Origin of the sequence: Bifidobacterium apri (assembly GCF_009299485.1) — a bacterium.
Lineage (GTDB): Bacteria > Actinomycetota > Actinomycetes > Actinomycetales > Bifidobacteriaceae > Bifidobacterium > Bifidobacterium apri.
Genome location: NZ_WBSO01000012.1, coordinates 1 through 89,506, shown reverse-complemented (window position 1 = coordinate 89,506; position 89,506 = coordinate 1). Strand labels below are relative to the sequence as shown.

At 61.2% G+C, this 89,506-nt stretch carries 55 protein-coding genes; 13 read left to right on the top strand and 42 right to left on the bottom strand.

Translation table 11 applies throughout. The annotated features are described in order from the left end of the window. Nucleotides 1–344: 344 nt before the first annotated feature. The 3 genes from DSM100238_RS07345 to DSM100238_RS07335 form a co-directional block, all read right to left on the bottom strand. On the bottom strand, nucleotides 345–2,336 hold the full coding sequence (locus tag DSM100238_RS07345; protein ID WP_152356029.1) for an ABC transporter ATP-binding protein: 1,992 nt from the start codon (nucleotides 2,334–2,336) through the stop codon (nucleotides 345–347). Between the two features lie 92 nt (nucleotides 2,337–2,428). Continuing rightward, nucleotides 2,429–4,345 (bottom strand): ABC transporter ATP-binding protein, encoded by a 1,917-nt coding sequence (locus DSM100238_RS07340; RefSeq protein WP_152356020.1) that lies wholly within the window; start codon nucleotides 4,343–4,345, stop codon nucleotides 2,429–2,431. Continuing rightward, on the bottom strand, nucleotides 4,342–5,007 hold the full coding sequence (locus DSM100238_RS07335) for a MarR family winged helix-turn-helix transcriptional regulator (RefSeq protein WP_240812399.1): 666 nt from the start codon (nucleotides 5,005–5,007) through the stop codon (nucleotides 4,342–4,344). The genes DSM100238_RS07340 and DSM100238_RS07335 overlap by 4 nt, the downstream gene beginning before the upstream one ends. A 507-nt stretch (nucleotides 5,008–5,514) precedes the next feature. On the opposite strand from DSM100238_RS07335, the gene DSM100238_RS07330 reads away from it, so the two are divergent. Further along, nucleotides 5,515–7,836 carry a glycoside hydrolase family 3 N-terminal domain-containing protein gene (locus tag DSM100238_RS07330; protein ID WP_152356019.1) on the top strand — a complete coding sequence of 774 codons (2,322 nt, stop codon included), beginning with the start codon at nucleotides 5,515–5,517 and terminating at the stop codon, nucleotides 7,834–7,836. Nucleotides 7,837–7,945: 109 nt separating this feature from the next. On the opposite strand, the gene DSM100238_RS07325 is transcribed toward DSM100238_RS07330, so the two are convergent. From DSM100238_RS07325 to nrdD, 6 genes are all read right to left on the bottom strand, one after another. Beyond that, nucleotides 7,946–8,575, bottom strand: coding sequence for a TetR/AcrR family transcriptional regulator (locus DSM100238_RS07325; protein WP_152356018.1), 630 nt, complete (start codon nucleotides 8,573–8,575; stop codon nucleotides 7,946–7,948). Nucleotides 8,576–8,619: 44 nt separating this feature from the next. Beyond that, nucleotides 8,620–9,891, bottom strand: coding sequence for a glutamate-cysteine ligase family protein (locus tag DSM100238_RS07320; RefSeq protein WP_152356017.1), 1,272 nt, complete (start codon nucleotides 9,889–9,891; stop codon nucleotides 8,620–8,622). A 381-nt stretch (nucleotides 9,892–10,272) separates the two neighbouring features. Continuing rightward, nucleotides 10,273–15,075, bottom strand: a complete 4,803-nt coding sequence (locus tag DSM100238_RS07315) for an acyl-CoA dehydratase activase-related protein (RefSeq protein ID WP_152356016.1) — start codon at nucleotides 15,073–15,075, stop codon at nucleotides 10,273–10,275. 189 nt (nucleotides 15,076–15,264) lie between these two features. Then, nucleotides 15,265–16,497, bottom strand: a complete 1,233-nt coding sequence (locus DSM100238_RS07310) for a chloride channel protein (RefSeq protein WP_152356015.1) — start codon at nucleotides 16,495–16,497, stop codon at nucleotides 15,265–15,267. 71 nt (nucleotides 16,498–16,568) lie between these two features. Beyond that, entirely contained in the window at nucleotides 16,569–17,282 is a 714-nt protein-coding gene (gene nrdG / locus DSM100238_RS07305; protein WP_152356014.1) for an anaerobic ribonucleoside-triphosphate reductase activating protein, read from the bottom strand. Nucleotides 17,283–17,452: 170 nt separating this feature from the next. Continuing rightward, on the bottom strand, nucleotides 17,453–19,879 hold the full coding sequence (gene nrdD / locus DSM100238_RS07300; RefSeq protein ID WP_152356027.1) for an anaerobic ribonucleoside-triphosphate reductase: 2,427 nt from the start codon (nucleotides 19,877–19,879) through the stop codon (nucleotides 17,453–17,455). Between the two features lie 388 nt (nucleotides 19,880–20,267). On the opposite strand from nrdD, the gene xseA reads away from it, so the two are divergent. Next, nucleotides 20,268–21,632 (top strand): exodeoxyribonuclease VII large subunit, encoded by a 1,365-nt coding sequence (xseA, locus tag DSM100238_RS07295; protein WP_152356013.1) that lies wholly within the window; start codon nucleotides 20,268–20,270, stop codon nucleotides 21,630–21,632. Nucleotides 21,633–21,777: 145 nt separating this feature from the next. Here xseA and DSM100238_RS07290 read toward each other — a convergent pair whose 3' ends face one another. Then, complete coding sequence (locus DSM100238_RS07290; protein ID WP_152356012.1) at nucleotides 21,778–23,220, bottom strand: glycoside hydrolase family 32 protein; 1,443 nt, start codon at nucleotides 23,218–23,220, stop codon at nucleotides 21,778–21,780. A 339-nt stretch (nucleotides 23,221–23,559) separates the two neighbouring features. Here DSM100238_RS07290 and DSM100238_RS07285 point away from each other — a divergent pair, with 339 nt between their 5' ends. Then, nucleotides 23,560–23,868 carry an exodeoxyribonuclease VII small subunit gene (locus tag DSM100238_RS07285; RefSeq protein WP_152356011.1) on the top strand — a complete coding sequence of 103 codons (309 nt, stop codon included), beginning with the start codon at nucleotides 23,560–23,562 and terminating at the stop codon, nucleotides 23,866–23,868. 185 nt (nucleotides 23,869–24,053) lie between these two features. Here DSM100238_RS07285 and DSM100238_RS07280 read toward each other — a convergent pair whose 3' ends face one another. Beyond that, complete coding sequence (locus tag DSM100238_RS07280; RefSeq protein WP_152356010.1) at nucleotides 24,054–25,094, bottom strand: endonuclease/exonuclease/phosphatase family protein; 1,041 nt, start codon at nucleotides 25,092–25,094, stop codon at nucleotides 24,054–24,056. Between the two features lie 137 nt (nucleotides 25,095–25,231). Between DSM100238_RS07280 and DSM100238_RS07275 the strand changes: the two genes are divergently transcribed. Further along, complete coding sequence (locus DSM100238_RS07275) at nucleotides 25,232–26,329, top strand: hypothetical protein (RefSeq protein WP_152356009.1); 1,098 nt, start codon at nucleotides 25,232–25,234, stop codon at nucleotides 26,327–26,329. Nucleotides 26,330–26,889: 560 nt separating this feature from the next. Here the strand turns inward: DSM100238_RS07275 and DSM100238_RS07270 are convergent. Next, complete coding sequence (locus DSM100238_RS07270; RefSeq protein ID WP_152356026.1) at nucleotides 26,890–27,546, bottom strand: peptide deformylase; 657 nt, start codon at nucleotides 27,544–27,546, stop codon at nucleotides 26,890–26,892. Between the two features lie 2 nt (nucleotides 27,547–27,548). Next, a complete protein-coding gene (glmM, locus tag DSM100238_RS07265; protein WP_152356008.1) occupies nucleotides 27,549–28,952 on the bottom strand; it encodes a phosphoglucosamine mutase in 1,404 nt (467 codons plus the stop codon). A gap of 856 nt (nucleotides 28,953–29,808) precedes the next feature. Between glmM and DSM100238_RS09365 the strand changes: the two genes are divergently transcribed. The 5 genes from DSM100238_RS09365 to DSM100238_RS07245 all read left to right on the top strand — a co-directional run bounded on the left by DSM100238_RS09365 (nucleotide 29,809) and on the right by DSM100238_RS07245 (nucleotide 35,583). After that, nucleotides 29,809–29,952: a hypothetical protein gene (locus DSM100238_RS09365; protein ID WP_167511102.1), complete on the top strand. Its 144-nt coding sequence runs from the start codon at nucleotides 29,809–29,811 to the stop codon at nucleotides 29,950–29,952. Continuing rightward, on the top strand, nucleotides 29,949–30,551 hold the full coding sequence (locus DSM100238_RS07260) for a cytidylate kinase-like family protein (RefSeq protein WP_152356007.1): 603 nt from the start codon (nucleotides 29,949–29,951) through the stop codon (nucleotides 30,549–30,551). The genes DSM100238_RS09365 and DSM100238_RS07260 overlap by 4 nt, the downstream gene beginning before the upstream one ends. Before the next feature lie 18 nt (nucleotides 30,552–30,569). Beyond that, nucleotides 30,570–33,311 carry a bifunctional amino acid transporter/iron-containing alcohol dehydrogenase gene (locus DSM100238_RS09635; protein WP_152356006.1) on the top strand — a complete coding sequence of 914 codons (2,742 nt, stop codon included), beginning with the start codon at nucleotides 30,570–30,572 and terminating at the stop codon, nucleotides 33,309–33,311. A 105-nt stretch (nucleotides 33,312–33,416) separates the two neighbouring features. Next, on the top strand, nucleotides 33,417–33,860 hold the full coding sequence (locus DSM100238_RS07250; RefSeq protein WP_152356005.1) for a GNAT family N-acetyltransferase: 444 nt from the start codon (nucleotides 33,417–33,419) through the stop codon (nucleotides 33,858–33,860). 358 nt (nucleotides 33,861–34,218) lie between these two features. Beyond that, nucleotides 34,219–35,583 carry an aspartate aminotransferase family protein gene (locus DSM100238_RS07245; RefSeq protein WP_152356004.1) on the top strand — a complete coding sequence of 455 codons (1,365 nt, stop codon included), beginning with the start codon at nucleotides 34,219–34,221 and terminating at the stop codon, nucleotides 35,581–35,583. Between the two features lie 139 nt (nucleotides 35,584–35,722). Here the strand turns inward: DSM100238_RS07245 and DSM100238_RS07240 are convergent, their stop codons facing one another. The 11 genes from DSM100238_RS07240 to DSM100238_RS07190 all read right to left on the bottom strand — a co-directional run bounded on the left by DSM100238_RS07240 (nucleotide 35,723) and on the right by DSM100238_RS07190 (nucleotide 56,689). Next, nucleotides 35,723–36,091 (bottom strand): HepT-like ribonuclease domain-containing protein, encoded by a 369-nt coding sequence (locus DSM100238_RS07240; RefSeq protein WP_152356003.1) that lies wholly within the window; start codon nucleotides 36,089–36,091, stop codon nucleotides 35,723–35,725. Next, complete coding sequence (locus tag DSM100238_RS07235; RefSeq protein ID WP_152356002.1) at nucleotides 36,091–36,648, bottom strand: helix-turn-helix domain-containing protein; 558 nt, start codon at nucleotides 36,646–36,648, stop codon at nucleotides 36,091–36,093. The genes DSM100238_RS07240 and DSM100238_RS07235 overlap by 1 nt, the downstream gene beginning before the upstream one ends. Nucleotides 36,649–36,753: 105 nt before the next feature. Then, nucleotides 36,754–39,360, bottom strand: a complete 2,607-nt coding sequence (pepN, locus tag DSM100238_RS07230) for an aminopeptidase N (protein WP_152356001.1) — start codon at nucleotides 39,358–39,360, stop codon at nucleotides 36,754–36,756. Between the two features lie 841 nt (nucleotides 39,361–40,201). Further along, complete coding sequence (locus DSM100238_RS07225; RefSeq protein WP_152356000.1) at nucleotides 40,202–42,064, bottom strand: ribonuclease J; 1,863 nt, start codon at nucleotides 42,062–42,064, stop codon at nucleotides 40,202–40,204. Nucleotides 42,065–42,124: 60 nt separating this feature from the next. After that, a complete protein-coding gene (gene dapA / locus DSM100238_RS07220) occupies nucleotides 42,125–43,030 on the bottom strand; it encodes a 4-hydroxy-tetrahydrodipicolinate synthase (RefSeq protein WP_152355999.1) in 906 nt (301 codons plus the stop codon). A 408-nt stretch (nucleotides 43,031–43,438) separates the two neighbouring features. Next, nucleotides 43,439–44,407, bottom strand: a complete 969-nt coding sequence (locus DSM100238_RS07215) for a hypothetical protein (RefSeq protein ID WP_152355998.1) — start codon at nucleotides 44,405–44,407, stop codon at nucleotides 43,439–43,441. A gap of 366 nt (nucleotides 44,408–44,773) precedes the next feature. After that, nucleotides 44,774–45,526 carry a 4-hydroxy-tetrahydrodipicolinate reductase gene (gene dapB, locus DSM100238_RS07210; RefSeq protein WP_152355997.1) on the bottom strand — a complete coding sequence of 251 codons (753 nt, stop codon included), beginning with the start codon at nucleotides 45,524–45,526 and terminating at the stop codon, nucleotides 44,774–44,776. Between the two features lie 161 nt (nucleotides 45,527–45,687). Beyond that, the gene (locus tag DSM100238_RS07205) at nucleotides 45,688–47,070 is read right to left on the bottom strand and encodes an MFS transporter (protein ID WP_152355996.1); all 1,383 of its coding nucleotides are present in this window, start codon (nucleotides 47,068–47,070) and stop codon (nucleotides 45,688–45,690) included. Continuing rightward, nucleotides 47,071–47,994, bottom strand: a complete 924-nt coding sequence (locus DSM100238_RS07200; protein WP_152355995.1) for a GNAT family N-acetyltransferase — start codon at nucleotides 47,992–47,994, stop codon at nucleotides 47,071–47,073. A gap of 143 nt (nucleotides 47,995–48,137) precedes the next feature. Next, nucleotides 48,138–52,286 (bottom strand): ATP-dependent DNA helicase, encoded by a 4,149-nt coding sequence (locus DSM100238_RS07195; RefSeq protein WP_240812398.1) that lies wholly within the window; start codon nucleotides 52,284–52,286, stop codon nucleotides 48,138–48,140. Then, entirely contained in the window at nucleotides 52,283–56,689 is a 4,407-nt protein-coding gene (locus DSM100238_RS07190) for a PD-(D/E)XK nuclease family protein (protein ID WP_240812397.1), read from the bottom strand. Before DSM100238_RS07190 ends, DSM100238_RS07195 begins: the two co-directional genes overlap by 4 nt. Nucleotides 56,690–56,722: 33 nt before the next feature. Between DSM100238_RS07190 and DSM100238_RS09655 the strand changes: the two genes are divergently transcribed. Continuing rightward, entirely contained in the window at nucleotides 56,723–56,980 is a 258-nt protein-coding gene (locus DSM100238_RS09655) for a hypothetical protein (protein ID WP_205730710.1), read from the top strand. 404 nt (nucleotides 56,981–57,384) lie between these two features. Here DSM100238_RS09655 and DSM100238_RS07180 read toward each other — a convergent pair whose 3' ends face one another. From DSM100238_RS07180 to DSM100238_RS07165, 4 genes are all read right to left on the bottom strand, one after another. Continuing rightward, nucleotides 57,385–61,485, bottom strand: a complete 4,101-nt coding sequence (locus tag DSM100238_RS07180) for a DNA-directed RNA polymerase subunit beta' (RefSeq protein ID WP_240812396.1) — start codon at nucleotides 61,483–61,485, stop codon at nucleotides 57,385–57,387. Nucleotides 61,486–61,578: 93 nt separating this feature from the next. Then, complete coding sequence (gene rpoB, locus DSM100238_RS07175) at nucleotides 61,579–65,148, bottom strand: DNA-directed RNA polymerase subunit beta (protein WP_152355994.1); 3,570 nt, start codon at nucleotides 65,146–65,148, stop codon at nucleotides 61,579–61,581. Nucleotides 65,149–65,382: 234 nt separating this feature from the next. Next, nucleotides 65,383–66,045, bottom strand: coding sequence for a hypothetical protein (locus DSM100238_RS07170; protein WP_152356023.1), 663 nt, complete (start codon nucleotides 66,043–66,045; stop codon nucleotides 65,383–65,385). Between the two features lie 33 nt (nucleotides 66,046–66,078). Beyond that, a complete protein-coding gene (locus DSM100238_RS07165; RefSeq protein WP_152355993.1) occupies nucleotides 66,079–67,209 on the bottom strand; it encodes an HhH-GPD family protein in 1,131 nt (376 codons plus the stop codon). Nucleotides 67,210–67,288: 79 nt separating this feature from the next. Here DSM100238_RS07165 and DSM100238_RS07160 point away from each other — a divergent pair, with 79 nt between their 5' ends. Then, nucleotides 67,289–67,963: a tRNA (cytidine(34)-2'-O)-methyltransferase gene (locus DSM100238_RS07160; protein ID WP_152355992.1), complete on the top strand. Its 675-nt coding sequence runs from the start codon at nucleotides 67,289–67,291 to the stop codon at nucleotides 67,961–67,963. Nucleotides 67,964–68,765: 802 nt separating this feature from the next. Here the strand turns inward: DSM100238_RS07160 and DSM100238_RS07155 are convergent. The 6 genes from DSM100238_RS07155 to DSM100238_RS07130 all read right to left on the bottom strand — a co-directional run bounded on the left by DSM100238_RS07155 (nucleotide 68,766) and on the right by DSM100238_RS07130 (nucleotide 75,603). Continuing rightward, entirely contained in the window at nucleotides 68,766–70,130 is a 1,365-nt protein-coding gene (locus tag DSM100238_RS07155) for a PFL family protein (protein WP_152355991.1), read from the bottom strand. A 67-nt stretch (nucleotides 70,131–70,197) separates the two neighbouring features. Next, a complete protein-coding gene (locus DSM100238_RS07150; RefSeq protein ID WP_015449974.1) occupies nucleotides 70,198–70,470 on the bottom strand; it encodes an ACT domain-containing protein in 273 nt (90 codons plus the stop codon). A gap of 359 nt (nucleotides 70,471–70,829) precedes the next feature. Continuing rightward, a complete protein-coding gene (gene galK, locus DSM100238_RS07145; protein WP_376831201.1) occupies nucleotides 70,830–72,053 on the bottom strand; it encodes a galactokinase in 1,224 nt (407 codons plus the stop codon). 201 nt (nucleotides 72,054–72,254) lie between these two features. Further along, nucleotides 72,255–73,520, bottom strand: coding sequence for a galactose-1-phosphate uridylyltransferase (gene galT / locus DSM100238_RS07140; RefSeq protein ID WP_152355989.1), 1,266 nt, complete (start codon nucleotides 73,518–73,520; stop codon nucleotides 72,255–72,257). A 236-nt stretch (nucleotides 73,521–73,756) separates the two neighbouring features. Continuing rightward, nucleotides 73,757–74,665, bottom strand: coding sequence for a DeoR/GlpR family DNA-binding transcription regulator (locus DSM100238_RS07135; RefSeq protein ID WP_240812395.1), 909 nt, complete (start codon nucleotides 74,663–74,665; stop codon nucleotides 73,757–73,759). 146 nt (nucleotides 74,666–74,811) lie between these two features. Then, nucleotides 74,812–75,603, bottom strand: coding sequence for a polyprenol monophosphomannose synthase (locus tag DSM100238_RS07130; RefSeq protein WP_152355988.1), 792 nt, complete (start codon nucleotides 75,601–75,603; stop codon nucleotides 74,812–74,814). A 96-nt stretch (nucleotides 75,604–75,699) separates the two neighbouring features. Here DSM100238_RS07130 and DSM100238_RS07125 point away from each other — a divergent pair, with 96 nt between their 5' ends. After that, a complete protein-coding gene (locus tag DSM100238_RS07125) occupies nucleotides 75,700–76,845 on the top strand; it encodes a quinone-dependent dihydroorotate dehydrogenase (RefSeq protein ID WP_152355987.1) in 1,146 nt (381 codons plus the stop codon). A 531-nt stretch (nucleotides 76,846–77,376) separates the two neighbouring features. Here DSM100238_RS07125 and DSM100238_RS09360 read toward each other — a convergent pair. The 8 genes from DSM100238_RS09360 to DSM100238_RS07085 all read right to left on the bottom strand — a co-directional run bounded on the left by DSM100238_RS09360 (nucleotide 77,377) and on the right by DSM100238_RS07085 (nucleotide 89,000). Then, nucleotides 77,377–78,444: a polyadenylate binding domain-containing protein gene (locus tag DSM100238_RS09360; RefSeq protein ID WP_167511101.1), complete on the bottom strand. Its 1,068-nt coding sequence runs from the start codon at nucleotides 78,442–78,444 to the stop codon at nucleotides 77,377–77,379. A 169-nt stretch (nucleotides 78,445–78,613) separates the two neighbouring features. Further along, nucleotides 78,614–82,531 carry a type VII secretion protein EccCa gene (gene eccCa / locus DSM100238_RS07115; RefSeq protein ID WP_152355985.1) on the bottom strand — a complete coding sequence of 1,306 codons (3,918 nt, stop codon included), beginning with the start codon at nucleotides 82,529–82,531 and terminating at the stop codon, nucleotides 78,614–78,616. Next, the gene (locus DSM100238_RS07110) at nucleotides 82,528–83,682 is read right to left on the bottom strand and encodes an FHA domain-containing protein (RefSeq protein WP_240812394.1); all 1,155 of its coding nucleotides are present in this window, start codon (nucleotides 83,680–83,682) and stop codon (nucleotides 82,528–82,530) included. Before DSM100238_RS07110 ends, eccCa begins: the two co-directional genes overlap by 4 nt. Next, entirely contained in the window at nucleotides 83,682–84,875 is a 1,194-nt protein-coding gene (locus tag DSM100238_RS07105) for a hypothetical protein (protein WP_240812393.1), read from the bottom strand. The genes DSM100238_RS07110 and DSM100238_RS07105 overlap by 1 nt, the downstream gene beginning before the upstream one ends. Further along, nucleotides 84,862–85,278, bottom strand: a complete 417-nt coding sequence (locus DSM100238_RS07100) for a hypothetical protein (RefSeq protein ID WP_152355984.1) — start codon at nucleotides 85,276–85,278, stop codon at nucleotides 84,862–84,864. Before DSM100238_RS07100 ends, DSM100238_RS07105 begins: the two co-directional genes overlap by 14 nt. Before the next feature lie 61 nt (nucleotides 85,279–85,339). Beyond that, nucleotides 85,340–86,119 (bottom strand): PPE domain-containing protein, encoded by a 780-nt coding sequence (locus DSM100238_RS07095; protein WP_152355983.1) that lies wholly within the window; start codon nucleotides 86,117–86,119, stop codon nucleotides 85,340–85,342. A gap of 42 nt (nucleotides 86,120–86,161) precedes the next feature. Continuing rightward, entirely contained in the window at nucleotides 86,162–87,322 is a 1,161-nt protein-coding gene (locus DSM100238_RS07090; RefSeq protein WP_152355982.1) for an FG-GAP repeat domain-containing protein, read from the bottom strand. Nucleotides 87,323–87,470: 148 nt separating this feature from the next. Then, nucleotides 87,471–89,000 carry a hypothetical protein gene (locus tag DSM100238_RS07085; protein WP_152355981.1) on the bottom strand — a complete coding sequence of 510 codons (1,530 nt, stop codon included), beginning with the start codon at nucleotides 88,998–89,000 and terminating at the stop codon, nucleotides 87,471–87,473. Nucleotides 89,001–89,272: 272 nt separating this feature from the next. On the opposite strand from DSM100238_RS07085, the gene DSM100238_RS09465 reads away from it, so the two are divergent. Then, the coding region (locus DSM100238_RS09465; RefSeq protein WP_205730709.1) for a hypothetical protein at nucleotides 89,273–89,506 on the top strand (234 nt) is incomplete at its 3' end.

Genomic DNA, 89,506 nt, shown 5'->3' with positions numbered 1-89,506 from the left:
CCATCGCGCCTGCCCCATCACAAACCAGCTACGCCCACAAGCCACCCAGCGTAACCAGTTTGCACAACAACACCAACCGCCGTCCCCATCCCCCATCACGTCGGCCCCATCACAAACCAGCTACGCCCACAAGCCACCCAGCGTAACCAGTTTGCACAACAACAACCCCATCCCCTGACCCCATACCCCATCGCGTCCGCCCTTTCACAAACCAGCTACGCCCACGAGCCGACCAGCGTAACCAGTTTGTATAACACGAAACCCTCTGCTGACGCTGGCAGGGGGGTCAGCGTCAGCAGAGGGTTGGAGAGCGCGGGGCGGTACGCCACCGCCCGGGTCGCACACTACTCGAGCTCGAGCGCTCCGGTGTACAGCTGGTAGTACTCGCCACGCTGGGCAATGAGCTCATCGTGGTTGCCGCGTTCGATGATCCGGCCGTGGTCGAGTACCATAATCACGTCCGCATTGCGGACGGTGGACAACCGGTGCGCGATCACGAAAACCGTGCGGCCCTTCATCAAGGCGTCCATACCAGCCTGCACGACCTCTTCGGTGCGGGTATCAATCGAGCTGGTCGCCTCGTCCAGGATCATAGCCGGCGGATCGGCCACAGCAGCGCGTGCAATCGAAATCAACTGACGCTGCCCCTGCGACAGGCCCGACCCGTCACCGGAGAGCACAGTCTGGTAGCCGTTCGGCAGCATGCGGATGAAGCCGTCCGCATTGGTGAGCTTCGCCGCCTCGATGCACTCCTCATCCGTGGCGTCCAACCGCCCATAGCGAATGTTGTCCATCACCGTACCGGTGAACAGATTCACATCCTGCAACACGATACCCAGCGAACGCCGCAGATCCGGCTTGCGGATGTTACGCACGTCGATGCCGTCATACAGAATCTGGCCTTCCTGAATATCATAGAAGCGGTTGATGAGGTTCGTGACCGTGGTCTTGCCCGCACCCGTCGCACCAACCAGCGCGATCTTCTGGCCGGGCTTGGCGAACCATGTGATGTCATGCAACACCGGCTTGGACGGGTTGTATCCGAAGGTCACGTCGGTGAAGCGCACATCACCACGCAGCAGCGTGTACCGGCCGTCCGGCGACGTGATTGCGCTCTGCTTCGCTTTGGCGGCGACCTCACGGGCCTGGCCACGCAGTTTGGCGGCCGCGGCAAGCGAGCGTGTACCGTCATCATCCGCCGTCCGCTTCCACGCCCAATGCTGCGTATCCTTGTCGGTTTCCGTCATCGTGCGTCCATCTTCGCCCAGCTCGACGTTGACCAGCGTGACCGTACCGCCGTCAGCCTCCACCGGCTCGTCCATCAGCGCGAAGATACGCGAGGCGCCAGCGAGCGCCATCATGACCATCGTGAACTGCATGGAGACCTGACCGAGCGGGTTGATGAATCCGCGTGACAGGGTGAGCATGGCGATCACCGTGCCGAGGGTCATCGTGCCGACGCCGCTGAACCCGAAGTTCGGCAGGCCGGACAGTCCCGCCCACGCGCCGAGAACAGCCGTGGCGACATAGAGCAGATACCCGGAATTGTTGACAATCGGCATGGTGATGTTGCCGTAGGTGTTGGCTTGGGCGGCTGCGTCGAACAGTTCCTCGTTGCGGCGGTCGAATTCGCGTTGCGTGGCATCCTCATGGTTGAACACCTTGATGACTTTCTGCCCGTTGACCGATTCCTCGACGAAGCCGTTCACATCGCCGAGCACACGCTGCTGGCGCACGAACTGGGCGCCTGAACGAGCGACGAGCTTGTTGACGAGCACGAAGAGGACGATCGCGAATACGAGGGTGAACAGCGCGAACGGCACGGACAGCCACATCATCGCGATCAGGGATGCGAGCGCGGACAGCAGCGAGGCGAACATCTGCGGGAAGGACTGCGAAATCGCCTGCCGCAGGGTGTCGGTGTCGTTGGTGTATCGGCTCATCACGTCGCCATGTTCGTGGGTGTCGAAGTAGCGGATCGGCAGGCGCTGCTGGTGGGCGAACATATCATCGCGGATTTTCTTGAGCGTGCCTTGCTCGATGTCGATGATCAGCCAGCCCCACAGCCACGCGCAGAAGGTGCCGACCGCATACATGATGGCGAGCAGGGTGAGCGCGCGGATGAGCGGCCCCCAATCGGGGTGCGATGCGGCGACCAGCGGGATGATGTACGTGTCGACAAGCCGCTGCAGGAACGCGATGGACAGCGCCTGCGCGGCCGCGGACGCGATGATGGACAGGATGACGATGGTCAGGCGCACCGGGTATTGCGCGATGTAGCCCCACAGCCGTTTGACGGTGCCGCGTGGGACTTTCGCACGCTTCCGGGATGCCATAGCATCGTTGGCGGATGCCGGCTCGTCGGCGTGAACGTCCGTCGGGATGGGGCGGACGTCAGCATTCGTGGATGTTGCGGTCTGTTCTGCGCTCATCGTGCCTCTCCTTTCTGCTGAGCGGCGGTGTCGCCTGCGGTCAGATCATTGGCGATTGCGGTCGGTGCGTCCACCGACGCATCCGCCGACGCATCCGCCGACTGCTCCTCACCATGGTTCTTCGTCTGCAGTTCGTAAATCGCGCGGTACTCGTCACTGGTCTTCAACAATTGCCCATGCGTGCCTTTGTCCATGATGCGGCCGCCCGCCATGACCAGGATGATGTCGGCGTCCTGCACGGAGCTCAGCCGCTGGGCGATGATGATTTTCGTGACTTCAGGCGCTTCGGACCGCAGTCCCTCGCGGATCAGCTGGTCGGTTTTGGTGTCGACCGCGCTGGTGGAATCATCCAGAATCAGGATTTTCGGGTGTTTCAGCAGTGCACGGGCGATGCACAGGCGCTGGCGTTGGCCGCCGGATACATTCGTGCCGCCCTGCTCGATCATGGTGTCGTACTTGTCAGGGAATTCCTGGACGAAGCTGTCCGCCTGGGCGATTTGCGCGGCGTGGCGGATCTGCTCGTCGGTGGCATCGGGGTTGCCCCATCGCAGGTTCTCAGCGATCGTGCCGCTGAACAGCACGTTTTTCTGCAGTACCATCGCGACCTGGTCGCGCAGCGTCTGCAGGTCGTATTCGCGCACATCATGGCCGCCGACCTTGAACGATCCGCCGGTGACGTCGTACAAGCGTGGGATCAGCTGCACCAGGCTAGATTTCGACGAGCCTGTGCCGCCGATGATACCGACCACGGCGCCTGAGGGGATCGTGAGGTTGATGTCGTCGAGCACCGGTTTCTCCGACCGATGCGAATAGCGGAAGGTGACGTGGTCGAACTCGATGGAGCCGTCCGGCACCTGGGTGATGGGATGCTCGGGGTCGGTGACCGTGCTGCGTTCCTGCAGCACCTGGCAGATGCGTTCGGCTGACGCCTGCGAGATGATGAACATCACGAAGACCATGGAAATCATCATGAGCGCCATCAGAATCTGCAGCGCATAGGTTACGAGCGCGGTCAGGTCGCCGGTTGTCAAGCCGTTCGCCGCGTTGTTGCCGGAGGCGACGATTTGCTGCGCGCCCATCCAGGACACGGCGAGCAGCGCGATGTAGATGCACGCGTCCATCAACGGGGCGTTGAAGCTCATCACACGTTCCGCCTTGACGAAATCGCGATAGATGGCACGGGAAATGCGGCCGAATTTCGCGATTTCATGGTCTTCGCGGTTATATGATTTGACCACGCGGATGCCTTGCAGATTCTCATCCACATCATTGTTGAGTTTGTCGTATGTGTGGAAGACGCGTTCGAATACAGGGTGCACAAAAGCGGCCAGCGCAACCAGCGCAACGCCCAGAATCGGGACGAGTATGAGGAATACGAGCGAAATCTGTTTGCTGATGCGGAACGAGCAGATCCATGCGGCGATCATCATGACCGGGGCGCGCATGCCGACGCGGATGATCATCTGGTAGGAGTTCTGCAGGTTGGTCACGTCGGTTGTGCTGCGTGTGATGATCGAGCCGGTGGAGAACCGGTCGATGTTCGTGAAGCTGAAGCCCTGCACTTTGGCGAACACGTCGTGGCGGAGGTTCTTCGCAAAGCCTGCGGAGGCGACGGCGGCGAAACGGCCGGCGAGCGTGCCGGCGGCGAAGGAGACGAGTGCGCACAGGAAGAGGATCAGACCGAACTTCCAAACTTTCGGCATGGAGCCTCCGGTGATGCCTTGGTCGATGAGGTTCGCCATGACGGTGGGGATGATGATTTCCATAATCGCTTCGACGGCGACGGTAATCGGGGTGAGGATGCTTTCCTTCTTGTATTCGCGCAGGCTGTGCAGCAGCGTTCGGATGACGTGCGTGGGTTTCGCCGGCACGTCAGCGGCGTCACGTGTGACGGTGAGTTGTCGTGTGGTCACTGGTTGCGTTCCTTTCCTTCCTTGATGGTGTTGCGGTCATAGTGGATGATGCTTGCGGCAAGTTGGCTGACTGCCGGTGACGGTTCCGGATGGTCCGTGGACCGCGCTGGCGCCCGCGTGGCTTGAGACCGGGCGGCGGTGTCGAGCGCAGTGTCCATATTGTGATGCATCCGTGCGAGATAGTCGCGCAACCGGGCGAGCTCGTCGGGCGTAAAACCTACGGTGAGGGAGGTTTCTGCGCGGTTTCCGTTGGCGGCGAGATCGGCGACAATCCGGTCGGCTTTTTGGGTGAGCACGATGCGTTTGAGCCTGGCGTCGCGGGCGACCGGTTTGCGGATGATCAGCCCTTTGTGTTCCATGCGGGTCAGCACGCGTGAGGCAGTGGACCGGGTGATGCAAAAGCGGGTTTCGATATCGTGCTGGAATATCTCATCGCCGCGATGGCGGTCAAGGAACATGATGATGCTGGCGTTGCCGTCTGTCGCTTCGCGCGCGCTAGCAGGCATCGTCAACCCGAGATACCGGCGGACCGCTCTGCCGAGCCGCTGGATTTCCACTCCCAGGGTGATCCGATCGGGTGCCGGGCTGCAGCCGGGCCCGGGCTTGCCGTCATCGCGACAGACGGCGGGCGCGACGTCAGGCTGATTGATGTCGTATGCCATGTTCTTCCCTCCCCCTGTGAGGCTGCCCGAATGATGGATGTGATGCAGGACGCTTGCGGTTGCCGTGATGTATTGACACGGACGTTCCGAATGTTGATGGTAATAGGTGCTCCATACAACAGTTGCATATGCAACATTCGGCGTGTCGAACCGGTTTATCGTCGGCATGCGGCTTCCCCACAGCCGAACGACTCGCACATGGCACCTCTTGGTACCGTTCGCACGGTTACCGCCACCAACCCTGCCCTGCGGCATATTACAGCACCAACTCACCCGCAAGGGCTCATCGCCGCCTGGCGACGACACCTCCGCCCGCCCTTTGACACGCTGGCGGGACCGGTCCGTTTGCAGCAATCCCAAGGAAACACGGCACAGTCTTCGAATCCCCCGTGATTCCCGACGGCCAGAAGACCCGCGAACACGCCCGCGCCGCTTGTCACATCATGACCGAACCACTAAACTACCAGTTGGTAACTAAATCCGCCTCGATGAAGAAAGCGAACCGTCATGACCGACGACCTTCCCTACCGAAACCCAGAACTGCCGACACCGCAACGTATCGCCGACCTGCTCGGACGCATGACCCTCGAAGAGAAGGTCGGCCAGATGATGCAACTCGACGCCCGCAACGGCGACCTCGACGATCTGATCGTTGCCAAACATGTCGGCTCGATTCTGCACACCAGCCCTGCGGACCTGCCGCGTGCCGTCGAAACCGTAAGCACCAGAACGCGTCTCGGCATCCCGCTGCTCATCGGCGACGATTGCATCCACGGATACTCCTTCTGGCCGGGAGCCACCATCTTCCCCTCGCAACTGGGCATGGCGGCCAGCTGGGACCCCGCAGCAGTGCAGGCAGTCGGCCGCGCGACCGCCGAAGAGGTCTCCGCCACCGGCGTGCACTGGACCTTCTCCCCTGTGCTGTGCATCGCCCGAGACACCCGATGGGGCCGTGTGGACGAAACCTTCGGAGAAGACCCGACCCTGATCGGCGACATGGCCTCCGCCATCATCAAGGGCTACCAAGGCGGAGCCAAAGCCGGCGAGCCGCTCGCCCGCAACGCCATCCTCGCATGCGCCAAGCATTTCGCCGGCTACAGCGAAACCCAAGGCGGCCGTGACGCTTCCGAAGCCGACCTGTCCCATCGCAAACTCGAATCATGGTTCCTGCCGCCGTTCGAACGGGTCGCCAAAGAAGGCTGCGGCACCTTCATGCTCGGCTACGAATCCATCGACGGCGTACCGGTCACGTTCAACCACTGGCTGCTCTCCGAAAAGCTGCGCGGGGATTGGAACTACCAAGGCACGCTGATCACCGACTGGGACAACGTCGGTCGCGCGGTGTGGGAGCAGAAAGTCAAAGCCGATTATGTGCATGCCGCCGCAGACGCGGTCAAAGCCGGCAACGACCTGATCATGACCACGCCGCAGTTCTACGACGGCGCCATCGAAGCCGTGCACGCCGGTTTGCTGGACGAGTCACTGATCGACGCCGCAGTGAGCCGCATCCTCGCGCTCAAGTTCCGTCTCGGCCTGTTCGAAGACCCCCGATTGCCCGATGAGCGGCGCATCAAGGAAGTCGTCGGCTGCGACGCCCACCAGAACCTCAATCTGCGCATCGCCCGCGAATCCACAGTGCTGCTGAACAACAACGGGGCGCTGCCGTTCGCCGCCGCCGGCAAACGCATCGCCGTCATCGGCCCGCTTGCCGACGACGCCCAGAACCAGCTGGGCGACTGGGCGGGCAACTCCGGCCAAGTCACCTGGATGCCCGACGGCCAGCCGCGCGGCATGATCACCACAATCCTCGACGGATTCAAACAACTCGCCCCGCAAGGCTGCGACATCACCTATTCCCGCGGTGCGAACATCATCGACCTGGTCGATGACCCGGAAGGTGCATACTTCCCCGACGGCCAGCCGCGCCCGAAACTCGCCGTCAGCGCCCCCGTCGACCAGCACCTGCTCGACGAGGCCGTGGACAACGCCCGCCAGAGCGATCTCATCGTCGCCGTCGTCGGCGACGTCGTGCAACTGGTCGGGGAAACCTGCTCGACCGCAACCTTGGAACTGCTCGGCGGCCAGAACGCCATGCTCGAAGCGCTCAGCAATGTGGCACGCGAGACCGGCACACCGCTGGTCGTCGTGCTGATGAGCTCCAAACCGCAAGTCATGCCCGCATGCGTGATCGGCGGCAACGGCGTGATCGTGGACGAATCCACAGCAGACGGCGTCAGCGCGTTCCTGTGGGCGCCCAACCCGGGAATGAAAGGCGGGCAGGCGATCGCCGAAATCATCCTCGGCCTCACCGATCCCAGCGGCAGGCTTCCCATCACCTTCCCGCGTCACGCCGGGCAGCTGCCGGTGTATTACAACCAGATTCGCGGCCAACACGGCAACCGCTACGCCGATCTCACACAGGACCCGGCATTCGCGTTCGGTGAAGGACTGAGCTACACCACCTTCGACTACGGCGAGCCAGCCATCACCAACACCCCGGCCTGCGGAACGTTCACCGTGGATGACACCGTACACGCCGAAATCACGCTGACCAATACCGGCGACCGGGCAGGCACCGAAGTTGTTCAGCTGTATATCGGCGACATCGTCACCTCATACAGCTGGACCGACCGCGAACTCAAAGCGTTCCGGCGCGTGCACCTCAAACCGGGCGAAACCACGACCGTGGCCTTCGACATTCCGGTGGCCGACTGCACCATCGTCGACCAGGACGCCCACAGATTCGTAGAGCCCGGCGAGTTCGAGGTGCTGATCGGCCATTCGAGCCGCCGCACGGACCTCAAACGCGCCACGTTCACCGTCGCATAGATGGCATCCCTCTAGGTGACAACGGCCATATAGCGACAACGAGCGACAACAATCGCGCGTTTGCACACCAACCATATACGGAGTTCGGTACCGCCGAACCCACGACGGTTCAGCGGTACCCCTCCCACAGCGGCAGCGGAAACAGCACATCCTCCATCGCCGCCCATTCCTCACACAAGTCAATCGCCGGTTCGCGCAGCCAACGCAACTGCACGCCGTCCATGATCTCCATCGCGCGGCGGACCAGCGGGCGCATATCTTCCCACTGCCCCACCCACTGCGGAATATCCCATGTGAATCCGCTGTAATACTGCCATATCGCTTCCGGCCGACGGGCGAACTCCTCATGCAGCGGATGCCGTGGATTGAATGATTCGACCTGAAGCATGGAAAACAGCTGCACCAGCATACGCCGCTGCGCATTGCACTGCACCAGGAATCGCAGATACGCAGGGAACAGCATCGCGCCCGGTCCGCTGCCCGGCAGTCCGGAGACGCGGAACTCCTCGGGACTGCCGATCGCATTGTAGTATTCGTGATACACCATCGCCAGCATATTGTCCTTGCTGCCGACATACCGCAGCACGCCCTGCTTGGAAATGCCGACCCGGTCAGCGACATCCTGTACGGACATGCCGTTGAACCCACGTTCGCTGATGAGCTCGACCGCAGCGTTCAGCACCTCGCATCGACGTTCCTGGGGTGGTTTGCGGATCCGCTTGCTTCGCTGAGTTTCCATACGCCCGAGTGTATCGGCGCGAACGGAAAACCCGAGCGCCGCTTTCAGGCCTGGAACACGTCAGGGTGGGCGGGGTCCCCCGGTACGTCGGCAAGCAGCCCCTCCAATCCGAGGAACTCCTGCCAGAAGTCAAGCGGCTGCCCATACGGCGTCGCCTCACTGCCATGCGCCTGCACGTTCGCCTTCGCTTCCAGCACGTCAAGATCGCTCAGACCATCGAAATACGATGTCAGACGGCCGAGGTTCCCGTCGTCGTAGAACAGGGAACCGATGATTTCCGTCAGCCGTTGGGCGCGTTCGATCGGCAGGGAATCCCAATGCCGCAATTCGATGAAATTCTTCAGGCGAACATCGTTGAAATGCGTGGACAGCACATGATTGACCTCATACGCGTTGAGCTCGCGATCCGGGTAGATCTCTTCGGCGTTGTCGCGGAACGCGGCGCGATGCTTCTGGGCGTCAGGCAGCCCTTCAGCCTCGGGGGTGTGCGTCAGGTCGGCGAACATCATCGGGGTGCTCAACACGTCCACCGCATAATCCTCCCAGCCGAACCGGTCATCGTACAACCCGGGGATCAGGTTCGTGCGCTGGCAGTCAAGGAAATCCCACATACGCTGGCGCAGCAGCGGGAACGGGTTCTCGGTGCCCTCGAAATACGGAGTGTTGCGGAAGAACCACGCGAGAATCGGGCCGATCGCCGTCCCCACGCGCAGCTTGCGGATGGCGTCCTGCTCATTTTGATAGTCGATGCTCACCTGTGTGGACGCCGAACCGCGCATCATGCACAGGCCATACTGTCCGACACGCCCCAGATAATCGGTCATCGCCTCGTACCGGCTCTTGGGGTTGACCGGAATGTCGGCATAGCTGGTGTTCGGCTGGTAGCCGTAGTTGATTAGGCGGAAGTCCAGCGCGTCGAGAATCGGATTGATTTCCTTGCGGAAGCGACCGTATTCGACGGCCAGTTCCTGCGGGCTGTGCAGCACACCAATCGAGCATTCGACTTGGGCGCCCGGTTCCAGGGAGATGGAGATTCCTTTACGGGCGAGACCTACCAGATGGCCGTTCTCCCAATACTCTTTGTCGGCATCGTAATAGGGGCGCAAGCGATTGAGCAGGACCTCGATCCCGTTCGGCTCGTAATAGTTGACCGCCTGGTCGGTGCCGTTGCGAACGGGCAGATGCTCGATTTCCACACCGTACCCATCCTGCCGTTCCGGTTTGGCGCCGCTTTCGAAGAAACGAACCAGGCTGTCGACATGCTTGGGATTGACGGTGGCATTCATATGCGCGTAGCTGATGCGTGGTGTGCTCATGCTGCCATCGTAAACGATATGGGACCGCCACGCGCGGATTGCCGCGCCCTCAGCTCTACGAAAAACTGATAGCGCCTTGTAGTTCTTCGCCTGGTCTGATGCCGCCTGATGTGATGCCGCTTGATTCGATTCCGCTTGCGGCAAGTCACGCGTTCAGTTCGTTCAGTCATTGCCGCCGACGGAACGAGCGGACAGCGAACCGTGCCGAGGACAGCGACCACAGACAATCCGCGACGTGGCAATGCTGGCGGGAACCGCGTGCCGCGGCGAGGCGAGGCGCGAGGTAACGATGCGGAGCAGCGATGTGGAGCGCACTCCCCCACGCGCCGGGCGTACCGCGTATGCCTGGCGCCGGCACCTATCGGCCGACGCCAGAATCATTCAATCTGCCGTAGACAGCGGCGCCGGCGCGTCCGGCGACGGCGCGGTCGTCCCGCTCTCGCCGGCACGCCCGCTTGCCCGGCCGTGCATCGGCTCATCGAGATGCGCCTTGTGATTCTTCTTGGCGGCGGCGATCATCAGCTTCAAACGGTTGAGCTGGTTCGCCTCCGAGGCGCCCGGATCGTAATCGATCGACACGATGTTGGCCTGCGGATACAGGCGGCGGATCTTGCCGAACATGCCTCGCCCGGTCACGTGGTTCGGCAGGCACGCAAAGGGCTGCGCGCACACGATGTTCGGGCACCCAGACTCGATCAGCTCGATGATCTCGGCGGTCAGCAGCCAGCCTTCGCCGGCCTGCACGCCGACGGACGTGACTTCATCAGCGGTTTTCACCAGCTGCTCCATGCGTTCGTCCTGGCTGAACTTGCCGTGCGCGGTGGCGATGGCGCGACGCACCGGGTTGAGCCCGCGGTTGAGCGCCCAGCGCATGATCGCGTCCATGGTCTGGCTGCCGCCGGTGCCCAGATGGTCCTCATTCCACTTGTCGGTGTAGGGGTGCTGGGTCATGAACTCGACGATGCCCGGCACCACGGCTTCGCAGCCTTGCGCCTCAATCTGGTCGACGACATGGTTGTTGGCATCCGGATGATACTTGACAAGAATCTCGCCGACAACGCCGACACGCGGCTTGCGCGGGATATCCTTGAGCGGCAGCTCGTCGAAGGTGCGCACGATCTTCTTCAACAGCTGCGGGTACAGCCAGTACCCCTTGCCGTACACACGCTTGGCGGTCTTGGAATACCCATGGTGCTCGATGGTTTCGCTCAGAATGGTGTCCCACTGCTCGTACAGGGCGTTCGCGCTGCCCGGCTCCGCCTCGTACGGGCGGACGCGGTACAGGCATTTCATCAGCAGATCACCGTAGACGAGCGCCTTGCCGGCACGTTCCAGCATCGCCGGCGTGGCTTTGAATCCAGGATTGCTTTCCAACCCTTGGAAACTCAGCGCGATAACCGGAATCTGCGGGTATCCGGCGTCGATCAACGCCTTGCGGATCAAGCCGTAATAGTTCGTGGCTCGGCACATGCCGCCGGTCTGGGAAATGGCGAGCGCCACATGGTCCGGATCGTATTTGCCTTGGATGATGGCGTCCACCAGCTGGCCGACAACCATGATCGCAGGATAGCAGGCATCGTTGTTGACGTATTTGAGGCCGGTTTCGACATCCTCGTTGCTGGCGTGTTTGAGCACGTCGAACTTGTATCCTCCGGAGCGGATGACGGATTCGACCAGCGAGAAGTGCACCGGGCTCATCTGCGGGCAGACGATAGTGTAGTCACGCATGGATTTCTCGAAGCGGACCTTGTGCGCGTAGCGGGTCATGGTGGCTTCATTGCGTGCGGATGCGGGGCGTTTCATGCTTGTCGCGCCGGTCTTCGTGGCATCCTGCTGGGATGCCGCCGGAGCTGCCGCGCGGCGTGACGCCTGCTTGACCGCTTCGGTGAGCTTGGGGTTGCCCGCCATCACGGCGTCGAGCATCGCCTGGCGTCCCGGAGTTGGCGCGGGGCCGCCGGTGTGGCGGAATCCGGCATCGTGGTCGTCACTGTGGCGTTTGGCGTTCCGTTCACGCTCCTCGACGGCGGCTTTGAGCGAGCGCAGACGGATCTTCGCGGCGCCGAGATTGCTGACTTCGTCGATTTTGAGCACGGTGTACACGTCGGCTTTGTCGGCGAGGATTTCGCTGACCTGGTCGGTGGTGATGGCGTCAAGCCCGCATCCGAAGGAGTTGAGCTGCACGAGTTCAAGCCCCGGGTAGGAGGATACGAAGCGTGCCGCCGAGTACAGGCGGGCATGGTACGCCCACTGGTTCTGCACGCGCAGGGGCATGCGGGTGACTTTGCGGTCGCCGACCTCACGGAATCCTGCGGCGTCCTTCGCGCGCGGGTCCTTCTCGCCGGCGCTCAGGTATTCGCTCAGATGCAGGTCTTCACCCGGCTGCAGTTCGCAGATGGAATCCTCGGACAGAACGACCATGCCAAGCGAGCAGATGGTTTCGGGAATGCCATGGTTGACTTCCGGGTCGATGTGGTAGGGACGTCCGGCAAGCACGATGCCGTGGCAGTTGTGCTCTTTCATGTAGGCGAGCGCACGCAGGCCCTCCTGCTGGACATCATGCTTGAACAGCTTGTCTTCTGCGTACGCCGCCTTGACCGCTTGCTGCGCCTCCTCCATCGTCACGTTCGCCCACGCGAATTCTTCGACGATGCGCTTGGCCATGAGCTCATGGTTGGCCAAGTTGAAGTAGGGGCGCATGTAGCGGATGCCGGGTTCGCGCAGTTCGGGCATATTCGCGCCGATGACGACCGGGTAGTTCGCCACGACCGGGCAGTTGTAGTGGTTGTCGGTGTTGGGTACGAGGTTCTCCTCGTAGCTCACGCACGGGTAGAAGATCGTCTTGACACCCTTGTTGAGCAGCCATTTGATATGACCGTGCACGAGTTTGGCCGGGTAGCAGATGTTCTCAGAGGCGATGGATTCGATGCCGGTTTCAAACAGCTCGTGGTTGGAACGCCCGGAGATGATGACCTTGAAGCCGAGATTGGTCAGCAGGGTGAACCAGAACGGGTAGTTCTCGTACATGTTGAGCACGCGCGGGATGCCGATTTCTCCGCGGGTCGCCTTCTTGTCGGTCAGACGCCGGTAGGCGAAGCAACGCTTGTACTTGTAGTCGTACAGGTTGGGGCGGTCGGAGCGCTGCTTTTTCGCATCGCCGCCGCGTTCGCACCGGTTGCCGGTCACATAGCGCGAACCGTCCTGGAAGGTCGTGATGGTGAGCTTGCAGTGGTTCTGGCACAGTTTGCACACGTCGCGGGACGTGGTCATCGACAGGTTGTCGAGGGCGTCGCCGGTGAGGATGCTGGAACGGGTGTGCGCGGCGGAAGGATCGTCATCGGCCGCGTCGACATAGTGCATGCGGGCGGTCAGGGCGGCGCCGTACGCGCCCATCAGGCCGGCGATGTTCGGTCGGGTGACTTCGCGCTTGGTAAGCAGTTCGAAGGCGCGCAACACGGCGTCGTTGAGGAAGGTGCCGCCCTGGACGACGACCGTGTCGCCGAGCGCGTCGGCGTCACGCAGTTTGATGACCTTATACAACGCGTTGCGCACGACCGAATAGCACAGGCCGGCGGCGATGTCCTCGATGGAGGCGCCTTCTTTCTGCGCCTGCTTGACGGAGGAGTTCATGAATACCGTGCAACGCGAGCCCAAATCCACCGGATGCGTGGAATTCAGGGCTTTTTGCGTGAATTCCTCGATGCTCAGCCCCATGGACTGGGCGAAGGTCTGCAGGAAGGAACCGCAGCCGGAAGAGCACGCCTCATTGACGGCGATCGAATCGATGACCCCGTCGTTGATGGCAAGGTATTTCATGTCTTGGCCGCCGATGTCGATGACTGCGGTGACGCCGGGGCTGACCATTTCCGCCCCGCGATAATGCGCCATCGTTTCGACGACGCCTTCATCCAGGTGCAGGCCGGTGGAGATCAGGCCTTCGCCGTATCCGGTCGCGCAGGAGCGCGCGATCCACGCATCCGCAGGCAGTTGCGCTTGGATGCGTTTGACGATATTGACGGCCGCGGTCAACGGGCTGCCTTCGTTGGTGGCGTAGGATGACCATACGATTTCACGGTCGTCGTTGACCAGAGTCGCCTTGATGGTGGTCGAGCCGGCGTCGATACCGAGGAAGTGCGGCCCTTTGGCACCTTCCAGGGTCCCCACATGCACGTGTTCACGATGGTGGCGGGCGTTGAACGCCTCACGATCCGCCTCGGTGGGGAACAGCGGCGGCATGGTCTTCGTATTGCTCGGCAGGTTCTTCAGCCGTTCGAGATCGTCGAGGATCTGCGCGCAGGTTCGCGGTTCGGCGATGGTGGCGGTGCCGGTATCCTCATCGTCATTGTCGTCACCGGCGATGAGCGCGGCGCCGAACGCGACATACAGGTGGGCGTCGGACGGGGTGATGAACTGGTCGACTTTGCCGTCGAGGGCGCGGTGGAAGGCTTCGCGCAGCTCGGACATGAAGAACAGCGGTCCGCCGAGGAAGACGACATTGCCGTGGATCGGTCTGCCGGAAGCGAGACCGGCGATGGTCTGCGTGGCGACCGCGGTGAAAATCGAGGCGGCCAAATCGGGTTTCGCCGCGCCGTCGTTGATCAGCGGCTGCAAATCGGATTTCGCGAACACGCCACAGCGTGAAGCGATCGGGTACAAGGTCTGGTAGTGCTTGGCCATCTCGTTGAGACCAGCCGCGTCCGTGTCCAGCAGGGTCGCCATCTGGTCGATGAACGCGCCGGTGCCGCCTGCGCACGAACCGTTCATCCGCTGCTCCGGAGTCGGCTTGAGATAGGTGATTTTCGCGTCCTCGCCGCCGAGCTCGATGATGACATCGGCCTGCGGGATCTCCTGGTCGATCGCACGGGTTTCGGCGATGACCTCCTGGATGAACGGCACATGCATGTTGTCGGCAAGCGTCAGGCCGCCAGAACCGGTGATCGCCAAGCGAATCGGTTCGTCGCCCCGACCGAGCTCGTCAAGTCTCGTCCGGATGTCTTCGAGCAGACCGGCGACGGTGGCTCGCACATTCGCGTGATGCCGGCGGTAGTCGGAGAACAGCACACCGTCAAGCGTGTCGCTTTGGTCGAGCACCACCGCTTTGACTGTGGTCGATCCGATGTCGAGACCGACGCGCAACGGCTTGCGCACGCTCTTGTCGGTCATGGCATGTTCTCCCTGCTTGGTCATCTATACCTCATTCTTTGTCGGCCGTGACGGCGTGACGCAACGGTCGCGCGGGTGGATCCGGCCGAATATCCTCTAGTGAATGCTAACGCATACGCACGTCAGCACAACTCGCCTCCAGCGAAACGATACGCGTGTGGCGAAAGCCCCGTCGCCTGTCGCGGCGGATTGAAGCTATCGACGCCCGGTCTGTCATCGCCGCGCACCGGCCACCCGGCGTTTCGTCGCCTTGGATTGTGCCGCGGTGCGAACGGCGTTCGCCGCTTGCATCGCTCCCCAAGCCATGACGGTGACCGCCAGTTCCAATGGCAAGAGTTTGACGGGGAAGAACAAGGCCATCAGGACGCCTGCGAGTGGGGCGTTGCCGATCAAGACGATGGCGGTGCAGAAGGCGACCGTCATGACCACGACCACCGGCTGCCAGCACGGCACCAGTTTGGCGACCGCACAGCCGTGCAGCAGTGCGGCGAACATGATCGGGAAGATGTCACCGCCCGTCCACCGGCATTCGATGCACCACTGGGCGAACAGGAGTTTGCAGGCGGCGAGCGCGAACAACGCGCCGGCACCGAGTGTGGCGGACAGGGTGCCGATCGTGTGGATCTGATGCTGGCCCGAGGTGGACAGGACCGGCATCACGGTGACGACGAGCGCGACCAGCGCTCCCCCGGCCAACAGCCGTGCGGTCATCGGGAAGTCGAGGCGCCGTGACACCACCCGGATGCCTTCCCTGACCAGTGCGCACACCCCTGCGACGACGAGCGCGTACGCCGCGAGCGGCAGCACCACCCATGTGCTCCGCCAGAATGCGAGTGTGTCCATACCAGCATCGGAGAATCTGGGCATGGTCGTCATACCGATGAACATCACGATGACGATGATGCTGTTGGCTGCGCAAACACGGATGACTCGCGGTGCATCGGCAGTGTCATGCGCGGCTTGGATCCATCGCGTCGGATGGTACAGCATCAGCAATCGTCTGCCAATCGGAGCGGCGAGAATGTCCTGCTCATGCGCACGCAGATACCGCAGCTTGTCGCATTGCCAAACGGAATACGCGATAACCGCGCCCATAAGCGAGGCTTCCGGGCCGACCCCGGCGCCTGCGGCGAGGATGATCAGGGCGATGAGCAGATCGCGCCACGCGGTGTGGTAGTCGATCGGTTCGCCGCGTTTGAGCGCTCCGATGACCTCACGCGTGGTGTGCGGAATATCACCCCAGCGTCGCTTCCCGCACACCAGCAGCGCGGTGCCCGCTGCCGCGACCGGCAGCGAGAACGCCCACCGTACCGGTATGCGGGTGGCCCATACATCCCAGATCAGGGTGACCATCGTGTTTTCCACGAGCAGGAACAGTGCGGCTATCGCAAGAACGACGACGCTCAGTGACATCGCGTACAGCATGTATCCGATTCGTTTCATCATGTCAGTTACCCTCAGCGGCCATGCCGGGCAAGGCGTCCGGTTTTCAGTAGCCGGTTTTCAGTATCCGGTTTTCAGTGTTCGGAGGAGATGCTGTCGTTGCCTTCACCGGCGGCACGGTCCTTGCCGTAGATTTCGGGGATGAAGCGCTCCTGGTCGTGCAATTTGCTCCAGATCACCGGTTTTCCGGCGGCGAAGGACTTGGGCACGTCGATGATCCGCTGGTTGCTCGACCCGCGGAATTGCAGCAGCGAATCGTGCAGATCCTTGATATATCGGCCGTCGACGAGGATGTCGATCTCGTGGAGCAGGTCGAGCTTGTCCTGGGTTTCGCCGGGGCGCATGAGTTCTTCCCACGTGTAGCCGGTCCAGCACCAGATGTCTTTCGTATGGCCGAAGCGTTCGCGGATTTTTCGCGCGAGCGGCAGGAGCACGCCCGTATTGAGCAGGGGCTCGCCGCCGAGGAAGGTGATGCCTTGCACATAGGATTGGGACAGGTCGTCCATGATTTGCGCTTCGAGCGCGTCGTTGTATTCATGGCCGGCTTGGAAATCCCAAATGGATTTGTTGTAGCATTCCACGCAATGGAACGGGCATCCGGACACGTACAACGAGCAGCGGATGCCTTCGCCGTCGGTCATGAGGAACCGTTTGTAGTCGGCGATCATGTTGTGGCTCATCCGGTTCGTCCACTGCCCTGCCTTCGGGTTGTTCGACCGGTTGGTCGGGATGAACGGGCCGCGATCGACCTCCCCCGCCGCGAAATCATGCAATGTCGTTGCTGTCATCAGTCTTCTGCGCTCCTTGGTGCTTTCCGGGCATGCCGTCATGGCCTCCCCACACGGCGATGACGGCCGCGTGCGGATGCATCACGGCCGTCATCGGTTGATGTCTGTGCGCGTCTTCCGGCGGGATGCCGTCAGGCGACGCAGTGGCTCAGGTCACTCGACCTGTCTGGTTACTTGGTCTCCTCGAACCATTCGCGTTCGGAACCGTCCTTGAGCGTCACATGCCCGGTTTCGCCGCTCATATGCTTGACGCGGTGGGCGATCTCCTCGTGACGGCCGTGCACCATCGGGCGCTGGACGGGGTTGCCCAGGTATCCGCAGGTGCGCTTGGTGACATTGCACTTGTCCGGATCGGAGTTGCCGCATTCAGGGCATTTGAAGCCTTCTTCGGTCGGTTCGAAGTCGCCTTGGAAGCCGCACACGAAGCAGTGGTCGATCGGTGTGTTGGTACCCAGGTAGCCGATGCCGATCTTGTAGGCGTAATCCCACACGGCTTCGAGCGCCTTCGGATTGTCCTGCAGGCACGGGAATTCGCAGTAGTTGATGAACCCGCCGGACGCGTAGTAGGGGAAGTCCTTCTCGTAGTCGAGCTTCTCCATCGGCGTCGGGGACAGCCACACCGGATAGTGGAAGGAGTTGGTGTAGAAATCGTGGTCGGTCACGCCTTCAACGCGACCGAACTTCTCACGGTCCATGCGGTTGAAGCGGTCAGTGAGGCTTTCCGCCGGCGTGGAGTACACGGAGTAATGGTAGCCTTCGGCCTTGCACCACTGCTTGCACAGCTGGTTCATGCGCTTGACGATGGACAGCGCGAACTCCTTGCCTTCCGGATCCCAGCTGTGGTCGCGCATCCAATCCTTGCCGTAGAACACCGCGGTCGCCTCATACAGACCGATGTACCCGAGGGACACCGTGGCGCGTTCATTGCGGAACAGCTGATCGACGTTGTCGTTGGCGCCGAGACGTCCGAATGCGCCATAGCGGAACAGGGTCGGCGCGTTGACCGGGGTGGCCTGCTTGCAGCGCATGATGCGGAACTGCAACGCCTGGTGGGCGACTTCCATGCGCTCGTCGAACAGTTTCCAGAAGCGATCCTTGTCGCCGTGGGATTCGAGGGCGATACGCGGCACGTTGACGGTAACGACACCGAGGTTCATGCGGCCGTCTTCGACGTCCTTGCCGGTTTTGGGGTCGATCCAGCCTTGCAGGAAGGAACGGCAGCCCATCGGGGCTTTGAAGGAGCCGGTGATCTTGACGATGTTGTCGTAGAACACGACATCCGGGTACATGCGCTTAGTGGAGCACTCGAGCGCCAGCTGCTTCATGTCGTAGTTCGGGTCGCCCGGGTCGGCGTTGATGCCATGTTTGATGGTGAACACGAGCTTCGGGAAGATCGCGGTGTGGCGATCCTTGCCCAAGCCGCGGATGCGGTTGAGCAGAATGGAACGCTGGATCTCGCGGGCGAACCAGGAGGTGCCCAGGCCGAAACCGACGGTGACGAACGGGGTCTGACCGTTGGACACGCGGTTGGAGTTGATCTGGTATTCCATGGTCTGCATGGCGTCGTAGATCGCCTTGCGGGTCATGAGCTTCGCGTAGACCTCACGGATCTGCTGGATCGGGTCGGCATCCGTGTCGAACGGCACGTCGTCGGGCAGCGGCGCGCGGTTCTCGAAATGCAGCCCGGACGGTTCCTGTTCCTTGAGGCCACGCACGACGGTCTGTGCGGCCTCGATCGGCATGTCGTCGGGGAACATGGCGTGGGCCATCTTCAGATGCTTCTCATAGTCGAGCTTCGCGTACGGCTCCAGCATCTCATCGGCGCGGTTGACGGTCTGGCCGCCGTACTGGGCGCCGGCGATATCCTTGATGATCTGCGTGATCTGCGTGGCGGCGGTGCCGATGGACTTCGGGGAGTCCATCATCGCGTTGCCGAGTTCGAAGCCGTGGGCGAGCATATCGCCGAAATCTGGCAACGAGCAGTTGGTCATCGCGGTGAATGGCGAATAATCGGCGTCGTGGAAATGGATGTCGCCCTTCATATGGGCGTTCGACACGGCGTCAGGCAGCATGGAGAACGCGGATGCCTTGGAGACGGCGCCGGCGAGCAAATCGCGCTGCGTGGCGTAGACATTGGAGTCCTTGTTCGCGTTCTCACGCACGAGGGATTCGTCACGGTTGACCAGGCGGCTGACCGCTTCATTGATATCGGTGGCCTTGGCGCGCTCGATGTCCTTGTTGAGGCGGTAGTTCGTATAGTTGCGGGCGACCTCATACAGGTGATCTTCGATGAGGCCGTGTTCGACAAGGTTCTGGATGTCCTCGATCTTGGCGGGACCGTTGTAGCGTTCCTTGATTTCGCCTTCGACCTGGTTGGCGAGGTCGCGGATGAGCTGCTCCTCTTCCGGTCCGATCTCCTTGTCAAGATCCTTGAAGGCGGACTTGACGGCGCTGATGATGTTGATCGGGTCGAATTCGACGATTCGTCCGTCACGCTTCTCGACGAGCACCTTGCTCATATCCGACGTCCCTTCCGCGACGGTGTCTGCCGTATCGCTGTCCGGGGTGGCGGTCCGCGGAGCATCAAGAACCTGCATGTCCATTGGGTTCCGTCCTTTCCCTCGGCCGGGCACCTCCCGGCCTTTCTTGTTCTGCATTTGCCACATCGACTGTACCACGAGATGTAGTGCATCTCTGACGCGTGTCACACCAGATATAGTAGCAATCCGCATCATTCCGCCGATAATCGGAAAATGTGATGAAGATTACGCCGCCGCCTCAGCGTGTCGATTCCGACACGCCACCATCCTGCGAAAAACAGTGGTATACGCGGGCGCGCGCGCAGATGCATTGTCCTTTCGATGCGCGACAGTAGAAGCCATTGACACGCAGGGCAAGGCCGATCCTGCCAGGCAGACAAGGCAACGGCACGCCACAGACACGCGCAGGACGAGCCAGCCACACCCCGCGGAAGGAAGGGCAAGCATGCAAGGGTACGGGTATGAGAATCAGAACACCGCATACGGCTACGGCATGGCGCCCCACGGCAACGGCAATGAGCTCGCTCTGCAGCGTCAATCTCCCGCAGGCGCGCCAAAACCGTTGGACCAGCTGCCGCGCTTGGCGCGCGACACCACCGCAGAAAACCCCTGGCCGGTCAGCGTACTGAGCCAGAAGTACCATGATGCGGTCGAACGCTGGCCCGCTTCCTGGGTCGAAGGCCAGATCGTCGAAATCAATATGCGCCGCAGCACTTCCGGATTCATTACGCTGCGCGACAACGAGCAGGACATCTCCATGTCCGTCATGGGGTACAGCCGTTTCGTCGCCATGGCACGGGAATTCAGGCAAGGCGAACGCGTCGTCATCCACGGCAAGCCGAACGTGTGGCCCAAACAGACGCGTCTGAGCTTTGTCGCCGACGATATCCGACGCGTGGGAGCCGGCGACCTCAAAGCGCAGATTGACGAATTGCGCAAGAAGCTCAAAGGCGAGGGCCTGTTCGACGCCGAGAACAAAATCCCGCTGCCGGAGTTTCCCAAGTGCATTGGCCTGATCTGCGCCCCGCAGGCACGTGCCGAAGGCGATGTCATCACGAATGTGAACCTGCGCTGGCCGGCCGTGGACTTCGTGATCGAACACGTTCATGTCCAAGGCGCCCAATGCCCGCCGGAAGTCGTCCAAGCCATCCGCAAGCTCGACGACGATCCGCGCGTGGACGTCATCATCGTCGCCCGCGGCGGCGGCAGCTTCGAAGACCTGATCGGTTTCTCCGACGAAGCCGTGGTCCGCGCCACGGCGGCTTGCCGCAAGCCCATCGTTTCCGCCGTCGGGCACGAAGACGATTGGACGCTGATCGATCTGGCAGCCGACCTGCGTGCCTCGACACCGACCGACGCTGCGAAAAAGGTCGTACCCGACGTGCACGAACAATGGCAACTGGTGACCAACGCCTGGCAGCGCATGAACCTGCGGATGGAATCCATGGTCAGCAACGAACAGCGGCTGATCGAAGGCTATGCGAACCGGCCAAGTCTGACGCATCCGCACACGATGCTCGACCCATACCAGCGCACTGTTGATGACGCCGTGCTGCGAATGCGGCAAGGCCTGATCCGCATCGTTGACGACGCGAGTATGACCGTGGAGAAACTGCATGCCAGCCTCACCGCACTCAGCCCGCAGGCCACGCTCAACCGCGGGTATGCCGTGGTGCAGACCGCGAACGGCCGCGTTCTTGACGATCCGGTCGACGTGCGGCAGGGCGACCAGTTGACCATCACCCTCCGCGAGGGCGCGTTGCTGGCCAATGCTATCGGCCCGGCGGACAACGCGCCCGACACCGACTGACCTCTCCCCGACCGGCATCGGGCGCGCGAAGCGATCTTCCCAACCGTTTCGCGTGCCCGATGCCGTTGTTCATCCGCCATGGGCGGCTCCGGCATCAGATCCGGACGTCGAGGAGCCGTCCGCGTGTTGGCGTTGCGGTTCCGCCTTACAGTCCCAACACCGACACGTCAGACACGTGCACCGTGCCGTGCTCCACGAACCAGCCGAACTTGCCGGGACGCCGGTCGTAGAGTCGCATGCTGAACGCGGCGTCGCGGTTCACGTACATCACCGCCGTCGAACCGTCGACAAACAGCTCGACACGGTAGCGTTTGCCTGGTTCCATCAGGAATGTCCGCTCCATTTCCACCGCGTAGGGGAACAGCTGGCCGCCGCGCTCATGCATCCTGAGCCCGCTGCGCCATTCAATCCGGCTGTGCAGGGGGTCGAAAGACAGGTAATAGCCGTCAGACAATCGTTCGTCCGTATGCAACATGAGACCGAATCTCGCTGGCTGCCCATCGTATGACAGGGTCGCGGCAACATATCCGGCATCCGGCATTCCCGCTCCAAGGGCGGCGGCGAACCCGTCGCCGGAACCGGTCCACCCGCCATTCCCGCCGTTATCGCGATGCCAATCGCCTTGTACCGGCACCGGCTCGACGGCGATCGCCTCATGATCGGCACGATGCAACACCGCCGGCAAATCCCCCGCAGGCGCGACGCCCAAGGTGCCGTCCGCATGCTGGACCAGTTGATGGACCACCATCGAACCGCCCCAATTCCAGGTCCGGTAATCCGCCCCATACTCCGCGCTCGGGTCGAAATCCCAGCCATTCTCGCCACGAGTGGGGTTCCAGCCGAATATGAAACGATTCGTACCGTCGAAGCCGGTTTTCGCCGCATAGAACGCTCGTGAATCGAACGTGTCGATCACCGGGCGGAGCCACGGCCCGCGCGGCGAACGCGCCATCCGGTAATAGGTGGCGAATCCGTCGGTGTAATTGGAAAACACCAGATACCACCACTCGCCCATCCGGAACATATCCGGGCATTCATAAGCGGACATATGCACATCCGGCGCATACAGCGGCCGTTCACACCGCCAATGCATCAGATCATCGGACACGCACAATCCCACGCACCCGTTCCGGTCGCTGCCGCCGGCCCGACGCGCGGCAACCAGCATCCACCAACGCCCTTCATCCTCATTGAAGAACACAAAGGGATCGCGCCAATCAGTCGGCTCATAGAAAGACACATCCGGCCCGAAAGGCTCGCCGACGTCGTTCCAATGCATCAGATCATCACTGACGGCATGACGAATCCATTGGCGCTGCGGGTCGTTCTCGAACACGCAATAGAACAGATGGTACACACCGTCAACATCGACGACCGACCCCGTACCGCCGAGAATGCCGACCGGCGTATCCTCGATGCTGTCTGCATGGGTGTCAGACATCAGGTGCCAGCCGAACTGCACCTGGTCACGCGGCACGTCAGGGTTCCAATTCTTCAGATAGAAATTGCGAAACCTTGCGGTGCGCTGATCGAAAAACGGGATGACATCGCCGACTTTGGCGCGATCGGGGGTATAGAACAGGCTCATCGGATGCTCCTTGTGAAATCGGCTCCAGACTACTGCGACTCCATCATAACGACGGCTGGAAGCCACCTCGAAACCAGCGTGATTCCGGCATGTTCCGATCATCGCCCGATGTCTGTCGTCTGATGTCTGTCGCCTGATGATGCCCGCCGCCCGATGATGCCCGTCGCCCGCATATGTCGCCCACAGCGCATCGCCGCCTCGAATCCCGAGACATCCACTGCCCCGGCTACCATCGGCATCAGGAACGTTGGGACGGAATCCAGCATGCGCCTTATCCGCAAGGAAGCAACAAGCCCACGCCATTCCGAGACAACACCGCACCACATCAGGGAGGAACACATGGCACAGGAAACGACAGACGAACAGAGCACCGCACAGCACGCCGCATCAAGCCTGACGCAAGAGGAACGCGAGCGCATCGCGTCCATGTCATATGAGCAGGCGCGCGACCAGCTGATCCAGGCGGTGCAGGCGCTCGAAGCGGGCGGGCTGGATCTCGACCAGTCCATGCGGCAGTGGGAGCTTGGCGAGGCGTTGGCCAAGCGCGCCCAGAGCCTGCTCGATCAGGTGCGTGCCAAGCTGGACGCCGCCCAAGCGCAGCAAGCGCAAACCGCCCAGACCGCAGGAACCCAATCCAACCTGGAATAATCCGTCAACAACGCCGGTGTGGCAAGGCAACACGAGCCTGCTGCACCGGCGTTTCATTCCCCATGTCACGGCGTGCGGCCGGCATCCAGCGCCGCCACGACACTCGAAAACGCGAGTACCATGTCCGCGTCTCCTGGTGCACGCGGTGCGCTGCCGGCATCACACCGCAGGAGCATCGGATCCGGTCAGGATACTTGCAACGTAGCAAGCAGCGCAGCGTGGTCGGAACCGTTGACGTGCTTTGACTGCACCTGCCCAGCGACCATACCGCGGTCAATCACAATATGGTCAATACCGGCGAATGTCGGCACGCCGGTACGGTTCGCCGGCCATGTAAACACCAGCCCATGCCCTGCCTGCCGCGCTGCATCAGAGAATCGCGAACCCAACACATCACGAAAAACCGCATGGTCGTACGTGGCGTTGAAATCACCCATCATCACATACGCGGTACCCGTCTTCTGCTGCATGAGCGACAGCTCGTTCAACGCCCTGTTCCATTGGGACCAATACCCCGGCTGAGGAGACGTGGTGTGCACGGAAATGAACCGCACGGGCGTACCGCCCATATCGACCGTCCCCGCAGGCATAAACGAGGCGCTGGAATTGACCTCATCATCAACCGGGCGGTCAAGAGCCACAGCAGACCACAGCCCGTTGCCATACACGCCGTCAGATGATGAGACTTGCGAGTACGGCAGATAATCGCCGATCCCATCCGCTTCCAACTGTTTGACAAAAGCGTCCGTCGTCTCTTGCAAGGCCAGCACTTCGACACGCTCGTCACGCACCAAATCAACCACCGCCTGGGGATCGGCCTGCCCCTTGAACACGTTCAGCGTCATCACCCGCGCATAATGGTCGCCAGTCACGGCATGAGCCTGCCCGACCGCACTCACCGCCGCCTGGGACAACGCCTGTTGGGGGCGGAAGAACGGCGACTGCCACCATACTTGAGCGGCGACGCACGCCAAAGCGACCAACGCCACGATCCAACGATTCGAGAACAACGCGAGCAGCAACGCCAGCGCAGCAATCAGTGCAAACCACGGGGCGAGCGAAACGACGACCGGGACGTACGGCAAAGCTTGCAAATCGGCAGGCAACGCCCGCGCCACCGTTCCCAGCACGGCGACAATCATCAGCAATGCCGCAAGCAGGCCAGACAACAGGCGTCTGCGTTTCGGCCTGGCTGCGGGCGCGGACGAGTTGGGGGTTCGGGCCATCACATCTCCGTTTCCTGGATCATATGCCCTCACCACTCTACTGTGCGAACGCGCGCCGCGGGCGACAGGCAGACAAACCATCGCGCAATACTCACCAGTCGGCTATGCTTGAACCAACCGACATGAGAAGGACCGGCATGACCGAACCCGAACCCACGACACCACCCCAACATTTCGAAGCATTGCGAGACTTCGCCAACGACTTGCTGAACCATTCCGGTTTGCAGGGACCGACCTTCCTGTGGGATCGCTCCATCCACGATGACGCGCAGAGCGATGACGTCGAGCGCGAAAACATCCCCGTTGCGCCTCCTGAAGAGGCGAAGCAAACCATCGATGCGCCGATCCGCTGGTATCTTCGGGCGATGGATTCGCTCAGCCCCACCCCGCAGGCGGACGGCAGCGACGGCATCAATCGCGCGGACATGCCGACGTTCTACTACAGCACCGGAGCCTTGTCCGGGGTCGAAGCAGTGGTCGGGAACGCGCTGATGAGCACCAGATGGCGCGACGCCGCCGGTAATCTCGCCACCGCGCTGACCACGACATCCTCATTCCTCGGCAGCATCGCCGATCGGGAAGGCGAAGGGCTGTCCTATCTCAAACGCCTGATTGACGAGACGCGCATCTACTTCGACAGTGTGGCCCAGCATGCCGATCCGGTCACCGGAGGGCAAGCGCTCTCCGAAATCGTTTCAGCCGCCTGTCAGGAGGATTTTCGGTTCAACCCGGTGCAAATGGTCCAACTCATCGCGTGTTCGCTGCCGTTCGCCCAATGGGATGACACGCGGGTGTTCGTCTACGATGCCATCGATCGGGCGCAGGCGACCATGGCATCGGTCGAACGTGATATTCGTTCCAACGACCGGGATGATCCGGCGGGCAATCTCATGATGGATTCCGAGGGGAATCTGGTTGATGTATCCGCAAGCGGTATCCGCGAACAGTTTGATATGTCGATGCTTCTGCTGCAGCACGACGTGTTGCGTATGTGCGGCGAAGACGACCAGGCTGACCGCATGCTCAGCGAGCACAGTGACATCGAGCCGATGGCCGACGCGTATGCGGCTCAGCTCATCAGGCGCGGGCAATGGCGTCAGCTGCGGGATTTCGCCGGTCGTGTGCTCGCCGACGACCCGTATCAGCAGATGGCGTTGATTCCACCCCAGTTGGCGCCGGACGAATGGCACACCATCCTTGATCTGGCGCAATACGAGCTCGCGCACGAACAGTGAGCCTGCGTCGGCGGCCACTCTTCCACAAACTAGCTACGCTCAAACCGTCGTCAGCGTAACCAGTTTGCAGAAGAGCGACCGCCCTCTCACAAACCGGCTACGCAAAGACCACCGCCAGCGTAACCAGTTTGCAGAAGAGCGACCGCCCTTCCACAAACTCGCTACGCTCAGACCGTCGTCAGCGTAACCAGTTTGCAGAAGACTGGCCGCCGCCCTTCCACAAACTCGCTACGCTGAAACCGCCGTCAACGTAACCAGTTTGCAGAAGAGCGACCGCCCATACACAAACTGGCTACGCAGAGGCCATCGTCAGCGTAACCAGTTTGCAGAAGACTGGCCGCCCTTATACAAACTCGCTACGCTGAAACCGCCGCCAGCGTAACCAGTTTGCAGAAGAGCGACCGCCCATACACAAACCGGCTACGCTAAGACCGTCGTCAGCGTAACCAGTTTGTAGAGGGGTGGCCGCCGGACGGGCGGTGCAGCGCAGCGTCACCGGGCAGGCGTCAGGCGATGCGACAACAGCTCAGTCGCGTATGCCAAGGAGCCTGCTGCCTCACTCAGCTGAGCTTGAATCCGAGTTCCCTCGCCGCGGCGATCGGAACCGGGTCATCGCACCAGTAGTCCTCAACGTTCTCTTCAGTGGCCAGCGACCGGATCTGCGCCCGGTCGATATACAGCTCGCCGCTGAGATGATCGGTCTCATGCTGGAAAATGCGAGCTGGCCAGCCGTGCAACTGCTCCTCATGCCACGTGCCGTCCACATCCTGCCAGCGGGCGGTGATATTGCGCCAACGCTTGCGCACCGCCTGATAGCCGTCAAAGCTCAGGCAACCCTCGTAGAAGCTGCGCGTTTCCGTGCCGATCGGCTGATAAGACGGATTGATGATCGCATGGAACGGGAATTCGGAAATCTCACGCGGATCATCCTGGTCATCGCGAATATGATCCTCGACTACAGCAAGCGCAATGCCAAGCCCGATTTGCGGGGCGGCAAGGCCAACACCCGGCGCTTCGAGCATGGTGGTGCGCATCGCCTGGATGAGCTTGGTGAGGGTGTTCTTGCTCAGTTGCCCGTTGTACCGTCGCGTCGGCTGACGCAGCACCGGTTCACCCACTTGGACGATCGGGAGAATGCCTTCACTGTCGCCGGACCTGAGCAGGCTCTCGACGGCACGGTTCAGCCCCAAATCAATACTCGAACCTCGTGTGAACATGGTCATGCCAGCTCCTCTGCGACGACCTTCGCCAAACGGTCGCACACCTCGTCCGCCTGCTGCTGGGTGGCGGCTTCAGCCATCACGCGCACCAGCGGTTCGGTGCCGCTCGGCCGCAGCAGCACTCGGCCGGTCTCCCCGAGCAATGCGGTTTCCTGTTCCACTGCCTTCTGCACGGCGGCATTCGTTGTGACCGCCTGCTTGTTGGCGCATTTGACGTTGACCAGCTGCTGCGGCAGCTGCGGGAAGTCGGCGGCAAGCTGTTTGAGGCTCTTGCCGGTCTTGACGACTTCATTGCACAGGGTCAGTGCCGTCAGCGTGCCGTCGCCGGTTGTGGCGAACTCGCGGTTGATCACGTGGCCGGACTGCTCGCCGCCCAGCGAATAGTCGCCGCGCAGCATCTCTTCGAGCACATACCGGTCGCCGACGTTGGTCTGGACGGTTTTGATGCCCATGTCCTTGAGGGCGAGTTTCAAACCGAGATTGCTCATCACCGTCACCACGAGCGTATCGTGGTTGAGTTTGCCTTCACGCTTCTTGGCGCGCGCGAGGATGCCCATGATCTGATCACCGTTGACCATGGTGCCGTCCTCGTCCACGGCGAGGCAACGGTCCGCGTCACCGTCGAAGGCCACGCCCATCGCGCTGCCGGTGGCCTTGACCATGGCCTGCAGCTGCTCAGGATGGGTGGACCCCGCGTGATCGTTGATATTGTAGCCGTCCGGGGACGCGTTGATCACGATGACTTCGGCGCCGGCGCGACGCAATGCCTCCGGGGCGACGACGGATGTGGCGCCGTTGGCGCAATCAGCGACCAGACGCAGACCGGCGAGCGGCTTCGGCTGGGTTTTCTCCGGTCCGACGACCGGGGCGATGGTGGAGACCAGATGGTCAATGTACAGGTTCGTGGCGGTCACCGTGTCGTGGCTGACACGCCCCACGCCGGCTCCGGTCGGGCGGTCCCAATCCTTGCCGAGTACCGCTTCGATCTCGTCTTCCTTGCTGTCAGGCAGTTTGAAACCGCCGCGGGCGAAGAATTTGATGCCGTTGTCAGGCATCGGGTTGTGGGATGCGGATATCACCGCGCCCATCTCAACGTTGAGCACGGAGGTGAGGAACGCGATGCCCGGGGTCGGAATGATGCCGACATCGATGACGTCGAAGCCGCCGGCGCTCATACCCGCCGACAACGCAGACGACAGAAAGTCGCCGGAAACACGGGTGTCGCGCCCCACCAACGCGCGGCGCCGCCCCTCGGAATGCACGTCATGGTCGTCCTCGCTTCTCGGTGCATCGGCCTGACCGAGTACACGAACGGCGGCGTCGCCCAGGTCCAACGCCAACCGGGCGGTGAGATCCTTGTTCGCCAGCCCGCGCACACCATCGGTTCCGAACATTTTCGGCATGGTAGTAGTCCTCGCTTCTTTGACATGAATATGCTGCTTTCCATCGTACCTACCAGTGCTCCCAATTCCGCGGTCAGCGCGGTTTCGCACGGTTCCCTCGCAATCCGAGCCATCGTTGCGAAGCGGTTGCGTCCGCCCGCGTCCCCGCACAGCGGATCTGTCCCGATGCGAAACGTGCTGTGCCGGCCAACACTGCTTGCCTGGCGGGGGTGCAAACAGTCCGGATGTTTAGGGGCACGATGGGGGCACGATGGGAGGCATACCAGCCATCGCCGGCGCTCACAACGTAACTTGAGATGCCCGGGGCGATGAGACCATGCGCTTCTTGCTTCTTGACCATGACCAAAGCAATGGCGAACAAGCCCTGAGCGCAACGGGGAAATGTCCATGACAGCGACTGGTCTCCTTGGACAAATACACCGCGCCGTTACCACCCGGAATGTTCACAAATCAACCGTCCATGTCCAGCATGTGGAACGTCCCCTGCACACGTTCCACACCTCCCGGCGCGTACCCCGCACCCCTACAACACGTGTCAAGACAACACATCCGGCTCATGCTCACACCGATTGTTACATCCGTGTTCCGCACGCGTAATCGGCGCATGAATGACGGGAAACACACGAAACCTTCCACTTTTATAACAAAAGAACAGGTTTCACAGGTCCTCCACCGATCCACAAGATTGTCGCGGGCACACGAGATCTGAGCACATCCCACGCGCGCACCCGACCAAGGAGATGACATCGGCCTGACTGACGGCATCGGCAAGACGCATGCGACCCATCGCGCCGCCCACGTCAGACAGCCGCCGAAACGCATCCCGACGCGCGATTGCATCACGAAAGAGGATCGCATGAGATTCGCAGACACCTGGACCATGGCGCGGGACGATTGCCGTGCCTGTGACCCACACCTCGGCTATACAGCCAAGACTTCCGATATCTATGGCCTCAAGCACGCCACAGATATCAAGGGCATCAAGGAGATGGCACGATGAAATTCAACCCGGACCACTTCATCATCACCATCGGCTGCGAATACGGCGCCGGCGGCCCGCAAATCGGCAAAATGCTCGCCGACGCACTAGGCATCGAATACTACGACCGCGACCTGGTCGACAAGGTCGTCAACCAACTGGGTGTCAGCCGTGGTCTCGTCGAGCAGGCCGATCAGAAAACGAACGTCCAGTATGCCTTCGAAACATCCCTCGGCCCGCGCTACGCGAATCTGAGCAACCGCGTCATCTTCACCCAATCCGAGGTCATCAACGACCTCGCCGAAAAATCATCATGCGTCATCATCGGCCGTTCCGCCAACTACCTGCTACGCGACCGCGACGATGTGCTCGACGTGTTCCTGTACGCACCGAAGGACGTGCGCATCGAATCCATCATGGAACAAGACCACGTGGACGCCAAAAAAGCCAAGGAAATCGTCGAATACAACGATGAACTCAACCATTCGCGGCACAAGTACATCACCGGCACCCACCGCGGCGACCGCAGCCAGCGCGACCTGCTGCTCGACACCAGCCTGCTCGGATGGGACAAAACCGCGAAATACCTGCTGACGCTCGTCGAAATGCTGGGCGAGTGACGAGAGGAAGTGAACCAAATGACTGACAAGAAATCATCGGAATTCGATAAGGTTTTCAACGTCTGGGATATCCTCGTCATCGCCTTCGGCGCCATGATCGGTTGGGCGTGGGTCGTCTCCAGCGGCGACTGGATCGACCGCGGCGGCGTCATCGGCGCCATGCTCGGCTTCGTGCTGGGCGGCGTGATGATCTTCTTCATCGGCCTGACCTACGCCGAACTGACACCTGCCATGCCAGACTGCGGCGGCGAGCACGTCTTCAGCTACCGCGCCATGGGGCCGACCGGATCCTTTGTATGCACATGGGCCATCATCCTCGGCTATGTCAGCGTCGTATGCTTCGAAGCGTGCGCCATGCCGACGATCATCACCTATCTGTTCCCAAGCTTCCTGCAAGGGTATCTGTACACGGTCGCAGGATTCGACATCTACGCGTCCTGGCTCGCCGTGGCCATCATCATGGCCGTGTTCATCACCTATATCAACGTCCGCGGCGCGAAAACCGCAGCCATCGTACAGACCGTTCTCACCTGCGTGATCGGCGGTGCGGGTATTCTGCTGATCGCCGGTTCCGTGATCAGCGGCAACCCATCCAACCTTGAAGGGCAGGCGTTTGTCGGCGGCAACACCGCGAGCGTGTTCGGCAATATTCTGCGTGTCGCGATGATGACCCCGTTCTACTTCATCGGTTTCGACGTGATTCCGCAGGCGGCGGAGGAAATCAACGTGCCGCTCAAGAAAATCGCGAAAATGCTGCTGCTGTCGATTCTTCTCGCCGTCGCGTTCTATGTGCTCATCATCTTCGCCGTCGGATATGTGCTCAGCCCCGAGGCCATCGCGCAATCGGAAAGCTCCGGCAGCGGCCTAGTCACCGCTGACGCCATGGCACGCGCCTTCCGCACCGACATCATGGCCAAAGTGCTGATCGTCGGCGGCTTGTGCGGCGTGGTGACCTCATGGAACTCCTTCATGATCGGCGGAAGCCGCGCCATGTACTCCATGGCCGTGTCCTACATGATTCCGCCTGTATTCGGCAAGCTGCATTCCAAGTACAAGACCCCATGGGTGGCCATCGGCTTGATCGGCCTGCTCAGCTGCCTGGCGCCACTGCTCGGACGCAAAATGCTCGTATGGATCGTGGACGCCGGCAACCTCGCATGCTGCGTCGCCTACTGCATGGTCGCGATCTCCTTCGTGATCCTGCGTAAGAAGGCACCGGACATGCCGCGCCCGTACAAGGTCAAGCATTACAAGTTCGTAGGCTTCATGGCCATCGCCATGTCGGCGTTCATGGTCATCATGTACTGCATCCCCGGCAGCGCGGCGGCCCTCGTCCCCACCGAATGGGCGTTCGTCGGCGGCTGGGCGCTGCTCGGCGTGGTCTTCTACTTCGTGTGCAAGGCACGCTATGGCAAGAAATTCGGCACCTTGGTTGAAGTCGCCAACGACGAACTCGACAAGGATTACGCCCGCGAGCGTTCCGCCGCAGCCTCCATCGCCGCCGGCGAAGCCGCCGAAACCACCGCAACCACCGCACCGGCCAAAGTCGCCACAATCGGTCAAGCGGAGGTCACCGCCGCAGTATCCGCGGTCACGGCCGCCGCCACAACCGCCGACCAGCCTACGGCACGCACGTTCAGCTACTACGCACCGGTGAATCTCACCTTCGGCGCGGGCACGCTGGCACAGACCGGCGAACTCGCCAAGCCGCTCGGCTCCAAGGCGCTGGTCGTCACCGGCCATACCAGCGCCAAGAAAACCGGCGTGTACGACAAAGTCAACAATTCGCTCACGGCTGCGGGAATCACCACCGGCTTGTTCGACAAGGCATCGGCGAACCCGCTGACGACAACAGTCGAAGAGGGCGCACGCATCGCGAAGGACGGCGGTTACGACATGATTGTCGGCCTGGGCGGCGGCTCGGTGATGGATTGCGCCAAGGGCATCGCGTTCATGGCGAAGAACGACGGCGATATCAACGATTACATCTACGGGCGCAAGTCCAGCGATGTGGCGCTGCCGCTCGTGCTCATCCCCACCACCTGCGGTTCCGGTTCCGAAGCCAACGGGTTCGCCGTGTTGACGAATCCGGAGAACGGCGACAAGAAGTCGCTGCGGTGCCCGGCAATCATGGCTAAACGCTCGATCGTGGACCCCGAGGCTATGATGACCATGCCCAAGCAGCAGCTTGCCGCCGTTGGTTTCGACGCCTTCTGCCACTGCTTCGAGGCATATACCGCCAAGAACGCTCAACCGTTCACCGATGCGCTCGCACTCTACGCGCTGCCGCTTATTCTTGACAGCCTGCCGCGGCTCGTCGCCGGAACAGGCACGCTCAAGGATTGGGAACGCATGTCCCAGGCAGCCACCATCGGTGGTCTTGTGATCGGCACGGCTGGCATCACGCTGACGCACGCCATGGAACACCCGGTTTCCGGTTTGAAGAATGTGACGCATGGCAAGGGACTTGCGGCGCTCGCCCCGACCGTGGTGGATGCCACGTGGCAGGGCGACCGATTCAAGTTCGGCAGGCTGGCACGATTGATGGGCGGGTATACCGCCGAGGATTGCGCCGAGAAAATCCGCGGTTTCGAACGCAAGATCGGACTCGACGTGACGCTCAGCGAATTGGGCATCAGCGAATCGGACATCCCGTGGCTTACGGAGAACGCCATGAAGGTTTCCCCGGCTAATATCGCCAACACGCGTACCGAAATCGGCGCGGAGGATATCTCCGAGCTCTATCGCAAAGCGTTGTAAACGGTGGAGGCAGGCGACGGCTGTCGTATGTGGATGCGAACGCGTCCATGGTACGGCGGCCGCCGTCTTGTCGTATGGTGAACGGTTCAAGACGAAGGACTACCGATGATGTTGAAGGATGCCGAATCCGATGACTTCCCTGAAGCGTTGCGTTTCATCCGCGCGTTGTGGGATTACAACACGTATGAGGATGGGCCTACGCGCGACGTGTATGAGCGGGTGCTTGCCGATGACGCGAGTTTCGCGTTTTTCCTGCTTGACGACGAGGGACGTTATGTGGGCATGTGCCATGGCGATTATTTCGAGACCTTCTGGATGTGCGGGCTGACATGTTATGTGTCCAGTCTGATTGTGGATGAGCGCGAACGGGGCAAAGGCTATGGCACGATGATGCTCGACCATGCGGTCGAGCTGGCGAGGCGGCGCGGATGCCGGGCGATGACGCTTGACTCCGGTCTGCCGCGGTCTGCCGCGCACCGGTTCTATGAACAGTATGGCTTCGAGCGCAGCTGTTACGGGTTCGAACTGCCATTACCGTCATCTCGCTGAAATGTCCAATATGCGGACAGCCTCGTCGGCTCGCACCTGGTCCGATCCCCACGCGGATCGGCATCCACACGCCCATTGCCGCTGCCTGCGAAGGCAGTATCACAGCACTGCAAAACCACGAAATCAAGCGGATTTCACAACATCAGGCACATCCCCCGCAACAGCCGCCTGCGATTCGTACGACGCGAATGTTACAAGGAAAACACTCCTGTTTCGGCAAAGAAACGACCCCGTTTCAAAATGTCAAAAGCAGAGCAATACGCGGGTGTTAAACATTTCCATGTCAGGAAAAACGGCGACGAAATCCACAGCGTTCCGCCACCGTTATTGCGAAAAACATAGTCAAGGAGATACCGCGATGACATTGGCTGAAGATATGCCCCAGATTGTCACTGAAAGCGTTCCGGGCCCCAAGACCCAGGAGTTCCTCAAGAAGCGCGACGAGAACGTCCCCGCCGGACTGTGCTCTTCGACCTATCCGATCTGCATCAAGCGCGGCGAAGGCGCCATGTTCGAAGACATCGACGGCAACAAGTTCCTTGACTGGGTCGGCGGCGTCGGCGTGCTGAACATCGGCTATTCCCGCCCGGAGCTCGTCAAAGCTGTGCAGGATCAGGCCACCAAATACTTCCACACGATTTTCAATGTCATCGGGCATGAAGGCTATGTAGAGCTGGCGGAAGGCCTCAATGAGACGATTCCGTGTCGCGGCGAACACAAGAAGACCTATTTCGCCAATTCCGGCGCTGAATGCGATGAGAACGCCATCAAGATCGCCAAATCCTACACCGGTCGTCAGGGCGTGATCTGCTTCTCCGGCGCATTCCACGGCCGCACCAACCTGACCATGGCCCTCACCGCGAAGAAGGCCTACTCCCGTGGCATGGGCCCGTTCCCGGCGGAAATCGCCCGCGCTCCATACCCCTACCTGTACCGTGCGCCGAAGGGCTACTCCGAAGCGGAGGCCATCGCGTACTATGTCGACGGCCTGAAGAAGGTGTTCGACCAAGGCATTCCGGCCAATGAAGTCGCCTGCCTGCTCGTCGAGCCGCTGCAAGGCGAAGGCGGCTTCATCCCCGCCCCGATCGAATGGGTCAAGGCCGTGCGCAAGATCTGCGACGAGAACGGCATCCTGCTCATCGCCGATGAAGTCCAGTGCGGCAACTGCCGTACGGGCAAGTACTTCGCCTCCGAATACTGGGCTGAAGCCGGTGCCGCGCCGGATATCGTGACCACCGCGAAGTCGCTCGCCGGCGGCATGCCGATCTCCGCAATCACCGGCCGCGACGAAGTCATGGACGCCGCTCCTGCCGGCACCATCGGCGGCACCTTCTGCGGCAACCCGCTGTCCTGCGCTTCCGGCATCGCCGCCATGAAGATCTACAAGGAAGAGGACTTCCCCGCGAAGGCCCGTCACATCGGCGAGCAGGTGACCGCAGGTTTCAAGGCGCTCGCCGAGAAGTACGACGTCATCGGAGATATCCGTGGCCTCGGCGCGATGATCGGCGTGGAATTCGTCAAAGACCGCGAGACCAAGGAACCGGCAACCGAGCTGGTCGCCAACCTCATCCAAGAAGCCTTGCAGCGCGGCCTGCTCATGGAGTCCGCAGGTACTGACAGCAATGTCATCCGCTTCCTGGCTCCGCTCGTCATGACCGATGAGCAAACCAAGCGCGGTCTGGAGATCTTCGAGGAATCCCTCAAGGCGGCGCTCGCGAAGTAAGCGGTACCGGTGATTACCATGCGGATTCGACGGATTCGCCCGTGGTGATTGTTCATAACGTAAGTGGCGGGTCATTCCATCGCAACGGTTGGATGGCCCGCCACTCGCATGTCTGCGGGAATCCACGCCGACCCCGTGCTCAATCCTCGATGGCATCAAGATACGGTTGCAATTGGGCAAGCAGCCGTGGAACATCCACCGTGGCGGATACATACAGAGCGTCAGGATCGATTTCGTCGTATTCGTGGACGATGGCATTGCGCAATCCCCGCAGTTCGTGCCACGGCAGCTGCGGGACTTCTTCGAGAAACTCGTCGGATAGCTTCCGCGCAGCCTCCTGCGCCTGAACCATATCCATGGCAACCGAATTGAACCTCATGTAATCCGTTTCCAGCTCCTGAGCCGAAGAAACCGCGCTGGCATCACGGCTTGCGCGGGCCAGATGCTCCGCGAGACGGATGAGATTCGTATCATCCCTGAATCTCTGGTCGGTATGTCGTCGTTGCATCACACCACCCGAACCATATCGCGCTGAATATGCTCGTAGAATCGCCTGCTTGCACGACTGCGCTGCGCGTGCCGACGCAGCGAGACAAGCGAGGTCAGCGAGACTTCCCTACCAAACGACCGTTCCAGTTCACCCTTCAATCGCGCAAGGTCGTCCATGCCGAATCGGCTTGCTTCCCGCGAGACATACAGCAAGTCGATATCGGAATCGTCATCCGCCTCGCCGCGAGCGAATGAACCGTAAAGATACACTTGCGCAAGACCGTATTTCTTTGCGATAGCACCAGCGATCAGCTTCACCGTCGCGATATCTACGCTACTGCTGGATTTCTCCGTGAGACCGGATTTCTCCGAAATACCAGAATTGAGTGCGATACCTGACTTCGCCGTGAGGCAGGACAGGGCATCGTCATACCGTTGCAGGAAATCCTGAGTCGGATTGCCGCCGTGTTCCGCGCGCGATAATGCCGATTGCGTGGTGCCCATCCGTGACGCCACCGCTTGCTGGCTCAACCCCGCTTGAAGACGGCGGGCCTTCAATGCGTCAATGGTGTCCATATCAGCACTATAGCATATATGCTATATGTATCGAATTAAACGTCTGCGGGCCGGCTGACACCAAAACGGCAGCCGGCCGGCCCTCAGGGTGTCTGTGTCAGAAGGTCACAGCGCCTCGTTGTACGCGCGCACCTTGAGCACACGACGGGAAGACTCGACGTTCTCGATGATGATGCGGCGCAAAGCGCGCGGCGCATCCTCATGCTCGTCGAGCCACTGGTCGCCCAGGCGGACCAGCTCCGCGGGATTCGCATACGAAGGGTACAAGCCTTCGAGCAGCGCTTCAGCCATGTGGAATGTTTTGTTCTTCCACACCCAATCCACTTGGTTGAAGTACTCGGCCGCATACGGTTCGGCCAAATCCTCGCGCGGGGTGGACGCAAAGCCGGCGGCAACAGCCTCCAGCTGCATATTGGTCAAATCACCGTTGTGCAACGCCTGATCCCACGCCCAAGCCTTCGCCTTCGTCGTCGCACGGCTGGCGCGCGCACCATAAGCGAATTCACGGTTCTCGGTCGTATCGCGCTTGGCGAGCTCCTCATCGATATCCGCGTTGGTGACGGCGTTCACGGCGGCGAGCGCCTTGAGGATCGTCCAGCGCATGTTGTTGTCGATGTCCAGCCCTTCGAGCTTGACGCTACCGTCCAGCAGGCCTTGGGCGTTGGAGCGGAAGCGTTCATCGCCTTCCACACCATACGTGAGGTAGGCACCCACCAGCTGGAACTGCTCGTCGGAACCCGCCTTCGCTTGGCCGGCAAGCTTCCAAAGCCGTTCGGCGGTGTTTTCCGCCACCTCGGCGCTGCGAGCGGGAGCGACATAATGGTGGGCGGCAGTGGAGACCTGGGCGAGCGCATACCTGAACGTGGTGGACTCGTGTTCGGTCGCCAATGCGTCAAGGCTCGCGGCGATGAAACGTTCGGCGGGGAATTCGCCGTCGCGGGTCATATCCCACAGGGACAGCCACACCACGGACCGTGCGAGCGGATCGGCGAAACGGTACAGGTTCTTCGCCGCGAATTCGAGGGATTGCGCGTCGAACCGCAGCTTGGTGTAGGTCAGGTCATCGTCGTTGACCAGAATGAACGCGGGGCGCTGTTTGCCGGCAGCCTCCTCGACGACGGTGTGGTCGCCGGTCACGTCGAGTTCGAACCGGTCGGTGCGCACGATCTGCCCGTCGGCGTTCTCGTTGTAGAAACCGACAGCGAGGCGGTGCGGCCGCAGCACGGGATGCTCGGCGGATGCGCTTTGATTGAGCGTAAGTGCGGCGATGGTGCCGTCGGTGTTCTCGTCGACATGCGCGCTGATGGTGTTGATGCCCGCGGCTTCGAGCCATTGCTTGCTCCATGCCTTGAGGTCGCGCCCGGAGGTCTGTTCCAATTCGGCCAGCAGGTCGGCGAGGGTCGCGTTGCCGTACGCGTGCTTGTTGAGATAGTGGTTGATGCCTTCGAAGAACTTGTCGCGGCCGACATAGGCGACAAGCTGCTTGAGGACGGAGGCGCCCTTCGCATAGGTGATGCCGTCGAAGTTCACGTACGTGTCGTTGAGATCGTTGATCGGGGCGACGATTGGATGGGTGGTCGGCAATTGGTCTTGCGCCTGGCCCCAGCTTTTCTCGCCGGAGCTGAAGGTCGCCCAGGCGTCATGCCATTCGGTCGCTTCGGCGGTGGCGAGCGTGGACATGAATTCGGCGAAGGATTCGTTGAGCCACAAGTCATTCCACCATTTCATGGTCACATAGTCGCCGAACCACATGTGGGCGAGCTCGTGCAGCACGGTGACGACGCGACGCTCGGCGTATGCGTCAGTCACCTTGGATTCGAACACGTACTGGTCGCGGATGGTGACCATGCCGATGTTCTCCATGGCGCCGGCATTGTATTCCGGTACGAAAATCTGGTCGTACTTCGCGTACGGATACGGCACGCCCCACGTCTTGGCATAGAAGGCGAAACCCTTCTTGGTGATGTCGAACAGGTAATCGGCATCCTTGTCGAGCGCATCCTTGAGCGCCTGGCGGCAGTACAGCGCCATCGGCACGGTGCGTCCGTCCTCGTTCGCGTATTCGGTGTGCCACTGCGCATACGGGCCGGCGCAAATCGCGGTCAGATAGGAGCTCATCACCGGAGTCGGTTCGAACACCCACGTGCGCGAATGCTCCGCAGGATGATCCCCAAGCGTGCCCGCTGCGGTGATCCGGTCCACGTTTTCCGTGGACATCACCGGCATATTCGATGTGACGATCCAGCTTTCCGGAGCAAGTACACGGAAGTCGAAAATCGCCTTAAGGTCGGGCTGGTCGAAAACCGCGTAGACACGTCGGGCGTCCGGAACCTCGAATTGCGTATACAGGTAGACGTTGCCGTCGGAAGGATCGACGCTGCGGTGCAGCCCCTCGCCGGTGTGTGAATAGCGGCAACGTGCTTCGACGGTGACTTCGTTGTGCTCCAGCAGTCCTGTCAGTTGGATTCTGCTGTCCCGGTAGACGGATGCCGGGTCAAGGCTCTTGCCGTTGAGCGTGATGGCGGTGACTTCATCGGCGATGAGGTCAAGGAAGGTGCTGTCGCCCGGATCGGCTCCGAACGTGACAGTCGTGGTGGAGCCGAAGTTTTCCGCTCCTTGGGTCAGATCAAGGTCGATCGCGTAATGGATGGGCGCTGTGACGATGGCTTTGCGTTCCTGTGCTTCTTCTCGTGTGAGGTTCGAACCAGGCATGTCGCTCCTTTCCTCTGCGGATTTGCGGCGTTCCGCGCTACGGCTCTGACGGGCATGGGGGTTGCCGTATGGTGCCGGCGGTGTGCTGGGTGTGCCGGTACCGATGCCGTAATGGTGCAAAACATCGCGGCGCGGCATGTATGTACCACGCCGCGCCGCAATTGTTCATTCTTCAGTGCTGTTTGCCACACTGGTTATCGTTAACGACATCATTCTACGCCACGGTACGGGCAAATTTCACTATTCGACATGCTCAGGGCATTTCAGGCGTCTATGGTCGTCGGCAGATGCTATAGACGTTGGCGCGGCCGGCAGGGTGGCTGACCGGCTGACCGGGTGACTGGGTGGGCTGACCGGGTGACTGGGTGACTGGGTGGGCTGACCTGCGGGCATGATGGGCCGACCGGCTGGCACAAGGGGCGGAAGAGAACGGACGCGGATGTCATGAGAAGTCATGGGAAGTCATGGCACGAGGACGTTGAGACGCGCGGACAACAGACAAGGATGTAACGACGCGGAGACGCAAGGATGCTGAGACGCGCGGACGATCAGGCGCACGTGTGCAAAGCACACTGCCCGGAAATACAAAGTCGCGGAAAGGCGGACATCCAATGATAATCGCCGCCAAACGTTATGATCGCGCCAAGCTCGCTCCCCCAGCCCACTGCATATCCGCACCACACAGCGCCGCACCACACAGCGCCGCACAGCACAGCGTCGCACCGCGCTACACCGCGCCGCACCGGGCCATCGTGCCGCACACCCCATATACGAAGGCGCCGCACCCGCGGATTACACGGGTGCGGCGCCTGAACACCTGACGGTTCAGAAGATGGACGGCTCAGCGCAGCGGATCGCTGTCATCGCGCTGGGCGATATCGGCGACCACCGGCACAATAACCGGCTTGCGGTGCAGCTGACGGGCGACCCAGCTGCCCAACGTGCGACGCATAATCTGCTGGAGCTTATACGTGTCACGAGTGCCCTGCATCATCGCGTCCTGCAACTGCTCGACAATCTGGTGACGGACCTTCTCGAATTCGCTTTCATCCTCCGCCACGGCGTTGAGATAAATCTTCGGGCCGGACAGCACATCCGCCGTATCGGTATTGACCACCACGAAGCTGGAAACGAAGCCCTCGGTGCCGAGGATACGACGCTTCTCAAGATCCTCATCGGTCAGTTCACCGACCGAATCACCGTCGACATACACATAGCCGCACGGCACGGAACCGACAACCGCCGCCTTGCCATGGTACAAATCAACGACATCGCCGTCTTCAGCGAGCACGACATTATCAGGCGCCACACCCGTCTTAACCGCGATCAAACCATTGGCGACCAGATGCCGGTTCTCACCGTGAATCGGCATCGCGCACTTCGGCTTGATGATGTTGTACAGGTACAACAACTCGCCTTCGTTCGCATGGCCGGACACGTGAACCGCCGCGTTATCCTTGTTCACAACGCGGGCGCCCAGCTGGACAAGCTTGTTGATCACGCGGTACACGCCGTTCTCGTTGCCCGGAATCAGGGAGCTGGCAAGAATGACCGTATCGAACTCGTTGACGGTGATATCACGGTGATTGCCGTCGGCGATGCGTCCGAGCGCCGCCATCGGCTCGCCCTGGGAACCCGTGCACATGTAGACGATCTTGTCGTCCTGGATGTCCTTGGCCTTCTTGAGATCGACAACCGTACCTTCAGGAATATGCAAATACCCCAAATCGGCTGCGATCGACATGTTGCGCACCATCGAACGGCCGACGAACACAACCTTGCGGCCATACTTGTGGGCGGCGTCAACAACCTGCTGCACACGATGCACATGGCTGGAGAAGCTGGCAACGATGATCTTGCGGGTCGCCTCAGCGAACACACGATCAAGCACCGGGCCGATCGTGGTCTCCGGGCGCACGAATCCGGGGACTTCCGCATTCGTGGAATCCATCATCAGCAGATCGATGCCCCGCTCGCCGAGCTTGCCGAATTCGACCAAATCAGTGATCTTATGGTCAAGCGGCAGCTGGTCAAGCTTAATGTCGCCCGTGTCAATCAGCGAGCCGGCAGGCGTGCGCACGCACACGGCGAGCGCGTCAGGAATCGAATGGGTCACCGTCACGAACTCAAGGTTGAACGGGCCAGCCTTGATCTTGTCACGGCCCTTGACCTCAATCATCGTCGGGTTGATGCGATGTTCCTTGCACTTGGCTTCCACAAAAGCCAGCGTCAGCTTGGATCCGATCAGCGGAATATCCGGACGCAGCTTGAGCAGGTACGGCACGCCGCCGATATGGTCTTCGTGACCATGGGTGAGCACCAACGCTTCGACCTTGTCGAGACGATCCTTGATGTAGTGGAAGTCAGGGAGAATCAGGTCAACACCCGGCTGCTCCTCTTCAGGGAACAGCACGCCGCAATCAATGAGCAGCAGATGGCCGTTATATTCGACCACATTCATGTTGCGGCCGATTTCGCCGAGACCTCCAAGCGGCACGATACGCATCGAGCCCTTGCGGTACTTCGGCGGAGCGATCAGCACGTCATCCTGCTGGGGGGCCGTGGCGAACTCCTGGGGACGCGATCCACGGCGCGTGGTCGTGCGGCCGGTGTTGCGAGCCGACGACGTGCGGGCGCGACGGCTGGTATTATGCTGGCCGCGCCTGCGGGAATTGCTCTTGTTCTGTTCTTGTTCTTTTGCCATTTCCTCGTTGGGTTTCTGTTACTTAGTGCCCATGCCTATGCACAGGCGAGGTAGTGCCCGTCACAGGAGGCCGGCGGCGCGCATGCCTTCGCGCGCGCGTTCGAACTCAGGTTCGCCCGGGCCGACATTCGGCAGACGCATCGTCGTGCAATCAAGCACGCCGCGAACCTTGAGCGCAGCTTTGGCCATAACCGCCTGGAATCCGGTGCCGTTGAGCGATTCGACCAGCGGGGAAAGCTGGACGGCGATCTTCTGCGCCGTGTGAATATCACCTTGATCGAACGCATTGGCCAGATCACGCATCGGACCGGCGGCGGCGTGGGCGATCACCGAAATGATGCCGACAGCGCCGACGGACAGGAACGGCAGGAACAAACCATCATCGCCGGAATACCAAGTCAAGCCGGTTTCCAAACGCTTGCGCACCGCACCTGCGATGTCGCCCGTGGCGTCCTTGACTGCTTTGACATGATCGAGCTCGGCCATACGGCGGTACGTTTCCAGCTGGATGTGTACGCCGGTACGACCCGGGACATCATAGATGATGATCGGCTTGTCCGCCGATTCGTTGACCGCCTGATAGTGACGGAAGATGCCCTCTTGCGAAGGGCGGGAATAGTACGGCGCCACCACGAGCACAGCGTCGCAGCCCGCCTCTTGCGTCTGCTCAACCATGCGTACGGTGTGCGCGGTGTCGTTCGAGCCGGCACCGGAGATAATCGGGACGTCGACCGCTTCCTTGACCGCGGTGACGAGCTCGACTTTCTCCTCCATGTGGGTGACCGGCGATTCGCCGGTTGTGCCGTTGACCACCAGACCATCGGCGCCATCCGCGACCAGCTGCTTGGCAAGCTTCTGGGCTGCTTCATAATCGATGGAACCGTCTGTTTTCATCGGCGTCACCATTGCGGGCAGAATACGCCCGAACGGGGCCGGATCAAGAAGATGCATGGTGGTATCACTCATACTTGGTAACCGTACCTCTGGGGCGGGACGCAGACCCCGTCGCATCCAAGCCCTTGCGGAAGGTTCCTGCGTGCCTAGTTTGTGAAGCCACACAAACTGGCTACGCAAACAGACTCACCAGCGTAACCAGTTTGCGAAACCACACAAACCAGCCACGCCTACAAGTCTCCCAGTGTAACCAGTTTGGGAAACTACACAAACCATCTACGCAAACAGACCCACCAGCATAACCAGTTTGAGACAACACACAAACTGGCTACGCCTGCAAGCCTCTCAACGTCACCAGTTTGGGAAACCACACAAACCAGCTACGCTTACAAGCCGCTTAACGTCACCAGTTTGGGAGAATACGCACGTGCGACACCAGCGTGGCTCTGCTCGTGCGACAACTACAACAGTAAATTAATGTCATCGAGCAGAATAGCGCGGAATACCTGCTTCTTTCAGCTTCTTGACCAACGCATCGCGCTCGACGACCTCATCATATGAAAACCGGACAATATGTGTGACACCGCACCTTTGTAAAGCAGCCTCACGCATCCTCTCCTGCTGCACCACTTCTCGGATACTTCGGTGTTCCGTCATCACCGGATTCACGTATTTTTCAGTACCGTCAAACTCCCCGACGACGATCTGCCCATCAGAAAGCCGCCACAGATAATCGACACGGTATCGGGCACCAGTGAGCGCATCGACGAATCCAGCCTGCAGCTCAGGTACGACGAAGCCCTCTTCGATCATCACCGCCCGACAATACGACTCGCCTCCATTTTCGCTGGCAGCATTGGCATGGCGCACAACCGGTACGACATTCTCATACATCGTATCCCAACGACGGCAAGCCTCAAGAACATTCTCACACGCCAGCCCCTGTCGCAACGCCGAATCGGCGACGGCAAGCGCTACCGGAAATTCATATTGGGATGCGCAGTTCAGAACTGTCGAAATTTTATCAAGCACAGTGACGCCATCCACGGCCTGTGTCTTCATCATTCCTTCAGGTATATATGTCCTTCTGACCTTGGCCATCGGACTGTAACTCTGCTGGAACGAACTGACTATCGTCACAGTGCCATCATGTATCTTCCACGAACCGTCCAGTCCATGGACAGCCGCCGCGACATTGCCACCGAAAATCCAATTGGGATGCCACGCTGCGAACCCCCGCGCGATATGCATGGTTCTTTCTTCAGGAGTCAGGCCATTCCAATATGACACGGGAATATATAGACCTCGTGCAGGGCGCAACAATTCTGCGTCATCGCCAAGAGCACGACGACGAAGAGCCGCATTCTCGGACCTGATGGTCGAAAACGCACAACGACGTTGTTCCAGCGCCTCATTCATCAGCTGGATGACACGATAATGGTTCCTCATGCCCCGAGCATATTCGGAACGAAAGGAACGTAGAAAGCAGACAGAATGAATGTGGATAAAAGATGACGTGGGCAACAGATGATGTGGATAACCGTTGCACACCGGCTTTCTATGCGACCAAACTACCAGAACGCCGACAGAACATTTCCGATACAAACCAGCTACGCCAACGAGCCTCCCTGCGTAACCAGTTTGAGGAACCGCACAAACTGGCTACCTCTACACCCCGCTCAGCGCAACCAGTTTGAGACAACACACAAACTGGCCACGCCTACACCCCACCCAGCGCAACCAGTTTGGGAAACTGCACAAACTGGCTACGCCTGCGAGCCTCCCAGCGTAACCAGTTTGAGATGGAGCGGGAGGTTAGAGGTTGAGGAAGTGGTCGAGACCGACCGTCAGCCCCGGATAGGTGCCGGATGCGATCTTGCGCACGGCGAGCAGAACGCCGGGCATGAAGGAGATACGGTCGAAACTGTCGGCGCGGATGGTCAGCTGCTCACCGGCATTGCCGAACAGCACCTCTTCGTGAGCGTTAAGCCCGCGCAGACGCACAGCATGCACATGAATGCCGTCCACCACTTGGCCACGCGAACCGCCATCGGTCTGCGTATTGTCCGGAACAGCGCCGAGACCAGCGTCCTGCCGAGCTTCGGCGATGGCGCGCGCAGTGTGGATTGCCGTGCCGGAAGGCGCGTCCACCTTGTTCGGATGATGCAGCTCAATCACTTCAGCGGATTCAAAATACGGGGCAGCGACTTTCGCGAAATAGTCCGCCAACACCGCAGAAATCGCGAAATTCGGGGCGATGAACACACTCTGGTTCTCGCGCGGTGCTTTGGCGAGCGCATCACGAACCTGATCGAGCTTCTCGTCGGTCCAACCGGTTGTACCGACAACCACGTTGACGCCTTGGGCGACCAACGCGAGCACGTTGTCCAACGACACAGACGGCACGGTGAATTCAACGACGACATCGGTGTTCTCCGGGGTGATGCGCGTCAAATCGTCACCGGCGTCAAGCGTAAGCGCGAGGCTCGTGTCTTGTGCCGCCTTCACCGCTTCGACCACGTGGGAACCCATGCGCCCTTTGGCGCCGACGATGGAAACCTTGATCATGTTCGCTCCTTGCTCCATCCTGGCGGTCCCGACACCACAGAAATCTACGAGACCGCCGAGGATGTGATTATGTCCCTTACGGATGCCTACACCTTAAAAAGGTAAAGAGACGCTTCGACCGTTGCGACCGTCCTGCGACTGCCCAGCGACTGTCTTGACCTTCAACCTTGCCCGTTCCTGCCGTCTTGACGGTTGCGACGGGACAGCCTCCACCCGAGCAGCGCAATCGGAACGGCGCACGCCGTGGCGATCCACGGGATCATGAGCCCGGCGTGAGGCCCTGCATGGTCAACGACCACGCCTGCGATGGTCGATCCGAGCGACGTGCCGACGGTTCCGGCGGTCGTCACCCACGACAGACCTTCGGTCAGCGAGCTTTCCGGCACGATGTCCTTGACGATGAGGTTGCCGGTCGCGAACAGCGGCGACACGCACAGACCGGCGAGGATTTCGAGGACGCCAAGCAGTATCAGATGGTCCATGCTCAGCCGGAACAGCACGTACCCGCAGGTCAGCAGGCAGAGGAACCCCACCATATGCGACCAGTTCGATCCCTTGAGTTTGCGCGTGCCGAAGATGATCGCGCCGATGCACGAGCCGAGCGCGAACATGGCAAGCTGCAGCCCGAGGAATTTTTCGATGCCGAGCGCCTTGTAGTCGGCTGTCATCGACACGTCGAACGCGTTGAAGCTGATGTTGAACACGATGAACACCGCCAGCAACGGCCCGATGCCCGGGTAGGTGAGCACGCTGCGATTGCCGTGACGCGTGGTTCGCAGGCCGCCACTGTCCAATGCAATAGCCGTGCCCTCGTCCTCACCGGTTTGCGTCCCACGGCTGGTGGCGCGCAGCACATCGGCGTCATCGGCGGGTGCCGGCGTGACATCCACCACTTCGATGACCGGCGGCGCGGTGTTGCGCAGCGAGAAGAACACCGCTCCCCCGATGCCGGCGGCGAGTGTCGGCACGAACAGTTGGGAAACCGGGCTGACCGATGTCGCAAGGAAGGCCGCGAGAATCGGCCCTAGGATGAACACGATTTCGTCGACTGCGGCTTCCAGCGCGTATGCGGTGTTCAGCAGCGAAGCGTCCGGGTTGCCGCGAAGCGCGTATGCCCAGCGCGTGCGCACGAGCGCGCCGATGGAGAATTGGCACAGGCCCATGAGCACAGCGAGAACGAAGAGTACGGCGATCGGGACGCGTGCCATGGCGGCGAACGCGAAGACCAGCATGCTGGTCACTTGCAGGGCGAGCACGGGGAATCCGACACGCCGCTGGCCAAGCCGGTCGAACAGGCGCGCGTAGAACGGGGTGACCGCCGAAACAGCGAGGATATAGACCGCGCTCATGGTTCCGGCGATCGTCCAGTTGTCATACAGGTGATTCAGCGCGAGCACAATGCCCAGACTCATCATCGAAATCGGCAGACGCGCCACCGCTCCGGAGATGCAGAAGGCCTTCGCACCGGGCAGGCGGAACAGCCGGGCGTACGGCGATCCCGCCCGCTCGGCGACAGCTGCGGCGCTTGACGGCGTCGTGGCCACTTACTCACCCCGTTTCGATTGCTGTTGCGCGACAGACGCTCCTGCACGCCGACGGTGCCGTACGGTACGGGACGGCTCGCCCGAATAAATGTACAAGTCGTTCATCCGCCCGTACATCTTCTCGACATGATCCTCCGGATGATCCGCGGCGATGCGTTTCGCATTGCATACCAGGCCTTGATGGTCGTAGAAGCCGACATCGCAGCTGTTATCCGTATGCAGGAAGTAGCGTTTGACGCCACGGTCCTGGAAATACGCCATCAGACGACGCCACAAGCCTCCGCCCACGCCGTGTCCTCGGGCTTTGGGCGACACGAGGAACAACCGCAATTCCGCTTGGGTGACTTTGCCGATCTGGCTGATGCGCTCGAGACGGTTCTCGGCGCGATGCCAGTACAAGGTTTCACGCAAGGCGATCGAACCGGTGTCGTCAGCGCGCAACCGGTCATCGATGCCGGCGAGCGTCTCCTGTGCGTGCGGATAGAGCGGTTGTTCACCGTCGACTTGGGCGAAGGTCAGACCGAGGACTTGTCCGTCGAGTTCGGCGACTTCCGCTCTCGTTGTGCCTTCGAGATAATGCATGACGAATCGTTTTGACACCATCTGCGACAATGGCCGACGCTGCGACAGCGGCTTGAATCCCCACGTCTGGTCGTATTCGTCGATGACTGCCGGAAGGTCGTTCGCCGCAAGCGGCCGATAGGTGACGCTGCTGCTTGGCGCGGCAATCGCGTCCGGCTTCACGAGCGCGGCAGGCTTCACGAGTGCGGCAGGCTCGGTTTGGCTTCGCGTCGTCGGCTGCGGGATGATGACCTGCGGCGAACGCTGATATGGCGTGTGGTTGCGGTGGTCGATGCGTGCATCTCCGGTATGATTCCGGTTCGATGCCTTGGCATGGTTGATATGGTCGCGGGTCGCGCCCATGATGTCTCCTCACTTTCGTTTCGAATCAACATCCGGCACGTGTGCCCGCCCACACATGCTGCTCGAGGGTCGCGGTCCCGCTGACATGACCGTTCACGGACGCGTTTTCCAGTCCTGAACCGCCACCCGCGCCCTCGCGCAGGTCAGTCGTTGTCAGATTCCTCGGGGATTCCGGAGCTCAGCTCGGCAAGGATATCCTGTTCTGTTTTTCCGCGCGCATGCAACTCGCGGTCAGCCTCTGTAGCCTCACTCAGATAGTACAAGGTGGCATCGATGGAGTCCAACGGAACGTTCTCAACCCGCGAAAGCAGCAGCCGGTACATGTCCAGTTGGGCGAGTTTCTCGTCGATATCACTCTGCTTGCTTGGTTTCCTGCCGGTTTTCCAGTCGACGATGGTGAACCGCTTCGTGTCATCGTGCGGATCGAGACCACCATAGAAAACCGCGTCGAGCTTGCCATGGACGATGATGTGATCCAGCTGCGGCACAGCAACGACGATCTGACGTTCAGCGGCTTGCGGTCGACGTTCCGCCCACCGGGAGGCGACCAACCGGCGTTCCCAAACAGCGAGCCGCTTGTCGACAGCGGTGACCGGTTGGCTGGCATCAGCGTATTGCCGCTCTCTGTCCTGCAACTCCTGAATCATGGCTTCACGCGAAACCATCGCGCCAGATGCGGGCATGTCTGTCACGTCATCTGTGATGGCGTCATCATTGAACGCGTTGATAAAGCGTTCAGCCCACGCGTGGAACACCGTTCCCGCTTCGGCGGTCGGCGAGGCGACATGCGGAATCGGGCGGATCATGCCGCGCCAGAATTCTTGCAGTTTGCGACGGTCGGTTTCCCCGCTTTGGGCTTGCAGCGAGGTGACCGAACGACGAGTGTTGGCCATCAGCCGTTGCGCGGTCTGTTCGACCTGCTTGTCCAGGTCGCGCTGATCGATCTTCAGCTGGTATTCCTGAGGTTGCAAGTCGATATCGTCGAGCAAAGCGCGCGTGCTGCGCGTCAACACACCGGTATCCTCGAGTTCTTGCGGCTTCATGGACTTGCCGCGTTCAGCGCAGATCCAGTCAAGCGCATGCTGTGCAGACTGGTCAAGATTGCGCCGGGTCTGCTCGCTCAACATGCCCGGCCACGGCAGATGTCCATCAGCATGGGTCAGTTCTTGCGGCGTTCGCCACGCCTGACCGACCACGGTGTCTTCGAATATGCGCGCATCATCACCGATGAAGAAGCCCTTGGGCAGATTCTCTCCCACCGATTCGAGCGTATGCGGCTGCCCGTCGTCGGCGTCCGTGTCCGGGTCCGCTTCAAGTTCTTGGCCGTCCGCCCACGATGGCAGCGCCACGACATCGAGCACGGCCCCCAGCGCCCCCGTGCGCGCATCATGGCTCATGGAATCGTACATTTCCTGCCAGAACACCGAGCCCGGGGTCACTTTGCCGCTTGAGGCGATCATGTCCGTCGTGCTGTATTTCGCCGCCGTGACCAGCACGTCGTGCTTGGCTCGCGTGACGGCGACATACGCCAAACGCCGCTCGTCCTCGTGCAGACGACGACCATACTCCTCACGCTGGGTGAGGAACAGCTTGTTCTTGTCGATGGTGTCCATGTCGTCCAACGGCAGATCGCGCCCGGTGCCGAACACTTCATCGGCAACAGTAAGCGTGTCGTCGAAAGCGTCGAGCGCTTCGACCGGGTCGCCGCCCACCGTCGCGTCGTGCGGGAATCGTGGCAGAATGTCGGCGTCGGCGCGCACGGGGGCAGGCACCATGTCGGCGCTGGTCAACCACGTATTGGCTTGCTCCGTGTATTCCGGTGGCTGCCATGGGGACGTATCCGATGGGCCGTCGGACGTGTCCTGGCTGTCATTTGCGCATTTGACGCTGAGATAGTCGCCTTGATTGCTTGGGAAGGTCGTCTCGTTGACATCGACGACGGCGACGGCGTCCCACTGCAAGCCTTTGGCCTGATGGATCGTCATGAGGATGACGTCAACCGGTTCTGTGGCGATTGCCGCGGTCGGGTCGTCCACCTTCTTCAGCGAATCGACCCACGTGATGAATCCGCGCAAGGTGACCTGTTTGCCTTGGGTGATTTCCTGGGTGTAGGTACCCACCAGTTCGATGATGGATTCGACCGGGGCGTGGGCGAGGGACGGATTGACCGGAACGTCCGGGAATGCGAACGCTTGGGCGAGCACCGTGTCGATGTCCAAGTCGAGTGCGCGTGCCGCTGCACGAACCACATGGTCGAGCGGCAAATCCATCGCCTTGCGCACTTCACGCAGGATACGCCCGGCGTGCAATACGGCGTCCACCGCCGTATCGCTCATCCCGCTGCCCGCCAGATCGTCTGCTGTTTGCGCTTGATCGACCACGTCGGACAGGTACACCAGATGCGGCAGCTGTTCACGATACTCACGCACCATGGCCGCCCGATCACGCGCGCGTTCCTCACCGGTCGCATATCCCGCTTGAACGAGTGCCTGATACCGCCGATCGGTATCACGCCGGTTGGCGAGCGCGGATAATGCGGTCAGATCGCTCGCTTCCATATGGAATCGTGGGGTTGCCAGCAGACGCATCAAGGATTGCGAGTCGGTCGGGTCGCTCACCACGTGCAGCAACGCGAGGATGTCGCGCACATCCGCGCGCTCCAACAGCGCGGAGTACCCGACCATTTGCACGCTCAGTCCCGCGCGGCGCAAGGCTTGGGCGTACTTGTCCATCCGCTGTTTGCTGCGGAACAGGATGGCGACATGCGGTCGTCTGCTGGCTTCAGTTGCAGGGTCGGCGCTGGCGTGACGCGCGATGGCGAGTTTTGCGAATCGCACGACCCCATCAATTTCCTGACCGAGGGTCTCGTATTCTTGGATGCCGATGGTGCCGAGTTCATCCCGATCGGGGGCGGGGTTCAGGGGAAGGACATCGACTTCGGCCATACGTGAACTGCTTGGCCTGCGATGAGGACGGCGCAGCCGCATGGTGAGGTTGTTGGCCATGCGGAGCACAGCGCGCGGGTTCCTGCGGCTGATGGTCATCGGGAAGGGTTGGTATCCGGGCTGTTCCAGGCCGAAGGCGCGTTGGAAGATGCGCAGGGCGCCCGGGCTGGCTCCGCGCCACGCGTAAATCGACTGGTAGGGGTCGCCGACGGCGGTCACCGCGGACCGGTCGGCGGTGGCGCCGGGTGCCGTGGCATGCGCTTCGGGGTGGAAGAGGGCGGCGATGAGTTCCGCTTGTGTGGTGGATGTGTCCTGATATTCGTCGAGCAGCACGTGCGTGTACCGGTTGCGGTATTGCTGTCCGATGGAGGGGAATCGTCTGACCAGTTGGTAGGCGGCGATGGTGAAATCGCTGAATTCCGCCATGCCCGACTCGCGTTTGGCCTGCTCGTAGGCTTCGGCCAGGTCCAGCAGGACGTTGCGCTGCCTGGTCACATCCCGCAGTTGTGCGCAGTGGAAGAGTGCGGAGTCGGCACGCAGGTTGCGTAATTTCTCCTGGTATTCCCTGACTTTGTTGCCGTAGGTTTCGTCACTGTCCTTTTTCAGCTGTTTGGGCGGTTTCGGAACGCTTTTCGCCAGTGGATCGCCCGCGGGAATCTGCACTCCGCGTTCTGCGGTATCGGCGCCGATGATGTGCTGCAGTCGGTCGATGAACGCGTCATCCCAATGCCGGACGCGACGCACCGCCTCGGCAAACGAATCGCAGTCCCCGCCGATCATGGCGCCGCTGATCGCATGCGACAGGTTGAGCAGACGGCCCACCAGCGTGGTGAACGCTCCTTGTTGCGTGCCGTCGGGAGTGTCGTTGTCGGCAGAATCCTCGGCCGATTCGGAGCCGTTGTCACCGTCGGTTTGTCCGACGGCGGCGAACAGTTGGTCGAGATGCGCGTCAACCACGTTGGAAGCCAATTGGAATGCCCCGGCATCGCTGAGCGGTTGCGTGTCCTGGTCGAAGCCGATGAGCAGGCCATATTGTCTGACAATCGACTGGAAGAACGCGTCATAGGTCATGACGGTGGGTTTGAGCAGCATACTGGTGCCGTTTGCCGCACCGCTGGAAACCCTGCTGGACAGTTCAGCGGCCGCTTTCTTCGTGAATGTCAAACCGAGGATGCGCTCCGACGGTACGCCTGAGGCGATGAGATGATTCACCCGCTCGGTCATCGTCGTTGTTTTTCCACTGCCCGCACCCGCGACGACGAGCACGTCATCGGCTTCGGACGCGTTGGCGACTTTCGCCTGTTCTTCACTCAAGTGGATGGTTGTGTCCATCTTCGCCCCACTCATGCTGTCCTCGTTTCAAACACGGTATCGATCTGGCCTGCGCACGCCGGGCAGATGCCACGATTGGTGCAATAGTTCAGATGCGTGCTCTGCGGATGCGCGACAATCCGTTCGGAGCGCACCGCAGCCCCCGCGTAGAACACGCGGGCGATCATCGCCAATGCCCACATGATCTGGGTATTCGCGGTCACACGGCTGAAATCCTCCCACAGCTCGTCGGATACGGTGTCGGGCTGGCTGATGTCCGCGTAATCGTACAAACGATCAGGACGGGGGTACCCCTTGCGCGGATGGAATGGTTCGGCGTTCATATGCCCGTCGCGGAACAGCGGCGGCTGGTAGAGGCTTTCCGGCGCGTAACTTGCAGCGGGGGTCTCAGCATCATGAACGTGGAAGAGGACACTTTGCGCAATCAGCGGCTGGCTGGCATCCCCGAGCCTGTCACCTTGCACCGGGAAAGCGAGTCCCAGCTGGTAGCACACCAGCTGCAAGTCGTTGAACACCCCTTTCGTGGCAGGCCTTGTACCGGTTTTGTAGTCCAGAAGCCTGATCTGCTCGCCATCGTCGGTGTGCCGGTGCTCCTCACGGTCGATGCGCCCGGTCAGACGAATAGCCAAGTCCTCACTCATGCCTTCGGGCCATCCGTCGACCATCGCGCCCATGATGGCGCTGATGTCCTTCACGGTCATCGGCACGTGGACAGACTGGATCCGGTTGTATGCCGCGGCGATGTCGTCAAGGGTGAACCTGGCGTCGAACTCTTTCTCACATTCCGCACGATCCAATACACCGGCAATGATGTTATCCTCCGGCTTGCGTTTATTGCCTTGGGGGTAGTCGTTATCGTTGGATTTGACGAAGTACGAAGCGATGTTCCCGAGCATCGTGGCCACCTGCGCGTCCTTGTACAGCAGCGTGTACCGGTCGGCGGGATTGTTGACGGTCGCCGGATCGACACGCAGCTGACGGTAGCGGGCAACCATCCGATCACGGATAGCAACGATGCGATCGTCCGCCGACATGTCGGCATGGTAGTCGGGATGGTCAAGCCCGGCTGCGCTGGCTTCCTGGGCGATCTGATGGACGATGGTGCCGATGCTCGCCTGCACGCCACCGGGGCGGGGACCGGCGAACTGGTGGTCCATCATCCAGCACACCGGGCACGCCCACAATCCATCCACCGAGGATGGAGACAATCTGACCTCGTTGGCCGGAGAGGGCGTGCCGTTTTCATGCGGTTCGCCGGCTGGTTGTGTTGCGGTTGCAGCAGCCGCTTCACCGTCGGGTTGCGGCATCACCGGTGCCGTGGTCAGGAAAGACCAGTTGCGCGGGTCGGCGGAGGAGACGCCGGCGTCATCAAGCAGTTGCAACGCATGGTACGCGTCTTCGCGGGCATGTCTCTCGCGGTCGCTGTCACCGCGGTTGCGCGCGAGCGTGATGCGTGCCGCCGCGACCAGTCCTCGCACGTCCGTGCACAGACCGGCGATATCCGGCGCGATGTGATGTTCCTCGCCGGTTTCGGGTGATGCGAATTGCTCAGCATCAGCCGTACCGGCAGGCTGATCGGTGTCAAAGCGTTCCGGCAGATAGCGCGCGAGAACATCGGATGGGATGAGATCATCCGATGCGACGGCGGACAGTGTCACGCGTTCGCTCGCGCGCGTCAGGGCGACCAGCAGGCTGCGCTGCTCACTATGCAGCACGGTGGTGAGCCGATCGTCGCGGTGAGACCCACGATTGATTGACGGGATGGTGCCGTGCAGTACAAGGTCGGCGAGATCCTCGCCCCCGAACATCGTGTTGCGCGGCACAAGATTCGGCCACACATCCTGTTGCACGGCGACAATCCACACCAGCGGCCAATGCCGTCCGCCGGAACCGGCTGGCGTGGTCAGGGTAATCGCCTGGTCGATGGGCGCGACTTTCGCCAGCGAATCCGCCTCAATACGCATCGAACGCACGATGCGGAAGAACGCGGTGATATCCCCCGCCCCGGAACCAGACGCGTAGTCGAACAGACGCATTGCCGTATCCAGCCGGTCATTGGCGGCACGGCCTTCCTGCGAGTTGATCAGCGCCGCGGTCTGCCAGGTGGTGGCGACGCGGCATTCGTTCCATGCTGCGTCCAGCACGTACACCGGGCTCGTGTCGGCGAGCTTGGCGATATGCGAGGCAATCGCCCCGACATTGCGCCACATCGTCGCGAATGCGCGGATATCCGCGTCATGACGGGAGACCGCACCAAGCATGTCCAGCATGACATCGGCATCCGTATCCGTGACGTCCCCATGCATCTGCCCGGTCATGTCCAGCGGATGCGAGCATGCGAGCAGCAGGTACATCGCATCCAGCGTGAGCGGGGATGCCGCCTCGTCAGCACCGGATTGGTCGACGTGTACTCCGGATTCGCCGTCAAAGTCGCCATCCGGTTGTTGCGCATGGTCTCCGGCGGGGGTGTCCTGCGCTTGAAGCAGCGCCGATTGCAGGCTCTTCCACCGCTGTTGCAATACGAGCAGGGCAGCATCGTGATGCTGGCCGTCAGCAGCAGCATCCCCGGCATGAGCATCAGTCTGCTGACGAATGACTGTGGACAACGAAACCAGCGATTGCATAGCCGATTCCACCGGTTCGATACGTGCCGGAGATTGTTCCCTCCCCCGCCGTGCGGTGATCAACGGTGAGCCCATTACCATGCGTACACGTGAGCGAATGAACGCGGCAAGCCTGGCGATATCGTCCTGTCCGGGGCCGGTGGCTTCCGAGTCGGGCACCCCCACGAATCGCGCATCATGGACGGCATCGGCCCCGCGCAGACGCACTTGGGCAAGTTCGATCAACGCGAACAGCCCTTGGACAAAAGGCTCGTCCTTCAACGGTTTGGTCACCGACGAATACCGCACCGGCACACCGTCACGCCGCAACCGCTCGCCGAATGCCCGCACGGTCGCGTTGTCATGCGCGATGACCGCCATATCGTTCCACGCACGCCCATGGTTGAGATGATCGGCTTTGATGGCGGCGACCACCGTTTCGAGCTCCTCGTTCGGTGAAGCATAGAGCCGGGTACTTACGCTGCCGTCACGCGTGCGGTCAATCGTGTTTCCGTCCACCCCTTGCTCGTTGATGGATGCGATCGGATAGCTTCCAGGTATCACCGCCGTTTTCCATGGACGCTCCGGAATCGACAGATCGAACTGTTCATCTGAAGCGATGTCAAGGCTGACCCGCGAGACGACCAAGTTGCGATATCCGTCCTGCGCAGGCTTGTCCAGCGCGCCCACGGCAGCGTGGAATGCGCCGTCTGAAGCCAGCAGACGCCTCAAGGCATATTCCGGGTGCGATCCGCGGAATGCCTGCACGGATTCATCCGGGTCATCCACCACCAGCAACCGCGTACCTGCCGTAACCGCCTGCTCGAGGAATGCGAGACCGGCAAGCGTCAGATCCTGCGCGTCGTCAACCACAATAAGCTCGGGAAAGCTCGTCTTATCCAGCACAGGCACCGCCAACGCGCCTTCGACCAGCAGCATGGACGGGTCGAGCCGGTACTGGCCCTGATAATTGCGTTCAATCGCCGCAGCATATTCCTGCCGCAGTGCGAAAGCCAGTCGCCACTGCACATCAAGCCGTCGTGCCTGCGGGCTCATCCCCGCGCCTGAAGTGCCGGTCGCACCGGCGATCGAATGCAGACGCCCGATCAACGGCTGTTCATCCTGCGTGCGCAGCCCGAGTTCGTTGATGCGCGAGATGATATCGCGCAGCTGAATGATGAACGCGTCGCTGATGCCTTTGGTGAACATCGCAAGCGATGTGGATTCCGACGCCGGACGCCCAGATACCTCGCTCGTGGAAGCGGCGGCGCGCACGCCCTCCTGCGGCACAGGATCGCAGATCATATCCGACCAAGCGTCTTGGGCGAAGTACTCGCGCAGCAGCGCGCATATGGGGCATTCGTCGCCGCTGCGGGCGTGGCGGATATGCTCAGCGACCACGGTACGCAACAACGCGTCTTGTTCGGCGCCGTTGAGCAGTCTCGGCAACGCTTTGCCCTGTGCCGACCGTACGGCGGTGATCGCCCTGAACGCCAGCGCTGACATGGTTGTCACCGGTCGGGCTTGGGAAACAGCTCCGAGTTCGCGAATCGCCTTATTGCCCAGCGCATCCGCCGCGACTCGACCTGATACGGTCATGACCGCGCGCGTGTCCCCGAACGCGCGGATGCCGTCGAGCAACGTATGGTAGGCGAACGGTGTTTTGCCGCTGCACGGCGCACCCAAAACCACCAACGTCCGGGTAGGTTCCCCGGCCCCGTTCGTCAATGTGCCGGCAAGCAACGCTTGAGCCAAGCCGTCGCAAGGCCGTTCAACTCCGTTGTCGCCGCCGAATATCGTGCCGCTTCGCATCATTGATGTACCTCCCGTGGAATCCATCATATGCGAATGGCACGTCGAGATTCCGTGTCGTCATCCCGCCCGGTGACACACGGGTATCGGCCCTTCCTTCCCACGCCGGCGCCATGCGGCGATAAGCAGGATCAGCCAACCGGCGGCGAGCGCCCCGAAGCCGATACCGAGGCCGCACAGCCGCGCCAGCATGGCGTTCGGCGTGTCGTACGCCGTATGGTCAGGCCGGTTTGGTATTCGGTGTCCGCGCACCAAGAGGCGGTGCGTGTTGACCCCGTACGGAAAACTCACTGAAAACATGGCGCTGTCAAGCACAGTGTTGTGGCCAGATGTTGTGCAACACGATGTTATGAACCACGATGTCTGAGCCACCATGTGTGAAGCACGATACTGTGCAACGGAGAACCAGGAATCAATCCTGCCGTATCCGGCATGGCAGCACCGCATACCCCGCACACCTCGGTTCGCTATGCATGTCATGGCTTGATTGCATATGCCGTTGATTGATTGTGCACAGCCTGTCCCCCACACCCTCGTGAGTCAAGCTGCGAACGGTGACAGCGATGCCCGGCATACTCCACACCTTCCGGCGGTAGCAGCTTGCGGCAGTACGGCGTACATACCAGTCGAGCCGGGTGACTGTGTTTCCACAGCCGCCCGGCTCGACTCAATCGCGCAAGGAGCGGAACTCAGACCGGTCAGGCCTGCTGTCCGTCGTCCTCAGCGGTATCCGACGTATCGGTGCCATCGGATGCATCTCCAGCGTCGCCTTCGATGTTCTCCTGACCGCCTTGGTCATCCAAGAAATCGTCAGGATTGAAGTCGTCAACGCTGAAATCATCAGGGTTGAAATCCTGCCCAAGCTTCATATCGCCGAATTCGAGGCCGGACAGATCCATATCGTCGTTCTCATCGCCGAAGTCGAGCGGAGCGTCGGTATCGCCGCCCAGTCCGAAGTTCGGGTAGATCGTGTCGCGGATCGCCTTGTCGGGTTCGACCGTCGCGTTGCGGTAACGCGCCAAGCCGGTACCGGCCGGGATCAGCTTGCCGATGATCACGTTCTCCTTGAGGCCCTTGAGATCGTCTTCCTTCTCATTCAAGGCGGCTTCGGTGAGCACGCGCGTGGTCTCCTGGAAGGATGCGGCAGACAGCCACGAATCGGTCGCGAGCGAAGCCTTGGTGATACCCATGAGCTCCGGACGGCCGGCGGCGGGCTTGCCACCGTTCTTGACGGTCTGCTTGTTGATCTCCTGGAACTTCTGGCGGTCGACAAGCTCACCGGGCAGCAGCGCGGTGTCGCCCGCGTCAAGCACGGTCACGCGATGCAGCATCTGGTGCACGATGACTTCGATGTGCTTGTCGTGGATATCCACGCCCTGGGAGCGGTACACGTTGTGCACTTCCTCCACGATGTTGACCTGGGCGGCACGCGGACCGAGGATGCGAAGAATCTTCTTCGGATCGACGGAGCCTTCGCACAGCTGGGTGCCGGCGGCGACATGGTCGCCGTCCTTGACCATCAGCGGCGCACGACGTGACACCGGGTACACGATCGGCTCAACGCCCTCGTCGTCAGGAGACAGCGTGACCTGGCGGCCGCGATCGGTGTCCTGCACCTTGACGGTGCCGGCATAATCCGTAATCGGGGCCTCGCCCTTAGGCGTACGGGCTTCGAACAACTCGGTGACACGCGGAAGACCCTGCGTGATATCGGAAGCCGAAGCGACACCGCCGGAGTGGAAGGAACGCAGCGTCAGCTGGGTACCAGGCTCGCCGATGGACTGGGCCGCGACGATACCCACAGCCTCGCCGACATCGACCAGCGTGTTGGTGGCCAGCGACCAGCCGTAGCACTTCGCGCACACGCCACGCTTGGATTCGCAGGTGAGCACGGACCGTGCCTTGACTTCCTCCACACCGTGGGCGACCATGTCGCGCAGCACATCCATGGACATGGCCTCGTCACGCTTGTACAGCACTTCGCCGGTCTTCGGGTCGAGGACGTCCTCAGCGAGCAGACGCGAGTACGGACCGCCGTCAGCCGCCTTGACGAGGACGAGGTTGCCGTTCTCGTCGCGCTCGGCGACCTTCATGACCAGGCCGTGCTTGGTGCCGCAATCCTCTTCGCGCACGATGACTTCCTGCGCGACATCGACCAGACGACGGGTGAGGTAACCGGATTCTGCGGTACGCAGTGCGGTATCTGCCAGGCCCTTGCGCGCGCCGTGCTGCGAGATGAAGTACTCGAGCACGGACAGGCCCTCACGGTAGTTGGACTTGACAGGACGCGGGATGATCTCGCCCTTCGGGTTAGCCACGAGGCCTCGCATACCAGCAATCTGGCGGATCTGCATCCAGTTGCCTCGTGCACCGGACTGGACCATGATGTTCACATTGTTGTCATCATGGAAGTTGTCGCGCATGGCTTCTGCAACCTTGTCGGTGCATTCCGTCCACAGGTTGATCAGCTCCTGGCGGCGTTCTTCGTCGGTCAACAGACCAAGGTCGAACTGGGAGTTGACCTTCGCGGCCTGGCCTTCGTAATCCTTGATGATCGGTTCGCGATCCGGCGGCTCGACGATGTCGGAGAACGCCATCGTCACACCTGACCACGGTGCGCGGGTGAAGCCGAGGTCCTTGAGCGCGTCAAGGGAAGCGGCGACCTGCTGGGTGGAGTAGCGCGTGGCGATATCATCGACGATCTTGGCGAGACGGCCCTTCGGAACCTGCTCGTTGATGAACGGGTAGTCCACCGGCAGGGTTCCGTTGAACAGGATGCGCCCGTAGGAGGTGGCGAACAGGTAGGTGCCGTCGGAGAAACGCTCTTCCTTGACGACATCCGGGCTGCCCGGCTCCGGATCGGTGACCTTGAGCTCGCCCGGCTTCCAATCTGCCGGCAGCACAAAGTCCTTCGGCATACGGATCAGCACCTTGGCCTGCATGTCGATGTCATGCTTGTCGAGAGCCATGATGACCTCGTCCAGGGAGCCGAACACGCGGCCCTGGCCCTTGGCGCCCTCAACCACGGTCGTCAAGTAGTACAGACCGAGGATCATGTCCTGGCTCGGCATGGTGACGGTGTGGCCGTCCGCCGGCTTCAGGATGTTGTCGGATGCCATCATCAGCGTGCGGGCTTCAGCCTGTGCCTCAGCGCTCAACGGAAGGTGGATTGCCATCTGGTCGCCATCGAAGTCCGCGTTGAATGCGGCGCATGCGAGCGGCGGCAGGTGGATGGCCTTGCCTTCGACGAGGATCGGCTCGAAAGCCTGAATACCCAGACGGTGCAGCGTAGGCGCACGGTTGAGGAGCACAGGATGCTCGGAGATGACCTCTTCGAGCACGCCCCACACCGCCGGATCGGCACGATCGACCAGATGCTTCGCGCTCTTCATGTTCTGCGCGTAGTTGAGGTCCACCAGACGCTTGATGACGAAGGGCTTGAACAATTCGAGCGCCATCGGCTTCGGCAGACCGCACTGATGCATGCGCAGGCTCGGGCCGACGACGATCACGGAACGGCCGGAGTAATCCACACGCTTGCCGAGCAGGTTCTGACGGAAACGACCCTGCTTGCCCTTGAGCATATCGGCCAAGGACTTCAGCGGGCGGTTCGAAGCGCCGGTGACCGGACGGCCACGACGGCCGTTGTCGAACAGGGAGTCAACCGCTTCCTGGAGCATGCGCTTCTCGTTGTTGAGCATGATCTCCGGAGCGCCCAGCTCGATGAGTCGCTTCAGACGGTTGTTGCGGTTGATCACTCGGCGGTACAGGTCGTTGAGATCGGAGGTCGCGAAACGGCCGCCGTCCAGCTGGACCATCGGGCGCAGATCCGGCGGAATGACCGGGATCACGTCGAGCACCATTGCCTCCGGCTTGTTGTCGGTGGTCAGGAAGGCGTTGACGACCTTCAGACGCTTGAGCGCACGGGCCTTACGCTGGCCGGTGCCCTTGTCGATCTCTTCGCGCAGCTCTTCAGCGGCGGCCTTCAGATCGAAGTCCTGCAGGCGCTTCTTGATGGCTTCGGCGCCCATGCAGCCGTCGAAGTAATCACCATAGCGATCCTTCATTTCGCGCCACAGGTCGACGTCGCCTTCCATATCGCCGGGCTTCAGGGTCTTGAACCGGTCGAACACGGCGGTCAGACGCTGGATCTGGTCGTCGAAGCGCTGGCGGATCGACGCCATATCGCGTTCGGCGCCGCTACGCAGCTTGGCGCGGGCGCTGCCCTTGGCTTCGCCGGCCTCTTCGAGAGCGTGCAGATCCTCTTCCACCTTCTTGGCGCGCGCTTCGATTTCGCTGTTGCGACGACGCTCAAGGTTGGCGATTTCGTTGTCGAACTCTTCCTGCAGGTCCGGCAGATCCTGATGGCGCTGCTCCTCATTCACCTCGGTCACCATGTAGGCGGCGAAGTAGATGACCTTCTCCAGGTCCTTCGGAGCAATGTCCAGCAGGTAGCCCAGACGGCTCGGAACACCCTTGAAATACCAGATGTGGGTGACCGGGGCTGCCAGTTCGATGTGTCCCATGCGTTCGCGGCGCACGCGGGAGCGGGTGACTTCCACGCCGCAGCGTTCGCACACGATGCCCTTGAAGCGCACGCGCTTGTACTTGCCGCACGCGCACTCCCAGTCGCGGGTCGGGCCGAAGATCTGCTCGCCGAACAGACCGTCCTTCTCGGGCTTCAGGGTACGGTAGTTGATGGTTTCAGGCTTCTTGACCTCGCCATAGCTCCAGCCGCGGATGTCGTCGGCGGTGGCCATGCCAATGCGAAGCTTGTCAAATGCGTTGACGTCCAGCACTCTTGATTCCTGTCTTTGAAATTGTTTCCATCACGTTTGCGGGAGCCGCCTGCTCCCGGCCCGCCTTCGAGCCGGGAGCTGACGGCTGTGTCGTCACTTGTACTCGGGCTCTTGTGCGGCCTGGTCCTCCTTGGCGGAGGCGTCCGGGCGGGCACCGATGTTGAAGCCGAGATCGTTCGAGTTGGAAGCCGGGTCGTCGTCTTCCTCACGCATGTCGATCGCCTGACCGTCTGCGTTCAGTACCTCGACGTTCAGGGCGAGCGACTGCATTTCCTTGAGCAGCACCTTGAAGGACTCCGGGATGCCTGCCGGCGGCAGGTTCTCGCCCTTCACGATGGCTCCATAGGCGCGGACGCGACCGTCGACATCGTCGGACTTGGTGGTCATCATCTCGTGCAGCGTGTAGGCGGCTCCGTAAGCTTCGAGCGCCCATACCTCCATCTCGCCGAAACGCTGGCCGCCGAACTGGGCCTTGCCGCCCAACGGCTGCTGCGTGATCATCGAGTACGGGCCGGTGGAACGCGCGTGGATCTTGTCGTCGACCAGGTGGTGGAGCTTGAGCATGTACATGTAGCCCACGGAGATCGGCTTCGGGAACGGCTCGCCGGTGCGGCCGTCGAACAGCTGCGCCTTGCCGTCCTCGCCCACGAGCTTGTTGCCGTCCTTGTCCGGCAGCGTGCACTTGAGCAGTCCCTTGAGGGTGTCCGGGCGGACACCGTCGAAGACCGGGGTCGCGACCGGAGTTCCCGGAGCGCCCTTCTCTGCACCTTGCGGCACGTACTTCTTCCAAGCGGCTTCGACATCCGGGTCGATGCTGATATCCCAGCCGGCATGGGCGATCCACCCGAGGTGGAGCTCCAGCACCTGGCCGAGGTTCATTCGGCTCGGCACGCCCAGCGGGTTGAGCATGATGTCGATCGGGGTGCCGTCAGCCATGAACGGCATATCCTCTTCCGGAAGGATCCGGGAGATGACGCCCTTGTTGCCGTGGCGGCCGGACAGCTTGTCGCCCTGCGTGATCTTGCGGTGCTGCGCGATGTACACGCGAATCATCTGGTTGACACCGTTCGGCAGTTCGTCGCCGTCTTCTTCGGCGTCTTCGCGGGTGATTTCCTTGACCGCGATGACCGTGCCGGTTTCGCCGTGGGGCACGCGCAGCGACGTGTCACGCACTTCGCGGCTCTTCTCGCCGAAGATGGCGCGAAGCAGGCGTTCTTCCGGAGTCAGCTCGGTTTCGCCCTTCGGCGTGACCTTGCCGACGAGGATGTCGCCGGCTTCGACTTCGGCGCCGATGCGGATGATGCCTCGCTCGTCGAGGTTCGCGATCGCGTCCTCGCCGACATTCGGCAGGTCGCGGGTGATTTCCTCAGCGCCGAGCTTGGTTTCGCGGGCGTCGATCTCGTATTCCTCGATGTGGATCGAGGACAGGGTGTCGTCGCGAACCAGACGCTGGGAGATGATCACAGCGTCCTCGTAGTTGTAGCCGTTCCAAGGCATGAACGCGATGAGCAGGTTCTTTCCGAGCGCCAGATCGCCCTTTTCGGTGGCCGGGCCGTCAGCGAGGACGGTGCCCTTCTCCACACGCTCGCCATGCTTGACGAGCGGGACCTGGTTGTAGCAGGTCGTCTGGTTGGAACGCTGGAACTTGGCGAGCTTGTAGCTGGACTGCGTGCCGTCGTCGTTCATCGTGCGGATGATGTCGGCGGACACGTAGGTGACCACGCCGTCCTTCTCGGCGAGAATCACATCGCCGGAATCAACGGCTGCACGCCATTCAGAGCCGGTGCCCACAAGCGGGCGCTCGGACTTGACCAGCGGGACCGCCTGACGCTGCATGTTGGTACCCATCAGCGCTCGGTGGCCTTCATCGTGCTCGAGGAACGGGATCAGGGAGGCGCCGACCGACACCATCTGACGCGGGGAGACATCCATGTAGTCGACCATCTCGACCGGGACATCTTCCGCCTCGCCCTGCGCGTCACGCACGAGGGCTTCCTTGGACACGAAGTTGCCGTTCTCGTCAAGCTCCTGGTTGGCCTGCGCGATGACGTGTTCGGCTTCGCGGTCTGCGGTCATGTAGACGACCTCGTCGGTCACGTGGCCGTTGACGACCTTGCGGTACGGGGTCTCGATGAAGCCGAAGGGGTTGATCCGGCCGAAGGTTGCCAGCGAGCCGATCAGGCCGATGTTCGGGCCTTCAGGGGATTCGATCGGGCACATACGACCGAAGTGGGACGGGTGCACGTCTCGCACTTCCATGGACGCGCGATCACGCGACAGGCCACCGGGGCCGAGGGCGGACAGACGACGCTTGTTGGTCACGCCTGCCAGCGGGTTGTTCTGATCCATGAACTGGGACAGCTGGGATGTGCCGAAGAACTCCTTGATGGTCGCGTTGACCGGGCGGATGTTGATCAGCGACTGCGGGGTGATGGCCTCGGCGTCCTGCGTGGTCATGCGTTCGCGCACGACACGCTCCATACGGCTCAGGCCGGTGCGCAGCTGGTTCTGGATCAGCTCGCCGACCTGGCGGATACGACGGTTGCCGAAGTGGTCGATATCGTCGACGTCCACGCGCAGGTCGACCGGCTCGCCGTCGCGCATGCCCGGGAAGGTCTTGGCGCCGGAGTGCAAGGTCACCAGATACTTGATGGTGGCGATGATGTCTTCGCGGCTCAGGCTGCGGTCGTTGTAGTCGCGCTCGAGACCCAGCTTGCGGTTGATCTTGTAGCGGCCGACGCGCGCCAAATCGTAGCGCTTGGTGTTGAAGTAGAAGGAATCGAGCAGGTTCTTGCCCGCTTCAGGGGTCGGGGTGTCCGCAGGGCGAATCTTGCGGTACAGATCCACCAGCGCCTCGTCCTGCGTGTTGATCGAAGTCTCCTTCGCCAGCGCATCGATCACGAGCGGATAATCCTTGAAGGATTCGGCGATTTCCTGCTTGGTCATGCCGATGGCCATCAGGAACACGATTGCGGACTGCTTACGCTTGCGGTCCACGCGCACGCCGAGGACGTCGCGCTTGTCGATTTCGAACTCGAGCCATGCGCCGCGGCTCGGGATGATCTTCGCGCCGAAGACTTCCTTGTCGGAGGTGCGGTCCTGCTGGCGGTCGAAATACACGCCCGGGGAGCGCACGAGCTGCGACACGATGACGCGCTCGGTGCCGCCGATGATGAAGGTGCCGTGCGGGGTCTGGAGCGGGAAATCGCCCATGAAGACGGTCTGGCTCTTGATCTCGCCGGTGTCGCCGTTTTCGAATTCGGCGTTCACATACAGCGGTGCAGAATAGGTGTAATCCTTCTCCTTGCACTCCTGGACCGTGTGACGCGGTTCCTCGAAGTAGGGGTCGGAGAAGGTCAGGCTCATGGTCTGGGCGAAGTTCTCAATCGGTGAGATCTCCTGGAAGACTTCGTCGAGGCCGGAGACGTGCGGGACGGTGTTCGTGCCGTTCTGTTCGTCTTCCTCGACGCGCTTCTTCCAACGCTCGTTGCCGATCAGCCAATCGAAGCTGTCGGTCTGCACGCCCAGCAGGTAGGGCACATCGATGGGCTCACGGATGGAGCCGAAATTCACGCGATCCGACGCCTTGTGCAGTTTGATGTCATGCTCGTCGGCACGTGCGATGACTTTGGTGGTGTTCGTCGTAGCTTGTTCAGCAGCCAATGGACGTTCCTTATCGCTCGCTTTGTCGTTTGTTCCCCGGAAACGCGGGCGGACGGCCACTATATGCTGTTCGCGGGCGCTTCTTCACTGTCAGCATGCCCGCAATATGACACACTTTACGCAAAGTCAATAGTTTAGCCGATGATTGCGCGCGCCGCAAATGCGACACGCTTGGTACCGCTGGCAAACGATTCGGCCGGAGCCACAAGCAGCGATCGCATATGCCCCGACCGCCTATCCGACGGTGATCGTCACCTTGTTGCTCACAATCTTCGGATGATCCTTCATCGACAGTTGCGCGGTGTAGGTCCCCGCCTCCACTTTCGGCAGCGTCGAGTCGTCGGCGCACGAGCTCCCGGTACGATTCGTATTCCACGTTATCGTCTGCGTGTCGGTATCCCCCGCCGCCAGCAGCATCTTGCGTGAATCCACATCGCATACATCGGAGCGCCAGACGGTATCGCCGCCCGATGTGATGGTCAGCACGCGCGAATCATCCGCGCCATCGATCAGGCAGCTGCTCTTGCCTTTCAGTACATACTTGATGGTGGCTGTGAATTTCATCGATCCGCCGACGGCAACTGATTGGGATTCCGATTGCAGCGACAAATCGATATCCGCAGCCGTGCAATCCTTGACGCTGCTCTGCTGCTGCGGTGTCGGAACCGCCGAACGCGACAACGCCATCTGGTCGTCATGGCGGATCGCCGCGTCAATCGCCATCATTCCCCGGCCAAGGCTGTACACGCAGAACGCGATCAACGCAAGAACGACAATCAACGCAATCAACGCGACAATGCGACGCCTGCGGTAGATCTGCCGCTGCCGTTTGGACAATTTGCGGCGCGGGCGGCGATTGCGCGGACTGCTGGAAGTGCGCTGACTGCTCGATGACATATGACCCAGTGTAGTCATGCCGGTGCAGTCGTGTCACACGTTCGTTGCATCGGGTTGTGAGGTTGGGGCGTGCGCATCGATGTCCGCACCGGTGTGTGTGCCGGCATCGGCAGCAGCGTTGACATCAGCGTGAGTACCGGATGCGTCGGCGTTCGCGCCGGCAACGGCCTGCCGAGCGCGCCCTGAGGGCAGCCGGATCCCTTCATCACCGATGATTTCAATCAGCCCGTCCTCGTCAAGCGAGGCGACACATGCGTCAAGCTGCGCTTGGTCGGGCCACAATGCCGCCACCTGCGCACGCGGCAATATCGGAACATCGGCCGGCAACGCGCGCAACGCGGCCAACACCATGCCACGCACCTGCCGGTTCGTGCCGGCGAAACGCTGACGGGGACGAGTACGTCGCTCCCCCAATCCGGGACGGCCAGCTGCAAGAAACGCGCAGTCCGACGCGACCGGGCACGTCTGGCAAGCCGGGGATTTCGCCGTGCACACCAGTGCGCCGAGCTCCATCACCGCCTCGTTCCATGTGACGCTGGCGGCCTGATCTTCGGGGAGCACGCGCGACGCCAAATCCCGATCCTTCGCCGTCGTGGACCCGCCCAACGATTCCTCGCCGACGAACAGGCGCGACAGGACACGCCGGATATTCGTATCGATGACGGCAATCCGCTCTCCGAACGCGAAACTCATGACCGCGCTCGCCGTGTAATCGCCGATGCCGGGCAGCGCGACTAGCTCGTCGTAACTGCGAGGCAGCCGGTTGCTGTATCGCGTGGCGACTTCGCGGGCGCATTCCTGCAAACGCAAAGCGCGACGCGGGTAGCCGAGGCGGCCCCATGCGGTGATGACCTCCGCCGTGGATGCCGCGGCAAGTGCTTCCGGGTCCGGCCAGTGGCGCATCCACGCGGTCCAGTAGGGTACGACCCTGTTCATTTGGGTCTGCTGGCTCATCACTTCGCTGACGAGGACGCCCCACGGGGTGGTGCGGCCGAATCGCCACGGCAGGTCACGGGCGTTCGTATGCCACCACAGGGCGAGGTCGTGCTGGATTCGGGTGGCGTTGCCGGCGGCCGGCGCATTGGGGCTCGAAGCGTGTTCGTTGGTGTCATGGTCGGAAGCAGCGTCTGGTACGTGCTGGAGCTCGGGTCGGCTGGTATTCATCGTGTGCCGTATTGTAGCATCCGGCTGTGGTTTGCACATATGCCTGCAGCTGTCGGTTGAACGGGTTAGGTTGGAGCGTATGACACATGAAGCCATTCCGCAGCAGTCTCAGGATTCCGGTTCGTCGGCGAATCCGGAGGCGAAGGTCGAGGCGATGTTCGAGTACGGGTATCGCAAGTCGAATTATGGGCCGGACGAGCTCGTCACCGACGCGCATGGCAATCCGATCAATGTGACGGATGCGATGATGAGCGCGGAGGATGCGGCGAAAGCCGAGACGAGTACGCCGCACCTGTGCTATTACTCGCCGCGTATTCCGGGCAATACCGGGTCGGCGATCCGCCTGTGCGCGGTGACGGGGACGATTCTGCATTTGGTTGAGCCGTTGGGGTTCAATCTGCATGATACGAAGTTGCGTCGCGCCGGCTTGGATTACCATGATATGGCGCATGTCGTGTTGCACCCGGATTTTGACAATCTGGTTGAATCGATGCCTGATTCCAGGATTATCGCGTTCACTGCGCATGCGACGAAGCTGTACACGGAGGTTGAATACCGTCCGACCGATATTCTGCTGTTCGGCCCTGAACCGGGTAATATTCCCGATCCGACGGATATTATGTTCGGCCCGCATGTCGCCGAGCAGGTGCGGCTGCCGATGCGTCCGAGCCTGCGCAGCCTGAATCTGACCAACTGCGCGTCCATCGCCATCTACGAAGCCTGGCGCCAACTCAATTTCAAGGGCGGCGCGTAAATCAAACACCCCAGTGGGGTGTTTGATAGCGCCGCTGAGGCCCGATCCTATCGAGGGCCGAAGCAGAAAAAACGGCGCGAAGCGCACAACAAACAAAAACAAGCCCGGCGCGTAAGCGAAACAGCCCGGTGGGCTGTTCCGTAGCGCCGCTGAGGGCCGATATTATCGAGGCCCGAAGCAGAAAAACAGCCGGCGAAGCCGACAAAAAACTGGGGGTTGATTAGTCAGAAACCGGTGTATGAAAGTTCTCGCGTGCCGCCCGCGATGGCCGCCAACCACATCGTCGACGCAACATGTTCCGCAGGCGCGCAACGAAAACCGTCGCTTCCTAACCTTCTGCCGACGCTGAGTGGTGTCTCAGCGTCGGCAGAAGGTTAGGAAGGGTCAAGAGACACCGCGCCCAAACCATCTCCACCAACTAGCTACACCAAGCAGAGCCTACGCGTAGCCAGATTGTGCACTCCCACCAACTGGGTTCGCTAACGAACCGCTCAGCGTAACCAGATTGTGGATTGTCACCAACCGAGTTCGCCAACGAACCACCCAACGCAACCAGATCGTGCACTCTCACAAACCAGTTACGCCAACGAACCACCCAACGCAACCAGTTTGTGGATTGTCACCAACCGGGTTCACCAACGAACCGCCCAGCGCAACCGGTTACCAACTACCGACAACCAGCTATCAACCGACCGGAATAGCGGACGGGCCGCGCACCGGAATGAAACCGGTGGCGCGGCCCGTTGCGGACACACCAGATATCGCCGGGCGAAATGATCGCCGGGGTGGAATCCGTTCCAGCTCAGTTCTTGAAGCTGTGAATCGGGGCGGGAATTCTGCCGCCGCGCGATACGAAAGCTTCGCAGCTCGCCGTATTGACCGGCATAATCGGCGCGTAGCCCATCAGGCCGCCGAATTCAGCCGATTCGCCGACGCCCTTGCCAATCACCGGAATCACACGCACAGCTGTCGTCTTCTGGTTGACCATACCAATGGCCGCCTCATCGGCGATCAGGCCGGAGATGGTCGACGGCGTGGTGTCACCCGGAATCGCAATCATATCGAGACCGACCGAGCACACGCAGGTCATCGCTTCAAGCTTCTCGATGCGCAGGCAACCGGATGCCGCGGCGTCAATCATGTTCTTGTCTTCGGAAACCGGGATGAACGCGCCGGACAGGCCGCCAACATACGAGGACGCCATGATGCCGCCCTTCTTGACCTGGTCGTTGAGCATCGCGAGCGCCGCCGTCGTGCCTGGAGCTCCGACCTGTTCGAGACCGCACTTCTCCAGTACTTCGCCGACGGAATCGCCGGCCGCGGCGGTCGGGGCGAGCGACAAATCGATAATGCCGAACGGGATGCCGAGCCGGCGCGACGCTTCCTGTGCGACCAGCTGGCCGACACGCGTGATCTTGAACGCGGTGCGCTTGATGGTCTCGCACAGGAATTCAAAGTCCTTGCCTTTGGCTTCGTCAAGCGCGCGGGACACTACACCGGGGCCGGAAACACCGACATTGATCACCGCGTCGCCTTCGGTCACGCCATGGAAGCCGCCTGCCATGAAGGGGTTGTCATCCGGCGCGTTGCAGAACACCACAAGTTTGGTGCAGCCGTCACTGTCGGTGTCGCGGGTGGCGTAGGCGACATCCTTGACGATGTGGCCGAGCAGGTAGACCGCGTTCATATCAATGCCGGTTTTGGTGGATCCGACATTCACCGACGAGCAGACGATGTCGGTTTCGCTCAATGCCTGCGGCAGGGAGCGGATCAGCATTTCCTCGGCGGGGGTCATAGATTTGGAGACGAGTGCGGAGTAACCGCCGATCAGGTCAACGCCGACGGTTTTCGCGGCTTTGTCCAGCGCGTGGGCGATGCGCACAAAGTCTTCGGAGCTTTTGCACGCGCTCGCGCCGACCAGTGAGATCGGGGTAACGGTGATGCGCTTGTTGACGATCGGAATGCCGTAATCGCGTTCGATGGCTTCGCCTGTGGAGACCAGGTCCTTGGCGTACGTGGTGATTTTACGGTAGATGTTGTCACACACCTCGTCCACGGTGTCGGCCGCGCAGTCAAGCAGGCTGATGCCCATGGTGATGGTGCGCACGTCGAGCTTCTCTTGCTCGATCATCTTGTTGGTCTCGTGGACCTCCATGATATTCAGCATGGTCGTGTCTGTCCTTTTCGATTCGTTCGGTTGCGTTGTTGCGCGGCGTACCGCGTGGTTGCTGGACTCAGACGCGATGCATCTTGGTGAAGATCTCTTCGCGCTGGCAGCGGATGCGCACGCCGATTTCTTCACCGAGCTTGTCGAGATCGTTGACCATGGTGCCGAATTCGTTGTCGGCGTTGCTGTAATCGACGATCATCATCATATTGAAGAACCCGTCGATGATGGTCTGCGAAATGTCGAGGACGTTGACATGGTGACCGGAAAGGTACGTGCAGACGCGGGCGATGATGCCGACGGTGTCCTGGCCTACGACGGTGATGATTGCCTTGTTCATGGATCTCCCTTGGAAAATCGGTGCGATGGTATCCAGATGGATTCAAGTATAGGGAATACACACGTCATCGCGCCTGCAATGTCCGTTTCGGGGCGATTCGTATGCGACGGCAGGCTCCGGCGTTTGCCGCCGACGGTTCCGCCACGCGTCACGGGCTCGATGACGGTGGCGGGTGCCCTGATACGCAACAGCGGCCTGGGACCGGAACGTCACCACATACAAGACAGTCGCCGATACCGGATGATTCCGGCTTTCATATGGCGCATGCGATGTCTTTTTGGCGTTCCCGCCGTTGGCCGCTGTTGCGTCCAGGGGTGTTCAGGGGATGTTCTGGGCTGATGTGATTGTCTGCAGCGCGATCAGTCGACGCGATGCGCCGAGGCGGACGCGACTGCGGCGAGCGCCCTCGGCTCATGGAATCCGCGGGCTGCGAACGCGTCGGCGATCTTCTGCGCGACTTCACGGCTGCGGCCTTTGTCCACCAGCGCGATGATCGAACCGCCGAACCCGCCGCCGGTCATCCGGGCGCCGTATGCGCCGTTGGCGCGCGCGGTGTCCACGGCGGCATCGAGTTCCGGCACGGTGACTTCGTAGTCGTCGCGCAGCGAGTCATGGGATGCGTTGAACAGTTCACCGGCACGCTTGATATCCCCGGCTGCGAACGCATCGACGAACTGGCCGACCCGGCCGATTTCGGTGATGACGTGGCGGACGCGACGGCGAGCGACTTCGTCATCAAGCTTGCCGAGCACATCCGCAAGCGCGGCTTCCGGGTCGTCGGACGTATTGACCTGGTCGGCGACCACCCGCAGATTGTCCACTCCAAGCTGCACTGCCGCCTGTTCGCATGTGGCACGGCGCTGGGCGTATTGCCCGTCGTTGAGCTGATGTGGCGCCTGCGTGTCCACGACCAGCAGTTCGAGCCCGTACTTGTCGAGGTCGAACACCTGTTGGGATACGTTTTCGAGCGCGCTCAACCCCGGTCGGCAGTCCAACAGCAACGCGTGCCCGGGCGTGCACCGCATGGACGCGTTCTGGTCGAGTCCGCCGGTGGAGGCGCCGGCCATATCGTTTTCCGCGGCGATGGCAGCGTTAATGAGCGTGATGCGCCCGGCATCGCTGGAGCCGAATCCGAGCCCGTAGACGTCATCCAAGGCGAGGGCGGTCGAGCAGGTCATCGCGGCGGAGGAGCTCAATCCGGAGCCAAGCGGCACGCATGATGCGAACGCCGCGTCGAACCCTTTGACCTTCCCGAATCCGGCTTCGCGCAATGCCCATGCGACACCGACCGGGTAGGCCGCCCATCCCTCGACGCCGCCGGCGGCAAGACCGTCCAAGTCGGCTTGCGCGACCTTATCCGGGCTGACGTCGGAGACCACGCGAACGTGCGTGTCTTCACGCGGTTTCAAGGCGATGTACGTGCGGTGCGGCAGCGCGATCGGCAGGCACAGTCCGGCGTTGTAGTCGGTGTGTTCGCCGATGAGGTTGACGCGACCGGGCGCCGCCCATACGCCTGCCGGGGTCTCGCCGTACGCCTGCTCGAACAGGGCTCGGGCTGCAGCCGCGCCTGCGGCATCGTCCATCGCGTCAATGAACGGGATTTCGCCGGCGGCATTCTGCGTTGCATGCTGCTGGTCCCTTGTTGTCATGATTGTTCCTTTCCGAAATGTCCTGATGATTTGCGCCGCTGATATTCCTGCCGCGATTGCGCAGCCAGACAGCCGCACAGCCCTACAGCCGGTATTCCACGGCCACGATCGTGCGGCCGAACAGCCGGGCGTCGTTCAGTCGTCGATATCGATGGGTCCGAGCTCATGGAACCGCTTGGCGATGAGTTCCGGCGTCGTGTCGGACACCCATGCGGCCATACCTGATTCGGAACCCGCCAGATACTTGATCTTGTTCGCCGCCCTGCGGAAGGAGAAGAACTGGAGGTTGAGCCGGTAGTTCGCGCGGCGGGCGTCATGAATCGGCGCCTGATGCCACGCGGCGATGTACGGCAGATCCATGCCCTTGCCGTCGCCCTTGTCGAAGAAGGCGTTGCCACGCTTGAGCAACGTGGAGTACATCTGTGCCAAATCCCAACGCTCCTGGTCGTCAAGCTCGTCGATGGTGAGCACGTCGCGCACTGGGGCGACATGCACTTCCAACGGCCAGCGCGCCGCCGCCGGCACGTAGGCTACCCAGCTGTGGTTGCGCATGACAATCCGCTCCCCCGCCTCGATTTCGGCGTTCATGAGGTCGCGAAGCAGGTTGCCGCCGGTGCGCTCATGGTACGCCTCGGTGTGCTGCAATTCGGTTTCCAGCTTGGGTGCGATAAACGGATAGCAGTAGACCTGGCCGTGCGGATGGGCAAGGGAGACGCCGATTTCCTGGCCGTGATTTTCGAACGGGAAGATTTGCTCGATGCCGTCGATATGTGAGATTTCCGCGGTGCGGAACGCCCACGCTTCGACGACCGTGCGCAGCCGGCGCACCGGCAGATCAGCCGGCAGACCGTGTTCGTTGGGGTCGAAGCAGATGACCTCGCACCTGCCGCCCGCCATTTTCTGCTGCCACAACGGGTTGCCGTCGACATTGGTCACCGTGTCCGGAACGCCGGGCACGCGCACCATGGAGGGGAAGCGGTTCTCGAACACGACGACGTTGTAATCCGTGTCGGGCACCTCGCCGTCCTGGTACGGATCGCCCGGTTTGCGCGCTGCCAACGGGTTGCCTTTCGCGGTTGCCCCCGGACCGGCGGTGATCGGCCGGTTCATGCGCGCGGTGGCCATGGGGATCCAGTCTCCGGTCAGCGGGTCGCGACGCATCTGCGGCGCCGCGTACGGCACTTCATTGCCGTCCACGTCAAGATGCGAGGCAAAACGGTAGGCGAGGTGGCGCGGGTCGTGCAGCTCGCGGGTTTTGGCGCCGCTGACGAATTCGGGATCGTCATCGAGATAGAAGAAGTCGCGCCCGTCGGCGAGGGTGGTCGGCGTGATGCGAATATTGGCGCTCGCGTATGCGCCTGGCTGGTAGTACCGCCATGTGGATGATGTTTGGCTGGTCATGTCGTCTCCTTCTTGGACGTGTTGACGGTGGTTGGTTATGGTTTCTGTTGTTGTCGGACGAAGACCGTCGGCTTGGTAGCGCTGCTGTGCGTTCCTGCCGTGACGGTGGGCTGCGCCGCCCACTGTTGGGTTGACTGGTTGAGTCGTGTGACTGTTCGTCGTTGACGGCTTTCGACGCCCGGCGGATCGCGCATTCTTGCATTCACCCGCAACCATGGCGATCCGCCGGAAGACCGTTATTCTTGGTCCGCAGGATCGGGGTATCCCGGGCTTCCCGCAGCCGCATGCGCTCCGACGTGTTCGGCGACCACCCCGTTCTCGGCGGGCCGGGCGCGCCGAGGCGAACGGACCGATTCGTCTGGCTCCCCCTGCTTGGCAAGGACGAGTTCCTTGACCAGATCCCGTGTTTTGGCGACGGAATCGGGGTCAAGCCCGTCATCGGTGATGACGGTATCGACTTGGTCGAAGCTGGCGAACAGGGACAGCGAGGTGCTGCTCCATTTCGTGTGGTCGGTGAGGATGATCGTGCGATCGGCGATATCCATCATCGCCATGTCGGTGGCGGCTTCCAATGAGTTGGGCATGAGGAAGCCACGCGGAATGGACACCGAATGCGTGCCGAGGAACACGGTGTTCACGCGCAGGGATTGCACGACTTTGTCCGCGATGGGCCCGACCAGGGAGTTGGAGCGGGTGATGACGCCTCCGGTGACGATCACTTCGACATCTTTGGATTCGAGCGCCTGGACGAGTTCGGCGACCGGAATCGAGTTGGTGAGGATGGTGATGCCGCTGGACTGCTGGGATTCGAGCAGGTGCTGGGCGAACACGTATGCGGTGGTGCCGCCGCCGATGGCGATGACGTCGCCTGGGGAGACGTAGTTGACTGCCTCTTGCGCGATGGCGTCCTTGAGGCCGATGTCCATCTGTGATTTGACGGAGAACAGGGGTTCGCTGAGCAGTGTGCTGGTGGTCACTGCGCCACCGTGGACGCGCTTGAGCAGGCCTTTGTCGGCGAGTTCGGCGATGTCGCGGCGCACGGTCATGGCTGACACGCCGAGCTCTTTGGACAGCGCGGTGATGCGCACGGCTCCGCGGGTGCGCAGTCTGCTGAGGATCAGATGCTGACGTTGTGACGAAATCATATGAACATTATCGCACACAATTGAGCAAACAGGTGACACTTATGAGCGGTAAACGCTCGACCTCACCAGCAAAACTCACAAAAACGCTAAGATTTCCGCACATTCACAAAGCGAGACGAACAAAAACGAACGCATCCTTGTTCGCATCATCGGCGTGTCGCGCGCCCGCCCATGCGACCGCCGTGAGCCGAACGGATCCGCGCAATCCCCCACAACGTGACGTTGCGCATCGCCTCAACAACAATCGCCGAATCCATCTTGGAAACGCCACGACGACGCTCAGGAAAGACAATCGGCACCTCGAGAATCCTGCCGCCAACCGCAGCGGCACGCCTGGTCATATCAATCTGGAAGACATACCCATTCGCCTGCACGGAACGCAAATCCATGCGCCGAAGCAAATCCGCCCGATACGCGCGGAAACCGGCGGTCATATCACGCACATCCAGCCCCAGCATCCTGCGCGCATACCATGATCCGCCTCTGGAAATCACATCGCGATACCAAGGCCACCCCTCCGTACGGCCGCCCGGCACCCGCCTCGAGCCGATCACCAGATCCACACCACGGTCGCAACGCATCACCTTGAGCATACGAGCCAAATCCTGCGGGCGGTGCGAACCATCCATATCCATCTCGCATATCACGGTATACCCGCGCTCCAGCGCCCACGCGAAGCCGGCAAGATACGCGGGACCGAGCCCGCCCTTGCCCGCACGGTGCAGCACATGAATCCGCCCATTGTCCTGCGCCATCCGATCGGCAAGCTCACCCGTGCCGTCCGGCGAAGCATCATCGACCACCAGCACGTCAACACCCGGGTTGTACGCGAATACGCCGTCAAGCGTCGTGCGAAGGTTCTCCCGCTCGTTATACGTAGGCATCACCACGCATACGCTATCCCCCGCGGCGTTGGTTCCGTTCGCAGAAGCTGTCATGACTCCCCTTTCAAGCCGCCAGACCAATATGGGCTTTCAGCTCACTGTACCCGCGTTTGTTGCGAACACGCTGACAACAGTGCCACAATATGTGGTATGACTTACGTTTCCGAACAGCCGTTGCACGACGCCGTCAACAAGGCGACCACCGACCTCTTCACCTTTGGCTACAAACACATCATCAAGCCGTTCTTCGTGTTCAACCACACGCCCGACGTAGCGCACGACCAGATGATCGAATTCTGCCGGGTCACCCGCACCATACCGCCGCTGATGTGGCTGCTGCGCGAAATGCTCGACTATACCGACCCGATTCTTGAAACCGATGTCATGGGCGTGCACTTCGACAATCCGTTCGGCCTGTCCGCCGGCCTCGACAAGAACTGTGATATGCCGGTGCTGCTCGACAACGCCGGCTTCGGATTCGAAACGGTAGGTTCCACAACCGCCCGGCCGTGCGCGGGCAATCCGCGGCCATGGTTCCACCGGCTGCCGGAATACGATTCGATGATGGTCCATGTCGGGCTCGCCAACGACGGCAGCGACAAGGTAATCCCACGAGCCGAACGCGCATGGGACAAGGCGAAGAGCATGCAGCTGTCCGTGTCCATCGCCCGGACGAACGACGAACTATGCGGCGACATCGACGAAGGCATTGAAGACTACTGCATCTCGATGCGCCGGGCGGCCGGACACACCGCGATGATCGAAGTCAATATCTCATGCCCGAACACGCATGTGGGCGAACCGTTCGGCGAACCGGAGAATCTTGACCGCCTGTTCACTGCGCTGGATGCGATCGAGCGCCCGCAGCCGGTGCTCGTCAAAATGCCGTTGAACAAGACGTGGCCTGAATTCCGCGAACTGCTTGACGTGTTGGCGGACCACAACGTGCAGGGCGTGAGCATCGCGAACCTGCAGAAGGACCGCAGCGGCATGGAGATCCCGGCGATGTGGAAAGGCGGCTTGAGCGGCGGGCCGACCTACCGTGCGAGCAATGCGATGATCCGCCAAGCCTACCGCGAGTACGGCGACCGGTTCGCCATCGCGGGCATCGGCGGCGTGTTCACCCCCAAGCAGGCATATGAGAAAATCCGTGCAGGCTCAAGCCTGGTCATGTTCATCTCCTCGCTGATGTATCGCGGCCCGCAGCAAATCACCGTGCTCAAGCGCGGTCTGGCCGAGCTGTTGCGCCAGGATGGATTCGCGCATGTCAGCGAGGCGGTCGGCGTCGACGCCTGATTGTGGCGGAGTTTGCGTGGCGGAGCTTGCGTGGCGGATGCGTCTGCCGTACTGCGTATGTCGTGGCATACCCCGGGTTGTGTCTGTCACGACATACGCAACCCGCCAGATAGCGCCCGACCCGACACTGGAGCGCAACAATCCGGTGTGTTGCGTATGCCACGACATACACAACACACCCGATAACACACAAACCGACCCCCGCACGCAGCAATCTGTCGGGTCACGCATGCCCAGACACACATAACCCCGCGCACCGAATTGTGAAACGGCTCATCGCACCGATGCGAGCGCTCATCCGACTTCATTGCGCAAACTGGTTACGCCAACTCCCGCATCAGTGAAACCAGTTTGTAGATAACTCGAAGCCATCGCCGCATGGACACGGGGCAGGCACAAAGCAGATACAGAGCATCGCAGACACAGACACAGACACAGACACAGACACAGACACAGACACAGACACAGACACAGACACAAACACAAGCGCAAACACAGGCGCGAACAGACACACGCTCCCGCGCCAACGCCTTAACCAGCGATTTTGGGCGCAGGGTCAGGCACCAGAATCCGCGTGCGCGGGTAATACGTCAAGGTGACCCGCTGCCCGTATTCAAGATCCGCCGGCATCAAATCCTCATATCCGCTGGGCAGCGAGATTCGGAACGTCTTGCCGGAATCGGTCTGGAACTCGTAATAGGAGGCTGTCGTCCTGGATCGGCGGATGCCATGTGACCTGTACGATTTGCGGAACGTCCCGTCGCCCACGAAGGTGACCGTGTCGGTCACCGGACCGGTGGAATAATCCGAGGCTGCGAACGATGTCATGACCATGCCCGCGATCATGGCGATCACGATCAACACCACCGTCGTCCATCCGGACATGCTGACTTTCCAGCCGTATCCCGTGTCTTTCGCCAAACGCAGGCGCGGCACCGCTTTGACGAATACGTAGATGATTCCACATGCGGCGACGATGAGCATCACCACTCCGAATATCAGTTTGCAGCGCAATCCGCTGGCACCGACTCCTCCGGGGAACGAGGACAGCAACGCCGCGAGCAGCATCGCGACGAAGAACACGATACTGATGATTCGATTGGGAAACAGGTCGAAGCGCCTGTCTTGCGATTGCGCCGACGTCACACCGCCTGCCACTACACCGGGATTGCCGTACTGTCCGTACTGCCCGCTTTGCTGCGTGTATTGCCGCGACCAAGGCGAATGCTGCACAGATGGCGTTTGCTGAATCCCCCGCGATTGCTGCGGCCAAGGAGATCGCTGTGCGGTCTGAGCGTACGGCGGCAACGCTTGCTGGGCAGGATCCGAACTGGCGCCAGACCCCGGATAGGCACCAGACCCCGGACGAGCAGCGGGTGCGGCGGGGACAGCGGACGCACCCGGCTGCGGTTGGCCAACCTGTTGCGGCATCTGAGGTTGCTGCCCGTATGACCCCTGCGCATACGGCCTGTATGGTTGTTGCGCATACGGCGGCTGACCGGACGGGCTTGCCTGACCCGGCATCTGCCCTCCGGATGGCCGTTGACTACTCCAACCTGCTTGCGGCATCATATTGGGATTGCCCATACTTTCCTCCATGCCTCCTGATAGCTACCATATGGCTGTCCGATAGTCTGCATCGTCCATCCTTGAATGTCAGATTATCATTCCCGACATCAACATCCGTACAGCGCCATCCGCCAGTCCACGTCCCGCATCCACGGCTCGCATCATGCGCGGCAGCGCTTCATTCCCGTTCCACGTCGCTTCACTCCTTCACCGGGGCGTCGGCCAACTGCATCATGATCAAACCTTCATCGCGGGTGACCATCTGGGCACGTCCCGGAATCGACTTCACCGGTTTGATCTTGCCGATCAGCTGCCCTTCATCCGGATCTCCGGATAGCAGGATACCCGGCATACCGAGGTCCCGGAAAGCCTGCAACACCGGATCGTACATGGCACGGCTGGCACCGCCCGTCCGTCTGGTCACCACCACGTGCAGCCCCACGTCCCCGGCTTGCGCGAGCAGGGGGACCAGTGCGCGTACCGGATTCCCCGAACTTGTAGCCACCAGATCATAATCGTCGACAAGCACATAGACTTCCGAACCGGTCCACCACGAACGGTCACGCAACTGTTCCGCCGTCACATCAGGCCCGGGGATGCGCGAAGAAAGATATTCCGCCAGATCGGCAAGACTTTCCTCGGTCATTTCAGCATTGGTGAGATATGCACCCATATGCGAATCTGGTATCTGCGCGAGATTGGCTCTGCGATAATCCACCATGAAGATTTTCGCTTTGCCGTCAGGGTATCCTCGCACGATCTCATTGATGACAACCCGCAAGAACGTGGACTTGCCAGAACCAGAATCCCCGAACAGATAGCAGTGCGGATCCCTGTTCAAGTCCAATACCACCGGCGACAAGGCGCTCTCGTTGATGCCAATGACCATACGCCCACGGCCGCGGGTAAGCTCTCCGGCCGTATCCTGCCGTGTCACAGCGTCGATGAACGGCTGGTACGGCATCTTCGTCGGCAGCAAACGCAGCTTCGGTCCCGGCTTGCCCTTCCACGCGTCATGCACTCTTGCGATCAGGTCAGACACGCCGTCCGACACCGTCTGCGCATCATGCTTGCCATCGATGCGAGGCAACGCGACCAGCATATGCAAGCGTTCCGGGCTCAAACCACGCCCAGGCGCATCAGCCGGCACTGTCGCCGCAATCTTGCGGTCGATCTGGGAATCCCCAGGATCGCCGAGGCGCAATTCGATTTTCGTCCCGATCAAATCGCTGATATTCGGCCGGATTTCCATCCAACGGTTCGCGCTGAGCAACACGTGGACGCCGAATGTCAAACCGCGCGCGACAATCTGCCGCACTGTCGATTCCATCTCCTCATGCTCGCCGCGGAACACACCCCAGCCATCGATGATCAGGAACACATCACCGTACCCGTCATCGACCTCGCCTGCGGCGCGACGACGACGATACGTGTCCATGCCATCGATACGCTGCTGTTTGAAGAACGCCTCACGCGCATCGATAATGCCTGACACTTCAGCAAGCGTGCGCCGTATCTTCTCTTCCTCGTTGCCGGACGCCACGCCGCTGATATGCTCCAGTTGCTCCATAGGCGTGAACGTACCGCCACCGCAATCAATGACGTAGAACTGGACTTCCAACGGCGAATGCGTCAACGCCAATGAAGCGACCACCGACCTGAGCATCATGCTCTTGCCGCTCAGCGGCCCACCGACGATCGCGGCGTGGCCGCCTGCACCGGACAAATCCAGCGCCATGACCTCACGCTTCTGTTCACGCGGACGATCCTCAAGCGCACACGGTGCAATCAACGTGCCACGCTTCCGCCAGCTCGGGGAAATCAAGCCATATTCCTTGGTGACAGTCAAATCCGGCATGAGTTCATCCAAAGAGTTCGGTGTGACCAGCGGAGGCAACCACACGACGTGGGCGGGCGTGCCATGGCCGCGCATCTGTTCCACAGCATACTGGAACGTGGTGGTTTCCCCGGACAATCCTTGCGGAACACCGGAGACGTACGACGCGCGGAATCGTGTAATCGTACCGTCCGGGGATTTGAGATAGCCGATGCCGGGCAGGCTGGGCAGCTCATACGCATCGGGGATGCCCAGCACCGCACGGGATTCAGCCGCCGAGAACGTTTTCAGACCGATGCGGTACGACAGATGCTCGTCCAGGCCGCGCAGCTTGCCTTGTTCCAGCCGCTGCGATGCAATCAGCAGGTGGATGCCAAGGGAACGGCCGACCGCGCCGATACGGACAAAAGACTGCACGATATCAGGCTTGGCTTTCAGCAGTTCCGAAAACTCGTCAACCAGTACGACCAGCGACGGCAACGGCTGCAGATCCTTCCTGCCGCCATGGACCCGAGCTTCCTCGTATTCGGTGATGTTCGCCAAATTACCGGCGTCACGCAGCAGCTCCTGACGTCGGTTGATTTCACCTTCCAGCGCATCCTCCATACGGTTGACCAGCGAAGCTTCCCTACCGAGGTTCGTGATGATCGAGGAAATATGCGGCATGCCTTCCATTCCTGCGAATGTGGCGCCGCCCTTGAAATCGACGAGCACGAAGTTGAGCTGGTCTGGGGAGTGGCTCAACGCCAAGGACAGCACCAGCGTGCGCAGCACTTCCGACTTGCCGGAACCGGTCGCGCCGACGAGCACGCCGTGCGGCCCCATGCCATGCTGCCCCATCTCCTTGATATCGAGGTATGCGGTGCTTTGGTCATCAAACAGGCCGATTGGCACGCGCAGACGTTCTCTGCCGGTCCGGTACGCCCACAAGGTTTGCAGGTTGAGATGACGGATATCTTCGATTCCGAGCAGGGCGGGCAATTCGGAAGATTTCTTGCGCGATTTCGCGGCTTGCGATTCGTTTTCCGTCTGGCCTTCGATCTGGATCGCGCCAAGACGGCGCGCAATGGCGACGGCTTCTTGCACGCTTAATCCATCAGGCTCAATCTGCACTGGTTTCATGGTGGTGGAGAACACTTCGACAATGTCGACGTTGTGATGCTCGAGGACATTCAGCCCTTCTTCGACCACTTCCTGGGAGAACAGCACGCGAAGTACGTGGTCCTCTTCCAGTTCGTCCCATTGACTCGGCATATCGATGATAGTGACTCCGCTGAGACCTCCCGAGGAGAACAACCTGGTTTCGTTCGCGAGTACAGCCGAGTTGAGACCATCATTGACGACAAGCACGAACGGCATCGCCTGATCGGTGCCGGTGTATCGGCTCCGGTTGGTGACATCCTCGCCGATCAGCTCATCCACGATATGCACGTTGGTGGTCACCATGTATCGGCTGAGATCGGAATCCTTCCCGCTGTGTGATGTGTTGTGCGGCAGCATTCGCACCCAATCCCAGCAGGCTTTCCGTTCGTCGGTCGTGAGCACCAGCACCCGCAGATATTCCGGCGCATGCCACAGGCAGGATTGGCAGATGATGGCTCTGGCGAGCGCCTGGGTATGGTTCGGGTCGCCGAGCAATTCCACCCGCTTATACTGGCGGATGTTGACGCTGTACGGCATGTGGCGCAAAGACTGGTGGGCGAGCATGAAGCGATGCGCCGCAGATGCCGACACCGGGTCGAGCTGCGCGAGAGGAGGCAGTTCCGGTGATTCGAGGGTGAGATTGAGCGCAACGTCGTGGACGCCGAACCGTATGGTCATGAAATCCGCATCTGCCGGGGTGCGTTCCCAACGTCGTTTCGGTTCTTCGGCAAGCACCGTCAGGGATTGTGGGTCTGGCGCGTTCCACAACGCGGCGTTGCGTTGTTTGCGTTCTGCCGCGCGCACGGTTTTTCTGAGATTCGCCAGGTAGGTGAGGTATTCTCTGCGTGATGCGGTCAGGTTCGCGTTTCGTTGCGATCGTTGTCTGAACCCGTTGACTACGACGAATCCCAGTGATGAGACCATGAACATGCCTCCGGTGAGGATTCCGGTCAATCCGGAGTTCGTCATCAGCATCATGACCACGGCGCTCACTGATCCTAGAAGCGGCACCAGCAGTGTGAGCAGTGTGTTCACACCGTCACTGGGCTCGAGCTCCGGCGGAGACTGGAGCACGATCCTTCCTTTGGGTGCTTTCGGCCCTTCAAGTCGGCTGTTCTGCGGCTCTTGCGTACTCACGCGCGTGCCCTCCTGTGTTCAGAGATGATCAAGACGCATATCATGTCGCCTAAAGCGATGCGGTTGTTGTTATGGACTTCCACCCGCTGTTTGACAGGCACCGGTGTCTCTTGGCCTTCCTGGTTGATGACCCGCGTGCCGTTCGTACTTCCCAGATCGGATATCCACGCCCCATCTTCGGTGATTTCGAGACGCGCGTGGCTCCTTGATACGGTTCCAGTATGGTCAGGCACTGCCAACACGGTGTCTTGAAGCTTATGCGGGGTGGGTTTGCGTCCCAGCACCAGCGTCGAGGGTATGGTGAGCGCTGTTTTCGACCCGTTATCGAACATCAGGACGGCACGAGGGGCTGGCGTTGGCGGTGGCACTGCAACCGGCGGTGTTGCCTTGCGACGTGGTTCAGGCGGCGGTGTTTGACGTAGACGGACGCGTGCCGCGCTTGTCGCCTGTTGTGACGCTGGGATTGGCCGGATTGCATGGGTGCGTGGTGTTGCCGCGGCAGGTTTGGGGGCGGGGACGGCAGTGGGCATGGGGATGGGCATGGGGACTGCGGATACCGGGTGCGGCTCCGGTTGCATGCCGGGGACTGGCACAGCCGGCAGCGGGCTTATCGTATCCGGTTTCGGCTTGTTTTGCCTGCCGACGCCGGTGGTGTGCGTCTGGCGGTTCTGTAGTGCCGGTGGTGTGGATGTGGATGCCGTATGACGGCGAATGTCGATGCAAGCGAGTTTGGCAAGGCTGTTCGCCCATCCTTGTCGCAGGCTGTCATGGCTGAATAGCGGGGAGATGATAACGACCAGATATCCGATGATCGCGGCAAGGAACGAGGCGATCAGCACACAGTATTTGATGACAATCCGGCTCATCCCTGCCGGCAGTATTCCTGATGCGGCGCTGTTTTGCACGCCGTCGGCACGCACTGTTCTCAGCCCCAGCAGCATATTGCCAGGTGTCACGCCCCGGGTGCCTTCCCCGATTGCCAGCACGGCGACTGCTTCCAAAGCGATCATGAAAGTCACCACGGCGTTGTGGCATAGGAGTTCGGCGGCGCCGGCGCACAAGGCGACAAACCCCAAATCAATCAACGAGGCGCTGCATTGCAGTGCCGGGGCTGCCGGGTTGAGTGCGGTGGCGGATGATGGACCAGTCATCAGCATCCCCTTATGAATTCCAAGGCACCGATGGCGAAGAACGTTGCTATCGGCGTGATCATGATGGATATGAAACACAGTACGTCGCCAATGCGTGACAAAGCGAGCGAATGGACTCCTCCATGCTGGGCGATCATGCACATGATGAGTATCAGCCCCGCCACGCCGACGGTCAGCATGCAAACCGTGGACAGCAGCACAGGGCTGATGTCCGGCAATGCCGATGACATGCGCGTGCAGCATACCAGCAGCGTTATGATGGCGCCGAATCGCATCGCATACCGTTCAAAGGGGCGGCCTGACTGGCGTGGTTTCAATGTGAGGAACGTGAAGAGTGCGGCGCTCAAGGCGAGGAATCCGATACGGTCGACGATCTGCCCGTACTGACAGCAGCATGCGACCGTCGTGTACGCAGCCAGCATGAGGATCAGGCACAGGACGACACCTGCGCAATAGCGTGTTTGGAAGGTTTGCATGTCATCATGCACGTCATTGTCGGTAAGTACGCGGGCCTGCTGTGGTATGCCTCCGCGTACCGTCCAACGGCGGGTCATGTAGGTACGCCATTGCACCAGATACCGGTCTGGCACGTGGACCACAAGATTGGGCAGCATCTGCATACAGCAGGCCGCCAGACCTAGGATGATGCCTGCGAGCAGCCGTAGTGGGAGCGCCGTCATCAGGGTCGAGGTACATATCAGCATGACCGTCACCGATGCCGCGAGTATCGCAGTGTTCGCCCCGCCGATTGCGGGATTGTCCGTCAACATCATCATGAATGCCATGTCCACCGCCACACAGCAGGATGCGAGCAGTGCGCCCAGCGTCGCCTGCTGTGTGCTGTGGATGGTGAGCGACCATGCGACACCACCGCATGCCGCCAGTGCGGCTGAGCAAGCCAAGGAAACCATGGCGAGTCGCCTGCGGTGTCTGCGGATATTGTCCACGCACTGCCAATCGCACAATATGGTGGCTGCGGCGAGCGTGAGCGGCAGCATCATCAGAAGATCGTGCGACTGTTCCCTCATGGATTCGGATGTCATGGACAGCATCACCACAGTGACTGCGGTGCAACTGAACGCCACCGCCCCGATGAGGGATATGCAGTCAAGGTCATGCTGCGTCACCGGGCGAATCAGACGCTCTTCGGATGGGGTAAGCGTCTGATCCGCTGCTGGTTCATTCCGTGGCATTGAACCGCGCTTCCTGGTCATGCAAGCGTTCCAGCTGTTCGTCCAAGACGATGCGAGCCTGGGCTGCTTCATTGTCTGGGTCGTCCGTATCTTCTACATAGTCACGCATTTGTCCTGCGAATTTGCTGATGTAGCTGCGTACTTCCCGGGCTTCAGGCGATTTGTCAATGCCGCAGAGAATATCCTGCTCGCAGGTTTTGCCCATATCGATGCGTTGCTGGAGCACTTGCCATGCGCGTCCGTCTTCGCCGTTGCGCCGACGCTGCTCGTTTTCTTTTTTCTGTTTGGCGATGTTCTCGTCGAGCTGCCGTTTGCGTTCCGCTAACTGGGTTTGCATGAGTTTGCGCCGGGCGGACAGCTGATCGAGACGCTGCATGAACGCTTCAAATTCCGCTTCTTCCATCCTTTTTCCTTTCGTTGTCTCGTGTGGTGCTGATGTGACGCTATGTGCTGTCTGGAGTGTTTCAGCTGGCGAATTGATCCAGTACTTCCTGCGATTGTGCGGTCAGCTTCATCATGGAGTTGGCGACGCTTGCGAAGTCAATGCAGGCGGCGACCAGCGCAGAAATATATTCCCCTATTTCCACAGCAATCTTGATGATTTCAGCGGTGTAGCCGGCCGCTTCGGGAATGCTGGCGATCTGCCCCACGACCGGAACGCTGTTTGTAGCAAGCAGCGCCTCGAGCATTTCGACAACAAGATCGATGGCGTCCATGACCATGTCGAATGCGTTGTCGACTTCGTCAGCGAGGGCTTCCAACGTCTGAGCCGTCCTGATGCACGGCTGTGCGCCTTGGCCGATGACTTGCGCAATGCTGTCATTGCGTTGGACGAACATGCTTGCGGCTTTGCCGCTCCACGTGTCTTCGACGACTTTGGAAGAGACTTCTTCGACGCTGTTGTGCAGCTCGGTCAGTGATGTGGACAATGCACGCCACTGGTTTGCCGTGGCGCGTAGTTCATCCCAGTCCCCGAAGAACGGTTTTTTGATCCACTCGTCTACGGGACTGAAGTCAAGGATTGCTTTGCATAATGCATCGACAACGCTGATGATGAGGCGGGCTTGTGAATACCCGTTGAGGACTTTCGCGTTCGCACCTTGTTTTGCGACGTGTTTTGCCTCCTTGATTTTTGTGTTCGATGTCGCCAACTCTGCGGCGAGATCGCCGGCGGCCTCGAAAAGATCATGGCAGTCGACTACTCGTTTCGTCCATGAGCTCGTCTTCTCCGATGAATCAGACATGTCGTAGCGTCTCCTTGCTATCGGTTTCGGTTGTTGATTTCACTATTTGATTTCGCTGCGCTGCGGCAGTTCGATGATATCGCGCTCTTGGTAGAGCGCCTTGAGTTCTTCAGCGGTCCTGCCCATGGGATCTTTGTCGGCGATGGATTGCCATACGGATTCTTCTGCCTGTTCGCGCATCTTCTGGTAGGTTTGCGCGGTGTCTTCCACGCGTACCGAAACGTCGTAATCGCCGTCATGGTCGAAATCGACTGCGGCATACTCGGTATCGCCTTGCTCGTAAATGCTGATTTTGGCGTTCTGTCCCTGCTGGCCGGTGAGCATGATGTCGTCGACACCGTCATGGTTGGCATCGACGGTCAGGTAGCTGTCCTGTGTGGCTTGGGCGTTGGGGGGAAGCGGTACGGATGTGGTCTTCTGGTGGGACACGGTGATGGAACCGTCCTGCCCGACCACGGCGTGTGTCCCGCCGTTCTTGAGGTTCAGGGAGTAGTCGTCTTTGCCATCGCCGTCAACATCAAGGTCGATGCTGCCTGACGCGCCCGCGGTGCTGTGATTGGCGGCCGCAAAGCTTGTATCTGTGCGGTTTGGCAACGATCCATCGGTCTGCAAGGCTTGCCGGCCGGTATTCCGTGGTTGCGTGGTGGCTGCAGCACCGTTGGCGGCGGTTGCATCTGCTGCCGTGCTGGCAGCAGTGGATGCATCGGCGGTTGTGGATGTCTCTTGCAGATGTAGGGGCAACGGTACTTGAGGAATCGAGACGGTTTGTTGTTGTTCTGCTGTTACAGCTGTAGAGGATGATGACGAGCCGATGCCGGAATAGCCGCCGGCGAAGACGCCTGTGTAACCGGTTCCGCCGGCGAAGCCGCTCCCACCAGTGACACCTCCCGTGAAACCACCGGCATAGCCACCAGCATTCCCTCCAGCCGCGGGGCTCGTGTTGACATTCACTTGCACATTGACGCCGGATGATGCGGACTTCTGTTCTTCAATCTCTTTGAGGATTCGCTTGAGTATCTCAAGTATTTTCGTCTCGGTGTCACCACCGTCGTCGGAGGTTTTTTTCAATGCTGCGCTGATGCGTTCCGTCATCTGTCCGATATTGCCGAGATACCCTTGCGTTGCTGATTTGCATCCCAGATACGCGGGGTACAGGTTCGCCAAGAAGAGGCCGAGACCTGGGTTGTTTGATCCTGTTTTCATAAACTCCGATTTGGCTTTGTTGAACTCGGAGGCAGCTTTTTTGTACGCTTCCGCGGTCTTGTCCAAGCCATCGGGATCACAGCATATGCATGGTGTCATGAGTGGTTGTTCTTTCTGGTGTTACTTGGGGTTGGTTACTGGTGTGGTGTTATTTGTCGAGGTTTTTGATGTGGCCGGCCATGGCGGCGAGGGGTTTGGGGGTGAATTCCTCGTCTTCTTCGATGGTGGGCGCGATGTAGCCCATGGTGTTGCGCCGCTTGGTTTTCTTGCCCTGGGAGCCGGCGTTCGCGGCGCCCATCATGCCGGGCGTGGCGTTGCGGCCTGACGCGCCCGCCTCCGCGGCGGCGGCGCGCGCGAGCTCGCCCTTGCGCAGGCCGGCCGCCATGCCGGTCGCCCCTTTGATGGACGAGGACACCACGCTCGCCTTGACCGGCGTGTTCGCGTAATACGAGCCGACGCCCGCGGCGCCGGATGCGGACAGGGATTCCACGCCCGCGCCCGGGACGGCGGACATGCCCGCCCCCACGCCCATGCCGCCCGCCGCGGCGCCCATGCGGCGTGTGGCGAACATACCGGCCGCGCCCACACCCATGCCCATGCCGGCGCCCGCCGTGAAGACCGTGCGCCCGCCGGCATTCCACGCGCCGTCCATGCCGCCGTCCACGGCCATGTCCCCGGCATGCCGGCCGTCGGCGTATCGGATGCCGTCAGCGTCATGGGAATCGGCGGTGTCATACGCGTCACGGTTGTAGCGGGTGTCATGGGTGTCACGGGCGTCTGTCCCGCCGTCCTGCTGGCCGTGCCCGACGGTCTGCCGCCGGCCACCGGTGTTGGCGGTGGTATCAGTGCCGGCGGTTGCGCCGTGGGTGGTGCCGCTTTTACCGGTACTGCCGGCGCCGGTGTTGGCGGAGGCGCCGTCGCCGGAGGTTCCGCCGGTGGCGGACACGCCGGGGCGCGGGGGCAGGGGCACGCCGCCCAAGGAGGACGCGCGCCCGGCCGCACCCGTCACGCCCGGGGGAAGCGGGACCGCCGGCGCGTCCGCCCACGTGCCGCGCAACCCCGAAGACCCCGAACCGCCGGCGCCAGGATTCTCCTGCGGCCAGATCCCGTTGATATCAGGCGCAGAAGGAAGACTGGGATCATATTTGCTTCGATCCACTGCCTTGGTGATCCGGTCGTATTCCTGTCGGGCGACCTCCTTGCGGTGGCCGGCGAGCATCCGGGAGACCAGGTTCGCGCCCGCCACACCCGCCACGCCGACCACCGTGCCCAGACCGGGGACGACCAGGTCCAGCGGCTCGGTCGCGTCCATGATCCTGTCCACGGACTCCTTGTCCAGCCGGTCACCCGGCAGCCACACGTTGCGCGCCTCGCAAATCGCCTGGTTGTGCGAGTCGATCTGCCTGCGGAGCTTGTCGAACTTCGCGTCGAGGTCCGCGCCACGCAGGTACCCGACGATCGCGTCCGAGCACTCCACGGCCTTCTCACGCGCCGAGCATTCGAACACGCCCGGCTCCAACAGCACGGCCCGCGACCGGTTCATCACCGCCACCTGGTCGTCCACCGCCTCCTTGAACCGCGTGAACTCCTCCGGGAACTCCCACGGCTCCGTCCGCGCGATCTGCGAAAGCAGCATCTCCGGATCGTCGTCATCCGATGTTGTGTTCTTGAACGCCATGATCATCCTTTCCTGTCTTGGTGTCCGTCATCGTGCTTGGCCGCCGTCACCGGCGCGGCAGCGGGGGCCGGCCCGCAGGGCGCGCCGGGCCGGACGCCCCGGGCGCCGGCGGCCGTGGCGGCGCGGGAACCCCCTGCGCGGGCGGGCGTGGCCCATACGCCTGCACAGGCGCAGGCCCCGGCTGCCGGGACGCGGGAACAGGCGGGCCCGCAGGCGGCCGCACGCCCGGCACCGGGCCCGCAGGCACCGCGCCCGCAGGCACGGCACGCGCCTTGCGCCGGCGACGCGAGACCACCACCGCGAACACCACACCGCCAGCCACGGCCAGCACCACACCGCCAGCCGCGGGAACCACCCAGCCCGGCACGCCAGACCACCGGGAGGAGGACTTCGACGACGAGCCCGCCGGGACCCACCCGGCATCCTCGTCCGCCTTGTCCGCCGTCGCGGTGGCGGAGTATTGCATGCAATCCTTGCCTCCGTCCTTGCGGCACTCCTCCACCTTC

Coding starts and splice junctions, on each gene's coding strand:
- DSM100238_RS07345 (WP_152356029.1), bottom strand. CDS start 2,336: ATGGCATCCCGGAAGCGTGCGAAAGTCCCACGCGGCACCGTCAAACGG.
- DSM100238_RS07335 (WP_240812399.1), bottom strand. CDS start 5,007: ATGGCATACGACATCAATCAGCCTGACGTCGCGCCCGCCGTCTGTCGC.
- DSM100238_RS07330 (WP_152356019.1), top strand. CDS start 5,515: ATGACCGACGACCTTCCCTACCGAAACCCAGAACTGCCGACACCGCAA.
- DSM100238_RS07325 (WP_152356018.1), bottom strand. CDS start 8,575: ATGGAAACTCAGCGAAGCAAGCGGATCCGCAAACCACCCCAGGAACGT.
- DSM100238_RS07320 (WP_152356017.1), bottom strand. CDS start 9,891: ATGAGCACACCACGCATCAGCTACGCGCATATGAATGCCACCGTCAAT.
- DSM100238_RS07315 (WP_152356016.1), bottom strand. CDS start 15,075: ATGACCAAGCAGGGAGAACATGCCATGACCGACAAGAGCGTGCGCAAG.
- DSM100238_RS07310 (WP_152356015.1), bottom strand. CDS start 16,497: ATGATGAAACGAATCGGATACATGCTGTACGCGATGTCACTGAGCGTC.
- nrdG (WP_152356014.1), bottom strand. CDS start 17,282: ATGACAGCAACGACATTGCATGATTTCGCGGCGGGGGAGGTCGATCGC.
- nrdD (WP_152356027.1), bottom strand. CDS start 19,879: ATGCAGGTTCTTGATGCTCCGCGGACCGCCACCCCGGACAGCGATACG.
- xseA (WP_152356013.1), top strand. CDS start 20,268: ATGCAAGGGTACGGGTATGAGAATCAGAACACCGCATACGGCTACGGC.
- DSM100238_RS07290 (WP_152356012.1), bottom strand. CDS start 23,220: ATGAGCCTGTTCTATACCCCCGATCGCGCCAAAGTCGGCGATGTCATC.
- DSM100238_RS07285 (WP_152356011.1), top strand. CDS start 23,560: ATGGCACAGGAAACGACAGACGAACAGAGCACCGCACAGCACGCCGCA.
- DSM100238_RS07280 (WP_152356010.1), bottom strand. CDS start 25,094: ATGGCCCGAACCCCCAACTCGTCCGCGCCCGCAGCCAGGCCGAAACGC.
- DSM100238_RS07275 (WP_152356009.1), top strand. CDS start 25,232: ATGACCGAACCCGAACCCACGACACCACCCCAACATTTCGAAGCATTG.
- DSM100238_RS07270 (WP_152356026.1), bottom strand. CDS start 27,546: ATGTTCACACGAGGTTCGAGTATTGATTTGGGGCTGAACCGTGCCGTC.
- glmM (WP_152356008.1), bottom strand. CDS start 28,952: ATGCCGAAAATGTTCGGAACCGATGGTGTGCGCGGGCTGGCGAACAAG.
- DSM100238_RS09365 (WP_167511102.1), top strand. CDS start 29,809: ATGAGATTCGCAGACACCTGGACCATGGCGCGGGACGATTGCCGTGCC.
- DSM100238_RS07260 (WP_152356007.1), top strand. CDS start 29,949: ATGAAATTCAACCCGGACCACTTCATCATCACCATCGGCTGCGAATAC.
- DSM100238_RS09635 (WP_152356006.1), top strand. CDS start 30,570: ATGACTGACAAGAAATCATCGGAATTCGATAAGGTTTTCAACGTCTGG.
- DSM100238_RS07250 (WP_152356005.1), top strand. CDS start 33,417: ATGATGTTGAAGGATGCCGAATCCGATGACTTCCCTGAAGCGTTGCGT.
- DSM100238_RS07245 (WP_152356004.1), top strand. CDS start 34,219: ATGACATTGGCTGAAGATATGCCCCAGATTGTCACTGAAAGCGTTCCG.
- DSM100238_RS07240 (WP_152356003.1), bottom strand. CDS start 36,091: ATGCAACGACGACATACCGACCAGAGATTCAGGGATGATACGAATCTC.
- DSM100238_RS07235 (WP_152356002.1), bottom strand. CDS start 36,648: ATGGACACCATTGACGCATTGAAGGCCCGCCGTCTTCAAGCGGGGTTG.
- pepN (WP_152356001.1), bottom strand. CDS start 39,360: ATGCCTGGTTCGAACCTCACACGAGAAGAAGCACAGGAACGCAAAGCC.
- DSM100238_RS07225 (WP_152356000.1), bottom strand. CDS start 42,064: ATGGCAAAAGAACAAGAACAGAACAAGAGCAATTCCCGCAGGCGCGGC.
- dapA (WP_152355999.1), bottom strand. CDS start 43,030: ATGAGTGATACCACCATGCATCTTCTTGATCCGGCCCCGTTCGGGCGT.
- DSM100238_RS07215 (WP_152355998.1), bottom strand. CDS start 44,407: ATGAGGAACCATTATCGTGTCATCCAGCTGATGAATGAGGCGCTGGAA.
- dapB (WP_152355997.1), bottom strand. CDS start 45,526: ATGATCAAGGTTTCCATCGTCGGCGCCAAAGGGCGCATGGGTTCCCAC.
- DSM100238_RS07200 (WP_152355995.1), bottom strand. CDS start 47,994: ATGGGCGCGACCCGCGACCATATCAACCATGCCAAGGCATCGAACCGG.
- DSM100238_RS07195 (WP_240812398.1), bottom strand. CDS start 52,286: ATGAGTGGGGCGAAGATGGACACAACCATCCACTTGAGTGAAGAACAG.
- DSM100238_RS07190 (WP_240812397.1), bottom strand. CDS start 56,689: ATGATGCGAAGCGGCACGATATTCGGCGGCGACAACGGAGTTGAACGG.
- DSM100238_RS09655 (WP_205730710.1), top strand. CDS start 56,723: ATGGCACGTCGAGATTCCGTGTCGTCATCCCGCCCGGTGACACACGGG.
- DSM100238_RS07170 (WP_152356023.1), bottom strand. CDS start 66,045: ATGTCATCGAGCAGTCAGCGCACTTCCAGCAGTCCGCGCAATCGCCGC.
- DSM100238_RS07165 (WP_152355993.1), bottom strand. CDS start 67,209: ATGAATACCAGCCGACCCGAGCTCCAGCACGTACCAGACGCTGCTTCC.
- DSM100238_RS07160 (WP_152355992.1), top strand. CDS start 67,289: ATGACACATGAAGCCATTCCGCAGCAGTCTCAGGATTCCGGTTCGTCG.
- DSM100238_RS07155 (WP_152355991.1), bottom strand. CDS start 70,130: ATGCTGAATATCATGGAGGTCCACGAGACCAACAAGATGATCGAGCAA.
- DSM100238_RS07150 (WP_015449974.1), bottom strand. CDS start 70,470: ATGAACAAGGCAATCATCACCGTCGTAGGCCAGGACACCGTCGGCATC.
- galK (WP_376831201.1), bottom strand. CDS start 72,053: ATGGACGATGCCGCAGGCGCGGCTGCAGCCCGAGCCCTGTTCGAGCAG.
- galT (WP_152355989.1), bottom strand. CDS start 73,520: ATGACCAGCCAAACATCATCCACATGGCGGTACTACCAGCCAGGCGCA.
- DSM100238_RS07135 (WP_240812395.1), bottom strand. CDS start 74,665: ATGATTTCGTCACAACGTCAGCATCTGATCCTCAGCAGACTGCGCACC.
- DSM100238_RS07130 (WP_152355988.1), bottom strand. CDS start 75,603: ATGACAGCTTCTGCGAACGGAACCAACGCCGCGGGGGATAGCGTATGC.
- DSM100238_RS07125 (WP_152355987.1), top strand. CDS start 75,700: ATGACTTACGTTTCCGAACAGCCGTTGCACGACGCCGTCAACAAGGCG.
- DSM100238_RS09360 (WP_167511101.1), bottom strand. CDS start 78,444: ATGGAGGAAAGTATGGGCAATCCCAATATGATGCCGCAAGCAGGTTGG.
- DSM100238_RS07110 (WP_240812394.1), bottom strand. CDS start 83,682: ATGACTGGTCCATCATCCGCCACCGCACTCAACCCGGCAGCCCCGGCA.
- DSM100238_RS07105 (WP_240812393.1), bottom strand. CDS start 84,875: ATGCCACGGAATGAACCAGCAGCGGATCAGACGCTTACCCCATCCGAA.
- DSM100238_RS07100 (WP_152355984.1), bottom strand. CDS start 85,278: ATGGAAGAAGCGGAATTTGAAGCGTTCATGCAGCGTCTCGATCAGCTG.
- DSM100238_RS07095 (WP_152355983.1), bottom strand. CDS start 86,119: ATGTCTGATTCATCGGAGAAGACGAGCTCATGGACGAAACGAGTAGTC.
- DSM100238_RS07090 (WP_152355982.1), bottom strand. CDS start 87,322: ATGAAAACAGGATCAAACAACCCAGGTCTCGGCCTCTTCTTGGCGAAC.
- DSM100238_RS07085 (WP_152355981.1), bottom strand. CDS start 89,000: ATGGCGTTCAAGAACACAACATCGGATGACGACGATCCGGAGATGCTG.